Here is a 115,343-nt window from a genome sequence, read left to right on the forward strand (position 1 = left end):
GGCGGATTCGGACAAACTCGGCCGCGCACGCCAGCAGCACTGGACGCCGCTCGAACGCGACTGGCGGCTGATTACCTCGGCGAGCGCGACCGAAGACATGCTCGAACCGTTTCGCGCGCTGCAGCGCGTCGAGGTGGAACTGGCGGGCTAAAGCGGCGCGGCGGGCGCATTCTGGTTCCCCGTTTGCGCGCGCCTCTGGCTCTACAACCGATCGCGCTTTAGCGCGACAATCATGGCTTCCCCACCCGCGCATCGTGGAGCCGCCATGTACGTCCCCGCCCATTTCGACGAATCCCGTCCCGAAGTCCTGCACGCATTGATCGCGCAGCATCCGTTCGGCACGCTGGTCACCCACGGCGCGAGCGGGCTGGACGCCAACCACATTCCCTTCGAACTCCTTGCTAATGAGGGCGGCCCGAGCACGTTGGGCACGCTGCACGCGCACGTGGCGCGTGCCAATCCGCTCTGGCAGGACGTGAAAGACGGCGACGACGTGCTGGCGATTTTCCGCGCTGGCGACGCCTATATTTCGCCGACGTGGTATCCCAGCAAGCACGAAACGCATCGCCAGGTGCCCACGTGGAATTACGTGGTCGTGCACGCGCATGGCCGCATCCGTATTCGCGACGATGAAAAATTCGTGCGCGGCGTGGTGGCGCGCCTCACGCGCACCCACGAAGCCAGCGAGCCAAAGCCCTGGAAAATGGGCGACGCGCCCACCGATTATCTCGACACCATGCTCAAGGCTATTGTCGGGCTGGAGATCGAAATCACGCGCCTCGTGGGCAAGCGCAAGCTTGGCCAGAACAAGGAGGCGCGCGATATTCGCGGCGCGGCGCAAGCGCTGGTCGCGCGTGGCGAAGAGGCGATCGGCGGTGTGATGCTCGATCACCTCGCGGGCCTTGAAAACAAGCCCTGAAACGCGGCACGCAGCGGTTTAGAACACCAGCCGCGAATGGCCGATGCCGCCGCCTTTCTCCACGCGAATCTGCGTGGCGATGCGCTCCTTCAAGCCTTCGACGTGGCTGATCACGCCGATCATCTTGCCGCTCGCGTTGAGCGTATCGAGCGCGTCCAGCGCGATTTCGAGCGTATCGCCATCGAGCGTGCCGAAGCCTTCGTCGAGGAACAGCGAATCGATCGACGTCTTGTGGCTCACGAGATCCGATAGCGCCAGCGCCAGCGCGAGACTCACCAGGAAGCTCTCGCCGCCCGAGAGCGTGCGCGTGTCGCGCGTGGCGTCCGCCTGCCAGCCATCGACGATCTCCAGTTCCAGTTCGCCCGTCGATTTACGGCGCAGCAGATAGCGCGCGTGCAGGCGATCCAGATGGCGATTCGCGAGCGCAAGCAGATGATCGAGCGTGAGACCTTGCGCGAAGCGCCGGAACTTGTCGCCCTTCGCCGAGCCGATCAGCGAATCCAGCCGCTGCCAGAGATCGGCATCGTGTGTTTGCGCTTCGATCTGCTCGAACAGTGCGCGCTGGCTTTCGCGCTGCTGCGCGTCACGCGTCAACAGCCCGCGCTGATGACCCAGACGTTCGTTGAGCGTGGCGCTTTCTTTTTCCCGCGCGTCGAGTTGTTCGGTGAGCGCTTCGAGCGTGGCCGCGGTACGCACCGGCGGCTCGACGGCTTGCAGGCGTGTGAGCTTTTCGCGCGCGCTGTGCAGCATGGCGCTGGCGGTCTGCTGATCCTGCTCGCGTTGCTGCTTGAGGGTTTGCAGGCGCTTGCGTTCGTCCGCAGGCAGCAGGGCGGCGAGGAATTGCGCCTGATCGGCAAACGGGCTTTGCGCGAGTGCGGATTGCCACGCCTGGGTGGCTTCGTCGAAGGCCGTGCGCTGTTGCGCGAGCGTGCGTTCGAGATTCGTAAGCTGACCGTCGATCGTGGCCAGTTCGCGTGTCAGTGCATCGGCGCGGGTGGCGCTGGCTTCGAATTGTTCGGGCGATGCTTCGCCGTCTTCTTCCTCGTCATCAAATAAGGATGCCGTAAGATTGTCGCGCGCTGGCGCAGCCTGCACCGTTTCCACGCCGATGCTGGCGCAGCGCTCGCGCCATGTCTGCCATTGCGCGCGTGCGGTATCGCATTGACTGCGCTGGCGGACCTGGTCCTGCGCGAGCGATTGCAGGCGCTGTTGCGTCTGCTGCCATTCGCGCCATTGCGCGTCGCGTGTTTGCAGCCATGCAGCGGCGTCTTCAGGCAAGGTGTCCAGCGTATAGCCGCTGGCGCGCAATACATCGAGTAATGCAGCGGATTCCTGCTCGTGCGCCGCTTGCAGCGCCGCACGTTCCTGTGCGATTTCTTCGCCACGCTTCGAGAGATTCTTGAGCGACTGCGCGAGCAGGTCGGCACGGGCGCGCGCAGCCTGAAGGGTATCGGCGCAACGCGTGCTGGTTTCGCGCGCGCGGGCGAGCGCTTCTTCGGCCTGTTCGGCGGCGTCCAGATGCTGCTTGATCTGTTGGGCCGCCTGCGCCGCCGATTCGCGTGCAGCAACGAGGGCATCGGCATCTTGCCACGCATCGGCCGCGATGGGTGGCGTCGCGAGCGCGTCCCATTCTTCGCGTTGCTGCGCAATACGCGCCGCGAGCTTCTCATGCTGCGTGGCCTGCTGCGTCAAGGTCGCGCGCAGCGCCGACAACGCCTGCTCGTTTGCGCTCACCCGCTGCGCGCAAGCCTGCAGTTCGGCGCGTGCCGCCTGCAGCGCAGTCTGCGTGGCGGATTCATCGAGCGCGCGATACGCGTCGATAGCCGGATGTTCGTGCGATCCGCACAACGGGCACGCATCGCCTGGCTGCAACCGCGCGCGATGTTGCGCGAGGCTGCGAATCATCTGCTCCTGTTCGAGCAGCTTTTGCTTGTCCTCCACGCGCGACTGACTTTGCGCGTGCGCTTGCAAAAGCGCCTGCGCATCCGCCTCTTTAGCGCCGATGTCGCCTTGCGTACGCGCGAGCGATGCAGCCAGCGTTTTCTCTTCATCGGCGAGTGCGCGCCTGCGCCCGGCCACGCTTTCCCGTTGCTGCCAGCACGTCAATGCGGCCTGACCTGTGTGCCAGCTTTCGCGCAACTGCGCGAGCGTTTGCCCTGCAAGACGCGTTTGCTGCGCGCTTTGCAGCGTCTGGAGGCCGCTATCTGCTTCGGCTTTCGCGCGTTCGGCAGACGCGAGCGTCGCGGCGTGCTGCTCGATCTGCGCGCGTTGTTCGTGCTGCTGCTGCTCGCCATCGGCAAGCTGTTTTGCACGCGTGGCGATATCCGTTGCCGTGCGTTTGCGCTGCTCGAATTGCTGACGCCACGCGCCAACGCGCTCGCCAAGCTGCGCGAGATGCGCGTTCTTCGCGCACCAGCCGTCCAGTTGACGTTGCTCGGCTTCGAGCCGCGCGAGTTGCGCGTCGCTGTCGCGCACGATGCGTCCGGCCAGCGTGGCCGTTGCGCCGTAATGCTGCTTTTGCGCGCTCGAACGTTCTGCGCGCTCGCGGCGGAGCGCGGCGAGATCGGCATCCGATTGACGGCGGGCCGCTTCGCTTTGCTGCACGTGCAGATGCACGGGACGCAGCACTTCGGCGGGCTCGCTTGCCGCTAGCCGCGCCAGTTCCGGCGCGGCTGCTGCGAGCGCTGCCGCGGCCGTGGCTTCGCGCGCGAGTGCGGTCTGGGTGTCGGCTTCCGATTGCGCGAGTTCGCGCCGCCACTGTTGTTGCGCGTGCAACGTTTTGGTCTGCGCCGCGCTGGCGCTCAACTGGCCCGTCAAGTTGCCGATTTCCGCTTCGATCGCCGCGCGTTGCTGCGCATCGAGCAGTTCCATGCCCTCGGCTTTCGCGCGCAACTGCTTGAGTGCATCGCGCGCTTCGCCCGCCCGCGCGAACACGCGGCGCGAGATTTCGCCGTAGATTTCGGTGCCGGTCAGTTCTTCGAGCAATTCCGCGCGGTCGTTTTCCGTGGCGTTGAGAAACGCTGCAAAACCGCCTTGCGCCAGCAGCATCGAACGCGTGAAGCGCGGGAAATCCAGACGCGTGATTTCGGTCACACGGCGCAGCTTGTCGTTGATATGCGTGGTGAGGATCGTGCCGTCGCCGGTTGCGAGTTCGACCTTGGGCGACTGCAATGCACCATCGACCTTATCGCGCGCCCGGCGCTGACTCCAGAATGCGCGATACACCTCGCCCTTGACTTCGAACACCACTTCCGCGAGGCAATCGGCGGTGTGGCGCGTCATGATGTCGTTCGCCGACGCCGAAACCGTCTTCAAACGCGGCGTCTCGTGATAGAGCGCGAGACAGATCGCGTCGAGCAGCGTGGATTTGCCCGCGCCCGTGGGCCCGGTGATGGCGAACAGGCCGTTATCGGCGAAGGGCGGCCTGGTGAAATCGATCTGCCACTCGCCTTTGAGCGAGTTGAGATTCTTCAGGCGCAGGCTGCGGATCTTCATGCCTCGCCCTCCACGGTGGACGCGACCACGGCTTTGTAGCGCGTGGTGAGCGCGTCGCGGATATCGTCGTCGAGCGTTTCGTGCGCGAGACGGCGCGCGAACACGTCGAGGGGATCGAGTTCGTCGAGCGTCACGCCCGTATCGGCGGAGAGCTGCGCGCGCGCGTTGCCGCGCTCGCGGCGAATGCGCAGTACCTCCACGGGCAGGCCTTCGATCATGGTCTGGATGCGCGCGGGCAAATCGGCCAGATAGTCGTCTTCGGCCACGGTGACTTCGATCCACGCGGGGCAGTCGGGCGTGGCGTGCTGCGCGGCCTGCGCCAATGCTGCGGGCAGCGTCTTGAGATTGCCCTTGAGCGCGATGAGCGTCTGGAATACGGGCACCGGCAGCGGCGTGACGGCTTCGAGACCCGCTTCGCCCAGATCGACCAGCAGCATTTCCTTCTGCTGGGTGGCTTCATCGAAACTCAATGCAATTGGCGAGCCGCTATAGCGGATGTGCGCCAGCCCGCCCACTTTCTGCGGACGATGAATATGGCCCAGCGCAATGTAATCGACGGGCGGAAACGCGCTGGTGGGAAACGCTTCGAGCGCGCCCACGTAAATCTCGCGTACCGATTCGCTCGCACTCGCGCCTACGGTGGTGAGATGGCCGGTTGCGATCAGCGGGACGGCGTGGCCGAGTTCGGCTTCCAGCGTTTTGCGCTGCGCGTCGGCGGCCGAGAAAACCGCTTGATAATAGGCCTGGATCGCCAGTTGCAGGGTTTGCTGCTTCTGTTGGGCGCTCTGGCCGAACTCGCTTTGCATTACGTCGCGCGCGCGAATGAAGGGCACGGCGCACACCACGCAGCCCGGCGTTTTCTGCGCTACGCCATCGGTGCGCGTGCGCAGCGGCAGCACGCGCACTTGCGCCTCGGGCGCATCCGCGTGAGGCACGACGCGCGCGGACAATCGCTCCAGCAAGGCACTGCTTTCGCGCAGCGTCGCCACCGAATCGTGATTGCCGCCCAGCAGCAGCAACGCCACGCCCGCTGCATGCAGACTCACCACGAGATCGCTATAGAGTTCGCGCGCGTAGCTGGGCGGCGTGCCGGTATCAAAGATGTCGCCGGCGATCAGTACGGCATCGACGCTGTGCAGGTCGACCTGAGCCACGAGCCAGTCGATCAGTTGCCGATGTTCGGCCTGACGGCTCTTGCCCATGAAGTTCTGGCCCAGATGCCAGTCCGAGGTGTGAAGAAGACGCATGTGGATTCGTGGTAGTGCGGGGTGCGCGAGTGCTGCGATTGTAGTGCAGGCGGGTGGGGCGCGATGCGCTCAAGGCGTGCGCGCTTCGCGCCGCACCGCTTGCGGCGGCACGCCGAAGCCGCGCATAAAGGCTTCGCGCATATGACGGCGGTCGCGAAAGCCGGTTTCTTTCGCGATCACATCGAGCGGATGGCGGCTCTGCTCGATCATCAGACGCGCCGCTTCCAGCCGCAGACCTTCGATTGCCTTGGCCGGCGATTGCCCGGTTTCGAGCGTAAAAACACGGCTGAACTGACGCGGACTCAAATGCACGCGCTCAGCCAGTTCCTCCACCGTGAGCGCGCCGTGGAGATTTTGCCGCGCGTAGTTGAGCGCGTTCTGGATGCGGTCCGACTTGGGGGCGAGATCGAGCATTTCCGAATGCTGCGACTGGCCGCCCGCGCGGCGCTGATGCATCACCAGTTTGTGGGCCACGGAGCGCGCGATGTCGGTGCCCAGGTCTTTTTCGACCATCGCCAGCGCGAGATCGAGCCCCGCCGTCATGCCCGCCGAGGTCCAGATCGGCCCGTCGACGATATAGATGCGATCTTCTTCCACGCGAATGTCCGGAAAGCGCCGTTGCATTTCGCGGCCGTACGCCCAATGCGTGGTGGCGCGCCGCTGCGCGAGCAGGCCCGCTTCGGCCAGCACGAAGCCGCCCGTGCAGATGCCGGCGATGCGCCGCGCGCGCGGCGCCGTCTTGCGCAGAAATGCGAGGACTTTTGCGGGCGGTGGCTCGATCAGCGGGTCGTTGACGCCCGCGACGATCCACGTATCGACTTCGATACGGCCCCGCAGCGCGCGCGTGCCCACCGGAATATTCAGCGACGAGCGCACCGCGCCGCCCTCGATCGACCAGGTGTCGAGCGCGTAGAAGGTCTCGCCAGCGGTCATGTTCGCGTGCTCGAACACCGACTGCGGGGCGAGCGTGATCATCTGAAAGCCTTCGGTCAGAAGAAAGCCGATTCGGTGCATGTCCGTTCTCCGGTCATCGATGTCCGAAATCATACCTAAATACGTCATTTCCGTCGCAGCGTGAAATCGCCAGAATGCACTCACGGCATCACCACGAAAACCCATGAACGGAGTCACATCATGACGCAGGCTTATGCAGGAACCGCGCTTATTACGGGCGCATCGTCGGGCATCGGTGCGGTTTACGCCGAACGCCTTGCGGCGCGCGGCTACGACCTGATTCTGGTTGCCCGCAACCGCGAGCGCCTGATCGCGCTGGCCGAGCGCATCACCACGCAAACGCGTCGCAGCGTCGAGATCATCGACGCCGATCTGAACAAGCGCACCGATCTCGCCACTATCGAAGCCAAACTCAAAGCCGACGCCAGCATCACGCTGCTGGTGAACAACGCGGGCGTGGGCACGCACACATCGCTGCTGGAAAGCGATGTCGATGCGATGACGCGCCTGATCGACCTCAATGTGAGCGCGCTCACGCGGCTGACTTACGCGGCGGTGCCGGGGTTCGTGGCGCGCGGCAAGGGCGCGGTCATCAATATTTCGTCGATCGTGGCGATTTCGCCGGAAACGCTCAACGGCGTGTACGGCGGCAGCAAGGCGTTCGTGCTGGCATTCAGCCAGTCGCTGCATCACGAACTGGCTGGCAAGGGCGTGCAGGTGCAGGCGGTGCTGCCGGGCGCCACGGCCACGGACTTCTGGCAGACCGGCGGCCTGCCCATCGAACATCTGCCGCCGGAGATCGTCATGTCTGCGCAGGCGTTGGTGGACGCGGCGCTCAAGGGCTTCGAGCGCGGCGAACTCGTGACGATTCCCTCGCTTCACGCAGGCGAAGAGTGGGACGCCTACGAGGCCGCGCGGCGCACGATGGCGCCGCATTTGTCGAGCAATACGGCTGCGCGCCGCTATACGGCGGCGTGATTCAGGAAACAAGGTATCTCACAGCAGTCATGCATTTCATTTGATAAGGATATCGAATCATGAAACTCACTGGAAACACGGTTTTCATTACCGGCGGTACTTCGGGAATCGGCCGCGCATTGGCCGAAGCGCTCAGCGCGCGTGGCAACAAGGTCATCGTTGCGGGCCGGCGCAAGGCGCTGCTCGATGAAATCGCCGCGCAGAACCCGTCTATCGATACCGTCGAACTGGATATCGGCAACGCCGCGCAGATTCAGCAAGTCGCGCAGCAACTGATCGCGCGTTATCCGGCGCTGAATGTGGTGATCAATAACGCAGGCATCATGCCTTTCGACGATGCCGGCGGCGCGCTGGACGACGCACAGGCCGTGCGTCTCGTCGAGACGAATCTGCTCGGCCCCGTGCGCGTGAGCGCGGCCTTTGTCGAGCATCTGAAGCGCCAGCCCGAGTCGTGGATCATCAACAATAGTTCGGTGCTGGCGTATGTGCCGCTTGCGGGCACGGCGCTTTATTCCGCTACCAAGGCGGCGATCCACTCGTACACGCTTTCGCAACGCTTCGTGCTGCGCAATACCCGCGTGCGCGTGCTGGAAATCGCGCCGCCCTGGGTGGATACCGATCTGATCGTCAAGAGCGGCGACCCGCGCGCGATGCCGCTCGACGCCTTTATCGCCGAGACCCTGGAGCGGCTGGCAACCGCCACCACGGAAGTGCTGGTCGAAGCGGCGAAACCGATGCGCGACAACGCTGGCCCGAACGAACATGCGTTCGTGGAGCAGTTCAACCAGCATGTCGTCGATAACCCGATTCCGGTGGCGTAAGCGGCCGGGGCGGCCGGGCTGGAATTCTGTCTCGTAGGGTGGGGGCGGCGCTTCGCGTTATCATTGCCCCCATCACCGAACGGTCCAACAGATTCAAGCAGGTTCCAGCCGCCAATGGCCACAAAGAATACGACTGGCGCGCGCCGTAGCGCGGCGCCGGGCAAGCGCGAAGCGCTGCCTGCCGAGGAGACGCAAGCCGCCCAAACGGAAACCGAAACCGACGACGAGGGCGGCGGCGCTTCCACCTATCTCGTCCCCGGGCTCGAGCGCGGGCTGCGCATTCTGGCGGAATTTTCAGCGCGCGAGCCGGTGCTGGGTGCGCCCGAACTGTCGCGGCGCATCGGCATTCCGCGCACCACCACATTTCGTTTGCTGCAGACGCTCGAAGCGCTCGGCTTTATCGAGCGCGCCAAAGGCGACCGGGAGTACCGGCTGAGCGTGGCGGTGCTGCGTCTGGGCTTCGAATACCTGAGTTCGCTCGAACTGACCGACTTCGGCACGCCGGTGCTGGAGCGCCTGCGCGACGCCACCGGCCTGAGCACGCATCTGCTGATCCGCGATCAGCGCGACGTCGTGTTCGTTGCCAAGGCGCAGACGCGCGAACCGATGTTCAGTTCCGTGAAGGTGCATGTGGGCACGCGCCTGCCTGCGCACGCGACCGTGCACGGCCAGGTGCTGATGGGCGATCTCACGCTTGTCGAACTGCGCGCGCTGTATCCCGAGAAGCAACTCGAACGCTTTACCGAACGCACGCCCGCCACGGTGGCCGATCTCTACGCGCGCGTGCGCGAGTTCGCGGAGCAGGGCTATGCGCTCAGCGAAGCGTCGTTCGAAACGGGGATTTCGGTGGTGAGCGCGCCGGTGCGCGATCAGTCCACTCGCATCGTGGCCGCGCTCACGGCGACGGTGCCGCGCTCGGATATCGGCGATGTCGAACGCGGGCCGCTCGTTTCCGCTGTGTGCGCAGCGGCGATGGAGCTTTCCGCGTGCCTGAATTACCGGCCGCTGCCCGGCGACCCGACAGCGGCGCAGGCCATGCAAGCCACGCCGAAGCGCAGCCTGCACGGCGGTTGACCGGCGGTTGACTATCCGCCGTATCAGAACGAGTGGTGGATGCCGGTCAGCACGATGGTCTGATTGCGGCCGCTCGAGACGCCCGCCGTGAAGAACGCCGCATTGGCGTTCGAATTGGCGTGCTCGTAGAGCGCGTTCACATAGACCTGCGTGCTCTTCGAGAGCGCGTACACATCGCCCACCATCAGCTGGGTCCAGCGGCGGCCCGAAAGCGTCGAGGTGGCGGCGCCACCGACGATGCTGTTGGCCGTCGTCATCTGGTAGTTCAGGCCTGCGTCGTAGCTCTGGAACGTGTCCGAATAGCCGTTCGACTGCAGCTTGGTGCGCGTGTACAGACCGTGCACCAGCACCTTGCCGAACGAATACGACGCGCCGATCCCCATGTTCTCCACCTTGCTCGCCACATAGCTTGAGGCGGCCTGACCCTGGAAGGTCGTGAGGCCGGTGGTGGACATCGACACGGTGCGATCGTGCTCGTTCGACCACGTCGCGCCGGCCTTGAACGGGCCGTTCGCATAGCTGAGCGAAAAGCCCATCGTGCGGCCGTTCGAGAAGTTCGTCGTATTGCCGAGGCCGAGCATCGCGCCGGCGGTGAAGCCATAAAATTCAGGAGAACGATACTTCACCGAGTTGTCGTAAGGCACGACGCCAGTATCGGCCAGCTGGTCGATATTGCCCGGATGGAACGCGTACCAGCTCGCCGCGAGATAGGCGGTGCTGAACGGATCGAGCACGTCGAACGCGAACGGCGTCTGATGGCCGAACGTGAGCGTGCCGAACTGATCGGAACTCAAACCCACATACGCCTGGCGATTGAACAGCGTATTGGACTTCGCCATCGCGCCGGTGTTGGTGTAGAAGCCGTTTTCCAGCTGGAAGATCGCCTTCAGGCCGCCGCCCAGGTCCTCACGGCCGCGCAGGCCCCAGCGGTCGGGCTGCATATTGCCCTGTTCTTCCATCCACTTCGAATGGCCACCCACGTTGCTGACGTAGGCCACGCCTGCATCCAGGCTGCCGTATAGCGTGACGCTGCTTTGCGCCCATGCAGACGAGACGGCGCAGATCCCCGTCAATCCCGCGGCAATGAAGTGTTTCAACTTTGGACTCCTGATCGTATGACGAAAGGCCGGACACGCAAATCCGGCTCAGCTAACCCCTCGGCACTACCAACGGCGCGGCGCGCTTCTGGGTGGCGGCTCGCTTCGCAATGCACAGTGCATCTATTTGTTCCATATATGGATAGATGTGCTGCCTATGGAAAGTATAGTGATTCCCGCGGGACGCCAAAATACTTTTCTGGGACGGTAGTTGCCCCAGGTGCGTCATTGCCCGAAGGCTGCGATTACGCGCGCAACATGCTTTGTCAAAGGGGTTTTGAGCGCGACGGCGAGACTCGCTGCAACTCCGCGCGCACCCTTTCCAGGATTGGCTCGGTGTTTTCCCCAGGGGCGTCGGATTTTTATTTTGTCCATGCGAAACGACTTCTATAATGACCATACATAAACTAATGTTCCGTATGTGGAACACGGTTGATCGGGAAAGGTGAGAAATGGCTGAAGAATGGCGCTGCGCCGGGCATGCCGGCGATCTGTCCGAAGACGGTCCGATCGAGTTCAAGCTCGATGGCACGGAGATCGGCATCTACAAGGTGGGCGACGAGGTTTATGCGCTGGAAAACGTGTGCCCGCACGCGTATGCGCTGCTGACGCAAGGTTTCGTCGACGAAGGCACGGTCGAGTGTCCGCTGCATGAAGCGGTGTTCGACATCAAGACCGGCCAGTGCATCAAGGGTCCCGGTGGCCGTGCGCTGAAGCAATACGCCGTGCGCCTCGCCGGCGAAGAAATCCAGATCAAGGTGGAATGACATGCGAGAAACCCCTGTGAACTTCAATCCGATGCTCAAGCCGTGGCTCGCGCCGCAGCCGAACAACGTCGCCGGCAAGGGCGTGATCGAGCAGCCGGGCCAGCAGGAAAACATGGTCTGGCAGAACCGCAAGGCCGAGCCGACGCAATACGAAAACGACTTCGGCGATGCACTGGAACAAGTGTTCGAAGCGGGCGCCGTCGAACTCGACGACGTGGTCGCTGGCCTGAACCGTATCGGTTTCCGCACGCCGGAAGGCTCGCCCTGGAACGCCGAGCGCCTCGCCGCCGAATTCCGTCTGCTCGCTGACTAAGCGGCGCACGGACACCCCGAACACGGAGACCCCCACATGACCTCCCCCACATCCGAAGCCGCTGCAGTCGGCGCCGATCCGATTCGCGCTTACCTGGATCGCGGCATCAAGAACTACTGGTATCCCGTTGCACCGAGCTGGCAGGTGGGCGACGCGCCCATCGGCATCACGCGTCTGGGCGAACAGATCGTGCTGTGGCGCGACAAGAACGGCCAGGTCAACGCACTCGAAGACCGCTGCCCGCACCGCGGTGCGCGTCTGTCGCTGGGCTGGAACCTGGGCAATCGCGTGGCCTGCTGGTATCACGGCATCGAAGTCGATGGCAGCGGCACCGTACAAAGCGTGCCGGCCGTTTCGGCGTGCCCGCTCGAAGGGCAGACGTGCGTGAAGTCGTATCCGGCGCAGGAACATGCCGGCGCGATCTTCCTGTGGTTCGGCGACGAAGCGCACAAGGAACCCGCGCCGCTGCAACTGCCCGAGGAACTGGTCGGCGAGGAATACGCCAGCTTCCTGTGCATGTCGCACTGGAAGTGCAATTACCAGTACGCCATCGACAACGTCATGGACCCGATGCACGGCGCGTATCTGCACGCGACTTCGCACTCGATGGCCGAAGGCGACAAGCAGGCCGATATGCGCGTGCGTAAAACTGACACCGGCCTCATGTTCGAGAAGGTCGGTCAGCGCGACGTGAATTTCGACTGGGTTGAACTGGGCGAAACCGGCACGCTCTGGATGCGTCTGGAAATTCCGTACAAGAAGAAGTTCGGCCCGGGCGGCAACTTCGGCATCATCGGCTTCGCGGTTCCGGTCGACGAAGACAACTGCCAGGTTTACTTCTGGCGCACGCGCAAGGTGCAGGGCTGGCAGCGCGACGCATGGCGCTTCCTGTATCGCAATCGCCTGGAAGGTCTGCACTGGGCCGTGCTCGAACAGGATCGCTACGTTCTGGAAAGCATGGCGCCGAATGCGCGCGATCAGGAATTCCTCTATCAGCATGATGTGGGCATGACGCGTGTGCGCCGCATGCTGCGCCAGCGTGCACAGCAGCATATGGCCGACCTCGAAGCGTTCCGCGCGCAACAGCCCGCTGCGGGCGAACAAGCCGGGCACAGCCATGCATAACGCGATTCAGGGCGCACTCGCAGGCCGTCGCGTGATCGTCACGGGCGGTGCGCGCGGTCTCGGCGCGGCGTTCGTGAGCGCGCTGGCACAAAGCGGCGCGCGCGTCGTGTTCGGCGATGTGCTGCGCGACGCGGGCGAAGCGCTGGCGCGCTCGCTCGCCTCGGAAGGCCACGACGCGGCGTTCCTGCCGCTCGATCTGGCACAGCCGGACAGCATCAACGCCTTTGTCGAAGCGGCGGCACAGCGCATGGGCGGCGTGGACGCGCTCATCAACAACGCGGCCATCACGAACTCGGGCGGCAAGTTCGCCAGCGAGATCGCGGTGGACACGTGGGACGCCGTGATGGACGTGAACGTGCGCGGCACGTGGCTCATGTGCACGGCGGCGCAGCCCTGGCTGCGCGAGTCGGGTCGCGGCGCGATTGTGAATATCGCTTCGGACACCGCACTATGGGGCGCGCCCAAGCTGCTCGCCTATGTGGCCAGCAAGGGCGCCGTGATTGCGATGACGCATTCGCTCGCCCGCGAATTCGGCGCTGACAACATCACCGTCAACGCCATCGCGCCGGGTCTGACCGAAGTGGAAGCGACGGCCTATGTGCCGGCCGCGCGCCACGCGTATTACCTCGAAGGCCGCGCCTTGCAGCGCGCCCAGGTGCCCGACGATGTCACGGGCCCCGTGTTGTTCCTGCTGGGCGATGCCGCGCGTTTCGTGACCGGCCAGTTGCTGCCGGTAAACGGCGGCTTTGTGATGAATTGATCCGTTCGAATCGAACGTTCGAAAGCTAGAAAGGAGAAAGCGATGGCCGATGCCGATATCGAAAGCAAGTCGTGGGACCGTCCCGCCGAGGCGAGCTTTGACGACTGGATGAACAGCCGCGTGGCGCGCTATGAAACGCGCCGCTACGACTGGGACGCCCTGAAGTTCCAGGCCGATTACGACCCGAAGTACCGCCGCGCGCAGATGCGCTACGTGGGCACGGGCGGCACGGGCGTGGCGAAGGACAGCAACACGGTGCCTTCGGGCGGCTTCACGTTCTCGACGATGGTGATTCCGGCCGGCAACATCGGCCCGAGCCACATCCATATCGACGTGGAAGAAATCTTCTTCGTGCTGCGCGGCAAGATGAAGGTGATCTGCGAGAAAGACGGCGAAACGTGGGAAGCCGTGCTGGGCGAACGCGATCTGATCTCGGTGCCGCCGGGCGTTTATCGCACGGAAATCAACGTTGGCGAAGAAGACGCGCTGATGTGCGTGATGCTCGGTTCGCCGAAGCCGATCACGCCGACGTATCCGCCGGATTCGCCGCTCGCGAAGATCAAGCGCGAGATGCAGAAGTAAGTATTGCTGATTAATCAACCCAACGAAGTCACCCCGAACCCAAGTCATGAACGAAGCGATCGACCTTCACGCCTCATCAGCCGCCACGCTCGACACGCGTCTCGCGCGCTTTGCGCTGCGCGACGTGCGAGCGGGCGAGGCGTGCGTGAGCTATCGCGAAGCATCGGCGGATACCGCGAGCGGCAATGAGGCGCTGCCGCTCGTGCTGCTGCATGGCATTGGTTCCGGCGCGGCTTCCTGGGTGCAGCAATTCGAAGTGCTGGGCGGCGCGCGCCGCGTGCTGGCCTGGGATGCGCCCGGATACGGCGCTTCCACGCCGGTGGCGAACGCGTCGCCCATCGCCGCCGACTATGCACGCGTGCTGCGCGACTGGCTCGACGCGCTCGAGATCGAGCGCTGTGTGCTGGTTGGGCACTCGCTTGGCGCGATTATCGCGGGCGCCTTCGCTGCGGTGCACGCACCGCGCGTGAGCGGTCTGCTGCTGATTTCGCCCGCAGGCGGCTATGGCGCCGCCGATCCGCAGATTCGCGCCGACAAGCGCGACGCGCGTCTGGCCATGCTCGCCGAACTCGGCCCGCAAGGGCTCGCGCAAAAACGTAGCGCCAATATGCTTTCGCCGCACGCCAGCGACGCGGCACGCGCCTGGGTGCGCTGGAATATGGCGCGCGTGATTCCGCACGGTTACGCGCAGGCCACGCATCTGCTTGCGAACGCCGACCTGGCCGCCGATCTCGCGCACTGCGCAGGCCGCGTGCCGATGGCGGTGGCCGTGGGCGCAGAAGACACGATCACGCCGCCGGCCGGTTGCGAGCGTCTTGCAGACGTTGCGCGCGCACCGTTCGAGACGATTGCGCGTGCGGGCCACGCAGGCTACATCGAACAACCCGAAGCCTATAACACGCTGATCGACACTTTCTGCCGTACCTATCAGCAGAATTCGCAGAATCAGCAAACACAGCAAACTCAGGGATCTATTCAGCAATGACCGCCGACCTCGCCAGCGCGTCCCCCGACGCCGACGAAGACCGCAGCGAAACGAGTTATCGCGTGCCGGGTCTGGAACGGGGGCTGCGCATCCTGACCGAATTCTCGCCGCGCGAGCCGGTGCTCGACGCGCCCGAACTGTCGCGCCGCCTGGGCATTCCGCGCACCACGGTGTTCCGTCTGTTGCAGACGCTCGAATCGCTGGGCTTTCTGGAGCGCGCCGACCGCGACCGCAATTACCGTCTGGGCGTGGCCGTGCTGCGTCTGGGCTTCGAATATCTCAGCTCGCTGGAATTGACCGATCTGGGTCTGCCGCTGATCGAGTCGCTGCGCGACTCGACGGGACTGACCTCGCATATCGTGATTCGCGATGGCCGCGACATCGTCTTCGTGGCGAAGGCGCAGAGCCACGCACCGATTTTCAGCTCGGTGAAGGTGAACGTGGGCACGCGTCTGCCGGCGCACGCCACCACGCACGGCCAGGTGCTGATGGGCGATCTGACGCTCGACGATCTGCGCGCGCTGTACCCGGAGCCGCAACTCGAACGCTATACGCCGTCCACGCCGGAAACGGTCGAAGAACTCTATATGCGTATTCGCGAAGACGCCGAACGCGGCTATGCCGTGAGCGAATCGTCTTTCGAGCGCGGCATTTCGGTAGTGTCGGCGCCGGTGCGCAACGACACGGGCCGCATCGCAGCCGTTGTGACCACAACGATTCCGCGACCGGGCATCGAATCGTCGCTGCTCGACGGCGGTCTGATCGACAAGGTGCGCCACGCGGCGGACGAACTGTCGAAGCGCCTGAATTACCGGCCCGGCATGCACGCTGCAAATAGCGCGGCTGGCAAGAAAACGTCGTACATGAAGGCATTGGGGATCAAATGATTCAACTCGATTTGACCGGCCAGGTTGCGGTGGTGACGGGCGGTTCGTCCGGCATCGGCCTCGCGACCGCCGAACTCTTTCTGCAGGCAGGCGCAAGCGTCGCGATCTGCGGCCGCGACAGCGACCGCCTCGCGCGCGCCGAGCGCGAACTGCGCGAACGTTATCCGCAGGCGCAATTGCTGGCCGCGCGCTGCGATGTGCTCGACGCGAACGACGTCGCCGCATTCGCGGGCGCCGTGGAGCAACGCTTCGGCCGCGCCGACATGCTGGTGAACAACGCCGGCCAGGGCCGCGTGTCCACCTTCGCCGATACCACCGACGAAGCCTGGCGCGAAGAGCTCGACCTCAAGTATTTCAGCATCATTCGCCCGACGCGCGCCTTTTTGCCGATGCTGCGTAGCACTGCAAAACAAGGGCAGAACGCCTCGATCGTCTGCGTGAATTCGCTGCTTGCGCTGCAGCCCGAACCGCATATGGTCGCGACTTCGTCGGCGCGTGCTGGCGTGCTCAGCCTCATCAAGTCGCTCGCGGTGGAACTCTCGCCCGAGCAGATCCGCGTGAACTCGATCCTGATCGGCATCGTGGAGTCGGGGCAATGGCGCCGCCGCTACGAGAACGACGCTGCCGCCCAGGCCGCCGGCCAGAGCTGGCAGGAATGGACCGGCGAGCTCGCGCGCAAGAAGCATATTCCCCTGGGCCGTTTCGGCCGTCCCGAAGAGGCCGCCCAGGCACTGTTTTATCTGGCCACGTCCCTGTCGTCCTATACGACGGGCAGTCATATCGATGTATCTGGAGGCGTAGCACGTCATGTCTAAGCAAACCACCGTCGGCGAACTGATCGCCGCCTTCCTCGAACAATGTGGAGTCCAAACCGCTTTCGGCGTGATTTCGATCCACAACATGCCGATTCTCGACGCCATCGGCGTGCGCGGCAAGATCCGCTATGTGGGTGCGCGCGGCGAAGCCGGCGCGCTCAACATGGCCGACGGCCTCGCGCGTGTTTCGGGCGGCCTGGGCGTGGCGTTCACGAGCACGGGCACGGCGGCGGGCAACGCTGCGGGCGCCATGGTCGAAGCCCTCACGGCAGGCACGGCGCTGCTGCACATCACCGGCCAGATCGAAACCGAATACCTCGATCAGGACCTCGCATACATCCACGAAGCGCCGGATCAGCTGAGCATGCTCTCGTCGATTTCGAAGGCCGCGTACCGCGTGCGTTCGGTCGAAACCGCTTTGTCGACGATCCGCGAAGCCGTGCGCGTCGCGCAAACCGCGCCGAGCGGTCCCGTCAGCGTGGAAATCCCCATCGACATTCAGGCCGCGCTGACCGACTGGCCCGCCGATCTGGGCGCACCGCATCTGACGACGCTCACGCACGATGAAGCGCGCGTCGAACAACTGGCGAACGAACTCGCGAAGGCGAAGCGTCCGCTGCTGTGGCTGGGCGGCGGTACGCGTCACGCGCGTGCAGCGGTCGAGCGTCTGGTCGCGCTGGGCTTTGGCGTGGTGACGAGCGTGCAGGGCCGTGGCGTGCTGCCGGAAGATCATCCGGGTACGCTGGGCGCATTCAACGTGAGCCCGTCGGTCGAGCGCTTCTACAAGACCTGCGACGCGATGCTGGTGGTGGGTTCGCGCCTGCGCGGCAACGAAACGCTCAAGTACAAGCTCGGTCTGCCGCAGCCGCTGTATCGCGTGGACGCCGATGCGCTCGCCGATAACCGCGGCTATCGCAACGCGCTGTTCGTGCACGGTGACGCAGCGCGCGTGCTCGACGCACTCGCAACACGCCTTGAAAACAAGCTTAAAGTCGATCCGCAATTCGCCGCCGATCTGGCTGCTGCACGCGACACGGCTGTCGAAGAAACGGCCAAGGGTCTCGGCCCGTATCGCCGCCTCGTGGAAGCGCTGCAACGCAGCGTGGGCCGCGATTACAACTGGGTGCGCGACGTCACGATCTCGAACAGCACGTGGGGCAACCGCCTGCTGAAGATCTTCACGCCGCGCGCGGGCGTGCACGCACTGGGTGGCGGTATCGGCCAGGGCATGCAGATGGCGATTGGCGCAGCGCTCGCGAATGCTGCGGCCAAGACCGTGTGTCTGGTCGGCGACGGCGGCCTGATGGTCAACGTCGGCGAACTCGCCACGGCCGTGCAGGAAAAGGCCAACGTCATGATCGTGCTGATGAACGACCAGTGCTATGGCGTGATCCGCAACATTCAGGACGCCCAGTACGGCGGCCGCCGCATGTTCGTCGATCTGCACCAGCCGGAGTTCTCGCAGTTCTGCGCGAGCCTGGGCCTCAAGCACTATCGCCTGTCCTCGCTCGACAACGCCGATGCGGTGATCAGCGAAGGCATCGCCTACGACGGCCCGGTGCTGCTCGAAGTGGACATGAAGGCCGTGGGCAGCTTCGAAGCCGTGTTTGCCGGCCCGCCGGTGCGTAAAGAGGAGCCGGAACATGCCTAACGGACATGCGGTGGGACATGCGGTCCTCGCGCAGCACGCGCCCATCGACATCGCCATGATCGGCTTCGGCGCGATCGGCCAGACGGTGTATCGCGCGGTCGCCGCCGACCCGCTCGTGCACGTCTCGCATGTGATCGTGCCCGAGCATCACGCCGACGAGGTGCGCAAGCAGGTCGACGGTTCGGTGGAAGTGGTGTCGTCCGTGAGCCTGCTGTCGTCGAAGCCGCAATTCGCGCTGGAATGCGCGGGCCACGCGGCGCTCGTCGATCACGTCGTCCCGCTGCTGCAAAGCGGCACCGATTGCGCGGTGGCATCGATCGGCGCGCTGTCTGACGTCGATCTGCTCGAACGTCTGTCGCTTGCCGCCGATGAAGGCGACGCCACGCTCACGCTGCTTTCGGGTGCGATCGGCGGTATCGACGCGCTGTCGGCAGCGAAGCTCGGCGGGCTCGACGAAGTGCTGTACACGGGCCGCAAGCCGCCGCTGGGCTGGCTGGATACGCCCGCGGAAAAGGTCTGCGATCTGCGCACGCTCACGAAAGAGCAGGTGATTTTCGAAGGCAGCGCACGCGAAGCGGCGCGTCTGTTTCCGAAGAACGCCAACGTGGCGGCGACGATTGCACTCGCGGGCCTCGGCCTCGATCAGACCACGGTGCGCCTGATTGCCGATCCGGCTGTCGAGCGCAATGTGCACCGGATCGTGGCGCGCGGCGTGTTCGGCGAAATGTCGCTGGAAATGAGCGGCAAACCGCTGCCCGACAACCCGAAGACCTCGGCGCTCACCGCGTATAGCGCGATTCGTGCGCTGCGTAACCGGGCGGCGCGCTGCGTGATCTGACGCTTGATCCGCTGATTCCGCGTGTTCGATGTTTTAAAAGCGGCTTAAAACAGGTGTTTTTTGTCGTGATGAAATGCGATGCGTGTGCTGAAGCACCGCATCGCTGGCACTAGCAACAGAGAGACCTCTGATATGACTCCCTTCGATACGAGCCTCGTCCCGAACGGCGATATTTTGATCGGCGGCGAATGGCGCCAGGGCCGCGCCGCGCCTTTCGCGAGCCTTTATCCGGCTGACCAGTCGCTCAACATGGAGGTCTCGACGGCGAGCGCCGAAGACGCCGCCGAAGCGGTGGAAAAAGCGCACGCGGCATGGAAGCACGGCGAATGGGCCACGATGAAGCCGCATCTGCGCGCGCTCGTGCTGTATCGCATCGCCGATCTCATCATGCAGCGTCACGAAGCGCTCGCGCAATTGCAGCGCCGCGACAACGGCAAGCCGATCAAGGAAACGCGCGTGCTGGTGGCGAGCGCCGCCAATACGTTCCGTTATTTCGCGGCCTGCCTCGAAACAATGGATGAAGAAGTCACGCCTTCGCGCGGCGACTATCTGACGATGAGCGTGTACGAACCGATTGGTGTGATCGCGGCCATTACGCCGTGGAATTCGCCGATCGCATCGGACGCGCAGAAGCTGGCGCCCGCACTCGCAGCCGGTAACGCCGTCGTGCTCAAACCCGCTGAAGTCACGCCGCTGATTTCGCTTGCGCTCGCACGCATCTGCGAAGAAGCGGGGGTGCCCAAGGGCATCGTGAGCGTGCTGCCGGGCAAGGGTTCGGTGATCGGCGATGTGCTGGTGCGTCATCCGCTCGTGAAGAAAGTGTCCTTTACGGGAGGCACGGAAGTCGGCCGCGGCATCGCCCGTATTGCAGCGGACAAACTCATGCCGGTCTCGCTCGAACTGGGCGGCAAGTCGCCGACCATGGTGTTCGAAGACGCCGATATCGACCACGCGGTCAACGGCGTGCTCTACGGCATTTTCAGTTCGTCGGGCGAAGCGTGCATCGCCGGTTCGCGCCTTTTCGTGCAGCGCTCGATTTACGACGCGTTCATGAAGCGCCTTGTGGAAGGCGCGCGCAAATTGCGCGTGGGCGATCCTTCGAGCGAAAACACGCAGATGGGTCCGCTCATCACCGCGAAGCATCGCGAATCGGTCGAGCGCTATGTGGCGATCGGTCTCGAGGAAGGCGGCCGCCTGCTGTGCGGCGGCGAGCGTCCGGTGGGCGACAAGCGTGAAGACGGCTTCTTCTATCAGCCGACCATTCTCGAAGGTTTGAAGAACAGCGCGCGTATCTGCCAGGAAGAGATCTTCGGGCCGGTGCTGGTGGCGATGCCTTTCGACGACGAAGCCGCGCTGATCGAAGAAGCCAACGACAGCGTGTTCGGTCTCGCTGCCGGCATCTGGACGCGCGACTACAAGCGCGCCTGGCGCGTGGCGCGCAAACTGGACGCAGGCACGGTCTGGATCAATACGTACAAGCTGTTCTCGATCTCCACGCCGTTCTCCGGCTGGAAGGAAAGCGGGATGGGCCGCGAGAAAGGCCGGCTTGGCATTCGCGAATACATGCAGCAAAAGAGCCTTTACTGGGGCTTGAACGACGCGCCGCTGCCCTGGGCAAACGCCTGAACGCACGCGCACGGAGCAATAGATATGACGATTCTCGGCATCGAACAGATTACTTACGGCGTGACCGACCTTGAAACCTGCCGCCGCTTTTTCGCGGATTGGGGTTTGAAGGAAACCGCGCACGACGAAACGCGCGCACGCTTCGAAACGCTCAACGGCTGCACGGTGCTGGCCGTCGATGCGAACGATGCGTCGCTGCCCGCCGCTTTCGAAGCCGGCCCGACGCTGCGCGAAGTGACGTGGGGCGTGGCGACGCGCGAAGAAGTGGACGCGCTGCGCGAGCGCCTCAAAGGTCAGCCCGGTTATTACAGCGACGATAACGGCGTGGGTTGCTTCGACCCGGCCGGCATGGCGATTCGCATCGAAGTCACGCGTAAGCGCGACGTGGACGTGCAGGGCTCGCCGTCGAACGTGTGGGGCCAGACGCTGCGCGTCGATACGCCTTCGCCGATCTACGATCGCGCCGAGCCGGTGGAAGTGGGCCACGTGGTGTTCTTCACCAACTGCCTCGCCGAACAGGAAGCGTTCTATCACGAACTGCTGGGCTTCGAGACCTCGGACCGTTATCCGAATCGCGGCGCCTTCATGCGCTGCGCGCCGCACGGCGGCCACCACGATCTGTTTCTGCTCGCGCTGCCCGACGGCAAGAAGGGCCTGAATCACGTGGCGTTCACGGTGCGCGACATTCACGAAGTATTCGGCGGCGGCCTGCATATCAGCCGTTGCGGCTGGACCACGCAGCTCGGTCCGGGCCGTCATCCGGTTTCGTCGGCGTACTTCTGGTACTTCAAGAATCCGGCGGGCGGTCTGATCGAGTATTACGCCGACGAAGATATGCTCACGCCCGAATGGCAGCCGCGTGACTTCGAACCGGGTCCGACCGTGTTTGCGGAATGGGCTATCGACGGCGGTCTGGACGGCAATACGCGTCGCCAGAAAAACGCCGAAGCGCCGAAGGGCAAGTTCATGACGGAGCGTAAATCATGAGCGAATCGATTCAAGCCGATGCGGCCGACGCAGTCGATACGCCGCGTACGGTCGTCGTGATCGGTGGCGGCCAGGCTGCAGGCTGGGTCGTCAAGACGCTGCGCCAGGAAGGCTTTGCCGGCCGCCTCGTGATGATCGCCGACGAAACGCATCTGCCTTATGAGCGCCCGCCGCTTTCGAAGGCTGTGCTCGCAGGTGAAGCCGATATCGAAACCGTGCGCATTGCGAAGCCCGACGAATTCGCCGCGCTGAATGTCGAAGCCTGGCAGCCCGATAGCGCAACCGCGATCGATCGCGCGAACCGCATCGTCACCACGCGCTCGGGCCGCGAACTGAAGTACGACCGCCTCGTGATCGCCACTGGCGGCGCGGCGCGCAAGCTGCCCGCAAGCGTGGCGAAGAGCGCGCACGTGACCTATCTGCGCACGCTCGACGAAGCGATGGCACTGGGCGAACGCCTGCGCCGCAGCCAGCGCGTGCTGGTGGTGGGCGGCGGCTGGATCGGCCTCGAAGTGGCGGCGACGGCGCGCAAGCTCGGCGTGGAAGCGACGGTGATCGAAGGCGCGCCGCGTCTGTGCGCGCGCTCGCTGCCGGATGAAGTTTCGCAGTTCCTGCTCGACTTGCATCGCGCCAATGGCGTGGATATCCGCCTGAATGCGCAGCTCGTTTCGCTCGACGATCACGGCGATGGCGTGCGCGCCACCTTCGCGGACGGCAGCACGCTCGACGCGGATTTCGCGGTCGCCGGCATCGGTCTCGCGCCGCATACGGCGATTGCCGAAGCGGCGGGCATCGAGGTGCAGGACGGCATTGTCGTCGACGAATTCGGACAAACTTCGGATTCCGATATTTTTGCGTGCGGCGACGTGGCGAATCATCCGAACGCGTGGCTCAAGCGCCGCGTGCGTCTGGAGTCGTGGGCGAACGCGCAGAACCAGGCGATTGCCGCTGCGAAGGCCGTGCTCGGCGTGAAGACGCCGTACGCGGAGATTCCGTGGTTCTGGTCCGATCAATACGACGTGAACCTGCAGATTCTCGGTGAGATTCCGGCAGGCGCCACGCCCGCATTGCGCGGCAGTCTCGAAGAAAAGCGCGCGACGCTCTTCTTCGTGGAGAACGGGCATCTGCGTGGCGTGATCGCCATTAATTCCGCGCGCGATCTGAAGCTCGCGCGCAAATGGATGAACCAGGGCCGCGCGGTCGATCTCGCGGCACTCGTCGATACCAGCAAAGCGCTTGCTTAGCGCGCATTTACGCGACATTCCGCATTGTGCGGACATGCGGACATACGGGACGGGACCACAGGCATGAGAATCCTCGATACCAACATCGGCCAGAGCGGCGCGAGCGCCGCGCTCGACGAGTCGCCCGTGCGCGAGCCGCTGACGCGCGGCTCGATCATCGCGCGCCTCGAACGGCTGCCGACCAACGCCATGCAGGTGCGCGCGCGCATTCTGATCGGTCTTGCCACGTTCTTCGACGGCTTCGACGTGATCGCCATTGCGGCGACCCTGCCGATCCTGATCCAGAAGTGGCATCTCACGCCGTGGGAAATCGGCTTTCTGATCGCTTCGGGATCGGTGGGCCAGTTGTTCGGCGCTTTCCTGTTTCCGTGGCTCGCGGAACGTCATGGCCGCGTGCGCGCCATTGCGTGGAGCTCGGGCATTATCGGCGTGACGAGTATTGCCTGCGGTTTCGCACCGAGTTTTGCGGTGTTTGCGGCGCTGCGCGTGATTCAGGGCTTCGGGCTGGGCGGCGAATTACCGGTTGCGGCAACGTATATCAACGAGGTCAGCCGCGCGCATGGTCGTGGACGCTTCGTTCTCCTCTATGAAGTGGTGTTCCCGATCGGGCTGCTGGCGTCCAATGCATTGGGTGCCTGGCTGGTGCCGCGCTTCGGCTGGCAGGTGATGTACTTCATCGGCGGCATGCCGCTGGTGCTGTTCTTCGTGCTGCGCAAGCTGGTGCCGGAATCGCCGCGCTGGCTCGCCGAACGCGAACGTCTGGTGGACGCCGACGCCGCTGTGCATGCCTTCGAACGCACGGCCAAAGGACCGCTGCCGCCGGTCACGAATGCCGCCGAATTCGATGCGCTGACCAAGCGTCACCCGCGCCGCAATATGAAGGATCTGTTTGGTCCGGCCTATCTGAAGCGCACGCTTGCGGTTGCGATGCTGTGGATGACCTGCGGCTTCATTCAGTACGGTCTGTCGACCTGGCTGCCGACGATTTACCGCACGGTCTATCACGCGCCGCTGCAACTCGCGCTGAATCTGGCCGTGGCCGCTTCGGTGCTGGGCGTGGTGGGTTCGCTGACCTGCGCGCTGCTGGTGGACAAGGTGGGCCGCAAGCCGATCATCAACGTGTCGTTCGTGCTGTGTGCGGTGTCGCTGGCGCTGGCAGGCGTGTGCCACGATATGTCGGTGTATGTGGTGGCGACGTTCTGCGCGCTGGCGCTGGGTCTGCTGGCGAGCGGCTTTATCACGGCGTACGTGTACACGCCTGAACTGTATCCGACCAGCATCCGCGCATTCGGTTGCGGCGTGGGCGGCGCATGGCTCAAGGTCGCGGCGATCTTCGCACCGACTATCGTTTCGAAGACGATGGTTGGCGGACATCTGGACGTGGCGTTCTATATCCTCGCGGCGGTGCCGTTCCTTGCGGCCATTACGGTGCATTTCCTCGGGATTGAAACCAAGGGCAAGGTGCTGGAGCAACTGGAGGCGTAAAGTACGCTTCGAGAAAGGCGTTGAAATAAAAACGGGGCGGCCAATCAGATGGCTGCCCCGTTTCACGTTTACCGCGACAACTGCGATCAGAAATGCAGTTCTGCCATGACCATCGGCGCGGAGGTCTTGGTGCTGACCGTTTCGCTCGACGGCGTACCGTACATGTTGTGCCAGTACTCGTAGCCCACGCCCAAATACGCCGTGCGCGGATGACCAATAAACGAACCCACGTCGGCCAGCAGAGAGAGACGCGTGAGAAATTCGGTGGTGGTTTCGGTATTGAAACCGTCCTTGCCTTTCGGACCCGTTACGCTGGCGAAGCCGCGAAATTCGAGCGGCACCTTTGCCACGCGGAACGGCACGATCCACGAGCTTTCGATATGCCAGGCGGTATGAAAGGTGATATCCACGCCGGCGATGCCGTTGTGATTGCTTTCCGTGCGACCGCCGATCGTCAGGTTCCAGAAACCGTGCGGGATGGCGAATTCCACCGTCGGGCCGAACACGAACATACGCGCGCGTTGTGCGTAGGCGTCGTTCTTCACGCCGAACTCATAGCCCACGGTCGCGCCCAGATCGCGCACGAAGCCGTAGCCGACCGAACGACCCAGAATCTTGCCGGCGCTCAGCTCGACGCGGCCAACGCTATAGACTTCCTGCGCGCCGCCAGATGAAGGACCGCCGGCTTCCGGGTTGGCCGAATTCGAAACCAGATAATCGACGTTGAACGCATAGCTACCGTAACGGAAGCCGCCGATCGTGGTCAGATAACCGATGTTCTGCGCGACCTTGTCGGGCACGCCGGGATAGTGGAAATCGCGCCCATAACGATAGCCGACGTAGGTGTCGTTCCAGACCAGCGGCGGTGGGCCGTTATCGGCCTGAACCTGTTTGGCGGTGGGGGCTGCGCCGTTGGGCAGATTGTCGTCGGTTTGAGGGGGAGCGGAACCGTTCGGTGCGCTGTAGACCTCCGCGTTGGCGAATTGAGCTAAAGCGAAAAACATCGCAATGCCAATCAATGACTTTCGGATCGATGGCGTGCATACCGCGTTTCGTGTCGTCTTCATTGTCTCCGGCCTTATACGTATTCTATTGACCACGTTATTGATCCATCTGGCGATGGATAGCCTGGGTGTTCGGCTGCCGGTGATAGTAGGTTAAGGGCGTGCGCGTGCCCTTATACAAAAGGTGGATTCGCTGGGACTTTTTGGCGGAAATTGAAGGTGGTACGGGTAGATGCTTAGGTGGGGATTGGGTTTGGGGCGGTGCGGTTGTCGAAAAGTACTAGTGAAAGTGTGTTTTGTTCAGGGACCTGGCGGGGTTGGGGCGGTAGGCTTGTGGTGTGGGTTGGTTTGAGGTTTTTTTGGGGTTTTATTTTTGGCTGTGGTGTTTTTGGTGTGGTTGGCATTTCCTTGAATTCGTGTCGGTCTATTAGCGTCGCCCCTGTGCGGGGCGGCACCTACTTTTCTTTGCAGCGGCAAAGAAAAGTAGGCAAAAGAAAGCCGCTACAAACGCCAGAATGACGCAGTCCACAAACCGCCTTTTAGGGGGAATGGTATAGGAGCATCCGGTCCCCCGCGCCATACCACTGAGTGACAAGGCGCCCGCCCACCCGGGGGCGCTACGCGCCCCGAAGGGCATAACGCAAACCGAAGGTTTGCTGGTTTCACCGGCAAACCCAACCGTTGCACGCGTAGCGAGCAACGGGATGGATGAGTCCTTTGTCACTTGGTTGGAAGGCGCGGGATGGCAGACGCTCCTATACCATTCCCCGCGTAAGGCTGGTTGTGGACTGCGTCACACTGGCGGTGTGAGCGGCTTTCTTTGCCTACTTTCTTTGCCGCCGCAAAGAAAGTAGGTGCCGCCCCGCACAGGGGCAACGCTGGCAGACCGACACGAAAACAAGGAAATGCCAACCCCACGAGAACACTCACCGCAGCCAGCGATGCAAAAATACAGGAGACACCAGCAGTGCAACTCAAGCAAAAGATCATGACCATAGCCGCAATAGCGGCACTTGCGGGGAACGGAGCGCTTCTCTCGATACCGGCGCACGCAGCAACGGAAAGCAAGGATGGAACCGAAGGCACCCTGCTGCTCAACCGCCTGGGCCCAGTCACCTCAGACCTCTACATCGCAAACGCAGACGGCTCCGACGAACACAAGCTGTTAGCAACCGACGGTTTCGACTACCACGCCTCGTTCTCCAAAGACGGCCAGTGGATCGTATTCACATCCGAGCGCGCAGGCCTCGGCGAATCCGACCTGTACCGCGTAAAAGCCGACGGCTCGCAACTCCAGAAACTCACCGACCACATCGCCGTCGACGACGCAGCCGTCTTCTCGCCGGTCAATCCGAACATCATCGCCTTCGTTTCATCGCGTCGCGGCAAGCACGATTTCGGCACCACCAACATCTGGACGCTGAACATCGCCACCGGCGCGCTCAAGAACGTCACCGGCAACATCAAATTCGATCCCTCGAAGCCGCACAGTTTCTTCCGCCCTTCGTGGTCGCCGGACGGCAAATGGATCGCGCTCTCATCGGATATCGGCAGCGACTGGCGCGGCCACAATCTGCCGGTAGGTTGGGAGCGCACGCAAGAAGCAAGCATCTATATGATCCACCCGGACGGTTCCGGCTGGCATCAGGTCGCCACGCGCGCCGGTTTCGACGAAGGTTCGCCCACGTTCTCGCCCGACGGCAAGCGCGTCGCGTTCTACGAAACGCCGGTTGAGTCGACCTGGGGCGCGCACCGCCCCGAAGGCATCAATAGCGTCAGCTCGCAGATCGTTTCCGTCGATCTGGCTACGCACGCGCGCAACGATCTCACGGCAACGCCCGGTTTCAAGGTCTTTCCGCAATACCTGAGCGACACGACGCTCGCGTATCACGTGAAGGGCGGCGATACGGAAGGTCTCTACACCACCGCAGGCGAAGTGCGCGCCACGCGCGATACGGGCATCCGCTCGCCGCGTCATTCGTACGACGGCAAGAAAATCGTCTACGAAAAGGTGTCGTTCCGTCCGGCGCACCCGAACGGCACGCCGCTGTTCAGTTTCGATCCGCACTGGAAATACACCTATATCGATGTGTTCCCGCAACTCTCCGCCGACCGCAAGCAATTGGTCTATACGGAGAAGGCCATCAATTCGTCGATCGCCATCGTGAATGCGGACCTTTCGGGTTATCACCGCATTTACGATGCGTCGAAGAGCGGTCTCGATCCGAGTCTCGTGCAAAAGGGCCTCGCGGGCGCGTTCCAGCCGACCTGGTCGCCCGATCGTCAATGGGTGGCGTTCGGTGTCGGTAGCTGGTTCTTCACGCGTGCAGGCGGTCCGGGCAAGATCATGCGCATCAAGACCGATGGCAGCATGGATAGCCACGCGGAAGCGCTCACGGATGGGTCGGAAAACGCGGGCTTCCCGAGCTATTCGCCGGACGGCACCAAGCTCGTCTATCGCGTCTGGAGCGAGAAGGACAAGGGTCTGCGTATTCTCGATCTGGAAACGCGCAAGACCACTACGCTCACAACCGCCGAAGACAATCTGCCGGGCTGGTCGCCCGATGGTTCGAAGATCGTCTTTACGCGCAAGCAGGTCAATCCGACCGATCCGAACAAGTTCAATTACGACGTGTTCACGATCAAGCCGGATGGCACCGATGTGCGCCGCCTGACGACCGATGGCTCGAATCAGGGCCATGCCGTGTGGACGTACGATGGCCGCATCGCGTATAGCTCCGGCACGTATGGCTTCCGCGACGAACTCGCGCTCTACGACAACAGCTTCCAGCCCGACGGCCAGAACTGGGTGATGAATGCCGACGGTAGCGACGCGCATGCGATCACCGATACGCTCTGGGAAGAAGCCATGCCGATGTATGTGCCGAATCCCTGATCGGTTTGCCTGATCGTATTCACGCAGATTTCGCAGGTTTCGCAGGTTTTTTATTTGAACGCCGTGCTCATGCACGGCGTTTTTTTATGCGTGTCTGCTTTCGTTTGTCGTGCATGGCGCGCATATCGTGCATAGCTGCTATGCGCAACGCGCACGTTCGCGCGCGCAAGAGAAACCCATAATTTCAGCATTGCGCAGCGCTTGCCATGGTGCCGCGACTGGTCATAAGGAGCCACTTTCATGTCTGAATCCGCATCCCTTCTTTCGCGCAACGGCGGGCGCATTCTTGTCGATGCCCTCGTCGGCAATGGTGTCGATACCGTCTATTGCGTGCCCGGCGAAAGCTATCTGCCGGTGCTCGACGCTTTGCACGATACGCATGGCGTGCGCACGATCACCACGCGCCATGAAGGCGCGGCGTCGAATATGGCCGATGCTTACGGCAAGCTCACGGGCCGTCCTGGTATCTGTTTCGTTACGCGCGGCCCCGGCGCCACGCATGCGAGCAATGGCGTGCATACCGCGAACGAAGACGCCACGCCGATGATTCTTTTCATCGGCCAGGTGGAGCAGGGCTTTATCGGCCGTGGCGCGTTTCAGGAAGTCGATTATCAGCAGATGTTCGGCGGCATCGCCAAATGGGTCACCCAGATCGAAAGCGCGGATCGTATTCCCGAGATCATTGCGAAGGCCTTCAGTGTGGCGCTTTCGGGCCGTCCGGGTCCGGTCGTGATTGCGTTGCCTGAAGACGTGTTGTTCGGCAGCGCGCAAGTCGTCGATGCGGCTGCGGTGCGCATCGCTCAGGCCGCGCCCGAGGCACAGTCGCTCGACGCGCTGCGCTCGCTGCTGGAGGCCGCTTCGCGTCCGCTCGTGATCGTCGGCGGTACGGGTTGGGACGAGCGCGCGTGCGCGTCGCTCAAGCGCTTCGTGCAGGCGAACAATCTGCCGGTGGCGGCGTCGTTCCGTCGTCAGGATCTGTTCGATAATCGCGACGCGCATTATGCAGGTCAGTTGGGCCTGGGCGTTTCGCCGAAGCTCGCGCAACGCGCGCGTGACGCGGATCTGCTGATCGTGATCGGTTCGCGTCTCGCGGAATCGACTTCGTCGGGCTACACGCTGTTCGAAATCCCCACGCCGAAGCAGACGATGATCCACGTGCACCCCGATGCCGAAGAACTGGGCCGCGTTTATCAGGCGCATCTGCCGATCAATGCTTCGCTCGCTGCGTTTGCGCGCTCGCTCGACAGCGTGGCCGCTGTGTCCAGCGACGCGCAATCGCGCTGGCAGGCATGGACGGAATCGGCGCGTGCCGACTATGTCGCGCATTCGACGCCGCCCGCGCCTTCCGCGGAAATTCGCGGTGTCGATCTCGCGCAGGTGGTCGCGCATCTGAGCGAAGTGCTGCCCGAAGATGCGGTGATTGCAAACGGCGCGGGTAATTACACGGTCTGGGTGCATCGCTTTTATCGCTATCGCCAGATGGCGACCGAACTTGCGCCCACCAACGGTGCAATGGGTTACGGCTTCCCGGCGGCAATTGCCGCAAAACTGAGGAATCCAGAGCAATCGGTCGTGTGCTTCGCGGGCGACGGCTGTTTCATGATGTATCCGCAGGAACTGGCGACGGCGGTGCAATTTGGCGCGCCGCTCATTGTGATCCTCGTGAACAACAATATGCTCGGCACGATTCGTATGCACCAGGAGCGCGAGTATCCGGGCCGGGTGTCGGCGACGCAATTCGTGAACCCGGACTTCGTGGCGATGGCGAAGGCGTTCGGCGCGCACGCCGAGCGAGTCGAGCGTACCGAAGACTTCGCGGCAGCGTTCGAGCGCGCACAACGCGCTGGCGTGGCGGCGCTGATCGAACTGCGTACCGATCCGCTGCAGATTACGCCGGCCAACCGGCTTGCCAGCTAATTGCACACTAAAGGACGATGACGATGCAAACCCACGTCTCAATCGCGCCGCAAGGCGAGATGATCATCGGCGGTGAATCCGTCAAAGGCACGGGCGGCACGTTGCGCGCGATTGCCGCGGCAACGGGCGAAGCGCTCGAACCCGCATTCGGTTGCGCAACGCCTGCGCAGGTCGAGCGCGCCTGCACGCTTGCGGGCGAAACCTTCGATCCCTTCCGGCAATTGTCCGATGCGCGGCGCGCAGCGTTTCTCGACGCTATCGCGCAGGCCTTGCTCGATCTCGGCCCGGTGCTGATCGAGCGTGCGCACCTTGAATCGGCGCTTCCGGTGGCGCGCCTCGAAGGCGAGCGCATGCGGACCGTCAACCAGTTGAAGCTGTTCGCCAACGTCGTGCGCGATGGACGCTGGCACGGCGCGGTAGTCGATTCGGCGCAACCGCAACGCGCGCCGCTGCCGCGTCCCGACCTGCGCATGCGACGCATCGCCGTGGGTCCGGTGGCGGTGTTTGGCGCGAGCAATTTTCCGCTGGCGTTTTCGGTGGCGGGCGGCGATACGGCGGCCGCGCTGGCCGCGGGTTGCCCGGTGGTGGCGAAGGCGCATCCGGCGCATCTGGGCACTTCCGAACTCGTTGCGCGCGCAATTACCAAGGCCGCGCGCGAAACGGGCATGCCTGAAGGCGTATTCTCGCTGGTGATCGGCGACGGCAACGGGATCGGCGAAACGTTGGTTGCGCACCCGGAGATTCAGGCCGTAGGCTTCACGGGTTCGAAGCAGGGTGGTCTGGCCTTGCTGCGCATCGCTCAGGCGCGTGCGGAACCTATTCCCGTTTATGCGGAGATGAGCAGCATCAATCCGGTCGTGCTGCTTCCGAACGCGCTGGCCGCGCGCGGCGAACAGATTGCGCGCGAATACGCGGATTCGGTCGTGCTGGGCGTCGGTCAGTTCTGCACGAATCCCGGCATTGTGCTGGCGCTCGCAGGTGAAGCACTCGACGCATTTTGCAGCACGGCAGCGCAGGCGATCACGACCAAGGCCGCCGCCACCATGCTCACGCCGAACATTCACGCGGCGTATTGCCGGGGCGTTGCGCATCTTGCCGAGCGCGATGGCGTGGGTACGCTCGCACGCGGCGGCGACGCGCGCGGACCGAACGATGCGGTGCCGATGTTGTTGTGCACGCAAGCAAGTGCGTTCCTTGCCGATCCTGCCCTGCATGAAGAAGTGTTCGGCCCGTGTTCGCTTATCGTGGCGTGCCGCGATATCGACGAGCTGCACGCCGTCCTGCGCCGCATGAGCGGTCAATTGACGGCCACCGTGCAGCTGGACGAAGCGGATTACGCCCAGGCGCAGGCCTTGATGCCAATCCTCGAACGCAAGGCCGGCCGCGTGCTGTTCAATGCGTTCCCGACTGGCGTGGAAGTCTGTCATGCGATGGTGCATGGCGGCCCGTTCCCGGCGACTTCGGACACGCGCACGACTTCGGTGGGCACGGCGGCGATCGATCGCTTCCTGCGCCCGGTGTGCTATCAGGCGGTGCCGGACGCGCTGTTGCCCGATCCGCTCAAGCACGATAATCCGATGGCGATCTGGCGTCTCAACGATGGCGAATTGAGCCGTAATTAAGGCACTTTTCTGTGATCAGGCTTCGGGCGCGGGCAAGGTCGCGCCCGGCCAGTCGCCTGCTTCGATGAGCTCGGCGGCGAGCTCGCGTATCATCTGCGCGACTCGCCATACGCCATCGGGCAAGACCCGATTGAGCGGCCAGGCGATCGCCACGTCGCGCACCACGGCCGCATTCGCGAGCGGCACGCAACGCAATCGTCCTTGCGCCACTTCTTCTATGACCGACGCTGCGGGCAATATCGTGCAGCCGCATTGCGCCATCACGAGGCGCTTGGTCAGCGAAATCGAGCCATCGCATTCGAGCGCAATCTGCAGCGTGAATCCGTGTCGTGCGGCAAGCGATTCGGCCAGCACGCGCAAACCGTGATGCGTGCTCGGCAGGATGAGCGGCACCTGGCCTAGCGTGCGCACATCGAAAGGGCCGGCGGGCAGGGCAAATTCCGCTGGCGTGACCAGACAGAGTTCCTCCGCAAGCAGCGGATCGAATTGCGTTGCGCCGCGATGCTCGGGCACATACATGATCGCGAGATCGAGTTCGCCGTCGTTCAGGCGGCCGAGAATCTGGCTTGCGAGACCTTCGACAAATCGCACGCGCGTGTGCGGATAGCGCGCACGCAGACGCTGCCCAAGCTGGCCGAACATGATGCGCGCGATGGTGGGTTGGGCCGCGATGGCGAGTTGTACCGGACCGCTTTGCGTGCCGCTGCGCATCGCGCCGCGCGCTTCCTCCAGCGTGCGTTCGAGCGTCTGCGCGTAGCCGAGCAGTTGTTCGCCGTGCGTGGTGAGGCCCACGCCGCGCCCGCTGCGGCGAAAGAGCCGCACACCCAGCTCCGCTTCGAGCAGCGCAATCCGGCGGCTGACGGTGGACTGATTCGCGCCAAGCTCCATGGCCGTGCGCGATATGCTGCCCGTTTTCGCAACGTGGGCAAAAACGGCGAGGTCGTCTGAATTCATCGGTGAATCGCGTGATATACCGCGCTCAGGTCATATGAAGAGCGCCGAAACGCAGCGCCATATGGCGTGCGTTTCTTTATATCACGTGTTCAGCCGCAATCGGCGCACCCGGTATTTTGATTCGCTTGCGTGTCGCTCGCAGGCGTGTTGACGCGCGGCGCCCACTCGCGCCGCATGAGCGTGATCGTGCTGGTCGCGCCAATCAGCAGAAAGATGAAGATCGCTGTCATCGGCAGGGTATAGCTGCCGCCAATATGCAGCAGCCAGCCGGAAAGACTTGCCGATACGCCGCCCGCAAGACTCGTAGCGACTTGCTGGAGTCCGGTATTCAAACCCACAGCGGGTTTAGGAATGAGAGTGAGTTTGCACAGCGCGAGATTATTCGCGGTAACGAGGCCGAGCAGCGAAAGCGAGACGACGTTCCAGAACAGCGCCATATCCGAAGAATGCGCATTTGCGCCCAGCAATACCGTCGTACCGCCGATAAAACCCGCGACGATAAAGCATTTGCGTACCGTCACCGCATCGTTACCGCGCGCGATGATGCGGTCAGCCGCCCAGCCCGCAATGGCCGCAACGATTGCAATACCCGCGAAACTGAAGAAGGTATAGAGCCCGGACGATTGCAGTGAAAGCCCGCGCTGCTCGACGAGATACGCCGGCATCCACGTCATGCAATAAAACGCGAAATAGCTATAGCAGAAGTTATTGATCAGGCCGCCCCACACCACTGGGCTCGCCAGCAGATTGCCGAGCGGCACCGAAGCCGCACGTTCTTTGGCGGCCGCCAGTTCGCTGCGCGAAGGGTAATCGTTTTCCACCATCAGCAGCCACGGCAGCAGCCAGATCAATCCAACCAGACCGGTGGCGATAAACATCGCTTTCCATGAGGCCGTGACGATCATCCACGCCGCAATAGGCGCGCCCAGCGCCGGGCCCATTTTGCCGCCAATCGAAAAGATGCCGAGCGCCGTGCCTTTCTGCGTTTCCTCGAAGTGATTCGCAAGATAGCGATAGGTCGCGGGCACCACGACAGCTTCCGCCGCGCCGATCAAAAGCCGCATGACGATCAGCGCGGAGAGTGTCGTGACCAGGCCCGTTGCTGCTGCTGCGAGACACCAGAGCAGAAAGCAGATCGCATACGGTCGCTTGACGCCATAGCGATCGACCAGCCAGCCCATCGGCATCTGGAATACGCCGTACGACCAGAACACCGCGGAATTGAGCCAGCCGCGTTCGATACTCGTGAGTCCGAAGTGATGAATGAAGGCTTTATCGGCGAGCGCCGAAGACAGGCTGGTGCGATCGACAAAGGAAATCAGCAGGCCGAGCGATAACAGCACGAGCACGCGCCACGGATGGGTGGCGCGCGTGCGGGGCGTGGAAAGCACGTTCATGGAATTGCGTACTGCAGTGTGATGCGCATGGTCTTACCTGACAAAAGCCACACTCGTGGGGTCCTGCACGGCGACCGATTCGCCCGTATCCGCAAGCGTGCCGGCGGTGTGATCGATGCGGAACAGGCGCACGTCGCCGCTATGCTGATTCGCAACGAGCATCCATTGCCCCGACGCATCGATACCGAAACCCCACGGTTTCTGGCCGCCCGAAGGCGTGCGCTGAACCAGCGAGACTTCACCCGTGGCGGCGTCGACGCGATACACCATCAAGGCGTTTTCTGCGCGATTCTCGACATAGAGAAAACGTCCGTCGCGGCCGAATGCCATTTCCGCGCCGCTTTTCACGCCGTTGAACGAGGCGCTGGTGATCGGCGTCGATTGCATCAACGTGAGCGCGCCTTTCGAGGCATCCCAGCGCAGCGCCATCAATTCGGCGCTCATTTCCGTGAGCACGTAGGCATATTCACCGTTCGCGCTAAAGAGAATGCGGCGCGGGCCGCTGCCCGGCGGCGTGTCGAATGCGTGCGGCGCATCGCCTGCGCGTGGCGAAAGCGCGTGCGTATCGCGATCGAATCGATAGATGAATATGCGGTCTGCGCCCAGATCCGGCACGAGAGCATAGCGGCCGGAAGGATCGATCGTGACGCCGTGCGCGTGTGCGCTTTTCTGGCGCGGGCTCGGGCCAGAGCCTTTTTCTGCAATCGTCGATTCGAGTTTGCCGACACTGCCGTCGCCGTCCACCGTCACGCTGGACACCGAGCCGCTGTTGTAATTCGCGCTGAGCAGCGTGGACGAAGGCGCATCGAACTGCAGAAAGGTGGTGCCCATGCCGCCCGTATGCACATCGTTGATGCGCTCGAGCGCGCCCGTGCCGTGATTCACGGCGTATGCGGTGATGCTGCCTTCCTTGTCGCGCTGATCGTCAACGGCATAGAGTATCGGCAAGGCAGGATGCGAAGCCACCCATGTCGCGCTCGGACCCTGCGCGGCGGTGCCCAGCGCAACGATCTTGCCCGAAGCCGTATCGAGACGCAGTGCGCTGATCTGCTTTTGCTGCGTGCCGATATAGGCGAATTCCGTGGCGGAGTTCTGCGAGTCAGTGCTGGCAGACGAAACCGCCGTACATGCCGAGATCGATGCACACGCAACGAGTGAGAGAGTGACCGCTAGCCGCGGAGCATGAAGCTTGAACGAATGCGCCATATTCGATTCACGTGATTGGACTTGAAGAAAAGCATAGGGGGCGCACGAGGCGTGGTCCCTGCACAATTCCCGGTTTCACTGGCACTTTTCCGCTCGACCAGGGAATGTACGGGGGCGCCTAGTCGGGGCGCGTAGCTGGGGACGCATAGTCCGGGGCGCCCACTCCGTGGCGCCTACCCGCGGACCAACAAAACACGCCCCCACCTGCGCCGCATCACGTGAAACTCACAGCGCAACCATCGAGCGCTAAAAGACTACCGACGCGCGTCGATACGAAACTGACTGGGCGCCTGGCCTACTTCGCGGCGGAAAAAGCGCGTGAAATACGCGGCATCGGCGAAGCCGAGCCAGAACGCAACCTGTTCCACCGACATATCGCCGAAGATAAGCTCGCGTTTCGCTTCGGTGATGATGCGCGCGTGGATCATCTTGGTCGGACTCATATCCGCCGCCGATGCGCAGGCAGCACGCAATTGCACCGGCGAGACCGCGAGTATCGACGCATATTCCTGCAGCGGCAGATTGTTACGGTAATGCTCTTCAATCAGCTTGCGAAAACGCTCGACCAGACGCACGTCATGGCGCGGTGTGCCGTCGTTCGCGGCCTGATCGAGATGCGCTTCACGCACGAGCGTGAGCAGCAGCATCGTCAGCAAGGCTTCGGCGCCGGGCACATGTCCAACGGCGCTCGATTCGACTTCCTGCTTCAGGCGTTGAATCAGCGTATAGAGGTCGTCTCCCGCTTCTTCGGCATGCGCCAGCGGAATCATGCGCGGCGCGGACCACAGCACGATGAATTCGTGCAGCTTCGCGTTGACCTGAGTGAGATAGGAAACGTCGACGGTGACGACCCATCGATCGACATCGATTTCGTAATCGAGACCGTGAATGCATTCGGTCGGCAGAAGCAGTGCGCATGGACCTTCGAAAGGCACACTGCTGCCTTCCAGATTCATGACGCCGCGCCCGCTGCGCACGAAAATCACCTGCCCGTAGGTAGGATGCGCGTGCGGCGCAGTGCGCCAGCGGCCGCGCTCGGTCACGTGACCGACATGAACGAACCAGTTTTCTTCCTCGGGTCGTTCCACATACAAACGCACTTTCGGCACAGCGGCGAGCCGGGCTTCGCCGGTCGTTCTGCGCACGGGTTTGCTGCTCATCGCACTCTGGGCCATGAAGTCTCCTCGGCGAGCGGTCTTGCGCCGGACGCCTTTGCGATTGAAGTTTCGCCGGAGCACTGCACCTGCTGGCCGGGCCCACATGCCATTGCTCCGGTTGCGTCCCTTTTTAAAAAGACGCAGAAAACGCCCATCATTCTTTCATACCGACTCTCGGGGCGCGACCTGCTGCTAACCCCAACGCCGCCGCGCAATTCATTACGCGGTATTACGAAAATCATTGCGCGGCGCGCTTAAACAAGCATTAGAACGTGTGCACCATGCCAAGAATCACACCGCGCGTATTCGAACCCGGCGCCACGGTAACACCGGCATATGACGTGCCGTTGAGCGTAAAAGCCGCGCGATTCCGATTCTGGATAAAGCCCGCCGATGCATAAAGCGTCGTGCGTTTCGACAGATAGTGCTCGTAGGTCATGCCAATCTGTTGCGCGTTATTGCCCTGTCCCGTGCGATCGTGTTCGTAGCCGTACATCAGCATGAGTTGATCGGCAGGGGAGAACAGATACGAACCCGACGCTTCGTACACGTCGCGTTTGACGCTGTTATCGGTCTGGTTTTCCGTGTGATAAGCCAGATAGAAACGCGCCGCGCCCACGCCTACGGAAGCGCCCGCATTGAAGACCCGTAATGCGGACGTACCGGCCGCATTATCGGCCTGCTCGTAACCTGCTGCCACGCGGAACGGGCCATTTTCATAGCGCACCGCTGCGTTATAGAACTGCAGGCCGTTGCTGGGTTTGGTGGTGGAGTCGCGCATCGCCACCATGAATTGCGCGGTCAGACCGTAGAAAGTCGGCGTGAAATACGAAATCGCATTGTTGACGCGAATGGTCAGCGAATTGAAGTTCAGCATGGGCGAACCCATACTCATCACGGCAACCGGGTCCAGCTCGCGATTCAGGAAGATGTACTGCGGCGTGTTTTGCAGACCAAAGCGGACTTCACCGAAATGGCCGGATACGCCCACCCACGCCTGACGATTGAAGGCCGCGGTGGAGTTCGCCGCTGCGCCCGTCATGGCGGAAAAGCCTTGTTCAAGCTGGAAATTGACGTGAATGCCGCCGCCAATGTCCTCGCTGCCCTTGAAACCGTAGCGGCTTGCGAACAGGCCGCCGGAGGTCGCGCGCACGACCTTGCCGTCGCCTCCGTTCTGGAACTCGACGCCATTGTCGATCACGCCATACAGCGTGACGGACGACTGCGCGTGCGCCGCGCTGAACATGCAGGCCGATGTGACGCCGCATGCCAATACGAGCAATCTTTTCATTCTGTCTCCGTGTTCTTTCTATTTATCGCGGCCTGTCTATCTGGCTCGCTCTGTGCTGCTGTTTGCTTCGTAGTCCTCCGGGAAATAAGTGCAAGAATGCGCAGCGGCGAAAGCCGTTGCGCATCCGGCAAAAAGGGAACCGATTAACCGAGGGTGGCGGTCAGATCGTCGAAGCACTCGTCGACGGACAGACGGTGCGGAATGATTTTCTGGTCGAGCGCCCAGTCGATCGCGAGCTGGATGCCCTTGCGATTCGCTTCCATGCCGATCGGCGGAAACACGGCCGGCACGCCTTCGGCCTGCGCGCGGCTTTCCACCACCATGCGATAGAGTTCGCGCACGACATCCGGGCGCTGCTTCGACAGGTCGCTGTGCACCACGAACATATGGTTGATCGGCACCACGCCTTCGCGCGCGAACCAGTCTTTCGCGGCGTTCTGCGCGTCGGGCACGAGCGTGCGCACGCGCGGGTCCTTCGGCATGTCTTCGCCGAGCAGGGCAGCGTCCAGTTCGCCGTCGAGCATCATTTGCGGAATCGACGAGCCCTTGGGCAGGCGCACGCAATTGGCGGGATCGCTGTATTCGGCGAGATGGCCGTCGCCGAGCGTCATCCACGTGACCTTGTCGAGATCGACGCCGTATTCGTGGCGCAGAATGCCGCGAATCCACAGGGCCGTGGTCTGCGTGTAGGTGCGCACGCCCACCTTCTTGCCTTCGATGTCGCGCGGCGCGAGTTCGCCGAAGTCGACGTTGTAGCCCGCGCAGTGATGCTGGAAGCGGCCCGAGATGGGCGCGGGCAGCAGCACATAAGGCTTGCCGTAGGCTTTCGCCTGCAGGAAGGTGACGATGGCCAGTTCGCCCGCGTCGAATGCGTTTTCGCGCACCATGGCCTTGAAGCCGTTATGGGCGGGCGTGGGGCCGCAGTAGTCGAGCGTGACGATGTCCGAGCTGACGCGGCCGTCTTTCATCGCCTTGGTCACGGCATAGTCGGCAAGATTGACGCGCAAGGTCGGTACTTCGGTTTGCGTGGTCGTCATGATAAGGAATCCTTATTCGTGTTTCGATGAATCGCGCGATGCGTAATGGGGCTCGCTGCTGCTTGTTGCCGATCGTCGCTTAGTAACCCGCCATTTCGCGCGCTGCGCCCACGACGCCATAGCTGCGTGTCGGTGCCGACATCAGGAAACGGTAGCCTTCCTCGATCAGACGCTGATGGTTCTTCGCCGTCACGTGCGGATTGCCCACTACGACGTTGTGCTTGTGGCAGATCGACACGATACGGCGCATGGCATCCAGCACTTCCGGGTGCTCGTATTGACGCGCAAAGCCCAGTTCCTGGCTCAGATCGCCTTCGCCGATCAGGATGAAGCCGATGCCCGGCACGTTCGACAGAATGTCGTCGAGGTTTTCGATCGCCTGGGTGCTTTCGCACATCAGGCCAACGAGAATTTCACCTTCCGGCACGAGCGGCCACACGTCGGCCTTCTTGTAGTAATCGGCCGTGCTCAAGCCCCAGTAGCGCGCAGCCGTAGCGGGACCGTCGCCGCGCACGCCTTTCGGCTCGTAAAGCGGGGCGCTCTTGGGGCGCGCATAGCGGCACGACGCCACCGCGTTATAGGCCTGTTCGACCGTTGCCACGTGTGGCCACACCACGCCGTAAGCGCCGCGATCGAGCACCTGCTTGGCAAAGGCCTGATTCATTTCCACGCCATTAGCGGGAATCCGCGCAATCGGCGTCACGCGCGGCGAGACCGAACCCGATTCGGCGATTTCCTTGCGGTTGAGCATGTACTGCATGGCGTCGCCGAGCGCGGCGACATCGTACGGGTTGTGTTCCATTTCGAACACGATGCCGTCGTACGGGGCGTCGCTCATCTCGATCGCGTTCTGCTTGTCGAGCTTGGAAAAGGCGGTGAAGGCGGGCTTGCCCGATTCGAGGGCGCGAATGATGCTATTGAGGCGATGGGTGCTCATACGATTTGTCTCTCTTCGATGAATTGGATTAGTGGCGCAATGTTCTGGCTAGTGCTGGCGATTTATTCCGCCGCTCTCCAGTACATGAAGCCCATGCCTTCGCCGGTACCGGCGGGCGTGCGCCAGCAGGGCACGTAATCGACCAGCGTCATGGCCGCGCCGGTTTCCTGGACCGCTTTCATCACGCTCACATAGAGCTTGATTTCCGAGGTGCCCGATTGATACGAGCGGTCGTCCACGGCGGCGAGGCCGTCGTAGTCGTAGTCGCCGAGCATCTTCATGATGCTGTGATCGAACTCTTCGTCATTGACGAAGTGCGAGAGGCCGCCCGAAGCGAAAATGCCCACCCGCACGTCTTCCGGCCAGGCCGTGATCGCATCGCGCAGCACGCGGCCGAACTCGATGCAACGGGACATCGAAGGCTGCGTCGGCGGATAGAAGCAGTTCATGATGATGGGCACGTGCGGCGGCGGGTTGTCGTCCATGATCTGGTGATAGACGAAGCTGTACGCGTGCGGCACGACCGGGTATTCGGGGCGCGGTGTCATCCAGACGTTTTCGGGCCACTGGAACAGATCGGTGAGATCGAAACCCTCTTTCTGGAAGTGCTCGATCAGATACGTCGCCAGTTGCGGATGGCATTCGTGCGTGACGTGGTGATCGGGCGCATAGACCGAACGCTGCGGCGGACCGTTGTGCACATCCTTGCCGCTATAGATCGCGATGGACGGCGAGAAGTCCGTGAAGATTTCCTTCTGGTCCTTGCCCAGAATGATGGCGACGTCGACCTTGGCTTCGCGATAGGCGGCGGCCATCTTGTCGAGTGCGGCGCGGCAGCGCGCGGCGCGTGCGGTGCGTTCTTCCAGCGTGAGGAACGGTTCGAATGCGGCTTTGCGGTGCGCTTCCAGTTCGGGGTAAGTCCACGTGCGGTTGCGGAACCAGAGCGCCGGATTGTTGCGGTCGCGCTCGCCGTTCTTGAGCCAGTCTTCAGGCGCCTGGCCCAGCATACCGCTATGCGGCACTGCCATTCCGAATACGATCTTCGCCATTTAGGTTGTTTCCAGTTTTTTTAATCTGGGCCGCACGAGAAGGGTGGCGGCCCGAAGGGTATCAATTGCGTCAGCCGATATTCGCTGCGCCGCGTTCGTGATGGTTCGGAATCCGATGCAATGGAATCAGGCTTCGCGCAATTCCCCCTGTGGCTCGCTGACTTTCGGTGCCCATTCGGCGCGATACATGATCAGCGTCGCCGCTGCGCCCACCAGCAGGAACACCAGAATCACCAGCATCGGCAGGTCGTAGCTATGGCTGATATGCAGGAGCCAGCCGGAAAGACTCGCTGCGACACCGCCCGCAAGACTCGTCGCCACCTGCTGCACGCCGGTCACGAGGCCGATGGTCTGCTTCGGAATCAGCGTGAGACGCGAGAGCACGAGGTTGTTCGCCGTGGTCATGCCGAGCAGCGAAAGCGACAACACATTCCAGAACAGCGCGGTATTGAGCGATTGTGCGTAGGCGCCGAGCAGCACCGTACAGCCGCCCACGAAGCCCGCCACGATAAAGCCCTTGCGCACGACCACCGGATCATGACCGCGAGCGATGATGCGATCCGCGGCCCAGCCCGCGATGGCCGCAACAATCGCAATGCCCGCGAAACTGAAGAACGTGAAGACGCCGGATTCGCCGATCGACAGGCCGCGTTGCTCGACGAGGTAGGCGGGCATCCACGTCATGCAGTAGAAGGTGAAATAGCCGTAGCAGAAGTTGGTGACCATGCCGCCCCACACCACCGGGCTCGCGAGAATGCTGCCGAAACTCACGCTGCGTGCATGCCGGTCGGCTTTGGCGAGTTGGGCGCGCGAGGGCAGGTCGTTGCGCACCAGCGTCAGCCAGGGCACCAGCCAGAGCAGGCCGACCAGACCCGTGGCGACAAACATCGCTTTCCACGAGTAATTGACGATGAACCACGCGCCCACCGGTGCGCCCAGTGCGGGGCCGAATTTATTGCCCATCGCGAGAATGCCCACGGCGAGACCGTTCTGGCTTTCGTCGAAGTTATTGCGAATCCAACGATAGCTTGCGGGGATCACGATCGCTTCGGCGATGCCGATCAGCAGGCGCATCACGACGAGGCCCGCGAGCGTCGTCACGGCGCCCATCAGCGCGGTGGCGAGACACCAGAGCGCGAAGCACACCGCGTAGGGCCATTTCACGCCGTAGCGGTCGGCGACCCAGCCCATCGGCACCTGAAACAGGCCGTAGGACCAGAAGAAGGCGGAATTGATCCAGCCGCGATCGACATTGGAAAGCGCGAAGTGACGGATAAAGGCGCTGTCCGCCAATACGCTGGAAATACTGGTGCGATCGATAAAGGACGTAAGCACGCCGAGCGCCAGCAGGGCGAGAATGCCCCATCGGTTCACGCTGCCTTGCCGCTGAGTTTTGCTCGTCTCCATCTGCTTTTTTCGTAACCTCAATCGGTTTTCTTACTGGCTGGCCGGTGTCTGCGATAGCCACTCATGCAGGTCACCAACCAGCCGCCGTGTTGCAGGCGCGCCTCGATCAGCGCTTCAGATCGTCAGGCCAGCGCCGGGTACAGCTTTTGTGCCGTCTTGCCGAAGATCCACGCGCGATCCGCCGCATTCAGGCAGGCCAGACCGGCTTGCGCCGTCGCGAGAATCTCTTCGAGCGTGCCAGGCGAGGTGGGGAAATTCGAGCCCCACGCCATGCGGTCCGCGCCGAACGCTTCGACCACCAGCGGGAAAAAGGTCTGCGCGCTGGCCTTTTCCTTTTTCACGTCGCCAAAAATGCGCGGCGTGAGCTTGAGGAAAATGTTTTCGTACTGCGCCAGTTCGAACAGGCTTTGCGCGGCCGCATACGGTGCGCCATCCGCAACTTCCGGGCGGCCCAGATGATCGAGCACGATCGGCACCGTGGGAAAGCGCCGGGCGAGTGCGGTGACTTGCGGCAGACCGACCGGGCCGGTCTGGATGCACATCGGCAGGCCCAGTTCCGCGCACAGTTCCCACGCGGGGAACGAGCGCGGGTCGTCGAGTTCGCTCGGGTCGAACTCTTTCGTGCTGCCGCCCGTGAACAGACGCAAGCCGGCGAGGCCGCGGTCCGTCCATTCGCGAATGCGTTGCGGCGCGTCTTCCTTGAGCACGTCGACCGAACCGACTGCCACGAGGCGGTCCGCGTATTTCGCGCAGCCATCGACCACATAGCTGTTGTCGAAGCCATACGTGGTCGACGAATGCACGACCGCCGCCTTGCCCACGCCGGCCGCATCCATCGCGGCGATCAGCGTTTCAACCGTGGTGGGGCGCTCTTTCGACCATTCCGAACGCTTGCCGAACAACGGTGCAGGCGGATAGCGGCTTTCGTCGTCGGAGATGATGTGCGGATGAATATCAACAATGGATGAAGCCATGTCTCTCTCTGTCCCTGTCTGTCGATCTGAATCGCGGGTTGCGCGACCGAATATCATTTGCCCTGTGCCTTCAGGCGTGCATCGAGACGCGGATACACGCGGCGCGCGTTGCCTTCGAAGATCTTGTAGCGGTCTTCGTCGGAGAGAGCGGGGCAGGCGTCGATATAGCGCTTGGTGTCGTCGAAATACTGGCCCGTTGCCGGGTCCTTGCCGCGCACCGCGCCGATCATTTCCGAACCGAACAGCACGTTGTCCGCCGGGACGACCTTCGTCAGCAGTTCGACGCCCGGCTGGTGATAGACGCACGAATCGAAGAAGATATTGTTCAGCAGTCCTTCAAGTGGACGCTCGCGCATTTCCAGCGACATGCCGCGATAACGGCCCCAGTGATAGGGCACCGCGCCGCCGCCGTGCGGAATCACCAGACGCAGGGTCGGGAAGTCCTTGAACAGATCCGATTGCAGAATCTGCATGAACACCGAGGTATCCGCGTTCAGATAATGCGCGCCCGTGCCGTGGAAGCAGGGGTTGCACGAAGCGGCCACGTGAATCATGGCGGGCACGTCGAGTTCGACCAGCGCTTCGTAAAGCGGATACCACTCGCGGTCCGTCACCGGCTTGCCGGTCCAGTAGCCGCCGCTCGGATCGGGATTCAGGTTGCAGCCGACAAAGCCCATCTGCTCCACGCAGCGGCGCAGCTCCGCGACGCTATTGGCTGGCGCGACGCCCGGCGATTGCGGCAACTGGCAAACCGGCGCGAAGTTCTCCGGGTACAGCTCGGTCACGCGAAAGACGAGATCGTTGGACACTTCGGCCCATTCGAGGCTCGTGCGCTCGTTGCCGAGGTGATGGCTCATCAGGCCGGCGATCGGCGAGAACAGCGTGAGATCGCTGCCGCGTTCGCGTTGCAGCTTGAGCTGACCGTTGCCGATGGCTTCGCGGATCTGGTCGTCGCTCACGAATGCGCCGTCGCGCGAGGGCGCGTTGGCGATATCGTTGGCGAATTCGACCTGTTTGGCGCGCCAGTTACGGAACGATGCGGGAACGGTCGTAAAGTGGCCGTGGCAATCGATAATCATGCTTTCACCTCTTGTGCCAGCGGGTCGACGAACAGCTCTTCAATCGCCATGCGGCGCGGCGTGAGGCCTTGCTTGAATGCGGTGGCTTCGAGTGCTTCGATGGTCTTGAGGTTTTCCGCGAGACCGTAGGGCAGCGGGTCGTTGCCAACGATCTTTCGCAGCGCCAGGTATTTCTTGTCGCTGGCTGCCGTGGCTTCGCCTGCGTCCAGACGTGCGAGCCATTCTTTCTTGGCTTGCGCGAACGCGTTGTAGATCGAGCGCGCGACCCACGGATGCTCGGCCAGCACCGAATCCTTCACGACGATGGTGCCGTGCATCGGGTAGATGCCCGTGCGTGCGTAGTATTCGGTTTCGAGCGCTTCGGCGTTCGGCAGCAGATCGGGGTAATCGGCTTCGACTTCCTTCCAGCCGCCCGTGGGCGCGCCGGTGCGGCCAATGCCTGCCGCTGCTGCGAAACCTGCCGAGAGTTCGCCGCTTGCCATCATGTCGGCCAGCGAGCTGCCTGCAGGCGCATGAATCACGTTGCCCGGCAGTTTGAGTTGCGTGACGTGCTCTTCGTCGTCGACCACCCACGTGACCTTCGAGGAATCCAGACCGAATTCGTCGATCAGCACCTGACGCGTCCACACGCCGGTCGTGACCGAATAGGCGCGCACGCCCACTTTCTTGCCTTCGAGATCCTTCGGCGAATTGATGCCAGCGTCCGGGCGTACGAGCAGGCCGCCGTGGTGGAAGCGGCGCACGACGAAGATCGGCAGCGCAACGAAGGGCGCGCCATAGGCGCGGGCGATGATATACGTGGTCGGGGCCAGTTCGCAGACATCGAATTCGACATCACGAACCATGCGGCGGAACGCGCCGATCTGGGGCTGAACCGTGACGAATTCCGCGTCCACGCCCTCGATGGGAATGGAGCCGTTGCGGATCGCCGACGTATGCGGATGCTCGGCGATGGCAATTTTGAGCCGCACTTTCTGAGTCAACATCCTCTCCTTGCTTGAATGAGCCGTCACGGGTAGCGGGCCGGATGGCCTGGCCGGACTGGCAATGCGATGGGGAGAGAATAGAAGAGGGCCGCGCGGGCGTCCCTACACAAAAGAGAGATTCAATAGCACTTTTTTTAGCGCCGCTCGCGCCGCGCCCGCGGGTATACGTGGGTGAATGCTGCGGCGCTTGTATTTTTTGCAGTTTATGAGGGGAATAGGAGCGCAAGGAGCGGAGCGTCCTTGATGCGCCATCGCGGTAGACTGCGGGCGTTCGCAATGACTGACTGGAAGAGGCGATGGGCGAAACCGCGCAAAACGAGCAAGCCGTGCAGACCTTGCAGACCGACTGGGAGGCGATCTGGGACGCCGCCACGGCGTCGCTTGATCGTTATGGCAATGCAGTGCTGCCTTCGTTGCTCACGCCGGATCAATGCGAAAAACTGGCCGGACTCTATTCGCGCAACGATTGCTTCCGCTCGCGCGTCGTGATGGCCCGCCACAATTTCGGGCGCGGTGAATATCAGTATTTCTCCTACCCCTTGCCGCCTTTTCTTGAACGGCTGCGTCACGCGCTTTATCGGCGTCTTGCGCCTGTGGCCAATCGCTGGAATGGGCAATTGGGTGTGGATGTGACATATCCCGCAGAACTGGATGCGTTTCTCGCGCGTTGTCGCGAGGCCGGGCAGACCCGTCCGACTCCGTTAATGCTTCGCTATGGTCCGGGCGACTATAACTGCCTGCATCAGGATCTTTATGGCGAGCATGTCTTTCCGCTTCAGGTGGCCGTTCTGCTTTCCGAGCCCGGCGTGGATTTTACGGGCGGCGAATTCGTCATGACCGAAACGCGCAGCAGCGGCCAGCACGCGGATGTGGTGCCCTTGAGGCAGGGCGACGCGGTCATTTTTGCCGTGAACGAGCGGCCCGGGCTGAAGGGGCGTGCACGCAAGGTTGCGATGCGCCATGGTGTGAGCGTGGTGCGCAGCGGCCGGCGTTATACGCTGGGCGTGATCTTTCATGACGCGCGCGAGCCGTCGGCATCGGCATGATGGGATGGAATATGCTTGAACGTTTCGATATGCAAACTATTGGCGCGCAACTGGATGCGCAAGGCTATGCGCTGTTGCCGCAATGCTTGGGCGCGCGCGAGATTCACGCCTTGATTGCAGCGCTTGACGATAAAAACTCCACCATTGGCGCCGATGGCGAGGAGCTTTGTTACTTCGGTCAGGAGATGCCGCCACGTTTGCACGCATGGTACGAAGCGCTCTATCGTTGGCTTGTGCCAGTGGCGAATCGCTGGAATGAGTTGGCTGGAATAGAAAGGCGTTTTCCTGATGAACTCAATACGTTTCTTGAACTGAATGGCCACGCTTCGCAGAATCGGCCGCAATCGCATTTATACAGACTGCGCGAAGGCGAGCGCCGCGCACTGCATCGCCACGACGAAGGCGAGTGGATTTTTCCACTGCAAATCGTCGCGCTGATGAGCGAACCGCAGCGCGAATTCACCGGCGGCGAATTCGTCATGACGGAGCAGCGTCCGCGCATGCAGTCACGCCCGATGGTCGTGCCGCTGGCATTCGGCGACATGGCGATCATCGCGAGCGCGCAGCGGCCCGTACAGGGCACGCATGGCTACTATCGCGCCAGTCTCAAACATGCGGTCAGTCGCGTGCGTAGCGGCGAACGCATCGGGCTGGAATTGATCTTTCATCAGGCGGCGTAAGTGGCCGCCCGCAATCAGGCTGCCTGCGGCAACGGCGACTCATTCGAGCTACGCAGAAACCGGTCCAGCCGCTTATAGGCTTCAATCAAGGCCTGGCGCGGTGCAAGAAACAATTGCGTATCCGCCTGCTGCAGAATAGGCTCGACCAGCGCCCGCTCGCCCGGGGAAATGCGGCAGGTTTCATCGTCGCCCGCGCGCAGAATGCACTTCTCCAGTGCGGCTTCGGCATCGGCGAATCTGGCGATTTCCGTATCGCCATAACCGGCGCACTGCACATAGAAAGTGAGGTAGACCATGCGCACCAGTTCGCTGACAAGCCGTGTGGTGCCCGCCCAGCTCTGGCAGGCGGCGAACGTGAGGTGATGCGCGAGCGCCATGTCGGTGGCCGTTTTTTCGTCCAACGGGCGCTGCATGAAGCGGGAAGAAGCAGTGGGAGGCAGTACGGAGTGGGCTTTTTTGCTACGTGACATTGATACAGAAGTGGTGCAACGAAGGATGGGTGCGAACCGGAAGACAAACAGGGTTCACGGCGATTATGCGCGAATTGGCGCGAACGTGACGGCGAACCCGCACATCGCGCACTTGCAGGTGAGATCGAAACTCGCGTAAAAGCATAAACCACGGCACCTGACATCAAGATGTTGATCGGCTGACAAAGTTGTTATGTACATGCAATAAACCTTGAGGACTTCCGGCAGCATGCGTATCGATCCCTATAGCCTCGAACTCTTTATTGCCGTCGTCGAAGAAGGCTCTATCGCCCGCGCGGCGAGCCGGCATCACATTGCCGCTTCGGCGCTGAGCCGCCGCATTGCCGATCTGGAAACCGCGCTTGGCATGCCGCTGCTGATCCGCTCGCACGGCGGCGTGGCGCTAACCGAGGCGGGCCGCGAAGCATTCGCGCGTGCACAGTCGTTGCACGCGCAACTACAATCGTTCGCGCGCGAAGTGCAATCGCACAGCGGCCAGATTGCGGGCGTGGTGCGTCTCTATGCGAATGCGTCGGCTATCGTCGGTTTTTTGCCTGAACGGCTCAAGGCGTTTCAGGCTGCCTATCCGCTCGTGCGGATCGAATTGACCGAAGCGGTGAGCGACGAAGTCGTGCGCGCGTGCGTGGAAGATCGTGCGGACGTGGGCGTGTCCGCGAATGCGAGCACGCCCGCCGCGCTCGAATCGTGGCATTTCGCGCATGATCCCTTGATGGTGGTGCTGCCGCCCGATCACGAACTCGTTGCCATGGAGAAGCTCGATTTCGCCGATGTCATGCGTTTTCCGCTCGTGGCATTACAGGCGGGCGGCGCGCTCGACCGGTTGATTCACGAGCGCGCCGACGCCCAGCGCGCACCGCTGAAGCTCGCCGTGACGGTCAATAGTTTCGATGCGCAATGCCGCATGGTGGAGGCGGGACTCGGCATCGGCATCGTGCCGATCAGCGCGGCCTCGGCGTTCGCGGGTTCGCGTGGTTTCGTGCGGCGGCCGCTCGGCGACGCGTGGGCGCTCGGGCGCAGCCTGCAGGTCCACGCGCTGCGCAAGTCGTCGCGGTTGCGCGCGGTGCAGGCGCTGGTCGATCTGCTGACCGAAACGCCGCCGGAACGCCAGAAATAAGGGTTTGTGCGGACATCGCCGTTTGCGATGCCCCACGTGCCGATCCAGCACTTCGCCACGCCTTGCCGCGCCCGCTACATTGCAGGGAGAAGGAGAAATTGGATGGCAACCCTGGATTTGAGCGGCCGGATTCTGTTCCTCACCACGAACCCGGCGCAGATCGAGCAGCAACTCGCGGGCGCGGATTTGCGCGACATTCCCGCCGACACGCTGCGCGACGACGTTTCCACCGACGAAATCACGCCGATGAGCGTGCTCACACGTTTCGACGAGCGTCTGGGCCGCGTGCCCTATGTAGGTTTGCGTGTGGGCGAGCGCAATCCCATCGGCATGGACGGTGTGCGCAATGGCGGCTTTTGTGTGACGGTAGCGGGCAATCGCTACGGCAAAGGGTCGTCGCGCGAACATAGTCCGCTCGCGGAATATCGCGCGGGTATTCGGCTCGTGATCGCGAAGAGCTTCGAGCGCATCTATCGGCAGAATGCCGATAATCTGGGGCTGTTTACCTCGACGGATTTCGGTCTGATCGAACGCATCCAGCGCGGCGAGCCGATTTTTATCGACGAACTGGTGGCCTCGCGCGATGCTCTGGCAGCCGCCATTCTGCGCAGCGGCGGCCTGCTGCGTTACGGCGCGCGCCATATGCGCGAGATTCGCCCCGCAGCGGCCGCGCAAACGCAGCAGCCGCGCACGCTGGTGCAGAAGATCCTGGAGCGCCACGCGCTGCGCACCGAAGGCACCAGCGACGCCTTTACGCCCGGCGCGGGCGTATTCGTGCGCGCCGATTGGCGCTTTATCCACGAGTACTACACCGGCATGGCCACGCATATGCTGCACGCCGAATTCGGCCGGCCGCTCGCGCTGCACGAACCGCAGACGATGCTCGCGTTCGAGGATCATCTTTCGTACGCGCACAAGAGCGCGCTGCACGTGCGCAATGGCCTGCTGCCCGATGTGCGTGAATTGTCCGCCGCGCATCGCCAGTTCGCGAGCGAATACGGCATTCGCGATCACGGTTATTTGCCGGCATCCGCCGATGCGGCCGCCGAAGGTTCGGAAGGCATTTCGCACGCGATGATGGCGGAACGCTACGCGCTGCCGGGGCAGGTGGTGGTCGGCACGGACTCGCATACGCCGCATAGCGGCGCGCTGGGTTGCGTGGCGTTCGGTGTGGGCACAACCGATATGGCCAACGCGTTCGTCACGGGCGCGGTGCGCATGACGGTGCCGGCGTCGCTGCTGATCCGCTTTGACGGCGCGGTGGCGCCGGGCGTAACCGCGAAAGACCTCGTGTTGCATCTGCTCGCCGACAAGCGTATTCGCGCCGGTCTCGGTGTGGGCAAGGTATTCGAATTCGCGGGCGAAGCCGTCGCGCAACTCACGATCGACGAACGCGCGACGCTGACCAATATGACTGCCGAACTGGGCGGCTTTACCGGCATCGTCGCGCCCGACGAAGTCACGGTGGCTTTCCTGAAGGAGCGGCGCGGCGTCGATTTTCTGATCGAGCCGTGGATGCATAGCGACGAAGGCGCGCCTTACGCCGAAGTCATCGAGATCGACTGCACGCGGATTACGCCGATGCTCGCCGCGCCAGGCGACCCGGGCAACGGCGTGGCGCTGTGCGATCTGGTCGAGCGCCCGCGCGTGGATATCGCGTATGGCGGCTCCTGCACGGCCGGCAAGCGCGAGGACTTCGATCACTATCACGCGGTGCTCGCCTGGGCCGCTGGGCGCGGTCTGCGTGTGCCGGAGCATGTGCGGCTCTATCTGCAGTTCGGCACGTCGGACGTGCGCGATTACTGCGAGCAGCGCGGCTATCTGAAGGCGTTCGAACAGGTCGGCGCGATTTTGCTGCAGCCGTCGTGCGGCGCGTGCGCGAACTGCGGGCCGGGCGCCTCGACGCAGGCCGACGAAGTCACCATCAGCGCGATCAACCGCAATTTCCCGGGGCGCTCGGGGCCCGGACAGGTCTGGCTCGCCAGCCCGCCGACGGTGGTGGCGAGCGCGCTGGCCGGACATATTGCTTCGTTCGCCGAGTTGCAGGCGCTGCACGCTTAAAGCACTAAGGGTGCGTCAAAGCACCCGTGCCCGCGGATCAGGAGATCGCGAACGGGTCTCAAACCCGGCGGGCCTGGATACAATCGGCGGTCCGCCCATGTGCGTCGACGCGATTTCACGTCATTTCGCTCGACAGGGACAGGCAGTGGGCGCCGATTCATTCCAACTATGTTTCAGGAGACAGGCATGGCCTCTCTGGAGAGCGCTCCCCAGCCGCGCGCCAACGACCGCGCATCGACGGCGCAGACCATTGCAGGTGCAGACAAAGGCGCGATCTCCGCGCGCCTCGATCGTCTGCCTGCCACGGGCGCGATCTGGAAGCTCGTGTTGCTGCTGAGCCTGGGCTTCTTTTTCGAACTCTACGATCTGCTTTATACGGGTTATGTCGCGCCCGGGCTCGTCAGGAGTGGCATTCTCACGCCGACTACGCCAGGGCTTTTCGGTACTTCGGGGATTGCGGGTTTTATCGCTGCGCTCTTTAGCGGGCTGTTTCTGGGCACGATTGCCTGCGGGTTTCTCGCCGATCGTTTCGGCCGACGTGCGATTTTTACGTGGTCGATGCTCTGGTATGTGGTCGCCAATACGATCATGGCGTTTCAGGACACTTCGTCGGGACTCAACTTCTGGCGTTTTGTTTCGGGGATGGGGATTGGCGTCGAGCTTGTGACGATCGGCACGTATCTTTCCGAACTCGCGCCTAAGCATTTGCGTGGGCGTGCTTTTGCCGTGTGTCAGACGATTGGTTTTACCGCTGTGCCGGTGGCGGCCTATCTTTCGTATCTGTTCGTGCCGCGTTCGGTTTACGGGCTCGATGGGTGGCGTTGGGTGGTGCTGCTCGGTGGTGTGAGTGCGCTGTTTGTCTGGTATTTCCGGCGCAATCTTCCAGAAAGTCCGCGTTGGCTCGCGGGGCAGGGGCGCGTCGATGAGGCCGATGCCGTGCTGGCGCGGCTCGAAGCGCTTGTCGAGCGGCAGTATGGGCGTGCTTTGCCCGCTCCAGGGCCCGCCGATCCCGTGACGCAGAAGTCAGGTTTCGCCGATATGTGGAAGCCGCCTTATCGCAAACGCACCATCATGCTGGTGCTGTTTCATATTTTTCAGACGATCGGGTTTTTTGGCTTCGCTAACTGGGTGCCGACTTTGCTCGTCAAGCAAGGTGTTACCGTGACTTCCAGTCTGCTTTATACGACGGTTATCGGGCTGGCTGCGCCGCTCGGGCCTTTGCTCGGGTATTTCATCGCCGATCGGTTCGAGCGCAAGCATGTGATTGTTTTTATGGCAGCCGTCAATATTGTGGCCGGGCTGATGTTTAGTCAGGTGCGGGCTGCGGGCGCTATTGTGGCTTTGGGGGTGCTGCTTACGCTGGTTGGGAATATTATTTCTTTTACTTATCACACGTATCAGCAGGAACTCTATCCGACTGCTATTCGGGCTCGGGCTGTGGGTTTTGTCTATTCCTGGAGTCGGCTTTCGGCTGTTTTTAGCTCTTTTGTGATCGCTTTTACGCTGAGAGAGTTTGGGGTGGCAGGGGTGTTTGTTTTTATCGCCGGGGCGATGTCGCTTGTTATCGTCGCTATTGGGTTTATGGGGCCGCGCACGCTTGGGAAGTCTTTGGAGAGTATTTCGCACTGAGGCTTTTTTATTTTCGCTTTTTTTGGTTTTTTCCTGTTTTCGGGTTTTCCTGTTTTCGTGTCGGTCTATTAGCGTCGCCCCTGTGCGGGGCGGCACCTACTTTTCTTTGCAGCGGCAAAGAAAAGTAGGCAAAAGAAAGCCGCTCACACCGCTAGTGTGACGCAGTTGGCAAACCGCCTTTTAGGGGGAATGGTATAGGGGCATCCGGTCCCCCGCACCCTACCACTCAGTGACAAGGCGCCCGCACATCCGGCGGCGCTGCGCGCGCCGTGGGGTATAACCGGTAATTCCGCCGTGGGCATAGCCGGCAAACCATCGGTTTGCCGGCTATGCTGCACTCTTACTGCTTTGCCTCGATTCCCATCTGATTGCGTACGCGCTTCACGTCGCTTGCCGTCACCGCGCTCGCGTCGTTGCCCCACGCCGTTCGCACGAAGGTCGCCAGTTGCGCGATTTCGTCGTCGTCGTAGCGCCAGGCGAACGGCGGCATCGCCAGCGGTGCCGGTGCCGATGCCGTCGACGGCAATCGCGAGCCCGCCAGAATGACCGCGATCAGCGAGTCGGGATGCTTCGCCAGTACCGATGGATTGTTCGCCAGTGACGGGAATACGCGCGCTGCGCCTTCGCCATTCTGACGGTGGCAGGCCGCACAGCTATCCATGTAGATGCGCGCGCCAACGTCGTTGGCGTGGCCCGTCATGATCGACGTCAGCGTGGCGTCGTCCGCCTTGTATGCGGGCGCGCCAGCTTCGTCCGAAAGCGGCGTGAGGCTCTTCAGGTAGACCGCGATCGCGTGCAGGTCGATGTCGCTCAGGTACTGCGTGCTGTGCTCGACCACTTCGCCCATCGGCCCCGTCACAGCCGAATGCGCCGTGCGGCCCGTCTTCAGCAGCGCGACGATATCGGCTTCGTTCCACTCGCCCAGACCCGTGCCCTTGTCGGCGCGCAGGTTGACCGGCGAACTGCCGTCGATGCGTGCGCCCGACAGGTAACGCGCGCTCGATCCGTCCAGATCGAGTTCCTGGAAGCCCACGCCGCGCGGCGTGTGGCAGGTGCCGCAGTGCGCGAGACCTTGCACCAGGTACGCGCCGCGATTCCATTCGACGCTATGCGCGCTGTCCTGCTTGTAGCGCGTGTCGTCGTGGAAGACGCGGTTCCAGTAGGCGAGCGGCCAGCGCGTGTCGAGCGGCCACGGAATATCCGCCGGCTGGTTCGGCTGCGGCGATGCGCTCACGCCCGACGTGAAGTACGCATAGAGGTCGCGCAGGTCGCTGTCGCTCACCTTCGCATACGACGTATAGGGCATCGCCGGATACAGGTGGCGTCCGCCCGGCGTCACGCCTTCGCGCATCGCCAGCGCGAAGTCTTCGAAGCTCCAGTTGCCGATGCCGTGCGTCTTGTCCGGCGTGATGTTGGTCGAATAGACCGCGCCCAGCGGCGTCGAAAGCGGCACGCCGCCTGCGAACGGCGCGCCGCCCTTCGAGGTATGGCAGGCCATGCAGTCGCCCGCACGTGCGAGATATTCGCCGTGCGCGGCGTTGCCCGGCGCGCTCAGTGCCTGGGCGTCGATCGTCAGGCTCGGCTTGATCAGGCTGCCGGCCCACAGGCCGCCCACGACCACGACGGCCGCGGCGATTGCTACGGTAAGTTTGCGCATGTCGTGTGGCTCCTCAAACCTGGACCATCGGGCCGGGGTTCTTCAAATAACGCTCGCGGATATTCGCGGCCGCCCAATAAGCGAGGCCGCCCACGAGACCCGTCGGGTTGTAGCCGATGCCGTGCGCGAATACGCTCGCGCCCAGCACGAATACGTTCGACACGTCCCAGCTCTGCAGGTATTTGTTGACCACCGAGGTCTTCGGATCGGCGCCCATCGACGTGCCGCCGTTCACGTGCGTGCTCTGGTACGCGCGCGTGTCCCAGTGCGCGCCCGGCTTCAGGATGCGGCCCGAAATGCTCTTCGGGTTCATCTGCTTGCCGATCTCCATCATCTTGCCAGCCACGTATTCCGAGGCGCGCAGGTCGTTGTCCTGCCAGTCGAGCGTGATGCGCAGCAGCGGTTCGCCGTAGGCGTCCTTGTAGGTCGGATCGAGGTCGGCGAAGCAGCCGCGATACGCCATGTTGCTGATCTGCGATTCGATACGGCCGGTGTGCAGGAAGTTATCGGATACCGCCTGTTTCCATTCGCTACCCCACTTGGGCGTGCCTTTGGGCAGCGGAATGCCGCGCACCGGACCATTGCCGGTCTGACGACCCCAGATAATGCCGCCGCCGATAAAGCCGAGCGGGCCGTGATCGAAGTTGTCCGCGTTGAACTCTTCGATCGCCTGGCCGCCGCCGCCCGCGCCCATGAACTGGTTGATGTAGACGTCCTTGTCCCAGAACATGTTGACGCTGTTGAGCACCTGGTAGCAGAAGTTGCGGCCCACGGTGCCTTCGCCGGTATCGACGTTGTACGGCTTGCCAATCTTCGACGACAGCATCAGGCGAATGTTGTGCAACTGGAATGCGCCCAGCACGACCATATTGGCGGGCTGGAATACTTCGTTACCCTGAGCATCGATGTAGGTGACGCCAGTGGCCTGCTTGCCGTCCTTGTCCAGTTCGACGCGCAGCACGTGCGAATTCACGCGCAGTTCGAAATTGGGCTTGCGCAGCAGTGCCGGAATGATCGCGGTTTGCGGCGATGCCTTGGAATAATTCAGGCAGCCGTAGTCGCTACAGAAGCCGCAGAAGTTGCACGGTCCGAGCTGGCAGCCATATTCGTTCTGATACGCGCCCGACGCATTGCCGGCAGGCAGCGCGAACGGCTTGTAACCGAGTTCGCGCGCAGCCTTGGCGAACAGGCGACCGGTCGGGTGATCCGGCAGCGGCGGCAGCGGGAATTCGCGCGAGCGATACGCTTCGAACGGATTGCCGCCTTCCTGCGGTTTGCCCTTGATATTGCCCGCACGGCCCGAGGTGCCGCACACGTATTCCCAGCGGTCGAAATGCGGTTCGAGTTCGTCATACGTGACGCCCCAATCCTGCAGTTGCATGCCTTCGGGAATGAACTTCTCGCCATAGCGTTCTTTCACGCGGCTATGCAGACGCAGTTCGTCCGGCATCACGCGCGACTGCACGCCCGACCAGTGCGTGCCTGCTCCGCCCACGCCTTCGCCCGGTTTGAACGAGCCGATCTGGCGATAGGGCAGAGCCGTATCGTCCTTGCTATGGCGCGTGGTGACCGTGGTCTTCGAGAGATTCTGCAGGAGCGCATTGCGCGCCGAGTATTTGATTTCGTCGACGATTTGCGGATACGCGAAATTCGGAATCGTGTCGCGACCGTCGCCGCGTTCGAGCGCGACCACTTCCAGGCCTGCGCTGCACAGTTCCATCGCCATGATCGAGCCGGTCCAGCCGAAGCCGACGATCACCGCGTCTACCGATTTTTTCTTGATTGTTGCCATGCTGCTTAACCCCGCTTGCCGTACTGGCTGACCGGACCGTACGGATACGGTTTCGATTCGCTGACCCACTCGACGTAATCCGCGCGCGCGCCCGGATAGCCGATCATCTTCCACGAGCCCATGTCCTTGTTGCCGCCGTACATCGGGTCGCCGAAGAAGCCTTCCATGGTGTTCTTGAGCAGGAAGCCGCTGAAGAACGATTTCATGTTGAAGTCGTCCTGGATCTTGCCGCCTTCGACTTCCTTCAGGAATGCGATCTGTTTTTCCTTATCGAGCTGCGCAAAAGTCTTGCCGCCGAAATGCGCCTTGCAATACGTGTCGATGGCGCGAATGCCCAGGCGGTATTGTTCCTTCGGCGTGAGCTTCGACTGATAGCCGAATTCCGGTGCGCCCTTCTGGAACGGGCCGCTCATGTACCAGCGTGAGGCGTCGCCGTAACCGGTCTGCAGTTGACGGTCGATGTATTGCGGCACGCCCAGTTCGACGGCGCCGGGGCCGACCTTGTCCTTGGGAATCAGGCAGTCGCACGCGGCGTTCACGAAGGCCCATTCGTCGGGCGTGAAAAAGCCGGGCTGATAGTGCTCCTGGGCGGGGGTATCGGGCGGCGGCGCGGAGCGTTTGATTTCGTCCGCGGTGGGGCGCAGCACGGCCGAAGCCGTGCCGACGGCGGCAACGGGCACGATCGCAATCGATCCTTTAAGGAACGAGCGACGGCCCGCCTTGTCTGGCGATGTCATAAGGAAGGGGACTCCAGCATGTGGCGCTGATGCGCTTGTGATACATAGGGCGCGCGGCCGCTCGCGCAAAGCGAGCCGCAACGCGCCCGGAGAACGGGGAAACCGGAACGCCGTGAAGGCGTCAGGCCACCCGGAAAACCTGCACGGTGTTGCTGAGCTTGTTCGATTGCGTGTCGAGCGCCTGCGCGGCGGCGGTGACCTGCTCGACCAGTGCCGCGTTCTGCTGCGTGACTTCGTCCATCTGCGTCACGGCCGTGTCGACCTGTTCGATACCGCTTTGCTGTTGTTCGGACGCCGAAGCAATTTCGTTCATGATCGCCGTGACGCGCTCGACCGCGGTGTGCAGTTCCGACATCGTTGCACCCGCCGACGACACCAGTTCCGTGCCGTGCGAGACGGTCTGCACCGAGTTCGCGATCAGATCCTTGATTTCCTTGGCCGCTGCGGCGGAGCGCTGCGCAAGCGAGCGCACTTCGCTGGCGACCACGGCGAAGCCGCGTCCCTGTTCGCCTGCGCGGGCCGCTTCGACGGCCGCGTTGAGCGCAAGAATATTGGTCTGGAACGCGATGCCTTCTATCAGCGCGGTGATGTCCGAAATCTTGCGTGAGCTGCCTTCGATTTCGCCCATCGTGTGCACCACGCGCTGCACCATGTCGCTGCCGCGCGTGGCAACGTTTGCGGCGGTTTGCGCAAGATCGCTGCCGGTGCGGGCGTTGTCCGTGTTCTGCTTCACGGCCGAGGTGAGTTCGTTCATGCTGGCGGCCGTTTCCTGCAGCGACGCCGCCTGTTCTTCGGTACGTGCCGAAAGATCGATCATGCCCGCAGCGATCTGGCGCGTGGCGACCGAGACCGACTCGCTGCCCGAGCGCACCGAGCCCGTCACATTGCCGAGTTCGATACGGGTTTTTTCGATGCTTTCCAGCAGCAGACCCATTTCGTCATTTCGTTGCGCGCGCACCGTCTGGCTGAGATTGCCCGAGGAGATTTCCTGCAGGCTTTCCAGCGCGTAGTTGAGCGGATTCATGATCGCGCGGCGCAGCAGCACCCAGCCGAGACCCGCAGAAACCAGACCCAGCACCACCATCACGCCGCTGATCGTCGAGAACAGATAGAAGTTCGATTCGGCTTCTTCGTAGCGGGTCTTCGCGTTCTCGTACAGATGCTTTTTGACCTCGTTATTCGCCGCGCTCATCTTGCTGTAGAGATCGGAGAGCTGGGTCATCGCGATGTTGTCGGCGGTTTCCTTGTCGCCCGACTGCAGCGCCTTGGTGAACGCGGAGACGGCGTCGCGCATGGCCGTGCGGCGCTCGGTCGTCTTGGCGATCAACGGCAGTTCGTCGGGTTCGTGCGGCATCTGCTGGAACTTGCCCCACCACTCGTCGGAGTTCTTGAAGAAGCCGGCGGCGCGGTCGATCTGGTCGGGCACGCTCGACGCTTCGGGGTGCAGCGCTACGCGGTCGAGCACGAGGCGCGTGCGCGCGATGTAGATCTCGGCGTTGTCGATCGCCGTGGATTCGGCGAGCTTGTTGCGATAGGTGTCGCGATTGGCGCTATTGGCCTTTTCCGTGCTGATGAAGCCCAGCACACCGGAGATGGTGAGCAGGGCGGCGAGAAGTGCAAAGGTGAGTGCGATACGCGCTCGAATAGTGAGTGTCATGCGTCTGTACCGGTTTGACCAAGGATGACGCTGCGCAGTGACCGGCTTGCTGAGACGTGGGTGGCTGCGGGCGTACCTCTCTCATAACGTCATTTGTCTGACTATATTTAGGGCGCATATCAAAATTTTTAAGAAAGCACTGAAAAATGCTTTGCAATCAGTCTGTAAGGGCGTCGAAAATTTTCATCTTGTGCTGCGATCAGGTGACTTTGCGAGGCTAGATGCGGCATTTCTGGTGCTTTCTTACGGGAAATTACCTTGGCGCAGCTTGTCTCGGATGGCGTCTATTTTTCTGTTTATGTGGAAAATGATTCAACAAGGCGCTCAATTATCAATTCTGGCGGCGGGTCGCAGAATGCATTCATACGCACTGCACGACGCGTCGAACCCTCCGACTCTCTCTGCCAGGAACCGCCATGAAAACCACGCTTGCTCTTACCGCCGCCGCCCTGATCCTTGCCGCCAGCCAGGTGCAGGCCGCTGGCGCAACCGATACCAACCTCGTCCAGCCGCACGAACTGATCGTCGATAAAAGCTTGCCCGCGCAACAGGTTGAGCAACAGATCCATGCCGCGCGTCTCTACGACACCTTCTGGAGTACGGGCGACGAAGCGCAGGCCCGCGCCGCGCTCGCGCCGGACTTCACGGACCGCACGCTGCCTGCCGGGCGTGCGCAAGGTATCGCGGGGCCGCTTGCTGCATCGAAGGTCTTTCACGCCGCGGTGCCCGACGTTCACGCCGATGTCGAGCAGATGATCGTCGCTGGCGATCGTGTGATCACGCATCTGCGCTTCACGGGGCATTTCACGGGCACGTTCAACGGCGTGCAGGGCAAGGGCCAGACGGTGGATTTCATTGCCACCGATATCTATCGCATTCGCGACGGCAAGATTGCCGATAACTGGCATCTCGAAGATAACCTGACTTTCCTGCAGCAACTGGGTGTCGTTGCCAGGTGAATGGAATAAGGCGCGCCATGGAATCAGTTTCCATGGCGCGGCTTATGCAGTTGCTGCGCATCGAAGTTCGAAGTTTTTAAATCACTCGTTGAGTTCGATTCAAATCGCATTTAAAGGGAATGAATTGCCTGTGGATGCATCGGTGCCTGCTCGGGATCAGCAAAATGTGCCATGTATAAGGGCTCAGAAAGGGCGTTTCGAAGCGAAATCGACGTGATGTAAAAAATGCCTTTAAAGACCGCTTGAGCATGAATGGCAGAAGCAATTACGTGATGCTATTCACGATGAATAATCAATCTGTAACAGAATGTAATTGCGCTCAACGTAATGTGACATTGTTCGTATAAATAAAGTGTCGATTCACTGGATAATCGATAGTGTTCACTTCCCCGTAGTCCGATGCTATTCGCTTGATTGAAGCCGCATGCAGGAGCAAGGTCGATGAAACGAACCAACCTGATCGCTACCGCCGTCGCTGTGCAGATTGCCTTGATGCCGGTCGCGCCGCTCGTTCCGTTAGCTCAGGCCGCCGTCTATTCGAACGGCACCGCCACCGCCACCTTCAACGTCACGCTGACGTTGCAGGCCAATTGCGCGATCTCCGCCAATCCCTTGAGTTTCGGCACGAATGGCGTGCTGGGCACGGCGATCAACCAGCAGACCACGTTGAGCGTCACCTGCACGAACACGACGCCCTATAACGTGGGCCTCGACGGCGGCAACGTCACGGGCTCCAGCGTCACGAGCCGCTTGATGGCAGGCACGGCGACCGGCAACACCACCACGACCGTGGGCTTCCAGCTCTATCAGGATGCGGGCCGCACGACGATCTGGGGGAACACGCAGGGCACCAATACGGTGGCCGGCACCGGCAGCGGTTCGGCGCAAACGCTCACGGTCTACGGCCAGGTGCCCGTGCAGACCACGCCGAAGCCGGATACCTACCAGACAACGGTCACTGCGACGGTCTACTTTTGAAGCGCAGGCTCGCTGTGCACGCCGCGACGGCTGCTGCGAGGGCCATCGCGGCGGCGTTGCCGTGGGCGCTCGCCGCTCACTGCGCAATGGCCGCGACCTTGCAAATCTCGCCGGTCACGATCGAGTTTTCGGCGGGCGAGGCGGCGACCGGGCTGACTCTGCGTAATCCCGGCGATACGCCGCTGTACGGCCAGGTGCGCGTGTTCCAGTGGAGCGAGGCGCAGGGCGACGACGTGCTCACGCCCACGGGCGAGGTCATCGCGAGTCCGCCGCTCATCGAGATCGCGCCGCATAGCGATCAGCTCGTGCGGCTGGTGCGTGCGAACGCCTCGGCGCCGCCGCAGGGCGCAAGCGCTGCCGCTGCGATCGAGCAGAGCTACCGCATCCTGATCGACGAACTGCCTGCGCCGGGCTCGCCGGGCGCGGAAGGCGTGACGATCCGGCTGCGCTATTCGGTGCCGGTATTCGTCGACGGGCCGGGCGGTTCGGCGGCGCGGCCTCTGCTTGCCTGGCGTCTCGTGCGCGGTCCGCAAGGCTATGCGTTGCGCGCCGATAACGCCGGCACGAAGCGTGCGCAGATTGCCGCGGTGTCGTTATTCGACGATGCCGGTCATCACTGGGATGTCACGCACGGGCTGCTCGGCTATGCGCTTGCGCGGCAGAGCCGCCAGTGGAATGTGCCGGTGCCCGCCGATACGAAATTCGGCGGCCAGCTCAAGGTGCGAGCGACGGTCAACACCTTGCCGCTCGAAGGAACCGTGTCGATCGAGCAGGGAGGCTGAGCGTAGCGAGGGCTCGTCGGCGCACGCGTCACCATGCGGCGCGCGCCGGAGGACAGCATGAAACGAACGACGAAGAATGAAACGAACTCGGAGCGGTGTGCGCCGTGGCCGGGCGAGGCGCATGGTATCGGTGGCCGTGCTGCTGGCGTTTTTCAGCGCCGCGGCGCATGCACAAGGACAGTTGATCAACGCGGGCGCAATGGATACGCGTGATCTGTATCTCGAAGTCGATGTGAACGGCCAGCGTACTGCCCAGATCGTGCACTTTCGCCAGTTGGGCGGCCATCTGTTCGCGACCGGCGAAGATCTTTCGCAGGTGGGCGTAGCGACGGCGCAACTCGGCATTGCAGACAGCGCGAGTGTCGATCTCGATTCGCTGCCGGGTCTGCATTATCGCTACGATGCGCAGCATCAGACGCTCGAATTGCAGATTCCCGATGCGATCCGCAGGCCTTTTGCCTTCGATACGCGTTCGGTTTCGGCGGTGCCGCCGGCCACGTCCGCACGCGGCTTCGTGTTCAATTACGATGCGTTCGCGCAGGGCGGGTCGGCTTCCGAATTCGCACTCTGGAGCGAGGAGCGTTATTTCGATCCTCATGGAGTGCTAAGCAATACGGGCGTGGCGTATCTGTACCACGACCGCAACGAGTACGTGCGCTACGACAGTTCGTGGAGCATGTCGAATCCCGCGAATCTGAGCACCACGCAATTCGGCGACACGATAACGTCGTCGCTCGCGTGGACGCGCTCGATCCGCATGGCGGGCTTTCAATACCGCAGCAACTTCGCCTTGCGGCCCGATCTCGTGACCTTCCCGGTGCCCGCGCTGCCGGGCAGCGCCGTGGTGCCCACCTCGGTCGATCTCTATATCAACAGCGTGCGCCAGTATTCGGGCAATGTGCCTAGCGGCCCGTTCATCATCAACGATGTGCCCGGTATCACGGGCGCGGGCCAGGCCACGGTCATCACGCACGACGCGCTGGGCCGCACGATTTCGGCTTCCGTGCCGCTCTATGTCGATACGCGCCTGATGGCGGCGGGACTGTCGAGCTATTCGTTCGAAGCGGGCTTTTTGCGCCGCAATTACGGGCTCGATTCATTCGACTACGATACGAACCCCGCGGTGAGCGCCTCGTGGCGCCATGGCCTGAACGATCATGTGACGTTCGAAGCGCACGGCGAAGCCACCGGCGGTCTCGTCAATGCGGGCGGCGGCGTGCTGTTCGGCCTGGGCACGGCGGGTGTGCTCAACGGCTCGGTATCGGGCAGCGGCGGCAAACTCAATGGCGCGCAGTTGAGCCTGGGCTATCAGTACGTGTCGCAACGGTTTTCCGTCGATGCACAGACGATCCGCGCGTTCGGCAATTACGGCGATCTCGGTTCGCGCGACGGCTCGCCCGTGCCCGATATCACGGACCGCGTGACGCTGGCCGTGCCTTTTCTGCGCAATCAGACGGTGTCGCTCAGCTATATCGGCTACAAGATTCCCTCCGCGCCGGTTTCGCAGATCGGCTCGATTGCGTGGACATTTAACTTCGGCAATCTGGTGTCGCTGAATCTGAGCGCGTACCAGGATTTTCGCCAGCACGATTCGCGTGGCGTGCTGCTTTCCGCGAGTATCGGGCTGGGCGGCAATGCTTCGGTCAACGCGACCGTGGGCCGTCAGGACGGGGCATCGACATGGAACGTCAATGCATTGCGTCCGCCTGATTATTCGGGCGGCTGGGGCTGGGGCGTGCAGGCGGGCGGCACCGGCGCGACGCCGTTCCGCCAGGGCCAGTTGCAGTATCTGGGCCGCTATGGCGAGGCCACGGCTTCGGTGCAGCAGGTGGCGGGGCAGACGATTGGCGCGCTCGATCTGACCGGCGCGGTGGTGGTGATGGACGGCACCGTGCAGCCCGCGCGGCGTATCGACGATGGCTTTACGCTGGTGTCGACCGATGGCGTGTCGGGCATTCCGGTGCTGCACGAAAACCGCGTGATTGGCGTGACCGATGGCGGCGGTCATCTGTTGATCCCCGACCTCAATTCCTACCAGCACAATCAGGTGGCGATCGACGCCATGCATCTGCCAGTCGACGCGCGTATCGCCGATACCTCGATGGATGTGGTGCCGCAGGCGCAGTCGGGCGTGCTCGCGCACTTCGGTGTGACGCGCTATCACGCGGCTTCGATCATCGTGCACGACGCCGACGGCAAGCCGCTGCCCGCCGGTGCGCGCGTGCATCATGTGGAGAGCGGGCACGACACCATCATCGGCTATGACGGGCTGACTTTCGTCGATGGACTTGTGCCGCAGAATCATCTGCAGATCGAGTCAGGTGATAAACAGTGCGAAATATCGTTTGCGTGGGCTGAGGGCAAGGGCGATACCCTGCAGACCATCGGGCCGCTTGTGTGCCAGTTGCATGGGCAACAAGGCCAGGGAGCGCAGCCTTGAAAGCGATCAGGCACGCGCTGTTGATGATCGGCGTCTGTCTCGCGCTGCTGCTGGGCGCGAGCAGCGCGCAGGCGCAGAGTTGCACGGCGGTGGCCAATCCCGTGTCGTTCGGCTCGGTCAGCCCGATCGCGGGCGTTGCGGTCACCGCGACCACCACCATCGCCGTGACCTGCACATGGCCCACGGTTTCGCTCACACCCGATGTGCTGGTGTGTCTGAATCTGGGCGGTACAAGCCCGCGTGCGCTCACCAACGGCACGAACCAGTTGAGCTACGACCTCTTTCGCGATGCGGGCCACAGCCAGGCGTGGGGTTCGACGTATTCGGGCACGACGCCTATTTCGCTCACGATGGCCAAACCGAGCGGCACCACGCTCACGACCAACGTGACTGTTTATGGCCAGATAAGCTCCGCGCAGCCCACGGTGCCCACTGTGAATAACGCGAGCACGGTCTATACGCAGAACTTCGGCGGCACCACCACGTCGATCAATTACGGCTTCTATTTGCTGATTGCGCCGACTTGCGCATCGCTGGGTACGGGCGGCACGTTTCCTTTTTCGGTCACGGCCACGGTCATCAATAACTGCAATATCACCGCGACGAATGTGGCGTTTGGTTCGGCGGGCGTGCTGTCATCGGCGCTCAAGGCGACCGGGGCTATCACCACGGTCTGTACCAATGGCGATGCCTTCAAGATCGCGCTCAATGGCGGCGCGAGCGGTAATGTCGCTGCGCGCGCGATGCAGCGCTCGGGCGGCGGGGGAGCAGTGAATTACCAGCTCTATCTGGATTCGGGGCATAGCAGCGCGTGGGGCGACGGCACAGGTGGCACATCCACGCAGGCAGGTACGGGTTCTGGCACGCAGCAGGTTTTCACGGTCTATGGACAGGTGCCCGCACAAACTACGCCAACGCCTGGCAGCTATAGCGACACCATTACGGCCACAATCTATTTCTGATCGACAGAACCTGATTCCCTTGACGTCAAAAATCGAAACTTACCATTGCGCAGAACGCGCTTAATTATTCGCAGCACTCTTCCTAAACTGGTCATTAGCTGGCGTCGAACGCATTGCGCGTCGCCAAAGCTGATTGAGAAATAAAAAGCAGATCGTTTAGAGCGGTATTTCAATCCAATATGGAGGAGCACATCATGAACAAGGCAACTCGCACGCTAATCGCGATCGCCGCGCTGGCCCTGTCGGGCGGCGCTTTTGCGCAGAACAACACGCTGGCGACGCCGAGCGTCAAATCGCCGGTGAGCGCAACGACTGAATCGAGCGGCTATGGCACGCCAGCCGCCGCCAATACGGAAAGCGGTATGAGTGCGGCATCGCAGGGCACGAGCCAGCAGAACGCTACGGCGGTTACTGGCGCCTATGGCGCGAACAATACGCTGGCACGGCCGAGCGTGAAGTCGCCCGCGGCTCAATAAGCGTCGAATGAACGTTGAATAGACGTAGTAAAAAAACCGCTGCTCGGTGCAGCGGTTTTTTTATGCCTTCATGGCGATTTTTAAACGCCGCTTTGCACCGTTCCGGCAAGCCCCGCAACGGCTAGCACCAGCAAAAACCCCGCAGCCAGAATGGAAATCCAGCGTTGCTGACGATGAATCAGCGGATGTCTGCACGCCGCGATATAGCTGCTCAGGATCGTGAAATCGACAATGATCCACAGCGCCGCCAGAATCAGCAGGCTCACACGCGAATCCGAAGTGACGCCGATAAACTGCGGAAAGAATGCGACAAAAAACAGCACGTCCTTGGGATTGGCAATGCCCACAAAAAAGCCCTGAAACGTAGCGGGCAAACGCTGCGGTGTGGCAGCGGCGCCAGGCGTTGTCTTATCGCCGCTACGCCATTCGCCGTACAAGGTGCGGATCGCCAGTATCGAAACGAAGACGCAGCCCAGAACCTGCAAGCCCGCAAGCAGGCGACCGCTGACTAACACCACGCCAAAGACCATCAAAGTTGCCACGGCGATCAACACCAGGCTGGCGGCGTTCGCGCCCACGGCAGTGAGAAAGCCCTGCTGGACGCCACGTCGCGCCGCATTGCCGACCACGAGCATGACAACGGGGCCGGGTGTTGCGATCAGCAGAACGATTGCCGCCACATAGGCGAGCAGAAGCGTGTAGTGGAGATTCATGAGTAAAAGTCGAATTTAAAGCCGTGCCGCGAAGATTGCGGTCAAGGCGTGAAATCATGCAGATCGCGCAGATGGGTATAGTATTGCCGCTCAGCACCGCAGCCGAAAAACGGAAAATACTGCGCGAAAGCATGACTTTTACTCATAGTATGCCTGCCTTGAAAACCCAACCTCTGCCACCGGTTTACGCCTTGCGTGCGTTCGAAAGCGCTGCACGCACAGGTTCGTTCACGCTCGCCGCAGAAGAACTCAATCTCACGCAAAGTGCCGTGAGCAAACACGTGAAGACGCTCGAAGATTATTTCGGCCGCAAACTGTTTGTGCGCCAGGGGCCGAAGTTGCACCTGACGGCGCAGGCGCAGATATTTGCGTCGGGACTCAGGCGCGGTTTCCGGCAGATCGAAGAGGCCTGTGCGCTGTTTCAGGCGCCGCGCGATGTGCTGCGGCTGAAAGCGCCTTCGACGCTGACCATGCGCTGGCTGCTCGACGCGCTCGCGGCATTTCGCAAGACGCAGCCCGGGTTCGAAGTGCAGATCGCCAGCGTGTGGATGGATGTCGATACGGTCGATTTTTTCAGCGAGCCCTACGATTGCGCGATCCTGCTCGGCGGCGGCCGCTTTGGCGAAGGCACGCACAGCGTCAAGCTATTCGATGAATGGCTGATCCCGATCTGCTCGCGTGCGCTCGCGCCGGCGGCGCGCGCGAATCTGGCCGCGTGCGATCTGATTCATCCGTCAACCGACCGCCGCGACTGGCGCCGCTGGCTGAAGGCGAGCGGCCACGCTGGTCACGTCGACATCACGCGTGGCCAGGTTTTCGACATGCTCGAACAGGGGATGGCCGCGGCCGCCGCGGGCCACGGTGTTTCGATTGGCGATCTCGCGCTTTGCGCGAGCGCGATCGATGCGCGGCAGCTCGTGCTGCCGTTCAAGACGGCCGTGAGCAGCGGCGACGCGTATTACCTGATCCGGCCGGAGGACTCGGACAAAGCCGCGCAGGTGCAGGAACTGCACGCCTTCCTCGCGAGCCGGACGCCGAAACTCGACTATCCGGGCATCGCGTTCAAGGCGCTGCGTTAATGCCGGGGCGAGCCAATCAGAATGTGACAGTCCACAGCGCATTCGCGGTGCGCTGCGCGCCGAATTGCACCGCCGAGGTGATGCGGATGGGCGAAGCGTCGGCGTGGGAGACGAGGTAGGGTTCGCCGTGCAGGCAACTGACGGCGGGCGCGACACTGTCGTCGACGGCGCTCACGAGGCAGGATTGCTGAACGACAAGACTCACGACCATGGTGGCCGGTGAGGGTTCGGCGGCGTCGCCGGTGGCGAGAACCGAAAGACTGAGGGCGAGGCCGAAGGCCAAAGCCAGCCAGAGGCGGATGGGGCGGGACATGTTCGGAAACGATTCTGGAATGCCGGATTCGCGGATTCGATAACGGCGACTGAAACGGTGGTGGGAACAGCGTCTATCCCTTTGTCGGCAGCGCGGCGCAAAAGTTGAGCGCTGCGGCGATCGGCAGCAGTTTCAGACCGGGTTTTGGGTCATGGGGCGCGATCCTCGCGGTACGGCGCGCGGTGTCAGAACGGCCAGCACGGCCGCGATCACGAAAAGCGCGGGCACATCGCCCAGCAGATGGCCGGCATGGCCGGGCGTCGCGAGCGACTGCACGGTCATGATCGCGCCGTGCACCACGCTGGACCAGACCGTGAACCAGATCAGGCTCAGATGGCCGAGCGGATCACGTGCGGCGCGCATCAGAAACACGCCGAGCGTCGCATAAATACCGGCGATCATGAGCGGATAGTCCGAATGCCCGCTATGCCAGGCCCAGCCCGCAGGCCAGAGCACCATCAGCGGATAGACGGCGAAGGTGGCGATCGCACCGGTCACGAGGAGGGCGAGGCGCAGATATCGCAGGCGTGCAGGGTCGTCCATGACTTTGACTCCGCCCGCGCGAGTGTGGGCCGATGGCGACAATATGCGCGCGGGCCACGCCGCTTGCAAGTCTGTCGAAAGAATTTGTCGATGCGGCTGGAATCCTTGCCTGCCGGGTTATCGGCGGGATTTTTCTGCTGCCGTTCCGCCATTTCCGCCCCAAGCCAACTGAAAAATTTCTTCACAATTGGTAATGTTATAACGTAACATTCGCGTCGACTGTTGCGGGCAGCCATGCACGCAGAACAGAGCAAACCATGCGCGGCGCACGCGGGCCCAGGGGAATTGGCCACTCGCCGCGGTTCAATCCACCGACGCAAAAAACAACCATCGTGGCGATTTCAACCGAGTCTGAATCTTCAGCGAAGCAGCGGCGCGCGCGTCGTTCGCCCAGCCCGCAACGCGCTTTTTCGTCCCGCGCGACGCTTTTGCGCCTCACGCCTGTCTCGTTCGCTCTCGTGAGCGCGCTGGTTCATGCGCAGTCCACGGACAGCGCAACAAACACCGCAGCAAGCACCGCAACGAGCGCCGCAACAGCGCAGCAAAACACCGCCGACGCCACGCTCGCGCCGGTGTTCGTCACCGCGAATCCGCTCGGCGATAAAGACCTGATCGCGCCCGCGACTTCGCTCAGTGGCGACGCGCTCACACTGCGCGCGGCCAATTCGATCGGCGAGACGCTCAACGGTCTGCCGGGCGTCTCGACCACGACGTATGGCCCGATGGTCGGGCGTCCGATCATTCGCGGCATGGACGGCGACCGCATCCGCATGCTGCAGAACGGCGTCGCGGCCTGGGACGCGTCCTCGCTCTCGTACGACCATGCCGTGCCGCAAGACCCGCTCACGGTCGAGCGCGTCGAAATCGTGCGCGGCCCGGCGGCGCTGCTTTATGGCGGCAACGCGATCGGCGGCGTGGTCAACACCATCGACAACCGCATTCCGCGCGAGCCGATCCAGGGCGTGACGGGCGCCGTCGATGCGAGCTACGGCGGCGCCAACGACGCCCGCGCGGGCGCCGCGCAAGTGGAAGCCGGCAACGGCCAGTTCGCCTTCCATGTGGACGCCTTCGACCGCGACACCAGCAACGAACGCATTCCCGGCTACGCGCATTCGGCGCGCCAACGCGCGCTCGACGGCAGCGACGCGAGCGAAGCCTACGGCAGCATCCCGAACAGCGATGGCCGCTGGCACGGCGGCGCGGTCGGCACCTCGTACACCTGGGCCGATGGCTACGCGGGCGTGTCGTACAACGGCTACCAGGCCGATTACGGCTCGGTTGCCGAAGACGATGTGCGGCTGCGCATGCATCAGGACCACGTGGCCGTGGCCTCGGAAGTTCGCAACCTGAGCGGCCCGTTCAGCCAGTTGAAATTCGACTTCGGCTACACCGATTACGAGCACCGCGAAATCGATAACGGCGAAGTGGGCACGACGTTCCGCAATCACGGTTACGAAGCGCGGCTGGAAGCGCGCCACCAGAAGATCGGCCCGTTCGAAGGCGCGATTGGCGTGCAGGTGAGCCAGAACACGTTTTCCGCGCTCGGCGACGAAGCGCTCGTGCCGACCACGCAGACCACCAACGTCGCGCTATTCGGTCTCGAAGAATGGAACGTCACGTCGGCGCTCAAGCTGAGTCTGGGCGCGCGTTACGAGCACGTGAAGCTCGACCCGACGCCCAACGGCAACGATAAATTCGCCAGCGCGCAAGGGCGTGATTTCAACGCGGGCAGCCTTTCCGCCGGCGCGCTCTACAAGCTCGCGCCGGCCTGGTCGATTGTCGGCGACATCGCCTATACGGAACGCGCGCCTACTTTCTACGAGTTGTATGCGAACGGTCCGCACGACGCGACGGGCCAATATCTGATCGGCAACCCGGACGCGCAGAAGGAGAAAGCGGTTTCGACGGATCTGTCGCTGCGCTTCGAAAGCGGCCCGAACAAGGCCAGCGCGGGCGTGTTCTACAGCCGCTTCCGCAACTATCTGACCGAGTACAACACGGGCCGCCTCGTCAACGACGATGACGAAGTCGTCCCCGCCGGCACCGACGATGCGCTCAACGAAGCCGTCTATCGCGGCGTGCGCGCCGAGTTCTACGGCGTGGAAATCGACGGTAAATGGCGCGTGTTCGAGAAGGGCGCGCATCGCGTGGATGTGTCGTTCACGGCGGACTACACGCATGCACGCAATGTCGATACCGGCGCGCCGTTGCCGCGGATTGCGCCGCTGCGCGCGACGCTGGCGGGCGATTACGGCTACGGGCCGTTCGGCGCGCGCGCGGAACTCGTGCATGCGTGGGCGCAGCATCGCGTGCCGGAGGACGACGAGCCGACCGATGGTTACACCACGCTCGCGGTAATCCTCACGTACAAGTTTCACGTGGGATCGACGAACTGGCTGGCCTACGTGCGCGGCGATAACCTCACGAATCAGGACGTGCGTTATGCCAGTTCGGTTGTGCGCGATATCGCACCGGAAGGCGGACGCAGCGTGATGGTCGGCTTGAGGACGACGTTCTAGCCCTACAGCGCGATCCAGCAGAATCGATGACTTCAGATTAAATAGTCATCCTAAGTGAATGAGCGAAGGCGGCATGAAAATGCCGCCTTCGCCGTGACGCTTTCAGACCTGCGCTTTGGCCACCGTTTCTTCCTGCGCGAGCAATCCACTCACGGAAGCCGTCAAGCCTTTGCCGCCGGGATTGTTGCGCAGCACGAGCTTCAAACCGTGCCGCTGCGCGATACGCATCGCAATCGAAAGACCCAGGCCGCTGCCCGTGCCCGGCACGTGATTGGCGCGATAGAAGCGGTCGAGCACGCGCCCGAGATGTTCTTCGGGAATGCCCGGCCCGTTATCGACGACTTCGAAGCCCACATGCGAAGCCGTGCGCGTGAGCACGAGATCGATCTTGCCGCCGGGCGGCGTGTAGCGGATCGCGTTATCGATCAGATTATTGAGCAGCGTGGCGAGGCCGTGTGCGTCGGCGGCCACGTTGCAGGCATCGTCTTCGGTCACGGGCGGGCGCAGTTCCAGCCCGAGATCGATGTTCTTTTCTTCGGCCAGCAGCGAAAGATCGCTGATCGCCTGTTCGCCCAGCCGACGCAAACTCATGGTGGCGACCGGCAGTTCCGCCTGCGCGTCTTCGCGCGCGAGCGTCAGCAATTGCTGCACGAGGCGGATCAGGCGATTCAGACGCGTTTCGATACGCTCGGTGGTGTGCGGCTCGCCGCTGAGCGTGCCGTCGCGCAGCGCGGCCTGCAGTTGCAGCTTGAGCGCCGCGAGCGGCGAGCGCAGTTCATGCGCGGCATCGGCGATAAACGTGCGCTGCGCCTGCGAAGCCGTGTTCAGACGCGCCAGCAGATCGTTGAGCGCGACCACCAGCGGCCGCAGTTCGATGGGTACCGAGCGATCGAGCTTGAGCGGCCCGAGCGCATGGTGCGAACGCGCGGTCAACAGCGCCGAAAGCGCACCGACCGGCGCGAGCCCGCGCGCCACCACCAGCAGCACCATCACGATCGCCAGCGGCACGAACAAGGCAAGCGGCCAGAGCGTGTGCAATGCCAGCCGCATGGCCAGCGCCTCGCGCACGGAGATCGGCTGCGCGACCTGCACGAAGCGGTCGGGCTGCTGCACGCCGAAGGTGCGCCAATGCGATTCCTCGTGCTCGAAGGTGTGGAACCCGGCATCGTTACGCGGTAGCGGCTCGTCGTGCGAGGAGTGATAGATCGCCCGCCCGTCGCGATCCCAGATCTCGATCAGAATGCGGTCGTCGGCGATGCCTTGCATATCGGGCGCGGGCTGATCCGCACCGTGGCCCGCACGCAGATTCGTGGGCAGTGACAGCGCCACCGCGCGCAGTTCGTAGTCGAACAACTCGCTCGCCTCGTTGCGCGCAGTGTGGAAAATGCCGAAGCCCGCCACCGCCGATCCGGCCGCGAAGCCGAAAATCAGCCAGCCCAGCAGGCGGCGCTTGATGGACCTCATTGCTCCCTCTTGAGCCGATAACCCACGCCGCGCACGGTCACGATCTGGTCGGCGCCGATCTTGCGGCGCAGGCTGTGCACATGCACTTCGATGGTGTTGCTGCCCACTTCCTCGCCCCAGCCGTACATGCGTTCTTCGAGTTCGGCCTTGGTGAACACGCGTGCGGGTTCCTCGATCAGCACGTGCAGCAGGGCGAATTCGCGCGGCACCAGCGCAATGGGCGCGCCGTCCATCGTGACTTCGTGCGCGGCGGGATCGAGCGTGAGATTGCAGTGCGCGTAGACCGGCTGCTTGCGGCCGGTGCGCCGGCGCAGCAGCGCGCGGGCGCGGGCGGCCAGTTCGTACAGATCGAAGGGCTTGACGAGGTAGTCGTCGGCGCCGGCGTCGAGACCGGCGACGCGGTCGGTCACGCTGTCGCGGGCGGTGAGGATCAGGATCGGCGCTTCGCCGCCGCGCCGCCGGTAAGCGGACAGCACGCTCACGCCGTCCTTCTTCGGCAGGCCCAGATCGAGCATCACGAGATCGTAGACGTCGTTGGCGAGCGACAGTTCGGCTTCGCGTCCGTCCTTGGCCCAGTCGACCGCATAGCCTTCGCGGCGCAGCGAATCGAGCACGGGCTCGGCGATCATTTCGTCGTCTTCTACCAGTAAAAGGCGCATCGTGGCACTCCAGTTCGCGTCGCTTGGGGTATCGCGCGTGGCTTCATGTTGGGCATTCGAGGGTGATTGTCGCTCAATTGCGTTCATGGTTCAGCCCTTCCTCAATCTTACGGTGCAGGCGTCGTTCCGGTAGACGAATCCGGCGAATCCGGCGAAGCCGATGACGTACCGCCCAGCAGCAGCCGCAGCAGCGCGGGCAACACCAGCAGCACCAGCGGCATTTGCACGATTAGCCCGGAAATGATCGCGACCGCCAGCGGTTGCTGCATCGCCGAACCCTGGCCGAGCGCGAACGCGAGCGGCAGCAGTGCGAGGATGGCGGCAATCGTCGTCATGGCGATCGGGCGCAGGCGGTTGCGCCCCGCTGCCTGCAGGGCTTCGTGCAGCGGCAGCCCGTCGTCGCGCACGAGACCCTGGAATTCGGACACATAGAAAATGGCCACTTCCGTGACGATGCCGATAATCATCGTCATGCCCATCATCGCGGAGATATTGAGTTCGATCCCCGTGATCCACAGGCCGATAAAGACCGCGCCGGTGGCGCACAGCGGCATCGCCATGACGGCCAGCGCCACGCGAAAGCGTTCGTAGAGGAACAGCAGCAGGCCGAACACCAGCGCCACCGCCGCGCCGAACACGGCCATGAGGCCCTTGAACGCGATCTGCTGCTGCTGATACAGACCGCCCAGTTCGTAATACACGCCGCTGGGCAGCAGGCTCGGATCGGCGAGTGCGTGCTGCACGTCGGCGATGGTCGAGCCCAGATCGCGGCCGTCGATGCGCGCGGTGACCGCCACCATGCGCTTGAGATTGTCGCGGCTGATTTCGGGCTGGCCGCTGACCGTCACGCGATCCGCCACGCGCGAGAGCGCGAACACATGGCCATCGGGCGCGCGGATCGGCAGGCGGCTGAGCGCCGTGTCGGTCATATGAAGCGCGCCTTGCGCACGCACGCGCACGCCGATGCTCTTCGGCCCGCTCTGATACTGCGTGGCCACGTTGCCGTCGAGCAGATCGTTGACCTGCTGCGCGATCGCCTGCGGGTCCATGCCTTCGGCAGCGGCGGCATCGGGGCGAATATGCAGATCGATGGCGTCGCCGGCCGGGTTGATGCCGTCGTTCACATCGACAATGCCCGCAATCTTGCCGATGCGCGCGGCCACGCGCTGCGCGGTGTCGTCTAGTTGCTTCGTATCGTCGGAATAGATCTTGATCTGCACGGGCTGCGGCACGGCGGTCAGATCGCCGATCAGGTCTTCCATCAACTGCGCAAGCTCCACGCTCACGCCCGGAACTTTGGTATCGATCTGGCCGCGGATTTCCTCCATCACGGTATCGATCGGCTCGCGCGAACCCGACTTCAGACGCACGAAAAAGTCGCCCTTGTTCGGCTCGTTGAGGTCGCCGCCCAGGCCCGCGCCCGTGCGGCGCGAATAAGTGGCCACGTTCGGATTGGCGCGGATGATCGCTTCGACCTGACGCATGAGGCGATCGGTTTCGGTGATCGAGGTGCCCGGCTGCGTGTGATAGTCGAGCACGAAGCCGCCTTCGTCCATCGACGGCATAAAGCCGCTGCCCACCCGCGTGAAGGCGAGCGCGGCGGCCAGCGCGAGCGGCACGATCAGCGCGAGCGCCCACACGGGACGCGCGCTGACCCGCGCCACGAGCTTCGCATAGCTGCGGTTGAGCCACGCGGCGAAGCGCGTTTCGCGATGTTCCTCGGCGTCTTTCGCGGTGAGCCAGCGATCGCAGAGAATCGGAATCGCCAGCCACGTCACGAGGAACGAGATGAAGAGGGCGCTGGCCATCGTCACGGAAAGCGCCTTGAAAAACGCGCCCGTGACGCCGGAAAGAAACGCGAGCGGCACGAAGATAATCAGCGTGGCGGCGGAGGAACCCGCGAGCGGACGCGTAAATTCCAGCGCCGCGCTCATCACGCGGCCATGAAACGCGTGCGCGCCAGCTTCGCGCATGCGCCGCGCGATGTGCTCGATCATGACGATGGCGTCGTCGATCACGAGGCCCACGGCCGCCGCCATGCCGCCGAGCGTCATGATGTTGAAGCCCATGCCGAACACGTCGAGCAGCAGGATGGTCGCGGCCATCACAATCGGCACGAGCGCCACGGCGATCAGCGTGATCTTGAGGTTGCGCAGGAACACGAACAGCGTCAGCGCGGCCAGCACCACGCCGATCATGATGGCGTCGCGCACACTCGTTGCGGACGCAATCACCAGTTCGCTCTGGTCGTACCAGTTCGACAGATGCACGCCAGGCGGCATCTGCTTGCCGAAATCGGCGAGACGCGCGCGGATGGCTTTGGCCATGGCCACGCTATTCGCGCCAGGCTGCTGATAGACGTTGATCAGTACGGCATCCTGACCATCTGCCGTCACGCGTATCCATTGCGGCACCGTGCCTTGCGAGACCGTGGCGATATCGGCAAGACGGATCTGGTTGGCGCCGGAGGTGGACACCACGACGTTTTTCAGGGCATCGAGTCCGTTGACGGCCGCATTGGCGACGACGAGATAGAGCTTGTCGTGATCCTCGATGCGGCCGGTGGCCATCAGCACATTGCCCGCGCCGATCGCGCGCGAGACATCCGCCACGGACAGCTTGTACGCGGCCAGCCGCGCCGGATCGACGGCGACTTCCAGCTCATCGCGCGCGCCGCCCGTGACATCCACACGCGCCACGCCTTCGACCGACGAAAGCAGCGGACGCAACTGAAATTGCGCAAGATCGTAGAGTTGCGCGAGCGAACGCTGCGACGACGTGAGGCTGTACGCGATCACCGGGAATACCGTCGGGTCCATGCGGCGCACTTGCATGGAGGTGCCCGGCGGCAGCGTCGCGAGGATTTCGGCGATGGCCGATTGGGCCTGCAAGGTCGCCTGGGCCATGTCGGTGCCCCAGTCGAAATTCAGCGAGATTTCCGCCGATCCGCGGCTCGTGCGCGATTCCACGTCGCGCACATTGGGCACGCGGCGCAGCGCCTCTTCCACGGGCATGGTCACGAGCGTGGCCATCTGCTCGGCGGGACGGTCGCCCGCATCGAGCGACACCACGGCGCGCGGGAACGACACGTTCGGGAACAGCGAGATCGGCAGTTTCATTGCCGTGAGCGCGCCCGCGACGGCGGCCAGCGCGATCACGAACAGCAGCGAGCGCCGGTGGCGCTGCATCCATTGGCCAAAAGTCATCGTGCGCCGCCTTGCTTCGCGTTCGCTGCGCTCGCGGCCTTGGCCGCATCGGGCAGACGCACGGCCATGCCGTCTTCGAGTTCGTAATTGCCGCTGACGATGAGCGGACGCGCGGCGTCGATCGCGCCGTCCACGCCATAGGCGTTGCCGTTTTCCACCTTCACCGTGATGGCCACGCGATGCGCCTTGTTACCTGGCAGAACCTGGTAAACGTATTGTCCCTTGTCGTCATGCAAGACCGCTGCGCGCGGCACGTTCCACCATGTTCCCGTTTGCGCGGCGATCTCGGCGCGCACGCGCGTGCCCGGCAAGAACGCCGTGCCGGCCAGCGGCACGCTCGCGCCGACATCGACAAGCTGGCTTTGCGCATCGACGGATGCGCCCACCATCGCAATCTGCCCGTGCGCCTGCAGCGACTGCTGCGATGCCGCCAGCGGATAGAGCGTGACGCGGTCGCCTGCGTGGATCGTCGCGGCATCGGCGGCTTCCACGCCCAGCGTGACGTTCGGCGTCTTCGCGTCGCCTGCGTTGGCGCCGACGAGTTGCGCGAGCGCGGTGCCCGCCTGCACCTGATCGCCAGGCGCGGCGCTGACCAGCGCGACCACGCCGGCCGCCGGCGCGGTCACGGTTTTCGCCCCGGCCGCGATGCCCGATGCGCTTTGCGCGGCGATGGCCTGATTGGCATCGTCGAGCGCCTTTTGCGCGGCGGCGAGTTGCGATTGCGTGGCGAGTCCGTCGTCGAAGAGGGCATGCGTGCGCGCGAGTTCGCCGCGCGCGAGCGTGGCGGCGCTTTGCGCCTGGGTGAGCGCAATCACGGCGGCCGGGTCCGCCTGCACGACGAACAGCGGCGTGCCGCGCGCGACGCGCTGACCGGGCTGCACCAGCACGCGCGTGACGCGCGCGACATAGGGCAGGCTCACGGTGGCGGCGTTCGCGCCCGCTGCGGCCACGACGCCGTAAGCGACGATCTGCTGCGAAACCGGCTCGCGCACGGCCTTCGCGACCTGGATGGCGACGGAAGGCGCGGGGTTGGCGTCGCTGGCGCTGGACGTATCCGATGCATCGGCGTGCGCGGAGTTGACGGCGAACAGCGCGCCGCCCACGGCGATTGCACCGATGGCGCACAGCGCGTACACGGCGGTACGCAAGGGGAAATCTCGTTTGAGCATGAGTATCAGCGTGTGGCGGTGGTGTGCTTGTCGATGGCGCCAGCGGCGTCGCCGTAGGGCGCGGGAATCGCGCTGCCCAGCAGCGCTTCCAGGGCGATGCGCTGTTCCGCGAGCGCTTCGCGCGCGGTTGCGGCATCCACGCGGCGCGCGAGCGCGGCGCTTTGCGCATCGACGTACTGGCCGATGGCGATGTCGTGCGCCGCGTAGGCGTCGCGAGCGTGCGCCGCGGCGCGGTCGAGCTCGGGCAGCGCGGCTTCGTCGTCGGCGAGCTGGTGCGTGGCCATGGCGCTATCGGCGCGCAGATGGGCGATATCGGCGTAAGCGGCGTTCAGGCGGTTCTGGTATTCGTCGGCGAGACGCTGGCGCGTGGCCTGCTCGATGGCGATATTGCCGCGATTGCGGTTGAACACCGGCAGCGTGAGATTGATCGCGAAACCGCTGGTGTAGATCTCCGAGGTGTCGCGCTGGCGCGTGAAACCCACCGAAAGGCTCGGAAACTGGTTCAGGATGGCCGCGCGGTATTTCTGCTCCTGCGCTTCGTAGCCCGCCTGCAGCGCGATCAGGTCGGGGCGGCGCCGGGGCAGCGCGGCGACGGCGGCGTCGAGCGTGTTGGCATCGACGGGATCGACCTGGGCCGGGCCGCTCAGTGGCAGATCGGCGTCGGGCGCGATGCCCAGCAGCGCGTTCAGATCGTGGCGCGACTGCTCGCGTGCGCGCTGCATATCGACGTATTGCTTGCGCGCGTCCTGCGCGGCGGTGAGCGCGGCCGTGGCGGTGTCGGCCGTGACGTTGTGCTCGCTGGCGGCGTGCGCGATGCGCGTGGAGCGCTGCTGCGTCAGTTCGGCCTGCTGGGCGAGCAGCGGCAGGGCCTCGTCCTGGAAGCGCGTCTTGACGAACAGCTGGCGCGCCTGCGCGACCACCTGCCATTCCTGCCAGAGCAGGCCGAGGTCGGTCTTGCGCACGGTGGCGTCGGCGGAGCGTTTATTGGCGCCGCGCGTGACGATCGCCATGAGGTCCATGCTCAGGCCATAGCTGAACGCGCGCGAGAGGCCGACGGCGCCCGGATAGTCGCTGGAAATGCCCACTTGCGGATCGGGCAGCAGTCCTGCGGAAAACGCCTGCGCCTGCGTGATGCCGAGGTCGTCGCGCGCCAGGCGCAGATCGGGATTGTTGACGACGGCCAGCATGGCGACATCGTCGATATCGAAACCGTTGGAGGGATCGAAGCGATGGGCGCGCAGCGCGGGCAGCGGCATCTTCGCGGGATCGATCTGCACGCGCGCGAGGGCGTCGCGCGTGAGCAGCGAATCGCCCGACGGCAAAGGCTGCGCGTGATAGACGGCACAGCCGCCGAGCAGCAGCGCGGCGGCAAGCGGCAGGATGCGAAATCGCGTGCGTAACTGACGTATTTGACGTAATGACGACGGGCAGGACAACGTACGTTCCTCGATGAATGCGGACGCTGCGCTGGAGTGTCGGCAGCATTGCGAAGCATTCTGCGGGGTAAACGCTTATGTCTGGCTTAAGGGGCGGATCGAGGGGGGTACGTCAAACCCGCGCGTCTTGTGCTTGTGTATCCACGTGGATACAATGTCGTGTACGGTTGGCTTCAATGAGGCAGGCATGTACACGTTTAACCGAACCGAAGAATTCGACGACTGGCTGCGAGGTCTGGCCGATCTTGTCGGCCGGGCGAAGATCCTGGCTCGCATTCGCCGCGCGGAAAGCGGCAATTTTGGCGACTGCGAACCGGTGGGCGATGGCGTGTCGGAAATGCGCATAGACTACGGCCCGGGCTATCGGGCTTACTTTGCTCAGGAAGGCTGCGTTGTGTATCTCCTGCTGTGTGGTGGCAACAAGTCGACCCAGAAGACCGACATCAGGCGCGCCAAAGCGCTATGGAACGCATGTAAAGGGGCGTGATCGGACTGGTGTCTGGATCTCGTAGCCCTCTCGGGCACTACGTCCCAAATAACGGAGCAAGTCATGAAACAGGCTAAGGTTGCACGATTCGACGCGGCAGATTATCTGGATAGCGAAGAAGCCATCGCCGCCTACCTCAACGCCGCTCTCGAAGAAGACGATATCGACCTTCTCATCACCGTGCTGGCGGATATCGTCAAAGCCCGAGGCGTCGCAAAAATCGCAGAAGACGCGGGCCTCGGCCGGGAAAGTCTCTATAAGACGCTTAAGCCGGGCTCGAAGCCTCAAATCGGGACGATCTTCAAGCTGATCCACGCGCTAGGGATCAAACTCGTGGCGCAACCTGACTCGGCTCACGCCTGAGCTTCACACTCAAGGCCGCGCCCGGCGGTGTCTGGGCGCCGGCGTTCTGTAGGGCAACCGTAATAACCCCCAATTGCCGATTTTCGATAACACGTCGATTAATGACTCTCTAGCATGGTCTCCATCCCCGCATGGGCCGCCGGCGAACGCATCGCGCCGAGCCCGCGCGGACCTTTATCGAGGAGAAAACACCATGCACGCAGAGTCGAAAGGCCATTCGGCGCCCGCGCTTCAGCAGACGCTCGGCACCTGGCAACTGTGGGGCATTGCCGTCGGGCTCGTGATTTCCGGCGAGTATTTCGGCTGGAGCTACGGCTGGGCGAGCGCCGGCACACTGGGCTTCGTCGTCACGGCGCTGTTCGTGGCGGCCATGTACACCACCTTCATTTTCAGTTTCACCGAACTCACCACCTCGATCCCGCACGCAGGCGGCCCGTTCGCGTATGCGCGCCGCGCTTTCGGCCCGGCAGGCGGTTATCTGGCCGGTGCGGCCACGCTGGTCGAGTTCGTGTTCGCGCCGCCGGCCATTGCGCTGGCGATCGGCGCCTATCTGCACGTGCAGTTCCCGGGGCTCGAACCGAAGCACGCCGCCATGGGCGCGTACCTCGTGTTCATGGCGCTCAATATCGTCGGCGTGCAGATCGCCGCGACTTTCGAACTCGTGGTCACGCTGTTCGCGATCTTCGAGTTGCTGGTCTTCATGGGCGTGGTGTCGCCGGGCTTTTCGTGGGATCACTTCACGAAAGGCGGCTGGTCCGGTGCCGATCATTTCTCGATGGGCGCGTTCCACGGCATGTTCGCCGCGATCCCGTTCGCCATCTGGTTCTTCCTCGCGATCGAAGGCGTGGCCATGGCCGCCGAAGAGGCGAAGAACCCGAAGCGCTCGATTCCCATCGCGTATGTGGCCGGCATTCTGACGCTGGTGGCGCTGGCCGTGGGCGTGATGGTGTTTGCGGGCGGTGCGGGCGACTGGACCAAGCTCGCCAACATCAACGACCCGCTGCCGCAAGCGATGAAATACATTGTCGGCGAACATAGCGGCTGGATGCATATGCTCGTGTGGCTCGGCCTGTTCGGTCTGGTCGCGTCGTTCCACGGCATCATTCTGGGCTACTCGCGCCAGATCTTCGCGCTGGCCCGCGAAGGCTATCTGCCGGCGTGGCTGGCGAAGGTGCATCCGCGCTTCAAGACGCCTTATCGCGCGATTATCGCGGGCGGCGTGGTGGGCATCGCGGCGATCTATAGCGACGAGCTGATCCAGTTCGGCGGCCAGACGCTCACCGCGAATATCGTCACGATGTCGGTGTTCGGCGCGATCGTCATGTACATCCTCAGCATGGCCGCGCTGTTCAAGTTGCGCCGCACGCAACCGGCGCTGTCGCGTCCGTTCCGCGCGCCGCTGTATCCGTTCTTCCCGGCTTTTGCGCTGCTCGCCGCGCTGGTTTGCCTCGGCACGATGGTGTATTTCAACGCGCTGGTCGCGGTCATTTTCGTGGGCTTTCTGGCCGTCGGCTATGCTTACTTCCTCGCCACCCGTGCGCAGCGCGAAGCGGCTTCGGATGTCGCGCAAAAGCTGGAATCGCTGGAATCGCCGGGCGCGCTGCTCGAGGAATAAGCGCACAATGACCCTCTGCACCATGCCAGAGCGCAGGAGTTGAATCGATGGCCTATACGGAGACGATCGGTCCGCGTACATACCGTTTCGCGGACCTCAAGACCCTGCTCGCAAAGGCGAGTCCGCTGCGCAGCGGCGACCAGCTCGCGGGCGTGGCGGCGGCCAGCGAGGAAGAACGCGTCGCCGCGAAGATGGCGCTGGCCAACGTGCCGCTCAAGACTTTCCTGAGCGAAGCGCTGATTCCCTACGAAAGCGATGAAGTCACGCGCCTGATCGTCGATACACACGACGCTCAGGCGTTCGCGGCGGTTTCGCACCTCACCGTGGGCGATTTCCGCAACTGGCTGCTCTCGCCGGAAGCGGACAGCGCGGCACTCGAACGTGTCGGCCCGGGTCTGACGCCCGAAATGGTGGCGGCAGTCTCCAAGATCATGCGCAACCAGGATCTGATCGCAGTGGCGCGCAAGCGCCCGGTGATCACGCGCTTTCGCAATACCGTGGGGCTGCCGGGACGCATGTCCGTGCGTCTGCAGCCGAACCATCCCACCGACGACGTGAAAGGCATTGCCGCTTCCATGCTCGACGGCCTGATGTACGGCTGCGGCGACGCGATGATCGGCATCAATCCCGCGACCGATAGCCTGGCCGCCATCGTCAAGCTGCTCGCGATGATCGACGGTTTTCGCGAGCGTTATCGCGTGCCCACGCAATCGTGTGTGCTCACGCACGTGACCAACACCATCGCCGCGATTGAAAAAGGCGCGCCCGTCGATCTGGTGTTCCAGTCGATCGCGGGCACCGAAAACGCCAACGCGAGCTTTGGCATTTCGCTCGCGCTGCTGGGTGAAGCGTATGACGCGGCGCTCTCGCTCAAGCGCGGCACGGTCGGCAATAACGTCATGTACTTCGAGACGGGGCAGGGCAGCGCGTTGTCCGCCAATGCGCATTTCGGCGTCGATCAACAGACCTGCGAAGTGCGCGCCTACGCGGTCGCGCGGCGCTTCAATCCGTTTCTCGTCAACACGGTGGTGGGCTTTATCGGCCCGGAATATCTCTACGACGGCAAGCAGATCATTCGCGCCGGTCTGGAAGATCACTTCTGTGGCAAGTTGTTAGGCGTGCCGATGGGTTGCGATATCTGCTACACCAATCACGCCGAAGCCGATTCCGACGACATGGACACGCTGCTCACGCTGCTGGGCGCGGCGGGTATCAACTTCATCATGGGCATTCCCGGCGCCGACGACGTGATGCTCAATTATCAGAGCACCTCGTTTCACGATGCGCTCTACGTGCGCGATCTGTTGGGTCTGCGCCGCGCGCCCGAGTTCGAGGAATGGCTGGAAACGATGGAGATCGCCGACGCGAAAGGCGCGCTGCTGCCAACTTCGCCGCGCGTGCCGTTGCTGGCGGGCGCGCACGAGTGGATGGGCATCGCGCAAGGAGCGGGCGCATGAGCGATGCGGTCGAAAAGAACCCGTGGGCCGGGCTGAAATCCTTCACGAATGCGCGTATCGCGCTGGGGCGCGCGGGCAATGGCCTGCCGACCGCGCCCCTGCTGGCGTTCAATCTCTCGCATGCGCAGGCGCGCGACGCCGTGCATCATCCGCTCGATGTCGAGGCGTTGCGGGCGCAACTGGAGGCGTCGGGGTTTTCGACGCTGGCGGCGGCGAGCGCGGCGCCGGACCGGCAGCACTATCTGCGTCGGCCGGATCTGGGGCGCAAGCTTGCCGATGAAAGCCGCGAGGCGCTCGGCAAAGCGCGTGCACAGCCGGGGCCTGACATCGTGTTCGTGGTCGGCGACGGGCTTTCGGCTTTTGCCGCGGCGAAGCAGGCCGTGCCGTTTCTCGAAGCGGTGCGCAAGCGCCTGAACGATGGCGCCGAGGGTGCCAGTTCGCCCGCCTGGCGCATCGGGCCCGTGGTGGTGGCGAGCCAGGCGCGCGTGGCGCTTGGCGATGAAATCGGCGAATTGCTGGGCGCGAAGCTCGTCGCGATGTTGATCGGCGAGCGGCCGGGTCTGAGTTCGCCGGATAGTCTTGGCGTCTATCTCACGTGGGCGCCGAAGGTGGGCTGCCACGACGCGCTGCGCAATTGCATCTCGAACGTGCGCCCCGAAGGTCTGCCGTACGAGGCGGCGGCGCACAAGCTGCATTACCTGCTCACGCACGCCAGACGGCTTCAGCTCACCGGCGTCGGTCTGAAAGACGATAGCGACGCACTGTTGCCCGAAGCTCAGGCCGTCGAGCGGATCGAAACCGCTTGATCTGATCGATTGGCGCTATCCACGCCATCGGCGCGCACTCTTTTGGGGCGAAATGCACGATGGATACGATATTTCGCGCCACGATGCGTCGTAGTCGAACAGCGGCAATGGTCGGCAACAGTCAGCAACACTCGGGCAACCCGAGCCCGCCTGTGCCGTTGTGGCGCAATACTGCTCCACGACTGCACAGGCGATACGCACAAAGGCAATCGAAACCCACCGCCAATGCGGGTCTGGCTGAACTGGCGCGAGTTTTGCATCGAAAGCCGATCGTTTCGACAAAATTCATGCGCAAGGAGTCACCCATGAATCAAGCGGCCACGCGCATTGCTTCCACCTCAGTACCCGCAACACCCGCAACACCCGCGGTGCTCACCGCCGAAGACACACGCCTGAACGCGCAGGGCACCGATGTGCCCGCCGGGCGCGCCATCGTGAGCGTGGCCCACGACGCGGACGAGCAGGCGCGCAATCTGGTCGGCTGGCGGCAGACTTACGACCAGCTCGCGGCGGGCCGCTTCGTCGGTACGCTCACGGAAATCCCGCTCGACACCATGAAGATTTTCTGCGAGACCACGAGCCACACGCTGCGTCAGGCGTGCGAGGTGCGTGGCGACGCGTACTGGTTCGGCATTCCGGCCGCGCGCGACGAGCAGGCGCGCATCGATTCGCAGCCCTTCGGCGAGCACGCCATTGCCGTGCGTCCCGGCAACGTGGAATTCGAACTGTTGACGCCCGCGCAATTCTCGATCTACGGCGTGGTGGTGCGCGGCGATGTGCTGCGCCGCTACGCCGAAACCGTGGAGCGTGTGCCGCTCGACGCCCGCCTGCCGCCTGCGCCCACCGTGCGCGCTGGCGCAGCGCGTCTCGCCCAGCTTTGCGGCATGCTCGCGCAGCGCCTGGGCGATCCTGAAGACGGCAACGCGGTGCTGAGCGATATCGAACGCGACGACGTGCAGGCGGAACTGCTCGCGGCGCTCTTCGACGCCTGCACGACACAGGAGGACGAGCACGCCGACGACCACCCTCAGGCGCATGCCGATCAACCGTCGCGCCGCCGCTGGATCGTCGCGCAGGCGCGCGATTATGTGCTCGCGCATCGCTCGCGTCCGGTCGGTGTGCCGGAGCTTTGCGAGCAGTTGCACGTGAGCCGCCGCACCTTGCAGTACTGCTTCCAGGATGTGCTTGGCATGGCGCCCGCGACGTATCTGCGCGCGCTGCGCCTGAACGGCGCGCGGCGTGATCTATGCGGCCGCGCGGCAGGTTCCGTGCAGGATGTGGCGGCGGCGTGGGGCTTCTGGCATCTGAGCCAGTTTGCGACGGATTATCGGCGCATGTTCGGCATGCGTCCGTCCGAAGCGCTGCGCGCGTCGTAACGCTTTCGTTTTATTCGGATGCCTGATTATTGGCGGGCCTGGCGATGAACTTGCCAGGACTCGTCCCTGTGAGCCTGCGAAACATCGCGATAAACGCCGACGAAGTCGCGTAACCCAGATCGAGCGCGACCGATTCCACGCTGCGTCCCGCCTGCAGCAGCGGCAGCGCGCTCACCAGCCGCAAACGCGCGCGCCATTCCGTCAACGACATGCCCAGTTCACGCTGCGCGTGGCGCATCAGCGTGCGCTCGCTCATATGAAATGCAGCGGCGAGATCGGCGATAGGGCGGTTATCGGCGGGATTGTCGTGGAAGACCTTGAGCACGGCGTCGAGTTCGGGGTCGTCCGCGTGCGGCAGATAACTGCCCGTCGTCGCGCAGGTGCCGAGTTGATCGACCAGCGCGCGCAGCAGACGCGCACGCGCGGGCGACTCCTGGCCATCGTGGCCTTCGGGCGGCAACGCGCGCAGATGTTCGAGCATCGCCCGCACCAGCGGCGACACCATCATCGCGCAGGTGGCATCGGGCAGCGCGGTGCAAAGTTCGCGGTTGATATAGACCGAGCAGTGCACGGTTTCCGCGTGGTTGAAACCCACATGCTCGGTGCCGGGCGCGATCCACAAGGCCATATGCGGCGGCGCGAGAAAGTAGTCTTCACGCGTCGTGACTTCGGTGATGCCGCTGAACGAATAGACGAACTCGCCCCACGGATGGCACATCGACGGATAGCTCGCATGCGAAGGCATGTGCTCGGTGCGGAAATACACGGGCACGGGCAGCGTGTCGATGAAGGGCGGCTGGCGCAGGTGCTGTACGTTGCGCCTGGGCGCGGCGTGCTGGCGGATTTTGGGCGTGGTGGGCATGGCGCGGCTTTATGACGATGGCGCCGCGAGGGCGCTTTTGTGCACGCTTTTGTGTACGCTCTCGCGCGCGAGTTCGACAAATCGCAGCGCGCAGTTCGAGGCGTTGTGCGCGCGCCAGAGTAGCGTTTGTTCGAGCGGCGCTTCGCCTGCGAGCGGCACGTAGCGCACGCCGGGCATCTGCAACGCCGCCACCGATGCCGGCACGATCGCCACGCCGCGTTCTGCGGCGACCAGCGCCACCAGCGTGGCGACCTGCGTAGCGGTGGGGCCAGGGCGCGGCGTGACGCCCGCCTGCGCGCACAGGCGATTGAGCGCGGCATTGAGCGCCCAGCCGTGCCCCGGCGGATAGGTGATGAACGCTTCGTGCGCGAGCGCCGCGAAATCGATCGATTCGCACGCCGCGTAGGCGCTGCCCGAAGGCACGGCGGCAACCAGCGGCTCGCTCGCAACGACCTGCTGCGCAATCTCCGGCGGTGCGGGCTCCGCCGCCGCCCAGCCAAACGCAATATCGAGCACGCCCGCCGCAATCTGCCGATGATGATCGGCGCTGCCCACTTCGCGAAAACTCAGCGCCACCTCGGGTGCGCGTCTGCCGAAATCCCGCACGATTTCACTGAATACGCGCGACATCGGAATCGAACTCGTGTAGCCGATCGTCAGCCGTCCGTCCTCGCCGCTCGCGAGCCGTTGCGCGGACGTTTGCGCGCTCAGTGCCGCATCGAGCACCTGACGCGCGTGATCGAGAAACTGCGCGCCTTCGGGCGTGAGCGTGACGGCGCGCGTCGAGCGCTCGAACAGACGTATCCCCAGTTCCGTTTCGAGCGCGGAAATCTGGCGCGTGAGCGGCGGCTGCGCAATATGCAGACGCTCGGCGGCGCGGCCGAAGTGCAGTTCGTCAGCGACGGTCACGAAATAGCGCAGGCGGCGCAGGTCGAGCATGCGGAGCGTTCCGGTATCAATGGCGACAAATTCGGTATTGGCCCGCCGCGCGTGCGCCCGGCAGACTGGCAGGACGCTATCGTCACGGAAACCCTTCATGTCTGGCAAGCCTTTGCGCGCGGCGTTCTTCTTGTGCGGCTGCGCGGCCTTTTTCAATCTCTACGCCACGCAGGGCATTCTGCGCGAACTTGCGGCGGCGTTTGGCGTGAGCGCCGAGCGCGCGGGGCAGGGCGTTAGCGCCACCACGCTGGCCGTCGCCATTATCGCGCCATTCGTGGGGGCGCTGGCCGAGCCGTTCGCGCGCCGCACGGTGATCGCGGGCGCGGCGGTGGCGTCGGCGCTGCCCGCGTTGTGGGCCGCGCAGGCGGGCGGCTTCGCCTCGTTCCTGGCCGCGCGCTTCGCGGTGGGCTTGCTGATGCCGTTTATCTTCGCGATTTCGGTTTCGATGATCGGCGAGTGTTTTTCGCGCGAAGAGACGGCGGAGGTCAGTGCGCTGTTCGTGGCGGGCACGACGCTCGGCGGTTTTGCGGGGCGTTTCGTGACGAATGCGTGCGTGGCGGCGTTGGGCTGGCGGCACGCGCTCGACGTGGTGGCGATGCTGAGCCTCGTGGCCGGCGTGGGGATCTTCGCCTGCCTGCCCGCCATGCCGCGCGTACGCGTTGAAGCGCGGGCGGCGGATCAGCGGCTGCCGTCGCGTCTGCAACTGCTGATGCAGCCGCATTTGCTCGCGGCGTTCGGATTTGGCGCCTGCGTGCTGGCTTCGCAAGTGGCGACTTTCACGTTCGCCGGGCTGCGCCTCGCGCAAGCGCCGTACAACTTCGGCACGGCGCAGATCGGCGCGATTTATGCGGTCTTTCTGCTGGCGATGGTGGTGACGCCGCTCGCGGGGCGCATCGCACGCAAGCGTTCGCCGCGCGATCTGGCGCTCTGGGCGATGTGGCTCGGGCTGGCGGGCGCATTGCTCACGCTCGCGCACGGACTCGTGCCGATCCTCGTCGGGCTCGCGCTGGGATCGACCGCCGTGTTCGTCGAGCAGGCCGCCGCCAATGCGTTCATTTCGCAGAGCGCCGGAGCGGCGCGGCCCACGGCCATCGGCCTGTATCTCTCGTTCTATTACCTGGGCGGCAGCCTGGGTTCGGTGCTGCCCGTGCCGGCGTGGCGTGCGTGGGGCTGGAGCGGCTGCGTGGGCTTCGTGATTGTCGCGCAGGCGCTGGCGGGCTGGCTCGCGTGGCGGTTCTGGCGCGAGCGCACCCAGGTGCGCAAACACGCCTCAGACACGGCGGGCGTTCACGCGTAGCGCGCGAGGAACATATCGGCGGCGGCTTCGGCGACACGCGCCTGAGCCGCTTCGTCCAGCGGCGGCTGGCCCATCGTCACCTGCGGCCAGAACGCAAAACCCTTCACCATCCCCTGCAATTCCTGCGCGGCGAATAGCGGATCGTCGGTGCGCAGGCGGCCGTCGGCGGCGGCTGCGCGAATCCACACCGTCATGTCCTCTTCGCGCTCGCCCATGCGCGCGACCATATCGCGGGCGCGCTCGGGCGAGTGAATTCCGGCGGCGATCGCCACGCGCGCGAGCGCCAGAAACGACTCATCGGCCATCAGGCGCAGCTTGCGCCGGAGTTGCGCAAGCAGTTGCGGGCGCAACGGTTCGGCCGCGCGGTAGGCGGGCGGCTCGCCGGTTTCGCTGGCGTCCCACAGACGCATCATGATGGCGGCGAACAGCGCTTCCTTGCTCGGGAAGTGGTTGTAGACCGTGCGCTTGGAGACGCTCGCGCGGGCGGCGATGCGGTCCATGCTGGTTGCGTCATAACCGGCCGCGAGAAATTCCTCGATGGCCGCTTCGAGAATGGCGGCGCGTTTGCGGTCGGTCAGGCGTTGTGGGGTAGCGGTCGAATCCATGACGCGATTTTACTGGTTTGCCTGGGCGCCGAAAGGCCCCGAAAGCCGTAATCCGGTGCCTCAAGCGGACATTTTTCGCGAAAACCCGTCAGATAACCATTACGCATACAAGGGTTTTCCGACGATTGCCGGGTACAAAACATTCATCCGTGAATGTATGCAAAAGCCGCTCGTTCGATCCGCGAAAGATGGCGCAAGCCGCTGATCCAGATGAACTTTTCCCATGCCGATGTCGAGAGCTAAAGCGCGCACGCCGCCTGCCTGCATCGCCCAATGCTGACAATTTTGTAAAAAACTAAATGAGAATTATTTGCATCCAGGCTATGATCGAGCCCGCTTTCGAATCGTAAGAAGACCAGCAGCTCAGAATTCAGACCACGGGGTAGATCAGATGCACTTCAAACAGAGACTGGTGCGGCGTGTGTTGCCGGCGTTGATCGCCGAAGCCTGCGCGCTGTACGCCAGCCATGCATTCGCCGCCGATGCCGCCACCAGCGCGGCTGCCAGCGCCGTCGTCGCGCAAACCGCCGCAGCGAACGACGACGCCACGAAGCCCCTGCGCGCCGACGCGCTGCGCCGCGAGCAGGCGCTCAAGGCCGTTTCGGTCACGGCCACGCGCGGCGGCACGGCGGACCCGAATCGCACGGCGGCCACGGTCTCGGTCATCACCAGCGACGATATCGACGAAAACAACGCCAAAGACGTCAAGGACGCGCTCAAGTACGAGCCGGGCGTGGAAGTGCGTCATTCGGCGTATCGTCCGTCGGGCATCACGGGGTCGTCGGGGCGTGCGGGCAACGAAGGTATCAATATCCGCGGTCTCGAAGGCAACCAGGTGCTGCTGCTCGAAGACGGCGTGCCGCTGCCGCAGTCGTACGCGTTCGGTTCGGGCTCGGCCGGGCGCGGCGATTATCTGAATACGGATCTTTATCAGCGTATCGAAGTGCTGCGCGGCCCGACCTCGGCGCTGTACGGCAGCGACGGTCTCACGGGCGCGGTCAACTTCGTGACCAAGGCCCCGAGCGATCTGCTCTCGATCTACAACAAGCCGACTTACTTCTCGCTGAAGGCCGGCTACGATTCGACCGACCGAAGCTGGGGCTCGACGGCCACGGCAGCATTCGGCGGCGACGTGGTGCAGGGCATGATTGCGCTTTCCGGTCGTCACGGCCATGAAACCGACAACAAGGGCGACAGCAACACGCTGGGCTCGACGCGTTCGGAAGCGGACCCGCTCACGTACAACAATCGCAGCGCCCTCGGCAAGCTGGTTTTCAAACTGACGCCGCGCGACACGCTGAAAATAACTGCCGAAACACTGAATAACGCGAATTCAAGCGATGGACTGTCGCAACTCGGCGGTGCCTATACGTGGAGCGGCTACACGGCGAACCGCTATGTGACCGGCAACGAAGTGAACAGCAACCGCGTTCAACTCGATTACGATCATAACGACGCCACCAATCCTTATTTTCAGCAGCTACATGCTTCGTTGTACTACCGGAATGCATCGACGCGGCAAACGCTCGATATCGGCGGCGTGAATTCGAGTGGCGCGACCTCATCGCGTTCGCGCACCAACGACTACGGCGACAACATTCTGGGCGGCAGCGTCGTGGCCGATAGCGCCTTCGCGACCGGCTTCCTGGAACACAAGCTGACTTACGGCTTCGATGCCAGCGTCTCGCACTACAGCACCTCAAGCTCGGCGGGAACGGAGTGGACCACGGCGTCGTCCGGTTACCCGGAGGCATTCCCAAAAACCACGCAAACGAACTTCGGCGCCTTCGTGCAGGACCAGATCCGCTGGAACAAGCTGAGCATCGTGCCTGGCCTGCGCTTCGACTGGTACAACATGACGCCGCACCCGGACGCGACCTATGAGTCGATGTCCGCAGCGTCGACGCAACCGACCACCACGTCCACCGGCAACGCCATTTCGCCGCGCATTGCGGTGCTTTACGAAGTCTCGCCTGCGTTCGTGCCTTACGTGCAGTACGCGCATGGCTTCCGCGCGCCGTCGGCTTACCAGGTCAACAGCTTCTATAACCCCGCGGGCTCGTACGGTCTCTATTACCAGCAGGTCGGCAATCCGAATCTGAAGCCCGAAACCAGCAACTCCGTCGAAGTGGGGCTGCGCGGCAAGCTGGGCGTGGGCCACGGTCAGGTGAACTACAGCGCCGCGGCATTCGCGGGCCGCTATAGCAACTTTATCGACACCAAGGTGATTGGCGGCAGCATGACGTCGGCGACCAATCCGTACACGGTGCAGTACGTGAATTACTCGAAGGCCTCGATTCAGGGCCTGGAAGGCAAGGCCGACTGGTACGTGAACGACAGCCTCGAAGTGAAGGGCGGCTTTGCCTGGATTCACGGCACGGAAACCAAAGATGGCGTGACGTCGGGCCTCGACACGGTGCCGCCGCTTGCGGTGGTGCTGGGCGTGAAATACGCGCCCACCGAGCGCTGGTTCGCGAGCGCTGATCTCACCTACAACTCGCGCAAGAGCAAGTCGACGATGTCTACTTCGTCGTACTACTCGACGCCGTCGTACACGATCCTCGACCTGCACGCGGGCTACAACATCACGCGCCACGTGAGCGTGACGGCCGGCATCGACAACGTATTCGACCGCAAATACTGGATCTGGAACGACGTGCGCGGACTCGCGGACAGCGACGGCGCGGCGAAGATCGACGCGTACACGGCGCCGGGCCGCAACTTCAACGTAGCGATGAAGATCGACTTCTGACGCGCGCCAATCGAACGCTCGACGATATTCAATTCATGCAACAGGCAGGACCGATATGACGCAAACCTCTCAACTAGCCGACGCGAATTCCGCTGCGCTGGCACTGCTGCGCGAGGCCTTTACCGAGCTTCGCACCGCGCGCAAGCTGCGCCATCGCGAAGCGGCGGCGGAACTGGGCGTGAGCGAAGGCGAAGCGCTGGCGGCTTTCGTCGGCGAACATGTGGTGCGGCTGGGCGCGCAAAACGCCGATCAATTCGCCGCGCTGTTCGAGCAGATGCCGCTGCTTGGCGAGGTCATGGTGCTCACGCGCAATGACGCCGTCGTGCACGAGAAAACCGGCACTTTCGGCACAATGAGCCGCACCGGGCCGGTCGGACTGACGGTGGGGCCGGCCATCGATCTGCGGATTTTCTACGCGAAATGGGCGTCGGCGTTTGCGGTGCGCGAAGTCCATGACGATGGCGTGCGCAAGAGCCTGCAGTTCTTCGACGCGCAGGGCGTGGCGATCACCAAGGTGTACCTGCGCGATGCCAGCGATCATGCGGCCTTCGACGCACTGGTCGCGCAGTATGCCGCGCCTTCGCAGGAAGCGGGGCTGAGCGTTGAAGCCGCGCAGCCGCGCGCGCCGCAACGCGACGATGCGCAGATCGACGTGGCCGGTTTCCGTGCGGCGTGGAGCGCAATGACCGATACGCACGAATTCTTCGATGTCCTGCGTAAATTCGGCGTGGCGCGTTTGCAGGCGCTGCGTCTTGCCGATAAAGCCTACGCAGAGCCGATCGCGCTCGATGCAATCGACGCCTTGCTCAACGACGCGGCTGGCACGCAACTGCCCATCATGGTGTTCGTCGGCAATCCCGGCATGATCCAGATTCACACGGGCCCGGTGCAGACGATCCGCACGATGGGACCGTGGCTCAATGTACTCGACGCGGATTTCAACCTGCATCTGCGCACGAATCTGGTTGCGCACGCATGGGTCGTGCGCAAGCCGACCAGCGACGGCATCGTCACGTCGGTCGAACTGTTCGATGCAGTGGGCGAAAACATCGCCATGCTGTTTGGCGCGCGCAAGCCTGGCCAGCCGGAACGCGAAGACTGGCGCGCGGCGGTGCAGCGGCTCGCGCGTATTGAACGTATCGAGCGTCCCGAATCTGCAAATGAAGGAGTCGACGCATGAGCGACGATCGTTTCGATGTGACACGCCGACGCCTGCTGATGGGCACGGGCGGTCTGCTGCTCGCGGCCTCGGGCGTGGGTTTCGGGGGACTGGCGGGACTGGCGCGGGCAGCCGAAAAGGAAACCCGTCAAGCCGCTAACAACGCGAATGCCTCGCGCGTGGTCGTGATCGGCGGCGCGCTGGGCGAAATCGTCTATGCGCTCGGCCGCGCCAATACGCTTGTGGGTGCCGATACGACCTGCACCTGGCCGCAGCAAGCGCAGGCGCTGCCCAAGGTCGGTTATCAGCGCGCGCTATCGGCGGAAGGTCTGCTTTCGCTGCAGCCGACCTTGATTCTCGCCTCGGCCGAAGCGGGACCGCCAACGGTGCTGCAACGCGTCGCGGAGACGGGCGTGAAGGTCGTGAGCTTCGGCGAAGGTCACGATGTGGCATCGGTGCGCGAGAAAATCATCGGCGTGGCGCGTGCGCTCGATGCCGATAACGCGGGGCAAACCTTGCTCGCGCGTTTCGACCGCGCGTGGAGCGAGACTTCGGCACGCGTGGCCGAAGCACAGAAGAACGCGAAAAACCCGCCGCCGCGCGTGCTGTTCCTCATGAGCCCCGCCGGCAATCAGTCGATGGTGGCGGGGCAGCACACCGCCGCCGACGCCATGCTCGCCTACGCCGGCGCGCGCAACGCGATGCAGGGTTTTTCCGGCTATCGCGCGCTCACGCCCGAGGCGCTGGTGGCCGCACAGCCCGACATCGTGCTCACCACCGACGACGCGCTTCAAGCCGCTGGCAGCAAACAACGTCTGCTCGATGCAGCCGGTTTCGCGCTCACACCCGCGGGGCGCACGGCACGCGTGGTCTCGCTCGACGCGCTGTTCCTGCTCGGTTTCGGCCCGCGCCTGCCCGAGGCGGTGAGCGCGCTCAACCGCAGTCTCGCGCAAGCGTGACGGCATGGAAGGACGCTGATCGCTTCGTCATGACCAGGCAAACTCTTCGACTCGCGCGGCCCACGGCGGCCGCGTCTCCCGTTGCGCGCGGCCCGCGTTCGCGTGCGCCGCTGGTGTTCGCGGGCCTTGGCGTACTGCTCGCAGCGACCGTGCTCGCGGCCGTATGCATGGGCGCGTATCCCATCTCGCCGGCGGCGCTCTGGCAGGCATTCATGAGCGGCGATCTGCACGCGGGCGCGCAGGCCGACCGGTCCGCGCTCGTGCTGCTCGAACTGCGTCTGCCGCGCGTGGCGATGGCGCTGCTGGTGGGCGCCGGGTTCGGTGCTGCCGGTAGCGCATTGCAGGCGTTGCTGCGCAATCCGCTGGCCGACCCCGGTTTGATCGGCGTATCGAGCGGCGCAGCGCTGGGCGCATCGCTGCTGATCGTGTTTGGTGCAGCGCTGCTGCCGCATCTGGGCGCATTCTGGCCCGCTGTATTCGCAGGCGGCATCGCGCCGGGCTCGAGCCAGCTCACGGCGATCGCGGCCTTCGTGGGCGCGCTAGGCGTCACGCTGGGCGTGTACCGCATCGCTTCGTCGAACGGCCGTGTGGTCTTGCCGATTTTATTGCTCGCGGGCGTGGCGGCCAATGCGCTTGCAGGCGCGGTGATCGGCACGCTCTCCTACGTGGCCAGCGATGCGCAACTGCGCTCGCTCACGTTCTGGAGCCTGGGCAGTCTCGCCGATGCCAAGTGGTCGACGTTGAGCGCGATCGCACCGTTCGTGATCGTCGGTATCGTGACGATGGCAGCGCATACGCGCGCGCTCAACGCCATGCAGCTTGGCGAACTGGAGGCACACTATCTGGGCGTGCCAGTCAAACGTGTCAAGCACTCCATACTATTGGCGAGCGCATTGACCGTGGGCGCGCTGGTGTCGAGCACGGGGCAGATCGGCTTTATCGGCCTGGTGGCGCCGCATTGCGTTCGCCTGCTGTGCGGTCCGGATCAGCGTGTGGTTTTGCCCGGCGCGATGCTGCTGGGCGCGCTCCTGACCGTGGCTGCCGATCTCGCCGCACGCACGCTGGTTGCGCCCGCCGAGATTCCGCTGGGCGTGCTCACTGCGCTGCTGGGTGCGCCATTCTTTATCGTCCTGATTCTGCGTAGCCGGCGGCATTTCGGCGGATGAGCGCGTTAAAAAACTGGCGAAATAAATCATGCTTTCGATTCAGAATCTGCGCATCGGTTACCGCGGAAGGCCGCTCTTCGACGACTTCTCGCTGAGCGTTGCGCCTGGCGAGTTTGTCGTCGTGCTCGGGCAGAACGGTGTCGGCAAAAGTACCTTGCTCAAGGCGCTTGCGGGCGACTTTACGCTGCAGGGTTTTCCAGACCGCGAGAGCGGCGGCACGCTCACACTCAATGGCGAAGACGTGGGCCGCATCGCGCCTCAGCGTCTCGCGCAATTGCGCGCCGTGCTGGCGCAGAGCGTGCCCAACAGCTTTGCGGTGTCCGTGAGCGAAGTCGTGCAACTGGGGCGCTACGCGCATATCGACGGCGCAGCGATGCCGTTTTCCGTCGATGTACTGGTGCACGACATGCTGGCGCTCGCGGGCGTGGCGCCGCTGGCGCATCGCGACATCACCACGCTGTCGGGCGGCGAATTCGCGCGCGTGCAGTTTGCGCGGGCGCTGGCCCAATTGTGGACGCTCGATAGCCACCGCCTGCCGCCGCGCTATCTGCTGATGGACGAACCCACCGCGGCGCTCGATCTGGTGCAGCAGCATCGGCTTTTCGCCACCGCGAGAAGGCTCACGCGCGCATGGAACATCGGCGCGCTGGCGATTGCGCACGACTGCAATCTCGCGGCGCGTCACGCCGATAGACTCGTGCTGATCGGCAATGGCCGCGTGATCGCCGACGGGCCGCCGCGCGAAGTCATGCGTACCGATCTGCTGGAGCGCTGCTATGGCGCGCCGATGCAGATTGCGGGCGCCGATGAAACCAGCGTGGCAAGCATTTTTCCCGCATGAAACCGGCGTAAGCAAGCTCAACTGGGCTTGAACACCATCAGGAAGTAGACCAGCAGCATCGCCACGAAAGCCGGATAGCCGAGCCATTCCCACGTCTTCGCGTATTGCCAGTAACGCGCGGGCAATACCGTGGCGTGGGATTCATGCGCGGCCTGCGCGAGTTCGGCCAGACGCAATTGCAGCCACACCACCGGCAACCAGCACGCGCCTGCGAGCAAATAAAGCGCCATCGCGGCCAGCAGCCACGGGCTGCGCCACGGCCAGCCCGCAGCGTGTGCGAGCCAGACGCCGCTTGCGGGCTGGAACAGCACGGCGGGCGTGGTGAACCACCAGTCCGCGCGCACCACCAGTCGCGCCACTGCGGCGATCACGGGCACCGAGCGCGTGCGATTGGCGAAGTAGAGATAGAACGCGGTGCCGAAACCCGTGCCCACGAGCAGCACGGACGAGAGAATGTGCAAGGTCTTGACGACAAGATAGACGTTCATGATCGCGAGTCCTCGCTGAAGAGGACGAATAGAAGCGTGAGGATCGGCAGGTTCTTGAGGATCGGGCCGAAAGGATCGGTGAGCAGTTCGGGCAACGCGACGGCGATGATCGCGGAATACACGACGATCAGCGCGATCTGCGCGAGCCATAGCCGTCGCCCAGGGCGTAGCAACGTGGCCACGCCGAAGCCAAAATCGAGCGCGGACGCCGAATAAAGCGCGGCCAGTGCGATCGTCCCATGCAGATGAACGCGGGCGAGCAGTGCGAGGCTTTGCGCCTGCGGATGAAGCCACGCGCTCACGATCGCGCTCCAGATCCACGTCACCGCCAACGCGAAACGAAATAATAAGGATCGCCAGGTTTCTAGCGCTTCGCGACGCAAGGCCAACGCATCGTGCGTGATGAACAGGCTCAAGCCGAGTGGCGCGCGCCCCAGTACGCGCGTGGTATCGGCAACGTCGGCGGTGCTGCCGGACTGCAGCATGCGCCACGTGTCGCGCGTCAGCATTGCGCCGGGGATGCGATCGCAAAGAACAGCGGCGGTGCCAATCAAGACGCCAGGCATGGCAATGCGCGACGCGGGCGCGAATCCAAGCGATTGCCGATAAATCGCCAGCATCTCGCGATACTCGACTTCCTCGCCACCGACGATATCGAGCGTCTGACGCGCCGGGGTATCGGCTTCCAGAAGACGGATCACGATTTGCGCGAGATCGTCGGCGTGAATGTGGCGCAGCAATTGATGTCCGCCTGCCGGAAGCACGTGCAAAGGCAGGCTCGCGAGCGCGCGAAAGAAGCGCGACGACGCACCGTTCGGCCCATACACCAGCGCGGGACGCACGATCTGCCACTCGATCGGCAGGCTTTGCAGATGACGGTCCGCGGCGCATTTGCTGGCGAAATAGCGCGTTTCGCCCGTTTGCGCGCCTAATGCCGATATCTGCACGACACGCTTGACGCCAGCCTGCGCGCACGCGTCGAACAATGCGATCGGGCTGCGCGTATGGATGGCGTCGAACGTCTGGGTGCGCGTTTCCAGCAGAATGCCGACGGAATTGATCACGGCGTCGATGCCTTCAAGTTGCGTGCGCAACGTTGCAGGGTCGAGACCGGTGGCGAAATCCATCTGGATCTCATCGGGTTGAGTAGCGCGACGCACGCCTTTCACAACACGATGGCCTTCGCGTTCCAGCCATGCGCATAGCGTTCCGCCGACAAAACCGTGTGCGCCGCAAACGAGGATTTTCATCAGCGATTCTCCCTTTGTCTGTTTTGGCTATTGTTACTGTTATTTCTGTATAGACAGAAATATACGGGCAAAAAAAACGCGGGCACGGCGGCCCGCCTCTACGTTCGTCTCAAGGCTTGCGGCGAATCACCTTGCTGAGCTTCGCACCAATGCCCAGGGTCTTCATCAGCGTTTCCGGCTTCAGACGCAGCATCTCGTCGGACCAGGTCGTCAAGGTTTCCATGAACACCAGCGTGTCGCGAATGCGCTGCTCGGTTTCGCGGCTTTCGTTCTTGATTTCGGGGCTCGTGAGCGTATCGCGCAGCACGGTCAGCGTGGGATCGATTTCGCGCTGGCGGCGGCCTTCGACGATCAGCTTGAACAGTTCCCAGACATCCGTGGAGGTTTCGAAATGATCGCGGCGGTCGCCCATCACGTGGACGACTTTTGCCAGCCGCCACGACTGCAACTCTTTCAGGCTGGTGCTGACGTTCGAACGCGCGACACCTAAAGCCTCGGCAATTTCGTCGGCGGCGACGGGGCGGCCCAGCAGATAGAGCAGGGCGTGAATTTGCGCCACGGTGCGATTGACGCCCCAGCGCGAGCCCATTTCGCCCCAATGCAGGATGAATTTTTCGGCGGTCGGTGTGAGTTCCATGGAGCAGACTTTATGGACTTCAGTTATTTCTGTCAAGACAGAAATAACTGAAGTAGGCCGCCATCGGCGAAATCAGGCCGTTTTGCTGTCCGCGCCGGCTGCCCAGTCGATTGCCGAATCGAACAGTTTGATGCCTGCAGCGCTGAGGTTTGGAAACGAATCATTGTCCATAAAGAACATGACGCGGCGCGCGGGCGCGAGCGCTTCATAGTCCATCGTCGCGCCTTTTTCGTAGGTGAAAATGGCCGCCTTTTCGGGCTGTCCATAGATCGTCGCGATGATCGACGCGCCGAGTCCGGGCTTGCCCCAGCTCATCGGCGCCTGCTTGCGCACCACATTGGCGACGCCCGCCGGCAGACCCGCCGAAGCCGGATGCGGCGCATTGACGAGCCACAGATAACGCTCTTTTTCCACCTCACCGAAATCGACGTCATGACGTTTGCCGCTCATGGCGAGATCGTCGAGCAGATCGTTTTCCCACGTCAGCAAGGGCACGGCCGCTTCGCGCCAGCCGGCCGGCACGTCTTTCGCCGATACCGTCGACGAAATGATCACCAGTTGCGCGCCCAGTGCGTCGCGCGGGTCGAAGTCCTGATTCACGAGCCGGACCTGATAGCCGCGATTCTGCAGATGCGCGGCAATTTGCCGGTCGACGGCAATGTTCGGACCGTCGAGCTGCACGACCATCAACACCGCGCGGGCGGCATTCTGTGTTTGCGCGCGGCCATCGGGCATGGCGAACGCGCTGGCGAGCGCAGCGAGAGAAACAAGCGCATGACGTCGCGAAGGACGCAGCGAAAAGCGGGTCGAACGGGTCATGTTGATTAGAACTCGAAGGTGGAAAGCAGCGAGACCTGGCGTGCGTCGCCAACCGCTACGAAATAGCGGTTGGCGCTCGACGGGTAATAGGTTTTGTTGAAGAGATTCTTTACGTTGAGCTGGAACGATACGCGGTGGTCGCCCCATTTCGTGTCGTAAGTGGCGAAGGCATCGGCCACGGTATAAGCGGGCAGCGTGAAGCTATTGGCCGAATCGCCGGGCCGCGCGCCCACGTAATGCGCCCCCGCCCCCACACGCAACTGATCGCCGCCGAACACGGTGCCGAAGTCATAGACGGCCGCCAGCGAAGCCGTATTCTGCGCGACGTTCCAGAGCCGGTTGCCCGCGTATTCCGGGTCTTCGATCGTTTTCGCGTCGATATACGCGTAGCTCGCAATCACGCTCCAGTGCTGGCCGATCTGGCCGGACACATCGAGCTCGACACCACGCGAACGCGCCTTGCCCGAGGTGCGCCAGTCGGTCTGCTTGGTGCTGTCGTTGTACTGCGAAACCAGCACGTTCGATTTGTCGATATTGAAGAGGGCGAGCGTGCCCGTGAGTCCCGCGGGCATCGCAATCTTGGCGCCCACTTCCCACGACGTGGCTTCTTCGGGCTTCACCGACGAATCGATCACCACGCCGGTGCTCAGCGGCGCGATCGTCGATGTCGGCTTGAGCGATTGTGTATAGCTGCCGTATAGCGAAACCGTATCGGTCCACTTATAGACAACGCCCGCGCGCGGCAGCCATTTATTGCCGCTCAGATCGGTATTCGCCTTGAACGGACGCCCTTTACCGGCGATCTGGTTGTACGTCATGTAACGCGCGCCGCCCACCAGAATCCACTTCTCGCCCAGATGCAGACTGTCCTGAAAGTAGACGGACGCATCGTGCAGCGTGTCGGTCTGGTCGCTGTCGCTGGCCGATACGGTGCTTGACGGGCTTTCCAGTCCATAGACCGGATTCAGATAATTGAAGGTGGACTGCGTGGCCTGGCGCAGCAGATCCGCGCGATAAATACGGCGATATTCATCGTCCACGCCGACCTGCAGATCGTTGCGCAAGCCCGCCACCGTGAAGTGGCCGTCCACGTAGGCGGTCGCGTAGCTGTCCGTGCTCACGGCGCCATGCGTCGCATCGTTGCTGCGCGAAAGCACGCCGGTCGTGCTGTTCACGCCTTGCACGCGCAACTGGTTGGCGTCGTAGGTCTCGCGGTTATAGCTATAGCCGATGTGCGCTTTCCAGTCCGCGTTGATCTGATGATCGACCTGCAACTGCGCGAGATGCGACTCGCCGGTCATATCGTTGAACGGCTCGTCCAGACGTTCGCGCGAGGGAATCGCCAGCGGCTGGTTGGTCTTCGGATCGAGCGCGGTGCCGCGATCGAAGGGATAAAGAAACTTGCGATACTGATACGACAGCACGACCTGCGTATCGCGGCCATACCACGCCAGGGAAGGCGCCACCAGCGTTTCGCGATGCTCGCCGAAATTGCGCCAGTATTGCTCGTTGACCTGATCGAGCACGAGACGATAAGCCAGACCCGTATCGCCGATCGGGCCGGTGGTATCGAGCGTCGCGCCGCCGCCGTTGCGGCCGTGTCCATAGGTCGATCCAAGCACTGAAATCGCGTGATACGGCGTGAGCCGCGGCTGCTTGCTGACGACATTCACCACGCCGCCCGGGTCCATGATGCCGTAGAGCAGCGAGGTCGGGCCCTTGAGCACTTCGACGCTATCGACGGCATCGTTGAGCGCGCGGCCCTGCACGAGCGGCATGCCGTTTTCCATGATCGAGCCGTCGCGATTGCCGCCGAAGCCGCGCTTGAGCAGCGTGTCCTGGGTGCCCGCGAGCGTATTGCCCTGCACGATGCCGCTGACGTTCGCCAGCGCATCGTCCAGATTGCGCGGACGCTGATCGTGCAGCACCTGGGCCGGCACGACGTTGACGGCCTGCGCGGTGTCGAGCACGGGCGTGTCGGAGCGCGTGATATTGGCCTCGGCGGGCGCGCGATAGCTGCCTGCCTTGATCGCCGATGCATCCACTTTGACGGCGGGCAGGATCGCATTGTCCTGGGCGCTGGTGTTGCTGGGATCTTCGGCGAGCGTGAAGCTGCCGTTGTCCTGCGCGCTGGCCGCCAGACCGGTATTGCGCAGAATGCGCGTGAGGCCTTCGGCCACGCGGTAATCGCCGTGCAAGCCCGGGCTGGTGCGCTTGGCGGCAAGCGAAGCCGGATACGCGATCATCACGCCCGCCTGCTGGCCGAACTGGTTCAGCGCCGTGGCGAGCGGGCCCGCGGCGATTTCGTAGTGCTGCACAGCGGGCGCCTGCTGGGACGTGGCGGTGCTGGCCGCGAACGCGGCCGGCTGGGCGCTGGCGGCAAAGAGCGCGACGACCGCAACACCGATCCAGTGATGACGTGGACGAATGGCCAGAAGAGATGAGGACATGGAATCGAAGACTGGGAAAAGGCCGATGAAGAAGTGCTTTCATCTGGCTTGTCCCGCGAGAATCGAAAACAGCTCAGGTTTTCGACAATATTTTTTGTATCGGTGAATCAGCCGCGCGCCGGGGCGACGGTGACCCAGTAACGCGTCAGGTAATCGGCGCGTAATGGCAGCGCCTGCGCGAGGGTATCGAGCACGCGATCGGTATCGGCGAGCAGATACGTGCCGGAAACGCGCAGCGACGCCACGCGCGGATCGCAACGCACGACGCCTTCGCGATAGCGCGACAGTTCGCCGAGAAAATCGGCAAGCCGCATGTCGTTGGCGACGAGCATGCCGCGCGTCCACGCGGAGTCTTCATTCGAAACTGCATCGACCGCGCTGATTGCTTGCGCGGTGAAGTTCGCAGATTCGCCCGCGCCGAGCGTGCGTGCAGCGCCAGGCGCGTCGCCGGGCACGATACGCACGGCGCCTTCGAACACGGCGAGCCGCGTCGCGTCGGCCTGCTGGCGCACCGAAAAGCGCGTGCCCAGCGGCGTGGCCGTGCCTTGCGCGGTCTGCACGATAAAGGGGCGTCCGGCGGTGTTGTTGCCGTGGCCGGTCACCACCATGATTTCGCCCCGCCGCAGCACGATGCGCCGCTCGTTCGAGGTGAAGCGCAAATCGACCGCCGATCCCGTGTTGAGCGTCAACTGCGTGCCGTCGTCGAGTGCATAGGTGCGGATTTCGCCGGTCGCCGTGTGCATATCGGCGGTCCAGCCGGGCCACGCGTTGCGATGGCGCGCGCTCCACGTCGCGCCGCCCGCGAAGAACAACAAGGCCAACGCCTTGACCGTCGAGCGTCGGCGCTGTGCGCCGCTACGTGTGAGCGCCGCGCGCGCGGCATGCGCGGACGCGCCTTGCCCGATCGACTGGAAGCGCTGCGAAACGGCCTGGATATGCTGCCAGGCGCGTTCGTGATCGGCATGTTCGGCGCGCCATGCGTCGAGCGCATCGCGCTGCGCCTGCGTCACCGCGCCCGTGCCCAGATCGAGCCACCATTCGACCGCGCGATGGGCGATGTCGGGTGGAATATTGGTCGGCTGGCTGGACGGATGAGTGGACGCAGCGGAACGCATCGGCATGATGCTCAAAGCGCGAAAAAGCACTGCGCCGCCGCTTTCGCGAGATGGCGTTTGACGGTCGCGAGCGAAATGCCCAGCGCCGCGCCGATTTCGGCATGCGTGGCGCCGTCGAGTTGCGCGAGCAGAAACGCACGCTTGACGATCACCGGCAAACCGTCGAGCAGCCGGTCGATTTCGCAGAGCGTTTCGAGCAGCACGGCCTGATCTTCCGGCGAAGGCGCGAGCGCCTCTGGCACCTGCGCGAGCGCTTCCAGATACGCGCGCTCGACCTGCTCGTGGCGCCAGTGGTTGTAAAGCACCCGCTGGGCGACGGTCGTGAGCAGCGCGCGCGGTTCGCGCGCTTCGATCGGCTCTTCGCGCGCCAGCAGGCGCATGAAGGTGTCGTGCGCCAGATCGCTGGCGCGATGGGCGCAACCGAGCTTGCGGCGCAGCCAGCCATGCAGCCAACCGTGATGCGCACGGTAAAGCGTGTCGATCTCGAGTTGGGCGGAAGGCGGAAGGGCGGTCATGCGGCGTGAAGCCCGGCGTTGAGCGGCGGTTGTAAAGAAATCGTCGCGTAGCTTACACGGCGATTGCGCATAAGTAAATGAGAATTGTTCTCGTGTGAGTGGCGATCCTGCGCCGATGTTCCGCCCCTTTTATGTGCAAATGGCGGCCGAAGTGTCGCCCGGATAACCGCTTCATTACGGTTTTGTTATCTGGCCGGAGATTCAGATTCCCTTAAGTTGGCGACGCCCAAAATGGCTCCGACTTCGCGATATTCATGAAGTCGCGGCGTGCAAGGCGAGATCGCTCTGGCGCGCGCTTCAATCACTTTTTGCCTTGATTCAGGAGCCTTACCATGAAAAACCGTCTGCTTGCTGCGCTTATCGTCAGTACTACGATGCTTCCCGCGTTCGCGTTTGCACAGGACCAGCATATCTCGCGCGCCTTCGTCCAGCCGCAGGTCGTGCAGGCCGAACAAAGCGGCACGCAGCATGTTTCGCACGAGCATGACCCGAATGGCGCCACCACCACGTCGGCCACGTCGTCGGCCAAGGCGGGCAACAGCGGTTACGGCACCGCAACCGCGGAAAGCTCGCAATCGGGCAGCACCGCGCACGCGTCCGCACTGAAGGTGCTCTACCGTCATCACTGAGCCGGCAAGATGTCGAAAATGTAATCCGCCGGTCAGCCCGGCGGACGCTTGGCCCATGCGGCTTTGGGTAAAATCGTCCCACCATGAAGGCGGGAGAATGCGTATGCGAGTCCTCGTAATCGAAGACGAGCCAAAGGCGGGGGCCTATGTCAAGAAAGGCCTCGAAGAATCCGGTTGCAGTGTCGATCTGGCAACCGATGGCGCTCAAGGGCTGCTGCTTGCGCAGGAAGAGGAGTACGACGTCATCGTGCTCGACGTGATGCTGCCCGTGCTCGACGGTTGGCAGGTGCTCAAACGCCTGCGGGCGACGCGCGCGACGCCGGTGCTTTTTCTCACCGCGCGCGACGATGTCGCCGACCGCGTGCAAGGCCTCGAACTGGGCGGCGACGACTACCTGGTCAAACCATTCGCCTTTGTCGAACTGCTCGCGCGCGTGCGCACGCTGGCGCGCCGCGGGCCGCCGCGCGAAGCGGAAATGATGCGCATCGCCGATCTGGAAATCGACGTGATTCGCCGCCGCGTCAAACGCGGCACGACCCGTATCGACCTCACGCCACGCGAATTTTCCCTGCTGCAATTGCTCGCGCGCCGCCAGGGCGAAGTGCTGAGCCGCACGCAGATCGCTTCGTTCGTCTGGGATATGAATTTCGACAGCGATACCAATGTCGTCGAAGTCGCAATCCGGCGTCTGCGCGCGAAAATCGACGAAGGCTATACGAGTAAATTGATCCACACGGTACGCGGCGTGGGCTACGTGATGGAAGAAAAGGACGCTTCCTGATGGCGCGCCGCTCGCTCGCGCTCACGCTGGCGCTGGTATTCAGCGCGACGACGCTCGCGGTGTTTGCCTGCGTCGGCTGGTATCTCTATGTGGCGCTCGCGCATCAGGTGCGCAAACAGGACGATCAGGAAATCGTGCTGGCGGCGCGTCACGTGCGCCGGCTGGCCGCCGAACTGGCTTCGACGCAGGATGCACGGTTGCACGCGCAACGGCTTTCCAGCGCGGTGCTGGGCAATCAGGCGATGGCCATGCGTATCGTCGATGCGCAGGGCGCTACCGTTTCGGCGCATGACGAAGGCGAGACCTTCGACGAACCGCCCAAACCGCCCACGCATGCCGTCACCGCCGACGATGTCGATCTCTCGCCCTCCCGTGCCGGCGCACTCGTGCTCGCGCCAAATGCGCGCATTATCGATACCGCGATCCGCGAATGGCGCAGCGCGCAGGGCGTGCCCGTGCGCAGTATTGCGCTGGACGTCGCGCTGCGTAATGGCGAGACGGTACGCGTGGGAATTGCGCGCGATCTGCGCGGGCCGCTCGAACTGCTCGACTCGTATCGCGATACCCTGTGGCTGGCGGGGAGTGTCGGTACGCTGGTCGTGCTGCTCGGCAGTTATGCGCTGGTGCGGCTGGCGTTGCGGCCCTTGCGACAGATTGCCGATCAGGCGCGCGAAGTGACGGCTTATCGGCTCGATCAACCTATTCGCGTCAAACATATTCCCGCTGAACTGGCGACTTTGGTGGCCTCGCTCAACGCGATGCTCGAACGGCTGCACGCGGGGTTTCAGCGGCTTTCCCAATTCACGACCGATCTTGCGCACGATATGCGCACACCGCTTGGCAATCTGCGTGGCGCGACCGAAATTGCGCTCGCGCGACCGCGTTCCGATGAGGAATATCAGGTGGTGCTCGCTTCCAATCTGGAAGAATGCGAGCGGCTTTCGCGCATGATCGAGAATGTGATTTTTCTGGCGCGGGCGGAGCATCCGCGGTTTGAAATGCGTCGGCGCGAGTTTGATCTGCGTGACGAACTTGAGCGGATCGTCGAGTATTTTGAAGGTCTCGCGGATGAGGCAGGAATAAGCATTCGCGTGGAGGGCGACGCGCAATTGAGCGCCGATGTCGAGTTGTTCCGGCGCGCGCTGAGTAATCTTATTGCCAATGCCTTGCGCTATACGCCGGCGGGCGGGGCGATATTGCTGGCGGTAGCGGTACGCGGGGATTCAATCGATGTAGTAGTCGAAAATCCCGGTGCGCCAATTCCTGCTGAGTTTCTCGAGCGTATTTTCGAGCGGTTCTATCGCGTCGATCCTTCGCGGGCGCAGGTGGCTGATTCTGCTGGGGCGTCGGCGGGGTTGGGGCTCGCGATTGTGCGTTCGGTGATGGAGTTGCACGGTGGAAAGGTGCGGGCCGAAAGTGATGAACGCAGTACGCGGTTTATTTTGACGTTTCCTCATGCGTAGGGGCACGGCGGAATGGCTATCCGCCGCGCGCCATTGAAGAAGATCGTTTAGCGGCCGGATTCAGGTTGTTCCTGGCGGAAACCCGGCTCGAACACGTTATTCGCCAGACTCGCGCCCGACGTGTTCTGAACGGTCGATCTGATGGCGGCCACGCGGCGCGTCAGTCGCGGATGCGAGCGGCAGATCTCGGTCAGAAAGCCGAAGATCGGCGGGACCATGGCTTCCTGCTCGACAAACGCATCGCAATTCATGGCGCTGTTGAGTCGCTTGCAGCCGCAGCCGAGCATCTGCAATGCACTGCGCGAGGCGTGGAAATCTTTCGACAAATACGCGCCTGCGTTGTCGCATGTATATTCGCGCGAGCGAGAATAGGCTTTACCGAGAAACGGGATGAGTTTCGCCGGCAGTTTCAACGTGTTGATCCAGGGATTCAGGTGGCCGGCTGCATGATGGCCCAGTTCGTGGCCAATGACAAACCGCACCTGTGCGTCGCTGCTGGCTTCGACAAGCGCCGAAGTCAGGAATACATAGCGTCCGCCAAACAGGCGTCGCGCAAAAGCATTGAATACGCCGTGGGAGTTATAGAGAAACGTCTTCGGCGGTTCGTTGAGGCCGATCTCACTGGCGCCTTCAACGACCATGGCGTGAAGTTCGGGAAACTGTTTCGGTCCTAGCAGGATCATATTGCCGAACGCCGTGGCGCGATAGGCGAGTGCGGCGATCCAGAGGAAAATCACGATCGCTACGCCGTAGCCAACGTAGAGCTTGATCATCGCTCCTGTTTTTGGGTCGTCCCAGTGCGATCCGATCGCCGATATCACCATGATCCACAGTAATACCCCCGCTGCGATCATCAGCGGATGATAGATTTTTTCGCGCCTGTTTTTCAGTGAGTTGATTGTGTTTGACATTTTGGATGATCAAATCGATTAGGGTCGACGCGGAATCATCCAGTATTGTTGTGGTGAAATCAACCTTGGATGCGGCTCGCATCGAACGTTGTTCTATAGGGCTGAATGGTTTTTGTTTTGTATTTAAAGCGCATGGGTTGACTTTTATTTTTAATGAAATTTATGCGCGTTAAATTGGGGTGTTTCTGGTTTGTTCTCGTTTTTGGTTTGTTTTGCTGTTGGCTTTTTCCTGCTTTCGTGTCGGTCTATTAGCGTCGCCCCTGTGCGGGGCGGCACCTACTTTTCTTTGCAGCGGCAAAGAAAAGTAGGCAAAAGAAAGCCGCTCACACCGCTAGTGTGACGCAGTTGGCAAACCGCCTTTTAGGGGGAATGGTATAGGGGCATCCGGTCCCCCGCACCATACCACTCAGTGACAAGGCGCCCGCTCATCCGGCGGCGCTGCGCGCGCCGTTGGGTTCATTCAAACCAGTGTGCTTTTTACTGGTAATCCGTGAATTTCGATATCGGGGTGCTGCTATCCGGCAGCGGGGAGTAGCCTGGGACGTTGTCCTTGAATTGATTCAACAAGCCGTTGTCTACCTTCGATAGTCCCTTTAATTGCAGTTGCATCAGCACTCTGCTTCCTGTGCTGGGGACGGTCGTCGAACTCGTTTCGTTCGTGTACTTCTCGAATGCTATCCCCAGCGACCAGCAGTCGGCGTCGTACTGGAATCCCACCAGGCCCGCTATCAGGCGGTGTACGTGCATGTCGTAATTCACCCGCGCAACGCTCGACAGGTGTCGGCTCAACGGCCATTGGCCCGAGACGATGAACTGGCTCACCGGTTCGTAGTCGTCGCTCGAATCAGTCGAGTCCGGGCGCGTGTAGCGGTACGCCACGTTCACGACTTCGCCTCGCGCCGGCGCCCAGGAGACCCCTGTGCTCGTGTGCGATAGCGAGGAATTCGATTCGTTGTACTCGAATGCCTGTTCGGCTTTGAAGTGGTTGCCGATATTCAACGATCCGCCCGCAATCACCCCCGTACGCGTCAGGTCCGTGGTGCTGCCGTCCGCAATCAAGGTCACGCGCGGGGTCGTGAAGTTGTATTGCTGTGCCAGCACGAAGCGCGCGGCTTCCGAGCCCGTCGCGGCGTCCACGAAGCGTGTCGTGATCGCCGCCGTGATGCGGTTCGCGTCCGCGATACGGTCGTTGCCTACGAAACTATTGGTGCTGAATATCTCCGCCAGGCCGAAGTCGCTTTGCGCCGTGTCGAATAGCGGCGCGTAGTTCTGGTTGCGATAGGGCGTGTAGACGTAGTAGAGCCTCGGCTCCAGCGTCTGGATATAGGAGCGGCCGAATAGCGTGACGCTGCGCTCGAATGTCATGCCCGAGTCCACGCTGACCGTCGGCACGTTGACCGAGAAGTTGCGCGGCTGGCCCGCCACCGGGTCGCTGCCCAGCGATGAGAGGTCGTAAGCCGCAAAGTGCCATTGCACCTTCGGCGTGATGTACCACGAGGGCCGCACAATCGGCATCGATACGTACGGGTTGAACACGAAGCGGTTGCCCTGCGCCACGTCGCTACTCGACATCGTGAAGCGCGAGGCGTCGGCTTCCGCGCCAAAGTCCAGGCCGCCCACGTTGTAACGCGCGTAATTCACGTTGATCTGCGGTTCGCGGTTGTAGATCGTGTCGCCCGAATACGATTGCCAGTGCTGTTCGCGCAGCAGAACCGACCACGGGCCGTTCGCGTAGCGCAAGCCCGCTTCCTGGTCGTATAGCGTGGTCGAGCCCAGGAAGGTCTGGCCTGCGGAGATGAGGTCCGTGTTGACGCTCGCGTCCGATACGCGGTTGTAATTCACATAGGCCGAAAAGCCCGAGCCAATCTGCCAGTCGTGCTTGATCGACAGCGAGTAGCGGTCGGTCTTCGTGAGCGCGTCGTGCGGCAGGATCAGGCCGGAGAATTCGCCGCTGTAGTCGCTGCCCAGGTAGCGGAAGTCGGCACTCATCACTTCGCCGCGGCGGCTGATGATGCGCGGCGTCAGCGTCAGGTCGTAGTTCGGCGCGATGTTGACGTAGATCGGCGTCGACAGATCGAAGCCGCTCGATGAGCTGAACGAGAACGTCGGCGGCAACAGGCCGCTGCGCCGGTCGTCCGAAAGCGGGAACGAGAGCCATGGGCTCGCGAATAGCGGAAAGCCCTGAAAAAACAGCACCGCATTGTGCGCGACGCCCGTGTCCGTGCCGCTGTCCATGTCGAAGCGCGAGGCGCGCAGATACCACGCGGGTTCGCCGCTGCAGTGGCAGGTCGAATAGGTGCCGTCGTGGATTTCGGCGCGTTCGTTGTCGAGCACATCCGCGCGCGCGGCGGTGCCCCAGCCGCCGTTGATCACGAACTGATAGTGAGGTGTACTGATGTAGCCTTGATTCGCTTCGATGCGCATGTGCGCGTACGGGCCGAAGAAGGTCGCACCGCCTTCGGTCAGGCCCACGTGGCCGTAGGCGTCGGCAGTGTCGCTGTCTTCGAAGTAGTGAAGATAGTCGCCTTTGATGACCGAGTCGTAGCGGCGCAATTCCGCGTTGCCGTGCAGCGAGTAATCGTTATTCTCGGTGCCGGTCATCGAATCGCCGAGCGCGGCCGTGCCGCTTTTCTGGCCCGATTGCAGCGGATGTTCCTGCAATTGCGGATCGACCCGCAGGGCGTAGGCGTCGCTCGCGGCGTCGGGCAACGCCGCCGGCTGTGCGGCCGCGCCCGCGAGTTGCGCGTGCGCCAGCGGCGGCGCGAATCCGGGCGCGACGAGCAACAGGGAAATCAGGGGCTTCAAACGAAAGCCGCGCACTACGTGACGCAGGATCAAGGTGGGCGAGGTCAGCAGGGGATTGCGGTAAAACCGGGGAATGCGCGCGGCGTCACTGCAGCCATGTGGCGGGAGTGGGCCGCGTGGCCTCGTGGTGTGCGGCGGTCTCGAGCGCTTCGACAATGCCGGGAATCTGTTCGCACGGCACCGTAAACGACAGGCTGGCGGTTCTCGATAAACGGAAGCGGATCACGAGCTGGCGCGTGCCGTCGAGCCGGCCGACTTCGCAACCACGCGCCTGCATCAGCGTGAACGAGGGAGCGGGACTGTTGTCGATGCGCTGGATTTTTTCCATTGCATTCGGCAGCGCAACCAGCAGGTCGTTGAAGACCGAGCGGTGCAGCGCCGCCGTGGCGTCGCCGTCGTGGATCAGCAGGAATTCGCCGTCCGCGCTCAGGTCTGCCGAGCTGATCTGGCGCACTACGGCAGTTACACCCTCAGCCATGCGCAAGCACTCCCGCGTGTGTGACGCGTTCGCAGAAAAAGAAACGGTGCGTGGTCATGGCGGGTCAGTGGCAGGTTGCGATGACGCCACGATAGTCGAATGCTGCTGCAAATGGGTTACTGCGCTAGCGCCTCTTATTAACGCATATTTCTGCGCGATATTCGCGCGCTGCGTTTTATACGTTTTTTGCGGCTCTACGCGCGAATTTCGCCTGTTTGCAGCGTTACTCACTGTAACGCAAGGGTAACCGACTGAAATTATTCGCGCGCTAAGCTGCCGCTCATTCTCATCCAATGTTTTGAGTAACTCGTGAGCGTCGTACGGCAGATGATGGTCCAGCTCGCCGAAGGCCGCTCTGAATGGAATTACGATGCGACCTTTGCAGCCGGCCTCCCGCGTGGCCGTGGTTTTGTCGTCCGCGCTGGGCGACTCTTTGTTGATGATGATTGTCGTGCGCAATCTGCGCGAAAACGGCATGACGGTCAGCGTATTCGGCAGAAATGCCGTCACGCTGGCGGCCTGGTTTCCCGGCATCGACATCCAGCCTGAACTCACGAGCGACACCGCTCGCACCTTGTTGCCCGGCTTCGATCACGTGATCGCGATGCGCCGCAACGGGCCCATCGCCGATCCCGCCTTGCCGCTGGCCGATCTGATCCTGCTCGAACCGGCCTGCCGCGCGCGTTCGACGAAATCGATGGCCGATCGTCTCATGCATTTCTGCCGCGATGAACTCGGCCTCGCCGACGCCGTCAAGCACAACGGCATGACCGCGCCGGCCGGCTTGCAGCCGCGCCGCTTTCACAATCGCATTGCCATTCATCCGACTGCGAGCACGCACGACAAGTGCTGGCTGCCGTCGCGCTTTATCCGGCTCGCGCTGCGTCTGCGCAAGCTGGGTTTTCAGCCGCAATTCGTGGTCGCGCCGCAGGAGCGCGCGGCCTGGACGCATGTCGAATCGTATGGGATCGGGCTGCCGGAGCTGGGCTCGCTCGATAACGTCGCCGCGTGGATCTACGAATCGGGCTGGTTTATCGGCAACGATTCCGGCATCGGTCATCTGGCGTCGTGTCTGCAGGTGCCGACGCTCTCGCTGTTCATGCGGCGCGGTCTCGCGCGCACCTGGCAACCGGGCTGGGGCATCGGGCGCGTGGTGATCGGCGGCTATCTGCCGACGGCGCGTCTGCGCGAGCGCTACTGGAAATACACGCTTTCGGTGTCGCGCGTCGCGCGGGCCTTCCAGCAGTTGCAGGAGGCGCTTGCGTGAAGGAGGGGTTTGTCAAGCTTGACCGCCGTGTCGCGATCATCACGTCGCACGCGCTCGGCGATACGTTGCTGTTGATGGTGATCGCGCGCAATCTGCTCGATCAGGGCGCCGAAGTCGCCGTGTTCGGGCGCGCGTCCTGGGCGTTGCGCGCGTGGTTTCCCGATGTCGATATCCGCCCGCTGCCTGCCGATGCGCAATGGCGCGAGACGCTCGCGCCGTGGGATACCGTGCTGCAGATGCACGTTCACCAGCCGGTGCGCGATCTCGCTTCGTTGCATGACAACGTGCGGATTCTCGATCCGCTCACGGACGATGTGAGCAATCCGCCTATGGTGACGCGCTTCACGGAATTCTGTCGCGCGGAATTCAATCTGCCTGCCGTCCACACCGAAAACGGCATTGCGCCGCGCGCCGGTTTGCAGCATCGCCGCTATACGCGGCGCGTGGTGATTCACCCCGAAGCCAGCACGCCGGACAAGCGCTGGCTGCCGCAGCGCTTCCTGAGCCTTGCGCGCAATCTCGAACGATGGGGCTATGAGGTGGCTTTCGTTATGGCGCCCGACGAGTTGCCGCGCTGGAATTCGCTGCTGCTCAGTCGCTTTGCAGTCCATACGTTTTCGAGCCTGGACGGGCTGGCAGGCTGGCTGTATGAATCGGGCTGGTTTATCGGCAACGATTCGGGTGTGGGTCATCTGGCCGCGAATCTCGGCGTTCCCACGCTGAGCCTGTTCCGGCGCCGCGCGGTGGCGCAGCGCTGGCGTCCGGCCTGGGGCAATGCGCAGGTGGTGCTGCCGTGGCAATGGTTGCCGGGCGCATCGCTGAAGGAGCGCTTCTGGCGCGAGACCTTGACGTGCTCGCGCGTGCTTTCCGCGTTTGCGCGGATGACCGAAGAGTAAGTCTGGCGCCGGCGTTCAATATGCTGGCGCTGGCGCTGGCCTCATTCTTCGATCGGCTCCATTTCCAGCCGATAACCCACGCCATAGATCGAGCGGATCATGTCCTGATCCGGGCGGATTGCCTGGATCTTGCGGCGCAGGTTTTTGACGTGTGAATCGATGGTGCGATCGGCGACCACGCGATGGTCGTCGTACAGCGCGCGCAACAGATAATCGCGCGCGTAGATGCGGCCCGCGCCTGCGTGCAGCAGCGCGAGCAGGCGGAATTCAATCGGCGTGAGGTGCAGGTCGCGGCCGTCCAGACGCGCGGCGTGATGCGGCACGTCGATGGCAAACGGCGTGGGCATGTTGCCTTCCGCTTCCTGATGCGCGCGCGACAGCAATTCGGCGCGGCGCAGGATTGCCTTGACGCGCGCGACCACTTCGCGCGGGCTGAACGGTTTGCAGACGTAGTCGTCGGCGCCCAGTTCGAGGCCGAGCAGGCGATCGATTTCGTCCACGCGCGCGGTGATGATCATCACCGGTACGGCAGAAAACGTACGCAATTCGCGGCACACTTCCAGACCGCTGCGTCCCGGCAGCATCAGGTCGAGCAGCACCATCGAGGGCGCATGCTCGCGCACGTAGGGCACGACTTCGCGGCCGTCCGCGAGAATGGTGGTTGCAAAATCTTCCTTGGCCAGATAGTCGGCAAGCAGCGCCGCGAGCTTGGGCTCGTCTTCGACGATCAGGATGGAAGGCCGGGTGGTCGGATCAATCATTGTTGGTGTAGACGTGGAAGTTGGACGAGGATGCGCAGGCCTCCGAGCGGCGAGCGCGATGCCTCGATGGTGCCGCCGTGTTTTTCCACGATGCGCTTGCACAGCGCAAGTCCAAGCCCCGCGCCGCCGCTCTGGCGGCTACGGGACGGGTCGACGCGGAAAAAGCGGTCGAATAGATGCGGTAACAGCGGTGCCGGAACAGGCGGAAAGGAATCCTGAACATCGACGTAGAGCGCGTCATCGTCGGACGTGATCGCGACGTGTACGCGCCCGCCTGCGTTGGTGTAACGCAGGGCGTTTTCCAGCAGGTTTTTCCAGAGCTGCGTGAGACGGTACGGGTCGCCCGAGAGCGTGACGTGTTCGTCGCCGGACTCGAATTCGAGGGCGATCTGCTTGGCCGCGAGGCGCTCGCGAAACGCGTCGCACGAGGCCTCCACAATCGGCGCGAGATCGAGCGGCACTTTCTCGAACGACAGTTGCCCGATATCGGCGAGCGAGAGTTCGTAGAGATCGTCGATCAACTGGCTGAGCATGGCCACTTCCGCCTGCAGCGAGGTGATGGTGGCCGCGTCGGGGCGGCGCACGCCGTCTTCGATGGCTTCGAGCTCGCCGCGCAGCACCGAAAGCGGCGTGCGCAATTCGTGCGAGACATCGGCGATAAAGTCGCGGCGGTCGCCTTCGGCTTTCTCCAGCGAGGCCGCGAGACGGTTGAAGTCGTTCGCGAGCATCTGCAGTTCGTCGCTGCCTTTGGCGGGGATGCGCGTGGCGTAGTCGCCGCCCGCAAGCCGGTGCGTGGCCGTGACGATGCGCTTGATCGGCGTGAGCAGGGTGCGGGCGAGCACGATCGCCATCACGGCCGAGAGCAGCGCGGTGAAGCCCACGATGATCCAGGTGGCCTGCATCTGGCGGTTCTTGAAGCGCACCTCGGCCTGGCTGATGAGTTCGGCGGGCCCGGAGACGGCAATCCAGCCGACGATCTGTCCGTTGACCTTGAGCGGATGGCGCACGGAATCGGGCGGCGCAGGCGGTCCCGCCTTCGTCACCTGGTTCATCTGCGCGTCGTAGAGCGTAAACGGCGGGCGGTGCGGACGCCACGGATTGGCCGGGTCGGTGGGGCCGAAGAAGGGCATGCTGCCGCCCGTGCCGTTGGGCGCGGCCGGGCCGCCGGGGCTGCTGGGACCACCCGGATCGCCTGGCGCGCCAGGGCCAGCCGGAGCGCCCGGAACACCCGGCGCACCAGGAACACCCGGACCGTTCGCCCCAGGCATGCCGCCGGGCGCGCCCGGCATGGTCACATTATTCGGCGCACCGGGAGCATTGAGGCCCGGCATGTCGCCCGGCGGCGGACCTTCGCCAAACGGGCCGCCACCAAACGGCGGCGCCCCCCGCGTCTGCTCGCGGATCGCATCCCAGTTGCCGTGCTTGGCATAGGACGCTTCCAGTTCCTGTTCGAGCGAGGCGCGTTCGGTCTTTGCCTGCTCCTGCAGAAAATCCACAAAGCCGAATTCGAAACTCGCGCGAATGGCCACGCCCATGGCGACGGCCGCGATGACGCACGCGGACAGAATCGCGAGAAAAAGTTTGGACGTGATGCTGGCTTTCATGAGGCGCAGGGCCGGAACAATAAATGTGATGAATCAAGCGTTATTTTCACCCGAAGCGGCGCTTCAGGGTCGCATGCGCGGTACGAATCCACATTTTCTCCAGTTTTCACCTCTTTTTCCTCCACGGTTGTTCCGTATCATCCGTCGCACATCGAATCGACCGCTGCGCCCAGGGCGCGAGGCACGAGCGATGGCCTGCAATTACCTGGCGAGGGACAGATCGATGGATATTCATGTGCTTGTTGTCGAGCCGGATCAGGTGTCTCGTGACAACCTGCGCAGCTATCTGCAGCGCCAGCAGATCGACATGTCTGTGCTCTATGGCGCACAAGGGCTGGAACAGCGGCTCGCGCGCGAAATGCCGTCGCTCATCATTCTTCGTCATGAAGCGTGCGAGATCGACGGTATCGGCGCATTGCGCAGCCTGCGCGAAGCAGGTTATGCGGTGCCCGTCATCATCGTCAGCCGCTCCAACGATGTAGCCGACAAGGTGCTGGCGTTCGAACTGGGCGCCAACGATTTCCTCGTCGATCCGTACGATCCGCGCGAACTGCTCGCGCGCATGCGCCACGCGCTGCGCTGCAAGATCGATCTGCCGAATTCGCCGCGCAAGGAAGCGCGCTATGCGTTCGACGGTTTCGAAATCGACGCGGTCGGCAATCAGTTGTTCAAGAACGGCTCGCGCATTGCAGCGCCGCCGCTGGCGCTAGCCGTGCTGACCGTGTTCGCGGCGAACCGCATGCGTCCGCTTTCGCGCGAGCGCATTCTGAGCATGCTCGACCGCAATTCGAAACTGCATGCACGCAGCCTCGATGTGGTGGTGTTCCGGCTGCGCAAACTGCTGGGTCTGTCGCCTTGCGGACGCCAGTACATCCAGACGCGATATCGCGATGGCTACGTCTTTTGCCCCGACGATGCCTTTCTCAATCTTTCCTCCGCCGCAGCCGGCGGCGCGCACGAGATCGGTGGCGATCTTGAGCATTCTGCATTGCTAAGTATCTGATCGAGCCCGCGCCGCGAGCACTATCCGACGTGCATAAGCGTCACGCGGCGACGCTTGCCGTGGCTCGACAGCCTTCTGGCGAGCGTCGATCGAGCGCGAAAAGCGGGGCTGCGCGGCAAGGTAAGGAAAGGCTGCGTAACCGTGGGTAACCACGAATCCGCCCTGGTCTGCAAGCATAGGCCCCATCATGATGTGGATCGTTGGCGCAGGGCTTTGTCCGCCGCGCCGCGTTCGCACGACACACACTGTTTGACGAAGAGTATGAGCATGAAACGATTGATCGCCCTTGCGGGTGTAGTTGCGCTGGCGACGGCGCTCAGCGGTTGTTGCCTGTTTCCTTTCTGCGGCCCGGGCGGCCCCGGCGGCTGGGGTCCTGGCGGTGGCGGTGGCGGCGGTGGTGGCGGTCCTGGTGGCCATGGCGGCGGTGGCGGCCCGCAGGGCGCAGTGATCGTGCCGCACGCATCGACGCTGGCCTGATTGGTTGCCCGAATGCCTGCCTGATCGCGTGCCTGAGCGGCACCGAGATGGCAGGAAGCGCTGCGATGTGTCCTGGCCGTCGCAGCGGCTGATCCGCGCCGCGCACGTGGACATGTTCCGCTGCGCGGCAGTATGACCAAGCGAGGATGATTTGAAAGTAGCGCAGCTAGGCGTCGCGATCATCA

General features: G+C 63.2%; 101 protein-coding genes (2 of these 101 cut by a window edge). 55 read left to right on the forward strand and 46 right to left on the reverse strand.

Features of this window, described 5'->3' with window-relative positions; all coding sequences use genetic code 11:
* Together U5A67_RS16300 and U5A67_RS16305 are read left to right on the forward strand one after the other, a co-directional pair.
* Window positions 1–151, forward strand: partial view of a DeoR/GlpR family DNA-binding transcription regulator gene (locus U5A67_RS16300; protein WP_205984564.1) — the end only. It extends 617 nt beyond the left edge of the window; 151 of the gene's 768 nt are visible here — the last part of the coding sequence; its start codon lies off the left edge, out of view; its stop codon occupies window positions 149–151.
* A 114-nt stretch (window positions 152–265) separates the two neighbouring features.
* Window positions 266–919 carry an FMN-binding negative transcriptional regulator gene (locus U5A67_RS16305; RefSeq protein WP_321815373.1) on the forward strand — a complete coding sequence of 218 codons (654 nt, stop codon included), beginning with the start codon at window positions 266–268 and terminating at the stop codon, window positions 917–919.
* Window positions 920–937: 18 nt separating this feature from the next.
* Here the strand turns inward: U5A67_RS16305 and U5A67_RS16310 are convergent, their stop codons facing one another.
* The 3 genes from U5A67_RS16310 to U5A67_RS16320 all read right to left on the reverse strand — a co-directional run bounded on the left by U5A67_RS16310 (window position 938) and on the right by U5A67_RS16320 (window position 6,675).
* Window positions 938–4,414: an AAA family ATPase gene (locus U5A67_RS16310; RefSeq protein ID WP_321815372.1), complete on the reverse strand. Its 3,477-nt coding sequence runs from the start codon at window positions 4,412–4,414 to the stop codon at window positions 938–940.
* A complete protein-coding gene (gene sbcD, locus U5A67_RS16315; protein ID WP_321815371.1) occupies window positions 4,411–5,661 on the reverse strand; it encodes an exonuclease subunit SbcD in 1,251 nt (416 codons plus the stop codon). The genes U5A67_RS16310 and sbcD overlap by 4 nt, the downstream gene beginning before the upstream one ends.
* Before the next feature lie 69 nt (window positions 5,662–5,730).
* On the reverse strand, window positions 5,731–6,675 hold the full coding sequence (locus U5A67_RS16320; protein WP_321815370.1) for a GlxA family transcriptional regulator: 945 nt from the start codon (window positions 6,673–6,675) through the stop codon (window positions 5,731–5,733).
* 120 nt (window positions 6,676–6,795) lie between these two features.
* On the opposite strand from U5A67_RS16320, the gene U5A67_RS16325 reads away from it, so the two are divergent.
* The 3 genes from U5A67_RS16325 to U5A67_RS16335 all read left to right on the forward strand — a co-directional run bounded on the left by U5A67_RS16325 (window position 6,796) and on the right by U5A67_RS16335 (window position 9,488).
* Window positions 6,796–7,593 (forward strand): SDR family oxidoreductase, encoded by a 798-nt coding sequence (locus tag U5A67_RS16325; protein ID WP_321815369.1) that lies wholly within the window; start codon window positions 6,796–6,798, stop codon window positions 7,591–7,593.
* Between the two features lie 59 nt (window positions 7,594–7,652).
* Window positions 7,653–8,414, forward strand: a complete 762-nt coding sequence (locus tag U5A67_RS16330) for an SDR family oxidoreductase (protein ID WP_321815368.1) — start codon at window positions 7,653–7,655, stop codon at window positions 8,412–8,414.
* A gap of 114 nt (window positions 8,415–8,528) precedes the next feature.
* The gene (locus tag U5A67_RS16335) at window positions 8,529–9,488 is read left to right on the forward strand and encodes an IclR family transcriptional regulator (RefSeq protein WP_321815367.1); all 960 of its coding nucleotides are present in this window, start codon (window positions 8,529–8,531) and stop codon (window positions 9,486–9,488) included.
* A 23-nt stretch (window positions 9,489–9,511) separates the two neighbouring features.
* Here the strand turns inward: U5A67_RS16335 and U5A67_RS16340 are convergent, their stop codons facing one another.
* The gene (locus U5A67_RS16340) at window positions 9,512–10,585 is read right to left on the reverse strand and encodes a porin (RefSeq protein ID WP_321815366.1); all 1,074 of its coding nucleotides are present in this window, start codon (window positions 10,583–10,585) and stop codon (window positions 9,512–9,514) included.
* 452 nt (window positions 10,586–11,037) lie between these two features.
* Between U5A67_RS16340 and U5A67_RS16345 the strand changes: the two genes are divergently transcribed.
* The 14 genes from U5A67_RS16345 (at window position 11,038) to U5A67_RS16410 (ending at window position 24,650) form a co-directional block, all read left to right on the forward strand.
* Window positions 11,038–11,352: a non-heme iron oxygenase ferredoxin subunit gene (locus U5A67_RS16345; protein ID WP_205984573.1), complete on the forward strand. Its 315-nt coding sequence runs from the start codon at window positions 11,038–11,040 to the stop codon at window positions 11,350–11,352.
* Window position 11,353: 1 nt separating this feature from the next.
* Complete coding sequence (locus U5A67_RS16350; protein WP_205984574.1) at window positions 11,354–11,665, forward strand: recombinase-like helix-turn-helix domain-containing protein; 312 nt, start codon at window positions 11,354–11,356, stop codon at window positions 11,663–11,665.
* A gap of 36 nt (window positions 11,666–11,701) precedes the next feature.
* Entirely contained in the window at window positions 11,702–12,790 is a 1,089-nt protein-coding gene (locus U5A67_RS16355) for an aromatic ring-hydroxylating dioxygenase subunit alpha (protein WP_321815365.1), read from the forward strand.
* Window positions 12,783–13,550 (forward strand): SDR family oxidoreductase, encoded by a 768-nt coding sequence (locus U5A67_RS16360; protein WP_321815364.1) that lies wholly within the window; start codon window positions 12,783–12,785, stop codon window positions 13,548–13,550. The genes U5A67_RS16355 and U5A67_RS16360 overlap by 8 nt, the downstream gene beginning before the upstream one ends.
* Window positions 13,551–13,592: 42 nt before the next feature.
* A complete protein-coding gene (locus tag U5A67_RS16365) occupies window positions 13,593–14,132 on the forward strand; it encodes a cupin domain-containing protein (RefSeq protein WP_205984577.1) in 540 nt (179 codons plus the stop codon).
* A gap of 46 nt (window positions 14,133–14,178) precedes the next feature.
* Window positions 14,179–15,117, forward strand: a complete 939-nt coding sequence (locus tag U5A67_RS16370; RefSeq protein WP_321815363.1) for an alpha/beta hydrolase — start codon at window positions 14,179–14,181, stop codon at window positions 15,115–15,117.
* Entirely contained in the window at window positions 15,114–16,004 is an 891-nt protein-coding gene (locus U5A67_RS16375) for an IclR family transcriptional regulator (RefSeq protein ID WP_321815362.1), read from the forward strand. The genes U5A67_RS16370 and U5A67_RS16375 overlap by 4 nt, the downstream gene beginning before the upstream one ends.
* Window positions 16,001–16,819, forward strand: a complete 819-nt coding sequence (locus U5A67_RS16380; protein ID WP_205984580.1) for an SDR family oxidoreductase — start codon at window positions 16,001–16,003, stop codon at window positions 16,817–16,819. Before U5A67_RS16375 ends, U5A67_RS16380 begins: the two co-directional genes overlap by 4 nt.
* Complete coding sequence (locus U5A67_RS16385) at window positions 16,812–18,470, forward strand: thiamine pyrophosphate-binding protein (RefSeq protein ID WP_321815361.1); 1,659 nt, start codon at window positions 16,812–16,814, stop codon at window positions 18,468–18,470. The genes U5A67_RS16380 and U5A67_RS16385 overlap by 8 nt, the downstream gene beginning before the upstream one ends.
* Entirely contained in the window at window positions 18,463–19,308 is an 846-nt protein-coding gene (locus tag U5A67_RS16390) for an aspartate dehydrogenase (protein WP_321815360.1), read from the forward strand. Before U5A67_RS16385 ends, U5A67_RS16390 begins: the two co-directional genes overlap by 8 nt.
* Before the next feature lie 132 nt (window positions 19,309–19,440).
* Complete coding sequence (locus U5A67_RS16395) at window positions 19,441–20,934, forward strand: aldehyde dehydrogenase (RefSeq protein ID WP_321815359.1); 1,494 nt, start codon at window positions 19,441–19,443, stop codon at window positions 20,932–20,934.
* 24 nt (window positions 20,935–20,958) lie between these two features.
* Window positions 20,959–21,921: a VOC family protein gene (locus U5A67_RS16400; RefSeq protein ID WP_205984584.1), complete on the forward strand. Its 963-nt coding sequence runs from the start codon at window positions 20,959–20,961 to the stop codon at window positions 21,919–21,921.
* Window positions 21,918–23,165: an NAD(P)/FAD-dependent oxidoreductase gene (locus U5A67_RS16405; RefSeq protein WP_321815358.1), complete on the forward strand. Its 1,248-nt coding sequence runs from the start codon at window positions 21,918–21,920 to the stop codon at window positions 23,163–23,165. Before U5A67_RS16400 ends, U5A67_RS16405 begins: the two co-directional genes overlap by 4 nt.
* 63 nt (window positions 23,166–23,228) lie before the next feature.
* Window positions 23,229–24,650: an MFS transporter gene (locus U5A67_RS16410; protein WP_321815357.1), complete on the forward strand. Its 1,422-nt coding sequence runs from the start codon at window positions 23,229–23,231 to the stop codon at window positions 24,648–24,650.
* Window positions 24,651–24,736: 86 nt separating this feature from the next.
* Here U5A67_RS16410 and U5A67_RS16415 read toward each other — a convergent pair whose 3' ends face one another.
* Window positions 24,737–25,654 (reverse strand): hypothetical protein, encoded by a 918-nt coding sequence (locus U5A67_RS16415; protein WP_321815356.1) that lies wholly within the window; start codon window positions 25,652–25,654, stop codon window positions 24,737–24,739.
* A gap of 967 nt (window positions 25,655–26,621) precedes the next feature.
* Between U5A67_RS16415 and U5A67_RS16420 the strand changes: the two genes are divergently transcribed.
* Window positions 26,622–28,550, forward strand: coding sequence for a hypothetical protein (locus tag U5A67_RS16420; protein WP_321815355.1), 1,929 nt, complete (start codon window positions 26,622–26,624; stop codon window positions 28,548–28,550).
* Window positions 28,551–28,600: 50 nt separating this feature from the next.
* On the opposite strand, the gene U5A67_RS16425 is transcribed toward U5A67_RS16420, so the two are convergent.
* Window positions 28,601–28,792, reverse strand: a complete 192-nt coding sequence (locus U5A67_RS16425; RefSeq protein ID WP_321815354.1) for a hypothetical protein — start codon at window positions 28,790–28,792, stop codon at window positions 28,601–28,603.
* Between U5A67_RS16425 and U5A67_RS16430 the strand changes: the two genes are divergently transcribed.
* Together U5A67_RS16430 and U5A67_RS16435 are read left to right on the forward strand one after the other, a co-directional pair.
* A complete protein-coding gene (locus U5A67_RS16430) occupies window positions 28,791–30,467 on the forward strand; it encodes a thiamine pyrophosphate-binding protein (protein ID WP_321815353.1) in 1,677 nt (558 codons plus the stop codon). The two genes, U5A67_RS16425 and U5A67_RS16430, sit on opposite strands and share 2 nt — an antisense overlap.
* 23 nt (window positions 30,468–30,490) lie before the next feature.
* Complete coding sequence (locus tag U5A67_RS16435) at window positions 30,491–32,089, forward strand: aldehyde dehydrogenase (NADP(+)) (RefSeq protein ID WP_321815352.1); 1,599 nt, start codon at window positions 30,491–30,493, stop codon at window positions 32,087–32,089.
* 15 nt (window positions 32,090–32,104) lie between these two features.
* On the opposite strand, the gene U5A67_RS16440 is transcribed toward U5A67_RS16435, so the two are convergent.
* From U5A67_RS16440 to U5A67_RS16495, 12 genes are all read right to left on the reverse strand, one after another.
* On the reverse strand, window positions 32,105–33,043 hold the full coding sequence (locus tag U5A67_RS16440; RefSeq protein WP_321815351.1) for a LysR family transcriptional regulator: 939 nt from the start codon (window positions 33,041–33,043) through the stop codon (window positions 32,105–32,107).
* An 89-nt stretch (window positions 33,044–33,132) separates the two neighbouring features.
* On the reverse strand, window positions 33,133–34,440 hold the full coding sequence (locus U5A67_RS16445) for an MFS transporter (protein ID WP_321815350.1): 1,308 nt from the start codon (window positions 34,438–34,440) through the stop codon (window positions 33,133–33,135).
* 33 nt (window positions 34,441–34,473) lie between these two features.
* Complete coding sequence (locus tag U5A67_RS16450; protein WP_321815349.1) at window positions 34,474–35,646, reverse strand: lactonase family protein; 1,173 nt, start codon at window positions 35,644–35,646, stop codon at window positions 34,474–34,476.
* A 254-nt stretch (window positions 35,647–35,900) separates the two neighbouring features.
* Window positions 35,901–36,821: a helix-turn-helix domain-containing protein gene (locus U5A67_RS16455; protein ID WP_205984593.1), complete on the reverse strand. Its 921-nt coding sequence runs from the start codon at window positions 36,819–36,821 to the stop codon at window positions 35,901–35,903.
* A gap of 247 nt (window positions 36,822–37,068) precedes the next feature.
* On the reverse strand, window positions 37,069–38,094 hold the full coding sequence (locus U5A67_RS16460) for a porin (protein WP_321815348.1): 1,026 nt from the start codon (window positions 38,092–38,094) through the stop codon (window positions 37,069–37,071).
* A 143-nt stretch (window positions 38,095–38,237) separates the two neighbouring features.
* The gene (locus U5A67_RS16465; protein ID WP_205984595.1) at window positions 38,238–39,131 is read right to left on the reverse strand and encodes a phosphate ABC transporter substrate-binding protein; all 894 of its coding nucleotides are present in this window, start codon (window positions 39,129–39,131) and stop codon (window positions 38,238–38,240) included.
* 79 nt (window positions 39,132–39,210) lie between these two features.
* Window positions 39,211–40,068: an HpcH/HpaI aldolase family protein gene (locus U5A67_RS16470; protein ID WP_205984596.1), complete on the reverse strand. Its 858-nt coding sequence runs from the start codon at window positions 40,066–40,068 to the stop codon at window positions 39,211–39,213.
* A gap of 62 nt (window positions 40,069–40,130) precedes the next feature.
* Window positions 40,131–41,117 (reverse strand): protocatechuate 3,4-dioxygenase, encoded by a 987-nt coding sequence (locus U5A67_RS16475; protein ID WP_205984597.1) that lies wholly within the window; start codon window positions 41,115–41,117, stop codon window positions 40,131–40,133.
* Window positions 41,118–41,243: 126 nt separating this feature from the next.
* Window positions 41,244–42,524: an MFS transporter gene (locus tag U5A67_RS16480; protein WP_321815347.1), complete on the reverse strand. Its 1,281-nt coding sequence runs from the start codon at window positions 42,522–42,524 to the stop codon at window positions 41,244–41,246.
* Window positions 42,525–42,646: 122 nt separating this feature from the next.
* On the reverse strand, window positions 42,647–43,498 hold the full coding sequence (locus tag U5A67_RS16485) for an amidohydrolase family protein (RefSeq protein ID WP_205984599.1): 852 nt from the start codon (window positions 43,496–43,498) through the stop codon (window positions 42,647–42,649).
* A gap of 53 nt (window positions 43,499–43,551) precedes the next feature.
* Complete coding sequence (locus U5A67_RS16490) at window positions 43,552–44,577, reverse strand: amidohydrolase family protein (RefSeq protein ID WP_205984600.1); 1,026 nt, start codon at window positions 44,575–44,577, stop codon at window positions 43,552–43,554.
* Complete coding sequence (locus tag U5A67_RS16495) at window positions 44,574–45,563, reverse strand: ABC transporter substrate-binding protein (protein ID WP_321815346.1); 990 nt, start codon at window positions 45,561–45,563, stop codon at window positions 44,574–44,576. The genes U5A67_RS16490 and U5A67_RS16495 overlap by 4 nt, the downstream gene beginning before the upstream one ends.
* Window positions 45,564–45,859: 296 nt before the next feature.
* Between U5A67_RS16495 and U5A67_RS16500 the strand changes: the two genes are divergently transcribed.
* Together U5A67_RS16500 and U5A67_RS16505 are read left to right on the forward strand one after the other, a co-directional pair.
* Complete coding sequence (locus U5A67_RS16500; protein ID WP_321815345.1) at window positions 45,860–46,609, forward strand: 2OG-Fe(II) oxygenase; 750 nt, start codon at window positions 45,860–45,862, stop codon at window positions 46,607–46,609.
* Between the two features lie 197 nt (window positions 46,610–46,806).
* Complete coding sequence (locus U5A67_RS16505) at window positions 46,807–47,289, forward strand: 2OG-Fe(II) oxygenase (RefSeq protein WP_321815448.1); 483 nt, start codon at window positions 46,807–46,809, stop codon at window positions 47,287–47,289.
* Between the two features lie 14 nt (window positions 47,290–47,303).
* On the opposite strand, the gene U5A67_RS16510 is transcribed toward U5A67_RS16505, so the two are convergent.
* Window positions 47,304–47,690: a hypothetical protein gene (locus tag U5A67_RS16510; protein WP_205984604.1), complete on the reverse strand. Its 387-nt coding sequence runs from the start codon at window positions 47,688–47,690 to the stop codon at window positions 47,304–47,306.
* Between the two features lie 298 nt (window positions 47,691–47,988).
* Between U5A67_RS16510 and U5A67_RS16515 the strand changes: the two genes are divergently transcribed.
* The 3 genes from U5A67_RS16515 to U5A67_RS16525 all read left to right on the forward strand — a co-directional run bounded on the left by U5A67_RS16515 (window position 47,989) and on the right by U5A67_RS16525 (window position 52,584).
* The gene (locus U5A67_RS16515) at window positions 47,989–48,894 is read left to right on the forward strand and encodes a LysR family transcriptional regulator (protein ID WP_321815344.1); all 906 of its coding nucleotides are present in this window, start codon (window positions 47,989–47,991) and stop codon (window positions 48,892–48,894) included.
* Window positions 48,895–48,996: 102 nt separating this feature from the next.
* Window positions 48,997–50,955, forward strand: a complete 1,959-nt coding sequence (locus tag U5A67_RS16520; protein WP_321815343.1) for an aconitase family protein — start codon at window positions 48,997–48,999, stop codon at window positions 50,953–50,955.
* A 186-nt stretch (window positions 50,956–51,141) separates the two neighbouring features.
* Window positions 51,142–52,584, forward strand: a complete 1,443-nt coding sequence (locus U5A67_RS16525; protein ID WP_321815342.1) for an MFS transporter — start codon at window positions 51,142–51,144, stop codon at window positions 52,582–52,584.
* 340 nt (window positions 52,585–52,924) lie between these two features.
* Here U5A67_RS16525 and U5A67_RS16530 read toward each other — a convergent pair whose 3' ends face one another.
* The 4 genes from U5A67_RS16530 to U5A67_RS16545 form a co-directional block, all read right to left on the reverse strand.
* The gene (locus tag U5A67_RS16530; RefSeq protein ID WP_321815341.1) at window positions 52,925–54,241 is read right to left on the reverse strand and encodes a cytochrome c; all 1,317 of its coding nucleotides are present in this window, start codon (window positions 54,239–54,241) and stop codon (window positions 52,925–52,927) included.
* Between the two features lie 13 nt (window positions 54,242–54,254).
* Window positions 54,255–56,033, reverse strand: a complete 1,779-nt coding sequence (locus U5A67_RS16535) for a GMC family oxidoreductase (RefSeq protein ID WP_321815340.1) — start codon at window positions 56,031–56,033, stop codon at window positions 54,255–54,257.
* A gap of 5 nt (window positions 56,034–56,038) precedes the next feature.
* Window positions 56,039–56,770 carry a gluconate 2-dehydrogenase subunit 3 family protein gene (locus tag U5A67_RS16540; protein ID WP_205987230.1) on the reverse strand — a complete coding sequence of 244 codons (732 nt, stop codon included), beginning with the start codon at window positions 56,768–56,770 and terminating at the stop codon, window positions 56,039–56,041.
* A 121-nt stretch (window positions 56,771–56,891) separates the two neighbouring features.
* A complete protein-coding gene (locus U5A67_RS16545; protein ID WP_205987231.1) occupies window positions 56,892–58,427 on the reverse strand; it encodes a methyl-accepting chemotaxis protein in 1,536 nt (511 codons plus the stop codon).
* A gap of 401 nt (window positions 58,428–58,828) precedes the next feature.
* Between U5A67_RS16545 and U5A67_RS16550 the strand changes: the two genes are divergently transcribed.
* From U5A67_RS16550 to U5A67_RS16575, 6 genes are all read left to right on the forward strand, one after another.
* Window positions 58,829–59,386: an ester cyclase gene (locus U5A67_RS16550; protein WP_415767851.1), complete on the forward strand. Its 558-nt coding sequence runs from the start codon at window positions 58,829–58,831 to the stop codon at window positions 59,384–59,386.
* A 492-nt stretch (window positions 59,387–59,878) separates the two neighbouring features.
* On the forward strand, window positions 59,879–60,364 hold the full coding sequence (locus tag U5A67_RS16555) for a spore coat U domain-containing protein (RefSeq protein ID WP_241024747.1): 486 nt from the start codon (window positions 59,879–59,881) through the stop codon (window positions 60,362–60,364).
* 86 nt (window positions 60,365–60,450) lie between these two features.
* Window positions 60,451–61,146: a molecular chaperone gene (locus U5A67_RS16560; RefSeq protein ID WP_415767852.1), complete on the forward strand. Its 696-nt coding sequence runs from the start codon at window positions 60,451–60,453 to the stop codon at window positions 61,144–61,146.
* A gap of 76 nt (window positions 61,147–61,222) precedes the next feature.
* On the forward strand, window positions 61,223–63,586 hold the full coding sequence (locus U5A67_RS16565; protein ID WP_321815337.1) for a fimbria/pilus outer membrane usher protein: 2,364 nt from the start codon (window positions 61,223–61,225) through the stop codon (window positions 63,584–63,586).
* 23 nt (window positions 63,587–63,609) lie between these two features.
* A complete protein-coding gene (locus tag U5A67_RS16570) occupies window positions 63,610–64,548 on the forward strand; it encodes a spore coat U domain-containing protein (protein ID WP_321815447.1) in 939 nt (312 codons plus the stop codon).
* 194 nt (window positions 64,549–64,742) lie between these two features.
* The gene (locus U5A67_RS16575) at window positions 64,743–65,024 is read left to right on the forward strand and encodes a hypothetical protein (RefSeq protein ID WP_321815336.1); all 282 of its coding nucleotides are present in this window, start codon (window positions 64,743–64,745) and stop codon (window positions 65,022–65,024) included.
* 80 nt (window positions 65,025–65,104) lie between these two features.
* On the opposite strand, the gene U5A67_RS16580 is transcribed toward U5A67_RS16575, so the two are convergent.
* Complete coding sequence (locus U5A67_RS16580) at window positions 65,105–65,737, reverse strand: LysE family translocator (RefSeq protein ID WP_321815335.1); 633 nt, start codon at window positions 65,735–65,737, stop codon at window positions 65,105–65,107.
* 158 nt (window positions 65,738–65,895) lie between these two features.
* Between U5A67_RS16580 and U5A67_RS16585 the strand changes: the two genes are divergently transcribed.
* Window positions 65,896–66,816, forward strand: coding sequence for a LysR substrate-binding domain-containing protein (locus tag U5A67_RS16585; RefSeq protein WP_321815334.1), 921 nt, complete (start codon window positions 65,896–65,898; stop codon window positions 66,814–66,816).
* 16 nt (window positions 66,817–66,832) lie between these two features.
* Here the strand turns inward: U5A67_RS16585 and U5A67_RS16590 are convergent, their stop codons facing one another.
* Window positions 66,833–67,129, reverse strand: coding sequence for a hypothetical protein (locus tag U5A67_RS16590; RefSeq protein ID WP_205987237.1), 297 nt, complete (start codon window positions 67,127–67,129; stop codon window positions 66,833–66,835).
* Window positions 67,130–67,261: 132 nt separating this feature from the next.
* Window positions 67,262–67,672: a DUF6632 domain-containing protein gene (locus tag U5A67_RS16595; protein WP_205987238.1), complete on the reverse strand. Its 411-nt coding sequence runs from the start codon at window positions 67,670–67,672 to the stop codon at window positions 67,262–67,264.
* A gap of 458 nt (window positions 67,673–68,130) precedes the next feature.
* On the opposite strand from U5A67_RS16595, the gene U5A67_RS16600 reads away from it, so the two are divergent.
* Window positions 68,131–70,191, forward strand: a complete 2,061-nt coding sequence (locus tag U5A67_RS16600; RefSeq protein WP_415767847.1) for a TonB-dependent receptor — start codon at window positions 68,131–68,133, stop codon at window positions 70,189–70,191.
* 102 nt (window positions 70,192–70,293) lie between these two features.
* Here the strand turns inward: U5A67_RS16600 and U5A67_RS16605 are convergent, their stop codons facing one another.
* From U5A67_RS16605 to U5A67_RS16625, 5 genes are all read right to left on the reverse strand, one after another.
* Window positions 70,294–71,655 (reverse strand): ATP-binding protein, encoded by a 1,362-nt coding sequence (locus tag U5A67_RS16605; protein ID WP_205987240.1) that lies wholly within the window; start codon window positions 71,653–71,655, stop codon window positions 70,294–70,296.
* Window positions 71,652–72,314, reverse strand: a complete 663-nt coding sequence (locus U5A67_RS16610) for a response regulator (protein ID WP_205987241.1) — start codon at window positions 72,312–72,314, stop codon at window positions 71,652–71,654. Before U5A67_RS16610 ends, U5A67_RS16605 begins: the two co-directional genes overlap by 4 nt.
* Window positions 72,315–72,421: 107 nt before the next feature.
* Complete coding sequence (locus U5A67_RS16615) at window positions 72,422–75,520, reverse strand: efflux RND transporter permease subunit (RefSeq protein WP_205987242.1); 3,099 nt, start codon at window positions 75,518–75,520, stop codon at window positions 72,422–72,424.
* Window positions 75,517–76,689 carry an efflux RND transporter periplasmic adaptor subunit gene (locus U5A67_RS16620; RefSeq protein ID WP_321959722.1) on the reverse strand — a complete coding sequence of 391 codons (1,173 nt, stop codon included), beginning with the start codon at window positions 76,687–76,689 and terminating at the stop codon, window positions 75,517–75,519. Before U5A67_RS16620 ends, U5A67_RS16615 begins: the two co-directional genes overlap by 4 nt.
* 5 nt (window positions 76,690–76,694) lie before the next feature.
* Window positions 76,695–78,125: a TolC family protein gene (locus U5A67_RS16625; RefSeq protein WP_321815331.1), complete on the reverse strand. Its 1,431-nt coding sequence runs from the start codon at window positions 78,123–78,125 to the stop codon at window positions 76,695–76,697.
* A 187-nt stretch (window positions 78,126–78,312) separates the two neighbouring features.
* Here U5A67_RS16625 and U5A67_RS16630 point away from each other — a divergent pair, with 187 nt between their 5' ends.
* The 6 genes from U5A67_RS16630 to U5A67_RS16655 all read left to right on the forward strand — a co-directional run bounded on the left by U5A67_RS16630 (window position 78,313) and on the right by U5A67_RS16655 (window position 84,229).
* Window positions 78,313–78,612 carry a type II toxin-antitoxin system RelE/ParE family toxin gene (locus U5A67_RS16630; protein ID WP_321815330.1) on the forward strand — a complete coding sequence of 100 codons (300 nt, stop codon included), beginning with the start codon at window positions 78,313–78,315 and terminating at the stop codon, window positions 78,610–78,612.
* 63 nt (window positions 78,613–78,675) lie between these two features.
* Complete coding sequence (locus U5A67_RS16635; protein WP_321815329.1) at window positions 78,676–78,975, forward strand: addiction module antidote protein; 300 nt, start codon at window positions 78,676–78,678, stop codon at window positions 78,973–78,975.
* A 193-nt stretch (window positions 78,976–79,168) separates the two neighbouring features.
* Complete coding sequence (eat, locus tag U5A67_RS16640) at window positions 79,169–80,590, forward strand: ethanolamine permease (protein ID WP_205987246.1); 1,422 nt, start codon at window positions 79,169–79,171, stop codon at window positions 80,588–80,590.
* A gap of 47 nt (window positions 80,591–80,637) precedes the next feature.
* A complete protein-coding gene (locus tag U5A67_RS16645) occupies window positions 80,638–82,047 on the forward strand; it encodes an ethanolamine ammonia-lyase subunit EutB (RefSeq protein ID WP_321815328.1) in 1,410 nt (469 codons plus the stop codon).
* Entirely contained in the window at window positions 82,044–82,853 is an 810-nt protein-coding gene (gene eutC, locus U5A67_RS16650; RefSeq protein WP_321815327.1) for an ethanolamine ammonia-lyase subunit EutC, read from the forward strand. Before U5A67_RS16645 ends, eutC begins: the two co-directional genes overlap by 4 nt.
* A 305-nt stretch (window positions 82,854–83,158) precedes the next feature.
* Window positions 83,159–84,229 carry a helix-turn-helix domain-containing protein gene (locus U5A67_RS16655; RefSeq protein ID WP_321815326.1) on the forward strand — a complete coding sequence of 357 codons (1,071 nt, stop codon included), beginning with the start codon at window positions 83,159–83,161 and terminating at the stop codon, window positions 84,227–84,229.
* Between the two features lie 10 nt (window positions 84,230–84,239).
* Here U5A67_RS16655 and U5A67_RS16660 read toward each other — a convergent pair whose 3' ends face one another.
* Window positions 84,240–85,091 (reverse strand): helix-turn-helix transcriptional regulator, encoded by an 852-nt coding sequence (locus U5A67_RS16660; protein WP_321815325.1) that lies wholly within the window; start codon window positions 85,089–85,091, stop codon window positions 84,240–84,242.
* Window positions 85,092–85,100: 9 nt separating this feature from the next.
* On the reverse strand, window positions 85,101–86,030 hold the full coding sequence (locus U5A67_RS16665; RefSeq protein ID WP_321815324.1) for a LysR substrate-binding domain-containing protein: 930 nt from the start codon (window positions 86,028–86,030) through the stop codon (window positions 85,101–85,103).
* A gap of 97 nt (window positions 86,031–86,127) precedes the next feature.
* Between U5A67_RS16665 and U5A67_RS16670 the strand changes: the two genes are divergently transcribed.
* Complete coding sequence (locus U5A67_RS16670; protein ID WP_321815323.1) at window positions 86,128–87,327, forward strand: MFS transporter; 1,200 nt, start codon at window positions 86,128–86,130, stop codon at window positions 87,325–87,327.
* Here U5A67_RS16670 and U5A67_RS16675 read toward each other — a convergent pair.
* On the reverse strand, window positions 87,318–87,932 hold the full coding sequence (locus U5A67_RS16675; RefSeq protein WP_205987253.1) for a TetR/AcrR family transcriptional regulator: 615 nt from the start codon (window positions 87,930–87,932) through the stop codon (window positions 87,318–87,320). The genes U5A67_RS16670 and U5A67_RS16675 overlap by 10 nt on opposite strands.
* Before the next feature lie 391 nt (window positions 87,933–88,323).
* On the opposite strand from U5A67_RS16675, the gene U5A67_RS16680 reads away from it, so the two are divergent.
* The 5 genes from U5A67_RS16680 to U5A67_RS16700 are packed head-to-tail and all read left to right on the forward strand — an operon-like array spanning window position 88,324 to window position 94,809.
* Window positions 88,324–90,684, forward strand: a complete 2,361-nt coding sequence (locus U5A67_RS16680; RefSeq protein WP_321815322.1) for a TonB-dependent hemoglobin/transferrin/lactoferrin family receptor — start codon at window positions 88,324–88,326, stop codon at window positions 90,682–90,684.
* Window positions 90,685–90,739: 55 nt separating this feature from the next.
* On the forward strand, window positions 90,740–91,864 hold the full coding sequence (locus U5A67_RS16685; RefSeq protein WP_321815321.1) for a hemin-degrading factor: 1,125 nt from the start codon (window positions 90,740–90,742) through the stop codon (window positions 91,862–91,864).
* On the forward strand, window positions 91,861–92,802 hold the full coding sequence (locus tag U5A67_RS16690; RefSeq protein ID WP_321815320.1) for a heme/hemin ABC transporter substrate-binding protein: 942 nt from the start codon (window positions 91,861–91,863) through the stop codon (window positions 92,800–92,802). Before U5A67_RS16685 ends, U5A67_RS16690 begins: the two co-directional genes overlap by 4 nt.
* Window positions 92,803–92,831: 29 nt before the next feature.
* Entirely contained in the window at window positions 92,832–93,968 is a 1,137-nt protein-coding gene (locus U5A67_RS16695; RefSeq protein ID WP_321815319.1) for an iron ABC transporter permease, read from the forward strand.
* 28 nt (window positions 93,969–93,996) lie between these two features.
* Window positions 93,997–94,809, forward strand: coding sequence for an ATP-binding cassette domain-containing protein (locus U5A67_RS16700; RefSeq protein WP_205987258.1), 813 nt, complete (start codon window positions 93,997–93,999; stop codon window positions 94,807–94,809).
* Window positions 94,810–94,826: 17 nt separating this feature from the next.
* Here the strand turns inward: U5A67_RS16700 and U5A67_RS16705 are convergent, their stop codons facing one another.
* From U5A67_RS16705 to U5A67_RS16735, 7 genes are all read right to left on the reverse strand, one after another.
* Window positions 94,827–95,297, reverse strand: coding sequence for a DUF2269 family protein (locus U5A67_RS16705; protein WP_205987259.1), 471 nt, complete (start codon window positions 95,295–95,297; stop codon window positions 94,827–94,829).
* Window positions 95,294–96,547 (reverse strand): SDR family oxidoreductase, encoded by a 1,254-nt coding sequence (locus U5A67_RS16710; protein ID WP_321815318.1) that lies wholly within the window; start codon window positions 96,545–96,547, stop codon window positions 95,294–95,296. Before U5A67_RS16710 ends, U5A67_RS16705 begins: the two co-directional genes overlap by 4 nt.
* 109 nt (window positions 96,548–96,656) lie before the next feature.
* On the reverse strand, window positions 96,657–97,184 hold the full coding sequence (locus U5A67_RS16715; protein WP_205987261.1) for a GbsR/MarR family transcriptional regulator: 528 nt from the start codon (window positions 97,182–97,184) through the stop codon (window positions 96,657–96,659).
* 72 nt (window positions 97,185–97,256) lie between these two features.
* Entirely contained in the window at window positions 97,257–98,003 is a 747-nt protein-coding gene (locus U5A67_RS16720) for a hypothetical protein (protein ID WP_321815317.1), read from the reverse strand.
* A gap of 5 nt (window positions 98,004–98,008) precedes the next feature.
* A complete protein-coding gene (locus U5A67_RS16725) occupies window positions 98,009–100,453 on the reverse strand; it encodes a TonB-dependent receptor (protein WP_321815316.1) in 2,445 nt (814 codons plus the stop codon).
* Between the two features lie 107 nt (window positions 100,454–100,560).
* A complete protein-coding gene (locus tag U5A67_RS16730) occupies window positions 100,561–101,574 on the reverse strand; it encodes a FecR domain-containing protein (RefSeq protein ID WP_415767848.1) in 1,014 nt (337 codons plus the stop codon).
* A gap of 5 nt (window positions 101,575–101,579) precedes the next feature.
* On the reverse strand, window positions 101,580–102,083 hold the full coding sequence (locus U5A67_RS16735; protein ID WP_321815315.1) for a sigma-70 family RNA polymerase sigma factor: 504 nt from the start codon (window positions 102,081–102,083) through the stop codon (window positions 101,580–101,582).
* Window positions 102,084–102,415: 332 nt separating this feature from the next.
* Here U5A67_RS16735 and U5A67_RS16740 point away from each other — a divergent pair, with 332 nt between their 5' ends.
* The 3 genes from U5A67_RS16740 to U5A67_RS16750 all read left to right on the forward strand — a co-directional run bounded on the left by U5A67_RS16740 (window position 102,416) and on the right by U5A67_RS16750 (window position 104,956).
* Window positions 102,416–102,712 (forward strand): hypothetical protein, encoded by a 297-nt coding sequence (locus U5A67_RS16740; protein ID WP_321815314.1) that lies wholly within the window; start codon window positions 102,416–102,418, stop codon window positions 102,710–102,712.
* A gap of 103 nt (window positions 102,713–102,815) precedes the next feature.
* Window positions 102,816–103,493, forward strand: coding sequence for a heavy metal response regulator transcription factor (locus U5A67_RS16745; protein WP_205987266.1), 678 nt, complete (start codon window positions 102,816–102,818; stop codon window positions 103,491–103,493).
* Window positions 103,493–104,956, forward strand: coding sequence for a heavy metal sensor histidine kinase (locus U5A67_RS16750; RefSeq protein WP_321815313.1), 1,464 nt, complete (start codon window positions 103,493–103,495; stop codon window positions 104,954–104,956). Before U5A67_RS16745 ends, U5A67_RS16750 begins: the two co-directional genes overlap by 1 nt.
* Window positions 104,957–105,003: 47 nt before the next feature.
* Here U5A67_RS16750 and U5A67_RS16755 read toward each other — a convergent pair whose 3' ends face one another.
* The 3 genes from U5A67_RS16755 to U5A67_RS16765 all read right to left on the reverse strand — a co-directional run bounded on the left by U5A67_RS16755 (window position 105,004) and on the right by U5A67_RS16765 (window position 109,150).
* Window positions 105,004–105,867, reverse strand: coding sequence for a M48 family metallopeptidase (locus U5A67_RS16755; protein WP_321815312.1), 864 nt, complete (start codon window positions 105,865–105,867; stop codon window positions 105,004–105,006).
* Window positions 105,868–106,344: 477 nt separating this feature from the next.
* Window positions 106,345–108,672, reverse strand: a complete 2,328-nt coding sequence (locus tag U5A67_RS16760) for an LPS-assembly protein LptD (RefSeq protein ID WP_321815311.1) — start codon at window positions 108,670–108,672, stop codon at window positions 106,345–106,347.
* An 85-nt stretch (window positions 108,673–108,757) separates the two neighbouring features.
* Complete coding sequence (locus tag U5A67_RS16765) at window positions 108,758–109,150, reverse strand: hypothetical protein (protein ID WP_205985942.1); 393 nt, start codon at window positions 109,148–109,150, stop codon at window positions 108,758–108,760.
* A 370-nt stretch (window positions 109,151–109,520) separates the two neighbouring features.
* Between U5A67_RS16765 and U5A67_RS16770 the strand changes: the two genes are divergently transcribed.
* Complete coding sequence (locus U5A67_RS16770; RefSeq protein ID WP_321815310.1) at window positions 109,521–110,417, forward strand: glycosyltransferase family 9 protein; 897 nt, start codon at window positions 109,521–109,523, stop codon at window positions 110,415–110,417.
* A complete protein-coding gene (locus U5A67_RS16775) occupies window positions 110,414–111,313 on the forward strand; it encodes a glycosyltransferase family 9 protein (protein ID WP_321815309.1) in 900 nt (299 codons plus the stop codon). Before U5A67_RS16770 ends, U5A67_RS16775 begins: the two co-directional genes overlap by 4 nt.
* Before the next feature lie 41 nt (window positions 111,314–111,354).
* Here U5A67_RS16775 and U5A67_RS16780 read toward each other — a convergent pair whose 3' ends face one another.
* Together U5A67_RS16780 and U5A67_RS16785 are read right to left on the reverse strand one after the other, a co-directional pair.
* Window positions 111,355–112,074: a response regulator gene (locus U5A67_RS16780; protein ID WP_205985940.1), complete on the reverse strand. Its 720-nt coding sequence runs from the start codon at window positions 112,072–112,074 to the stop codon at window positions 111,355–111,357.
* Window positions 112,071–113,678 (reverse strand): ATP-binding protein, encoded by a 1,608-nt coding sequence (locus tag U5A67_RS16785; protein ID WP_321815308.1) that lies wholly within the window; start codon window positions 113,676–113,678, stop codon window positions 112,071–112,073. Before U5A67_RS16785 ends, U5A67_RS16780 begins: the two co-directional genes overlap by 4 nt.
* Before the next feature lie 223 nt (window positions 113,679–113,901).
* Here U5A67_RS16785 and U5A67_RS16790 point away from each other — a divergent pair, with 223 nt between their 5' ends.
* The 3 genes from U5A67_RS16790 to U5A67_RS16800 form a co-directional block, all read left to right on the forward strand.
* Entirely contained in the window at window positions 113,902–114,681 is a 780-nt protein-coding gene (locus U5A67_RS16790) for a response regulator transcription factor (RefSeq protein ID WP_321815307.1), read from the forward strand.
* Window positions 114,682–114,948: 267 nt separating this feature from the next.
* Window positions 114,949–115,158: a hypothetical protein gene (locus U5A67_RS16795; RefSeq protein WP_321815306.1), complete on the forward strand. Its 210-nt coding sequence runs from the start codon at window positions 114,949–114,951 to the stop codon at window positions 115,156–115,158.
* Between the two features lie 151 nt (window positions 115,159–115,309).
* Window positions 115,310–115,343 carry the start of a glycosyltransferase family 2 protein gene (locus tag U5A67_RS16800; RefSeq protein ID WP_205985954.1) on the forward strand. Its footprint extends 737 nt past the window's final position, so only the first 34 of its 771 coding nucleotides appear in the window; its start codon is at window positions 115,310–115,312; the stop codon falls past the right edge of the window.

The sequence above is a fragment of the Paraburkholderia sp. J69-1 genome (assembly GCF_905220255.1).
Lineage (GTDB): Bacteria > Pseudomonadota > Gammaproteobacteria > Burkholderiales > Burkholderiaceae > Paraburkholderia.

Bases quoted from the DNA above. Each gene is read 5' to 3' on its own strand.
- U5A67_RS16485 (WP_205984599.1), bottom strand. From the start codon at position 43,498: ATGGCTTCATCCATTGTTGATATTCATCCGCACATCATCTCCGACGAC.
- U5A67_RS16545 (WP_205987231.1), bottom strand. From the start codon at position 58,427: ATGACACTCACTATTCGAGCGCGTATCGCACTCACCTTTGCACTTCTC.
- U5A67_RS16675 (WP_205987253.1), bottom strand. From the start codon at position 87,932: ATGGATTCGACCGCTACCCCACAACGCCTGACCGACCGCAAACGCGCC.
- U5A67_RS16685 (WP_321815321.1), top strand. From the start codon at position 90,740: ATGACGCAAACCTCTCAACTAGCCGACGCGAATTCCGCTGCGCTGGCA.
- U5A67_RS16670 (WP_321815323.1), top strand. From the start codon at position 86,128: ATGTCTGGCAAGCCTTTGCGCGCGGCGTTCTTCTTGTGCGGCTGCGCG.
- U5A67_RS16310 (WP_321815372.1), bottom strand. From the start codon at position 4,414: ATGAAGATCCGCAGCCTGCGCCTGAAGAATCTCAACTCGCTCAAAGGC.
- U5A67_RS16450 (WP_321815349.1), bottom strand. From the start codon at position 35,646: ATGGCGCATTCGTTCAAGCTTCATGCTCCGCGGCTAGCGGTCACTCTC.
- U5A67_RS16405 (WP_321815358.1), top strand. From the start codon at position 21,918: ATGAGCGAATCGATTCAAGCCGATGCGGCCGACGCAGTCGATACGCCG.
- U5A67_RS16615 (WP_205987242.1), bottom strand. From the start codon at position 75,520: ATGACTTTTGGCCAATGGATGCAGCGCCACCGGCGCTCGCTGCTGTTC.
- U5A67_RS16325 (WP_321815369.1), top strand. From the start codon at position 6,796: ATGACGCAGGCTTATGCAGGAACCGCGCTTATTACGGGCGCATCGTCG.
- U5A67_RS16525 (WP_321815342.1), top strand. From the start codon at position 51,142: ATGGCCTCTCTGGAGAGCGCTCCCCAGCCGCGCGCCAACGACCGCGCA.
- U5A67_RS16360 (WP_321815364.1), top strand. From the start codon at position 12,783: ATGCATAACGCGATTCAGGGCGCACTCGCAGGCCGTCGCGTGATCGTC.
- U5A67_RS16645 (WP_321815328.1), top strand. From the start codon at position 80,638: ATGGCCTATACGGAGACGATCGGTCCGCGTACATACCGTTTCGCGGAC.
- U5A67_RS16440 (WP_321815351.1), bottom strand. From the start codon at position 33,043: ATGAATTCAGACGACCTCGCCGTTTTTGCCCACGTTGCGAAAACGGGC.
- U5A67_RS16740 (WP_321815314.1), top strand. From the start codon at position 102,416: ATGAAAAACCGTCTGCTTGCTGCGCTTATCGTCAGTACTACGATGCTT.
- U5A67_RS16720 (WP_321815317.1), bottom strand. From the start codon at position 98,003: ATGACCCGTTCGACCCGCTTTTCGCTGCGTCCTTCGCGACGTCATGCG.
- U5A67_RS16730 (WP_415767848.1), bottom strand. From the start codon at position 101,574: ATGCCGATGCGTTCCGCTGCGTCCACTCATCCGTCCAGCCAGCCGACC.
- U5A67_RS16710 (WP_321815318.1), bottom strand. From the start codon at position 96,547: ATGAAAATCCTCGTTTGCGGCGCACACGGTTTTGTCGGCGGAACGCTA.
- U5A67_RS16660 (WP_321815325.1), bottom strand. From the start codon at position 85,091: ATGCCCACCACGCCCAAAATCCGCCAGCACGCCGCGCCCAGGCGCAAC.
- eat (WP_205987246.1), top strand. From the start codon at position 79,169: ATGCACGCAGAGTCGAAAGGCCATTCGGCGCCCGCGCTTCAGCAGACG.
- U5A67_RS16425 (WP_321815354.1), bottom strand. From the start codon at position 28,792: ATGAAAGTGGCTCCTTATGACCAGTCGCGGCACCATGGCAAGCGCTGC.
- U5A67_RS16595 (WP_205987238.1), bottom strand. From the start codon at position 67,672: ATGGACGACCCTGCACGCCTGCGATATCTGCGCCTCGCCCTCCTCGTG.
- U5A67_RS16630 (WP_321815330.1), top strand. From the start codon at position 78,313: ATGTACACGTTTAACCGAACCGAAGAATTCGACGACTGGCTGCGAGGT.
- U5A67_RS16785 (WP_321815308.1), bottom strand. From the start codon at position 113,678: ATGAAAGCCAGCATCACGTCCAAACTTTTTCTCGCGATTCTGTCCGCG.
- U5A67_RS16415 (WP_321815356.1), bottom strand. From the start codon at position 25,654: ATGTTTTTCGCTTTAGCTCAATTCGCCAACGCGGAGGTCTACAGCGCA.
- U5A67_RS16305 (WP_321815373.1), top strand. From the start codon at position 266: ATGTACGTCCCCGCCCATTTCGACGAATCCCGTCCCGAAGTCCTGCAC.
- U5A67_RS16575 (WP_321815336.1), top strand. From the start codon at position 64,743: ATGAACAAGGCAACTCGCACGCTAATCGCGATCGCCGCGCTGGCCCTG.
- U5A67_RS16610 (WP_205987241.1), bottom strand. From the start codon at position 72,314: ATGCGCCTTTTACTGGTAGAAGACGACGAAATGATCGCCGAGCCCGTG.
- U5A67_RS16765 (WP_205985942.1), bottom strand. From the start codon at position 109,150: ATGGCTGAGGGTGTAACTGCCGTAGTGCGCCAGATCAGCTCGGCAGAC.
- U5A67_RS16435 (WP_321815352.1), top strand. From the start codon at position 30,491: ATGCAAACCCACGTCTCAATCGCGCCGCAAGGCGAGATGATCATCGGC.
- U5A67_RS16690 (WP_321815320.1), top strand. From the start codon at position 91,861: ATGAGCGACGATCGTTTCGATGTGACACGCCGACGCCTGCTGATGGGC.
- U5A67_RS16665 (WP_321815324.1), bottom strand. From the start codon at position 86,030: ATGCTCGACCTGCGCCGCCTGCGCTATTTCGTGACCGTCGCTGACGAA.
- U5A67_RS16515 (WP_321815344.1), top strand. From the start codon at position 47,989: ATGCGTATCGATCCCTATAGCCTCGAACTCTTTATTGCCGTCGTCGAA.
- U5A67_RS16635 (WP_321815329.1), top strand. From the start codon at position 78,676: ATGAAACAGGCTAAGGTTGCACGATTCGACGCGGCAGATTATCTGGAT.
- U5A67_RS16480 (WP_321815347.1), bottom strand. From the start codon at position 42,524: ATGGAGACGAGCAAAACTCAGCGGCAAGGCAGCGTGAACCGATGGGGC.
- U5A67_RS16385 (WP_321815361.1), top strand. From the start codon at position 16,812: ATGTCTAAGCAAACCACCGTCGGCGAACTGATCGCCGCCTTCCTCGAA.
- U5A67_RS16535 (WP_321815340.1), bottom strand. From the start codon at position 56,033: ATGGCAACAATCAAGAAAAAATCGGTAGACGCGGTGATCGTCGGCTTC.
- U5A67_RS16715 (WP_205987261.1), bottom strand. From the start codon at position 97,184: ATGGAACTCACACCGACCGCCGAAAAATTCATCCTGCATTGGGGCGAA.
- U5A67_RS16555 (WP_241024747.1), top strand. From the start codon at position 59,879: ATGCCGGTCGCGCCGCTCGTTCCGTTAGCTCAGGCCGCCGTCTATTCG.
- U5A67_RS16470 (WP_205984596.1), bottom strand. From the start codon at position 40,068: ATGAGCACCCATCGCCTCAATAGCATCATTCGCGCCCTCGAATCGGGC.
- U5A67_RS16320 (WP_321815370.1), bottom strand. From the start codon at position 6,675: ATGCACCGAATCGGCTTTCTTCTGACCGAAGGCTTTCAGATGATCACG.
- U5A67_RS16375 (WP_321815362.1), top strand. From the start codon at position 15,114: ATGACCGCCGACCTCGCCAGCGCGTCCCCCGACGCCGACGAAGACCGC.
- U5A67_RS16590 (WP_205987237.1), bottom strand. From the start codon at position 67,129: ATGTCCCGCCCCATCCGCCTCTGGCTGGCTTTGGCCTTCGGCCTCGCC.
- U5A67_RS16540 (WP_205987230.1), bottom strand. From the start codon at position 56,770: ATGACATCGCCAGACAAGGCGGGCCGTCGCTCGTTCCTTAAAGGATCG.
- U5A67_RS16370 (WP_321815363.1), top strand. From the start codon at position 14,179: ATGAACGAAGCGATCGACCTTCACGCCTCATCAGCCGCCACGCTCGAC.
- U5A67_RS16570 (WP_321815447.1), top strand. From the start codon at position 63,610: ATGATCGGCGTCTGTCTCGCGCTGCTGCTGGGCGCGAGCAGCGCGCAG.
- U5A67_RS16655 (WP_321815326.1), top strand. From the start codon at position 83,159: ATGAATCAAGCGGCCACGCGCATTGCTTCCACCTCAGTACCCGCAACA.
- U5A67_RS16490 (WP_205984600.1), bottom strand. From the start codon at position 44,577: ATGATTATCGATTGCCACGGCCACTTTACGACCGTTCCCGCATCGTTC.
- U5A67_RS16460 (WP_321815348.1), bottom strand. From the start codon at position 38,094: ATGAAAAGATTGCTCGTATTGGCATGCGGCGTCACATCGGCCTGCATG.
- U5A67_RS16465 (WP_205984595.1), bottom strand. From the start codon at position 39,131: ATGACGACCACGCAAACCGAAGTACCGACCTTGCGCGTCAATCTTGCC.
- sbcD (WP_321815371.1), bottom strand. From the start codon at position 5,661: ATGCGTCTTCTTCACACCTCGGACTGGCATCTGGGCCAGAACTTCATG.
- U5A67_RS16365 (WP_205984577.1), top strand. From the start codon at position 13,593: ATGGCCGATGCCGATATCGAAAGCAAGTCGTGGGACCGTCCCGCCGAG.
- U5A67_RS16780 (WP_205985940.1), bottom strand. From the start codon at position 112,074: ATGATTGATCCGACCACCCGGCCTTCCATCCTGATCGTCGAAGACGAG.
- U5A67_RS16350 (WP_205984574.1), top strand. From the start codon at position 11,354: ATGCGAGAAACCCCTGTGAACTTCAATCCGATGCTCAAGCCGTGGCTC.
- U5A67_RS16445 (WP_321815350.1), bottom strand. From the start codon at position 34,440: ATGAACGTGCTTTCCACGCCCCGCACGCGCGCCACCCATCCGTGGCGC.
- U5A67_RS16605 (WP_205987240.1), bottom strand. From the start codon at position 71,655: ATGAGGTCCATCAAGCGCCGCCTGCTGGGCTGGCTGATTTTCGGCTTC.
- U5A67_RS16500 (WP_321815345.1), top strand. From the start codon at position 45,860: ATGGGCGAAACCGCGCAAAACGAGCAAGCCGTGCAGACCTTGCAGACC.
- U5A67_RS16565 (WP_321815337.1), top strand. From the start codon at position 61,223: ATGAAACGAACTCGGAGCGGTGTGCGCCGTGGCCGGGCGAGGCGCATG.
- U5A67_RS16395 (WP_321815359.1), top strand. From the start codon at position 19,441: ATGACTCCCTTCGATACGAGCCTCGTCCCGAACGGCGATATTTTGATC.
- U5A67_RS16345 (WP_205984573.1), top strand. From the start codon at position 11,038: ATGGCTGAAGAATGGCGCTGCGCCGGGCATGCCGGCGATCTGTCCGAA.
- U5A67_RS16330 (WP_321815368.1), top strand. From the start codon at position 7,653: ATGAAACTCACTGGAAACACGGTTTTCATTACCGGCGGTACTTCGGGA.
- U5A67_RS16700 (WP_205987258.1), top strand. From the start codon at position 93,997: ATGCTTTCGATTCAGAATCTGCGCATCGGTTACCGCGGAAGGCCGCTC.
- U5A67_RS16755 (WP_321815312.1), bottom strand. From the start codon at position 105,867: ATGTCAAACACAATCAACTCACTGAAAAACAGGCGCGAAAAAATCTAT.
- eutC (WP_321815327.1), top strand. From the start codon at position 82,044: ATGAGCGATGCGGTCGAAAAGAACCCGTGGGCCGGGCTGAAATCCTTC.
- U5A67_RS16390 (WP_321815360.1), top strand. From the start codon at position 18,463: ATGCCTAACGGACATGCGGTGGGACATGCGGTCCTCGCGCAGCACGCG.
- U5A67_RS16580 (WP_321815335.1), bottom strand. From the start codon at position 65,737: ATGAATCTCCACTACACGCTTCTGCTCGCCTATGTGGCGGCAATCGTT.
- U5A67_RS16430 (WP_321815353.1), top strand. From the start codon at position 28,791: ATGTCTGAATCCGCATCCCTTCTTTCGCGCAACGGCGGGCGCATTCTT.
- U5A67_RS16620 (WP_321959722.1), bottom strand. From the start codon at position 76,689: ATGCTCAAACGAGATTTCCCCTTGCGTACCGCCGTGTACGCGCTGTGC.
- U5A67_RS16750 (WP_321815313.1), top strand. From the start codon at position 103,493: ATGGCGCGCCGCTCGCTCGCGCTCACGCTGGCGCTGGTATTCAGCGCG.
- U5A67_RS16695 (WP_321815319.1), top strand. From the start codon at position 92,832: ATGACCAGGCAAACTCTTCGACTCGCGCGGCCCACGGCGGCCGCGTCT.
- U5A67_RS16530 (WP_321815341.1), bottom strand. From the start codon at position 54,241: ATGCGCAAACTTACCGTAGCAATCGCCGCGGCCGTCGTGGTCGTGGGC.
- U5A67_RS16495 (WP_321815346.1), bottom strand. From the start codon at position 45,563: ATGTTGACTCAGAAAGTGCGGCTCAAAATTGCCATCGCCGAGCATCCG.
- U5A67_RS16770 (WP_321815310.1), top strand. From the start codon at position 109,521: ATGCGACCTTTGCAGCCGGCCTCCCGCGTGGCCGTGGTTTTGTCGTCC.
- U5A67_RS16335 (WP_321815367.1), top strand. From the start codon at position 8,529: ATGGCCACAAAGAATACGACTGGCGCGCGCCGTAGCGCGGCGCCGGGC.
- U5A67_RS16795 (WP_321815306.1), top strand. From the start codon at position 114,949: ATGAAACGATTGATCGCCCTTGCGGGTGTAGTTGCGCTGGCGACGGCG.
- U5A67_RS16560 (WP_415767852.1), top strand. From the start codon at position 60,451: ATGGCCGCGACCTTGCAAATCTCGCCGGTCACGATCGAGTTTTCGGCG.
- U5A67_RS16400 (WP_205984584.1), top strand. From the start codon at position 20,959: ATGACGATTCTCGGCATCGAACAGATTACTTACGGCGTGACCGACCTT.
- U5A67_RS16745 (WP_205987266.1), top strand. From the start codon at position 102,816: ATGCGAGTCCTCGTAATCGAAGACGAGCCAAAGGCGGGGGCCTATGTC.
- U5A67_RS16520 (WP_321815343.1), top strand. From the start codon at position 48,997: ATGGCAACCCTGGATTTGAGCGGCCGGATTCTGTTCCTCACCACGAAC.
- U5A67_RS16455 (WP_205984593.1), bottom strand. From the start codon at position 36,821: ATGGCCCAGAGTGCGATGAGCAGCAAACCCGTGCGCAGAACGACCGGC.
- U5A67_RS16475 (WP_205984597.1), bottom strand. From the start codon at position 41,117: ATGGCGAAGATCGTATTCGGAATGGCAGTGCCGCATAGCGGTATGCTG.
- U5A67_RS16790 (WP_321815307.1), top strand. From the start codon at position 113,902: ATGGATATTCATGTGCTTGTTGTCGAGCCGGATCAGGTGTCTCGTGAC.
- U5A67_RS16680 (WP_321815322.1), top strand. From the start codon at position 88,324: ATGCACTTCAAACAGAGACTGGTGCGGCGTGTGTTGCCGGCGTTGATC.
- U5A67_RS16725 (WP_321815316.1), bottom strand. From the start codon at position 100,453: ATGTCCTCATCTCTTCTGGCCATTCGTCCACGTCATCACTGGATCGGT.
- U5A67_RS16410 (WP_321815357.1), top strand. From the start codon at position 23,229: ATGAGAATCCTCGATACCAACATCGGCCAGAGCGGCGCGAGCGCCGCG.
- U5A67_RS16355 (WP_321815365.1), top strand. From the start codon at position 11,702: ATGACCTCCCCCACATCCGAAGCCGCTGCAGTCGGCGCCGATCCGATT.
- U5A67_RS16705 (WP_205987259.1), bottom strand. From the start codon at position 95,297: ATGAACGTCTATCTTGTCGTCAAGACCTTGCACATTCTCTCGTCCGTG.
- U5A67_RS16735 (WP_321815315.1), bottom strand. From the start codon at position 102,083: ATGACCGCCCTTCCGCCTTCCGCCCAACTCGAGATCGACACGCTTTAC.
- U5A67_RS16380 (WP_205984580.1), top strand. From the start codon at position 16,001: ATGATTCAACTCGATTTGACCGGCCAGGTTGCGGTGGTGACGGGCGGT.